This window comes from Vibrio agarivorans (assembly GCF_030409635.1).
Taxonomy (GTDB): domain Bacteria; phylum Pseudomonadota; class Gammaproteobacteria; order Enterobacterales; family Vibrionaceae; genus Vibrio; species Vibrio agarivorans.
In genome coordinates this window covers 1,090,167-1,205,509 of record NZ_JAUFQF010000004.1, presented here as the reverse complement: position 1 = coordinate 1,205,509, position 115,343 = coordinate 1,090,167, and the positions used below count along the sequence as shown (strand labels likewise).

104 protein-coding genes (2 of these 104 cut by a window edge) are annotated in these 115,343 nt (G+C 45.9%); 36 read left to right on the top strand and 68 right to left on the bottom strand.

All coding sequences use genetic code 11. The features are described from left to right. On the top strand, positions 1-2,354 hold the 3' portion of the coding sequence (locus tag QWZ05_RS14090; RefSeq protein ID WP_290299020.1) for a penicillin-binding protein 1A. 145 nt of this gene lie to the left of the window's left edge; only the last 2,354 of its 2,499 coding nucleotides appear in the window; its start codon lies off the left edge, out of view; its stop codon occupies positions 2,352-2,354. 187 nt (positions 2,355-2,541) lie between these two features. Here QWZ05_RS14090 and oxyR read toward each other — a convergent pair whose 3' ends face one another. Beyond that, positions 2,542-3,426 (bottom strand): DNA-binding transcriptional regulator OxyR, encoded by an 885-nt coding sequence (gene oxyR / locus QWZ05_RS14085; RefSeq protein ID WP_290299018.1) that lies wholly within the window; start codon positions 3,424-3,426, stop codon positions 2,542-2,544. A gap of 151 nt (positions 3,427-3,577) precedes the next feature. Between oxyR and QWZ05_RS14080 the strand changes: the two genes are divergently transcribed. Beyond that, positions 3,578-4,327 (top strand): glutathione peroxidase, encoded by a 750-nt coding sequence (locus tag QWZ05_RS14080; RefSeq protein WP_290299015.1) that lies wholly within the window; start codon positions 3,578-3,580, stop codon positions 4,325-4,327. Between the two features lie 249 nt (positions 4,328-4,576). Then, on the top strand, positions 4,577-4,819 hold the full coding sequence (locus QWZ05_RS14075) for a DUF3624 domain-containing protein (protein ID WP_290299013.1): 243 nt from the start codon (positions 4,577-4,579) through the stop codon (positions 4,817-4,819). A 303-nt stretch (positions 4,820-5,122) separates the two neighbouring features. On the opposite strand, the gene argH is transcribed toward QWZ05_RS14075, so the two are convergent. The 4 genes from argH to argC form a co-directional block, all read right to left on the bottom strand. Then, positions 5,123-6,997, bottom strand: a complete 1,875-nt coding sequence (gene argH / locus QWZ05_RS14070; protein ID WP_290299011.1) for an argininosuccinate lyase — start codon at positions 6,995-6,997, stop codon at positions 5,123-5,125. Between the two features lie 318 nt (positions 6,998-7,315). Next, positions 7,316-8,536 carry an argininosuccinate synthase gene (locus QWZ05_RS14065; protein WP_264875445.1) on the bottom strand — a complete coding sequence of 407 codons (1,221 nt, stop codon included), beginning with the start codon at positions 8,534-8,536 and terminating at the stop codon, positions 7,316-7,318. Positions 8,537-8,614: 78 nt separating this feature from the next. Then, positions 8,615-9,394 carry an acetylglutamate kinase gene (gene argB / locus QWZ05_RS14060; protein WP_290299009.1) on the bottom strand — a complete coding sequence of 260 codons (780 nt, stop codon included), beginning with the start codon at positions 9,392-9,394 and terminating at the stop codon, positions 8,615-8,617. A gap of 11 nt (positions 9,395-9,405) precedes the next feature. Next, positions 9,406-10,416: an N-acetyl-gamma-glutamyl-phosphate reductase gene (gene argC / locus QWZ05_RS14055; protein WP_264874386.1), complete on the bottom strand. Its 1,011-nt coding sequence runs from the start codon at positions 10,414-10,416 to the stop codon at positions 9,406-9,408. A gap of 151 nt (positions 10,417-10,567) precedes the next feature. Between argC and argE the strand changes: the two genes are divergently transcribed. The 3 genes from argE (at position 10,568) to QWZ05_RS14040 (ending at position 16,344) form a co-directional block, all read left to right on the top strand. Beyond that, the gene (gene argE / locus QWZ05_RS14050; protein WP_290299006.1) at positions 10,568-11,704 is read left to right on the top strand and encodes an acetylornithine deacetylase; all 1,137 of its coding nucleotides are present in this window, start codon (positions 10,568-10,570) and stop codon (positions 11,702-11,704) included. A 1,103-nt stretch (positions 11,705-12,807) separates the two neighbouring features. After that, positions 12,808-15,441 (top strand): phosphoenolpyruvate carboxylase, encoded by a 2,634-nt coding sequence (gene ppc / locus QWZ05_RS14045; RefSeq protein WP_290299004.1) that lies wholly within the window; start codon positions 12,808-12,810, stop codon positions 15,439-15,441. Positions 15,442-15,807: 366 nt separating this feature from the next. Further along, complete coding sequence (locus QWZ05_RS14040; protein ID WP_264874389.1) at positions 15,808-16,344, top strand: PadR family transcriptional regulator; 537 nt, start codon at positions 15,808-15,810, stop codon at positions 16,342-16,344. Positions 16,345-16,405: 61 nt separating this feature from the next. On the opposite strand, the gene cysE is transcribed toward QWZ05_RS14040, so the two are convergent. The 6 genes from cysE to murB all read right to left on the bottom strand — a co-directional run bounded on the left by cysE (position 16,406) and on the right by murB (position 21,718). Then, positions 16,406-17,227, bottom strand: coding sequence for a serine O-acetyltransferase (gene cysE / locus QWZ05_RS14035; protein WP_264874390.1), 822 nt, complete (start codon positions 17,225-17,227; stop codon positions 16,406-16,408). Between the two features lie 39 nt (positions 17,228-17,266). Next, entirely contained in the window at positions 17,267-18,301 is a 1,035-nt protein-coding gene (gpsA, locus tag QWZ05_RS14030) for an NAD(P)H-dependent glycerol-3-phosphate dehydrogenase (protein ID WP_290298998.1), read from the bottom strand. Between the two features lie 183 nt (positions 18,302-18,484). Further along, complete coding sequence (secB, locus tag QWZ05_RS14025) at positions 18,485-18,958, bottom strand: protein-export chaperone SecB (protein ID WP_164647154.1); 474 nt, start codon at positions 18,956-18,958, stop codon at positions 18,485-18,487. 170 nt (positions 18,959-19,128) lie between these two features. Continuing rightward, positions 19,129-19,563, bottom strand: coding sequence for a rhodanese-like domain-containing protein (locus tag QWZ05_RS14020; RefSeq protein WP_264874392.1), 435 nt, complete (start codon positions 19,561-19,563; stop codon positions 19,129-19,131). Positions 19,564-19,685: 122 nt separating this feature from the next. Continuing rightward, a complete protein-coding gene (gene birA / locus QWZ05_RS14015; RefSeq protein WP_290298995.1) occupies positions 19,686-20,681 on the bottom strand; it encodes a bifunctional biotin--[acetyl-CoA-carboxylase] ligase/biotin operon repressor BirA in 996 nt (331 codons plus the stop codon). After that, positions 20,678-21,718 (bottom strand): UDP-N-acetylmuramate dehydrogenase, encoded by a 1,041-nt coding sequence (gene murB / locus QWZ05_RS14010; RefSeq protein ID WP_290298993.1) that lies wholly within the window; start codon positions 21,716-21,718, stop codon positions 20,678-20,680. Before murB ends, birA begins: the two co-directional genes overlap by 4 nt. 80 nt (positions 21,719-21,798) lie before the next feature. Here murB and QWZ05_RS14005 point away from each other — a divergent pair, with 80 nt between their 5' ends. Next, positions 21,799-22,218: a GNAT family N-acetyltransferase gene (locus QWZ05_RS14005; RefSeq protein WP_290298991.1), complete on the top strand. Its 420-nt coding sequence runs from the start codon at positions 21,799-21,801 to the stop codon at positions 22,216-22,218. Positions 22,219-22,485: 267 nt separating this feature from the next. Then, positions 22,486-23,826 carry a CDP-diacylglycerol--serine O-phosphatidyltransferase gene (gene pssA, locus QWZ05_RS14000; RefSeq protein WP_264874396.1) on the top strand — a complete coding sequence of 447 codons (1,341 nt, stop codon included), beginning with the start codon at positions 22,486-22,488 and terminating at the stop codon, positions 23,824-23,826. Between the two features lie 43 nt (positions 23,827-23,869). On the opposite strand, the gene QWZ05_RS13995 is transcribed toward pssA, so the two are convergent. After that, positions 23,870-24,589 (bottom strand): hypothetical protein, encoded by a 720-nt coding sequence (locus QWZ05_RS13995; protein WP_290298989.1) that lies wholly within the window; start codon positions 24,587-24,589, stop codon positions 23,870-23,872. 28 nt (positions 24,590-24,617) lie between these two features. Next, a complete protein-coding gene (locus QWZ05_RS13990; protein WP_290298987.1) occupies positions 24,618-25,790 on the bottom strand; it encodes a BamA/TamA family outer membrane protein in 1,173 nt (390 codons plus the stop codon). A 279-nt stretch (positions 25,791-26,069) separates the two neighbouring features. On the opposite strand from QWZ05_RS13990, the gene QWZ05_RS13985 reads away from it, so the two are divergent. After that, entirely contained in the window at positions 26,070-26,681 is a 612-nt protein-coding gene (locus tag QWZ05_RS13985) for a hypothetical protein (protein ID WP_290298985.1), read from the top strand. On the opposite strand, the gene QWZ05_RS13980 is transcribed toward QWZ05_RS13985, so the two are convergent. Next, a complete protein-coding gene (locus tag QWZ05_RS13980; RefSeq protein WP_290298982.1) occupies positions 26,678-27,028 on the bottom strand; it encodes a hypothetical protein in 351 nt (116 codons plus the stop codon). The genes QWZ05_RS13985 and QWZ05_RS13980 overlap by 4 nt on opposite strands. Positions 27,029-27,303: 275 nt before the next feature. On the opposite strand from QWZ05_RS13980, the gene QWZ05_RS13975 reads away from it, so the two are divergent. Beyond that, the gene (locus QWZ05_RS13975) at positions 27,304-27,924 is read left to right on the top strand and encodes a hypothetical protein (protein ID WP_290298980.1); all 621 of its coding nucleotides are present in this window, start codon (positions 27,304-27,306) and stop codon (positions 27,922-27,924) included. Positions 27,925-28,365: 441 nt separating this feature from the next. Here QWZ05_RS13975 and QWZ05_RS13970 read toward each other — a convergent pair whose 3' ends face one another. Further along, a complete protein-coding gene (locus QWZ05_RS13970) occupies positions 28,366-30,915 on the bottom strand; it encodes an Ig-like domain-containing protein (protein ID WP_290298979.1) in 2,550 nt (849 codons plus the stop codon). A gap of 286 nt (positions 30,916-31,201) precedes the next feature. Between QWZ05_RS13970 and QWZ05_RS13965 the strand changes: the two genes are divergently transcribed. Next, the gene (locus QWZ05_RS13965; protein ID WP_290298978.1) at positions 31,202-31,864 is read left to right on the top strand and encodes a hypothetical protein; all 663 of its coding nucleotides are present in this window, start codon (positions 31,202-31,204) and stop codon (positions 31,862-31,864) included. A gap of 296 nt (positions 31,865-32,160) precedes the next feature. Here the strand turns inward: QWZ05_RS13965 and QWZ05_RS13960 are convergent, their stop codons facing one another. Beyond that, entirely contained in the window at positions 32,161-33,843 is a 1,683-nt protein-coding gene (locus QWZ05_RS13960) for an SWIM zinc finger family protein (RefSeq protein WP_290298976.1), read from the bottom strand. 690 nt (positions 33,844-34,533) lie between these two features. On the opposite strand from QWZ05_RS13960, the gene QWZ05_RS13955 reads away from it, so the two are divergent. The 3 genes from QWZ05_RS13955 to QWZ05_RS13945 all read left to right on the top strand — a co-directional run bounded on the left by QWZ05_RS13955 (position 34,534) and on the right by QWZ05_RS13945 (position 36,772). Next, entirely contained in the window at positions 34,534-35,757 is a 1,224-nt protein-coding gene (locus QWZ05_RS13955) for an ATP-binding protein (protein ID WP_290298974.1), read from the top strand. A gap of 273 nt (positions 35,758-36,030) precedes the next feature. After that, entirely contained in the window at positions 36,031-36,438 is a 408-nt protein-coding gene (locus QWZ05_RS13950) for an HI0074 family nucleotidyltransferase substrate-binding subunit (RefSeq protein ID WP_290298972.1), read from the top strand. 4 nt (positions 36,439-36,442) lie between these two features. Continuing rightward, positions 36,443-36,772 (top strand): nucleotidyltransferase family protein, encoded by a 330-nt coding sequence (locus QWZ05_RS13945; protein ID WP_290298971.1) that lies wholly within the window; start codon positions 36,443-36,445, stop codon positions 36,770-36,772. Positions 36,773-37,031: 259 nt separating this feature from the next. Here the strand turns inward: QWZ05_RS13945 and QWZ05_RS13940 are convergent, their stop codons facing one another. Then, positions 37,032-37,526: a helix-turn-helix transcriptional regulator gene (locus QWZ05_RS13940; RefSeq protein WP_290298969.1), complete on the bottom strand. Its 495-nt coding sequence runs from the start codon at positions 37,524-37,526 to the stop codon at positions 37,032-37,034. Next, positions 37,523-38,872, bottom strand: a complete 1,350-nt coding sequence (locus tag QWZ05_RS13935; protein ID WP_290298968.1) for a type II toxin-antitoxin system HipA family toxin — start codon at positions 38,870-38,872, stop codon at positions 37,523-37,525. Before QWZ05_RS13935 ends, QWZ05_RS13940 begins: the two co-directional genes overlap by 4 nt. 438 nt (positions 38,873-39,310) lie before the next feature. On the opposite strand from QWZ05_RS13935, the gene QWZ05_RS13930 reads away from it, so the two are divergent. From QWZ05_RS13930 to QWZ05_RS13885, 10 genes are all read left to right on the top strand, one after another. Continuing rightward, entirely contained in the window at positions 39,311-39,562 is a 252-nt protein-coding gene (locus QWZ05_RS13930; protein WP_290298967.1) for a type II toxin-antitoxin system Phd/YefM family antitoxin, read from the top strand. Further along, positions 39,559-39,819 (top strand): Txe/YoeB family addiction module toxin, encoded by a 261-nt coding sequence (locus QWZ05_RS13925; RefSeq protein WP_290298965.1) that lies wholly within the window; start codon positions 39,559-39,561, stop codon positions 39,817-39,819. Before QWZ05_RS13930 ends, QWZ05_RS13925 begins: the two co-directional genes overlap by 4 nt. Before the next feature lie 233 nt (positions 39,820-40,052). Then, positions 40,053-40,265: a hypothetical protein gene (locus QWZ05_RS13920; protein ID WP_290298963.1), complete on the top strand. Its 213-nt coding sequence runs from the start codon at positions 40,053-40,055 to the stop codon at positions 40,263-40,265. 663 nt (positions 40,266-40,928) lie between these two features. Then, positions 40,929-41,183: a hypothetical protein gene (locus QWZ05_RS13915; protein ID WP_290298961.1), complete on the top strand. Its 255-nt coding sequence runs from the start codon at positions 40,929-40,931 to the stop codon at positions 41,181-41,183. A gap of 287 nt (positions 41,184-41,470) precedes the next feature. Next, entirely contained in the window at positions 41,471-41,962 is a 492-nt protein-coding gene (locus QWZ05_RS13910) for a hypothetical protein (protein WP_290298959.1), read from the top strand. Positions 41,963-41,966: 4 nt separating this feature from the next. Further along, positions 41,967-43,559, top strand: coding sequence for a site-specific integrase (locus tag QWZ05_RS13905; protein WP_290298957.1), 1,593 nt, complete (start codon positions 41,967-41,969; stop codon positions 43,557-43,559). Continuing rightward, positions 43,559-46,444, top strand: coding sequence for a site-specific integrase (locus QWZ05_RS13900; protein ID WP_290298955.1), 2,886 nt, complete (start codon positions 43,559-43,561; stop codon positions 46,442-46,444). Before QWZ05_RS13905 ends, QWZ05_RS13900 begins: the two co-directional genes overlap by 1 nt. Beyond that, positions 46,441-47,682: a hypothetical protein gene (locus QWZ05_RS13895; RefSeq protein ID WP_290298954.1), complete on the top strand. Its 1,242-nt coding sequence runs from the start codon at positions 46,441-46,443 to the stop codon at positions 47,680-47,682. Before QWZ05_RS13900 ends, QWZ05_RS13895 begins: the two co-directional genes overlap by 4 nt. Before the next feature lie 381 nt (positions 47,683-48,063). Further along, positions 48,064-49,224 carry an Arm DNA-binding domain-containing protein gene (locus QWZ05_RS13890; protein ID WP_290298952.1) on the top strand — a complete coding sequence of 387 codons (1,161 nt, stop codon included), beginning with the start codon at positions 48,064-48,066 and terminating at the stop codon, positions 49,222-49,224. Further along, on the top strand, positions 49,224-49,811 hold the full coding sequence (locus QWZ05_RS13885) for a hypothetical protein (RefSeq protein ID WP_290298949.1): 588 nt from the start codon (positions 49,224-49,226) through the stop codon (positions 49,809-49,811). The genes QWZ05_RS13890 and QWZ05_RS13885 overlap by 1 nt, the downstream gene beginning before the upstream one ends. 53 nt (positions 49,812-49,864) lie before the next feature. On the opposite strand, the gene glmM is transcribed toward QWZ05_RS13885, so the two are convergent. The 23 genes from glmM to QWZ05_RS13770 all read right to left on the bottom strand — a co-directional run bounded on the left by glmM (position 49,865) and on the right by QWZ05_RS13770 (position 76,322). Then, the gene (gene glmM, locus QWZ05_RS13880) at positions 49,865-51,226 is read right to left on the bottom strand and encodes a phosphoglucosamine mutase (RefSeq protein WP_390216572.1); all 1,362 of its coding nucleotides are present in this window, start codon (positions 51,224-51,226) and stop codon (positions 49,865-49,867) included. 7 nt (positions 51,227-51,233) lie between these two features. Continuing rightward, positions 51,234-52,598 (bottom strand): bifunctional UDP-N-acetylglucosamine diphosphorylase/glucosamine-1-phosphate N-acetyltransferase GlmU, encoded by a 1,365-nt coding sequence (glmU, locus tag QWZ05_RS13875; RefSeq protein ID WP_290298947.1) that lies wholly within the window; start codon positions 52,596-52,598, stop codon positions 51,234-51,236. 94 nt (positions 52,599-52,692) lie between these two features. Continuing rightward, positions 52,693-53,859 (bottom strand): nucleotide sugar dehydrogenase, encoded by a 1,167-nt coding sequence (locus QWZ05_RS13870; protein ID WP_290298944.1) that lies wholly within the window; start codon positions 53,857-53,859, stop codon positions 52,693-52,695. 167 nt (positions 53,860-54,026) lie between these two features. Then, complete coding sequence (locus QWZ05_RS13865; protein WP_290298941.1) at positions 54,027-55,970, bottom strand: polysaccharide biosynthesis protein; 1,944 nt, start codon at positions 55,968-55,970, stop codon at positions 54,027-54,029. A gap of 213 nt (positions 55,971-56,183) precedes the next feature. Beyond that, positions 56,184-57,362: a DegT/DnrJ/EryC1/StrS family aminotransferase gene (locus QWZ05_RS13860; RefSeq protein ID WP_290298939.1), complete on the bottom strand. Its 1,179-nt coding sequence runs from the start codon at positions 57,360-57,362 to the stop codon at positions 56,184-56,186. 18 nt (positions 57,363-57,380) lie between these two features. Beyond that, positions 57,381-58,013, bottom strand: a complete 633-nt coding sequence (locus QWZ05_RS13855) for an acetyltransferase (RefSeq protein ID WP_290298938.1) — start codon at positions 58,011-58,013, stop codon at positions 57,381-57,383. Continuing rightward, complete coding sequence (locus QWZ05_RS13850) at positions 58,010-58,621, bottom strand: sugar transferase (RefSeq protein ID WP_290298937.1); 612 nt, start codon at positions 58,619-58,621, stop codon at positions 58,010-58,012. Before QWZ05_RS13850 ends, QWZ05_RS13855 begins: the two co-directional genes overlap by 4 nt. Further along, on the bottom strand, positions 58,605-59,744 hold the full coding sequence (locus QWZ05_RS13845; RefSeq protein WP_290298936.1) for a glycosyltransferase family 4 protein: 1,140 nt from the start codon (positions 59,742-59,744) through the stop codon (positions 58,605-58,607). Before QWZ05_RS13845 ends, QWZ05_RS13850 begins: the two co-directional genes overlap by 17 nt. Beyond that, positions 59,744-60,808: a glycosyltransferase gene (locus QWZ05_RS13840; RefSeq protein ID WP_290298935.1), complete on the bottom strand. Its 1,065-nt coding sequence runs from the start codon at positions 60,806-60,808 to the stop codon at positions 59,744-59,746. Before QWZ05_RS13840 ends, QWZ05_RS13845 begins: the two co-directional genes overlap by 1 nt. Further along, on the bottom strand, positions 60,798-61,814 hold the full coding sequence (locus QWZ05_RS13835; RefSeq protein WP_290298932.1) for a glycosyltransferase family 4 protein: 1,017 nt from the start codon (positions 61,812-61,814) through the stop codon (positions 60,798-60,800). The genes QWZ05_RS13840 and QWZ05_RS13835 overlap by 11 nt, the downstream gene beginning before the upstream one ends. Before the next feature lie 4 nt (positions 61,815-61,818). Beyond that, complete coding sequence (locus QWZ05_RS13830) at positions 61,819-62,961, bottom strand: hypothetical protein (RefSeq protein WP_290298931.1); 1,143 nt, start codon at positions 62,959-62,961, stop codon at positions 61,819-61,821. 3 nt (positions 62,962-62,964) lie between these two features. Beyond that, positions 62,965-64,374: a lipopolysaccharide biosynthesis protein gene (locus tag QWZ05_RS13825; protein ID WP_290298929.1), complete on the bottom strand. Its 1,410-nt coding sequence runs from the start codon at positions 64,372-64,374 to the stop codon at positions 62,965-62,967. Beyond that, complete coding sequence (rfbC, locus tag QWZ05_RS13820; RefSeq protein WP_290298928.1) at positions 64,374-64,922, bottom strand: dTDP-4-dehydrorhamnose 3,5-epimerase; 549 nt, start codon at positions 64,920-64,922, stop codon at positions 64,374-64,376. Before rfbC ends, QWZ05_RS13825 begins: the two co-directional genes overlap by 1 nt. A gap of 3 nt (positions 64,923-64,925) precedes the next feature. Continuing rightward, positions 64,926-65,801 (bottom strand): dTDP-4-dehydrorhamnose reductase, encoded by an 876-nt coding sequence (gene rfbD, locus QWZ05_RS13815; protein WP_290300800.1) that lies wholly within the window; start codon positions 65,799-65,801, stop codon positions 64,926-64,928. After that, positions 65,801-66,673 (bottom strand): glucose-1-phosphate thymidylyltransferase RfbA, encoded by an 873-nt coding sequence (rfbA, locus tag QWZ05_RS13810; protein ID WP_290298926.1) that lies wholly within the window; start codon positions 66,671-66,673, stop codon positions 65,801-65,803. Before rfbA ends, rfbD begins: the two co-directional genes overlap by 1 nt. Position 66,674: 1 nt before the next feature. After that, a complete protein-coding gene (gene rfbB, locus QWZ05_RS13805; RefSeq protein WP_290298925.1) occupies positions 66,675-67,739 on the bottom strand; it encodes a dTDP-glucose 4,6-dehydratase in 1,065 nt (354 codons plus the stop codon). Positions 67,740-67,743: 4 nt separating this feature from the next. Further along, positions 67,744-68,766: an NAD-dependent epimerase/dehydratase family protein gene (locus QWZ05_RS13800; protein WP_290298923.1), complete on the bottom strand. Its 1,023-nt coding sequence runs from the start codon at positions 68,764-68,766 to the stop codon at positions 67,744-67,746. Between the two features lie 135 nt (positions 68,767-68,901). Beyond that, positions 68,902-69,090: a four helix bundle protein gene (locus QWZ05_RS13795; RefSeq protein ID WP_290300799.1), complete on the bottom strand. Its 189-nt coding sequence runs from the start codon at positions 69,088-69,090 to the stop codon at positions 68,902-68,904. Between the two features lie 160 nt (positions 69,091-69,250). Further along, positions 69,251-70,531, bottom strand: coding sequence for a Vi polysaccharide biosynthesis UDP-N-acetylglucosamine C-6 dehydrogenase TviB (gene tviB / locus QWZ05_RS13790; protein ID WP_290298921.1), 1,281 nt, complete (start codon positions 70,529-70,531; stop codon positions 69,251-69,253). A gap of 159 nt (positions 70,532-70,690) precedes the next feature. Then, positions 70,691-71,689, bottom strand: a complete 999-nt coding sequence (locus tag QWZ05_RS13785) for a Wzz/FepE/Etk N-terminal domain-containing protein (RefSeq protein WP_290298920.1) — start codon at positions 71,687-71,689, stop codon at positions 70,691-70,693. Positions 71,690-71,750: 61 nt separating this feature from the next. Further along, positions 71,751-72,101 (bottom strand): four helix bundle protein, encoded by a 351-nt coding sequence (locus tag QWZ05_RS13780; protein WP_290298918.1) that lies wholly within the window; start codon positions 72,099-72,101, stop codon positions 71,751-71,753. 187 nt (positions 72,102-72,288) lie between these two features. Further along, positions 72,289-74,958 (bottom strand): SLBB domain-containing protein, encoded by a 2,670-nt coding sequence (locus tag QWZ05_RS13775; protein ID WP_290298916.1) that lies wholly within the window; start codon positions 74,956-74,958, stop codon positions 72,289-72,291. A gap of 32 nt (positions 74,959-74,990) precedes the next feature. Further along, entirely contained in the window at positions 74,991-76,322 is a 1,332-nt protein-coding gene (locus QWZ05_RS13770) for a capsule assembly Wzi family protein (protein ID WP_290298915.1), read from the bottom strand. Between the two features lie 296 nt (positions 76,323-76,618). Between QWZ05_RS13770 and QWZ05_RS13765 the strand changes: the two genes are divergently transcribed. The 4 genes from QWZ05_RS13765 (at position 76,619) to QWZ05_RS13750 (ending at position 81,170) form a co-directional block, all read left to right on the top strand. Next, positions 76,619-77,971: an MBL fold metallo-hydrolase gene (locus tag QWZ05_RS13765; protein WP_290298913.1), complete on the top strand. Its 1,353-nt coding sequence runs from the start codon at positions 76,619-76,621 to the stop codon at positions 77,969-77,971. A gap of 252 nt (positions 77,972-78,223) precedes the next feature. Then, positions 78,224-79,165, top strand: coding sequence for an ADP-glyceromanno-heptose 6-epimerase (gene rfaD / locus QWZ05_RS13760; protein WP_290298911.1), 942 nt, complete (start codon positions 78,224-78,226; stop codon positions 79,163-79,165). Between the two features lie 280 nt (positions 79,166-79,445). Next, entirely contained in the window at positions 79,446-80,417 is a 972-nt protein-coding gene (lpxM, locus tag QWZ05_RS13755; protein WP_290298909.1) for a lauroyl-Kdo(2)-lipid IV(A) myristoyltransferase, read from the top strand. 18 nt (positions 80,418-80,435) lie between these two features. Then, positions 80,436-81,170, top strand: a complete 735-nt coding sequence (locus QWZ05_RS13750) for a glycosyltransferase family 25 protein (RefSeq protein ID WP_290298907.1) — start codon at positions 80,436-80,438, stop codon at positions 81,168-81,170. Positions 81,171-81,252: 82 nt separating this feature from the next. Here QWZ05_RS13750 and QWZ05_RS13745 read toward each other — a convergent pair whose 3' ends face one another. The 6 genes from QWZ05_RS13745 to QWZ05_RS13720 are packed head-to-tail and all read right to left on the bottom strand — an operon-like array spanning position 81,253 to position 87,149. Beyond that, entirely contained in the window at positions 81,253-82,746 is a 1,494-nt protein-coding gene (locus QWZ05_RS13745) for a capsule assembly Wzi family protein (protein ID WP_290298905.1), read from the bottom strand. Further along, positions 82,739-83,686, bottom strand: coding sequence for a glycosyltransferase (locus QWZ05_RS13740; RefSeq protein ID WP_290298903.1), 948 nt, complete (start codon positions 83,684-83,686; stop codon positions 82,739-82,741). Before QWZ05_RS13740 ends, QWZ05_RS13745 begins: the two co-directional genes overlap by 8 nt. A 59-nt stretch (positions 83,687-83,745) precedes the next feature. After that, positions 83,746-84,231: a pantetheine-phosphate adenylyltransferase gene (gene coaD / locus QWZ05_RS13735; RefSeq protein ID WP_290298901.1), complete on the bottom strand. Its 486-nt coding sequence runs from the start codon at positions 84,229-84,231 to the stop codon at positions 83,746-83,748. Positions 84,232-84,237: 6 nt separating this feature from the next. Further along, positions 84,238-85,269 (bottom strand): glycosyltransferase family 9 protein, encoded by a 1,032-nt coding sequence (locus QWZ05_RS13730; protein ID WP_290298899.1) that lies wholly within the window; start codon positions 85,267-85,269, stop codon positions 84,238-84,240. A gap of 3 nt (positions 85,270-85,272) precedes the next feature. Beyond that, positions 85,273-86,067: a glycosyltransferase family 2 protein gene (locus tag QWZ05_RS13725; protein ID WP_290298897.1), complete on the bottom strand. Its 795-nt coding sequence runs from the start codon at positions 86,065-86,067 to the stop codon at positions 85,273-85,275. After that, positions 86,064-87,149 (bottom strand): glycosyltransferase family 9 protein, encoded by a 1,086-nt coding sequence (locus QWZ05_RS13720; protein ID WP_290298894.1) that lies wholly within the window; start codon positions 87,147-87,149, stop codon positions 86,064-86,066. Before QWZ05_RS13720 ends, QWZ05_RS13725 begins: the two co-directional genes overlap by 4 nt. Before the next feature lie 72 nt (positions 87,150-87,221). Between QWZ05_RS13720 and QWZ05_RS13715 the strand changes: the two genes are divergently transcribed. After that, complete coding sequence (locus tag QWZ05_RS13715; protein WP_290298892.1) at positions 87,222-87,947, top strand: 3-deoxy-D-manno-octulosonic acid kinase; 726 nt, start codon at positions 87,222-87,224, stop codon at positions 87,945-87,947. On the opposite strand, the gene QWZ05_RS13710 is transcribed toward QWZ05_RS13715, so the two are convergent. From QWZ05_RS13710 to rpmB, 12 genes are all read right to left on the bottom strand, one after another. Next, positions 87,944-88,693, bottom strand: coding sequence for a glycosyltransferase family 25 protein (locus tag QWZ05_RS13710; RefSeq protein WP_290298890.1), 750 nt, complete (start codon positions 88,691-88,693; stop codon positions 87,944-87,946). The two genes, QWZ05_RS13715 and QWZ05_RS13710, sit on opposite strands and share 4 nt — an antisense overlap. 103 nt (positions 88,694-88,796) lie before the next feature. Continuing rightward, positions 88,797-90,086: a lipid IV(A) 3-deoxy-D-manno-octulosonic acid transferase gene (waaA, locus tag QWZ05_RS13705; RefSeq protein WP_290298888.1), complete on the bottom strand. Its 1,290-nt coding sequence runs from the start codon at positions 90,084-90,086 to the stop codon at positions 88,797-88,799. After that, on the bottom strand, positions 90,076-91,134 hold the full coding sequence (gene waaF / locus QWZ05_RS13700; protein WP_290298886.1) for a lipopolysaccharide heptosyltransferase II: 1,059 nt from the start codon (positions 91,132-91,134) through the stop codon (positions 90,076-90,078). The genes waaA and waaF overlap by 11 nt, the downstream gene beginning before the upstream one ends. Before the next feature lie 5 nt (positions 91,135-91,139). Beyond that, positions 91,140-92,072, bottom strand: a complete 933-nt coding sequence (locus tag QWZ05_RS13695; protein WP_290298883.1) for a glycosyl transferase family 90 — start codon at positions 92,070-92,072, stop codon at positions 91,140-91,142. Position 92,073: 1 nt separating this feature from the next. After that, on the bottom strand, positions 92,074-92,841 hold the full coding sequence (locus QWZ05_RS13690; RefSeq protein WP_290300798.1) for a glycosyltransferase family 2 protein: 768 nt from the start codon (positions 92,839-92,841) through the stop codon (positions 92,074-92,076). A 10-nt stretch (positions 92,842-92,851) separates the two neighbouring features. Then, positions 92,852-93,640, bottom strand: coding sequence for a LicD family protein (locus QWZ05_RS13685; protein ID WP_290298881.1), 789 nt, complete (start codon positions 93,638-93,640; stop codon positions 92,852-92,854). 41 nt (positions 93,641-93,681) lie between these two features. Next, entirely contained in the window at positions 93,682-94,326 is a 645-nt protein-coding gene (locus QWZ05_RS13680) for an SDR family NAD(P)-dependent oxidoreductase (RefSeq protein ID WP_290298879.1), read from the bottom strand. After that, entirely contained in the window at positions 94,298-94,738 is a 441-nt protein-coding gene (locus QWZ05_RS13675; protein ID WP_290298878.1) for an FAD synthase family protein, read from the bottom strand. The genes QWZ05_RS13680 and QWZ05_RS13675 overlap by 29 nt, the downstream gene beginning before the upstream one ends. Before the next feature lie 29 nt (positions 94,739-94,767). Then, a complete protein-coding gene (gene mutM / locus QWZ05_RS13670) occupies positions 94,768-95,583 on the bottom strand; it encodes a bifunctional DNA-formamidopyrimidine glycosylase/DNA-(apurinic or apyrimidinic site) lyase (protein WP_290298876.1) in 816 nt (271 codons plus the stop codon). Between the two features lie 145 nt (positions 95,584-95,728). Continuing rightward, positions 95,729-96,238 (bottom strand): hypothetical protein, encoded by a 510-nt coding sequence (locus tag QWZ05_RS13665; protein WP_290298875.1) that lies wholly within the window; start codon positions 96,236-96,238, stop codon positions 95,729-95,731. Between the two features lie 320 nt (positions 96,239-96,558). After that, positions 96,559-96,726 (bottom strand): 50S ribosomal protein L33, encoded by a 168-nt coding sequence (gene rpmG, locus QWZ05_RS13660; RefSeq protein WP_002535344.1) that lies wholly within the window; start codon positions 96,724-96,726, stop codon positions 96,559-96,561. Between the two features lie 13 nt (positions 96,727-96,739). Continuing rightward, positions 96,740-96,976, bottom strand: coding sequence for a 50S ribosomal protein L28 (rpmB, locus tag QWZ05_RS13655; protein ID WP_004728407.1), 237 nt, complete (start codon positions 96,974-96,976; stop codon positions 96,740-96,742). 425 nt (positions 96,977-97,401) lie between these two features. Between rpmB and recG the strand changes: the two genes are divergently transcribed. Both recG and QWZ05_RS13645 read left to right on the top strand, forming a co-directional pair. After that, positions 97,402-99,480: an ATP-dependent DNA helicase RecG gene (gene recG, locus QWZ05_RS13650; protein ID WP_290298873.1), complete on the top strand. Its 2,079-nt coding sequence runs from the start codon at positions 97,402-97,404 to the stop codon at positions 99,478-99,480. A gap of 58 nt (positions 99,481-99,538) precedes the next feature. Continuing rightward, positions 99,539-99,904 (top strand): endonuclease domain-containing protein, encoded by a 366-nt coding sequence (locus QWZ05_RS13645; protein ID WP_290298870.1) that lies wholly within the window; start codon positions 99,539-99,541, stop codon positions 99,902-99,904. Positions 99,905-100,122: 218 nt separating this feature from the next. Here the strand turns inward: QWZ05_RS13645 and envZ are convergent, their stop codons facing one another. The 4 genes from envZ to QWZ05_RS13625 all read right to left on the bottom strand — a co-directional run bounded on the left by envZ (position 100,123) and on the right by QWZ05_RS13625 (position 105,449). After that, positions 100,123-101,427 carry a two-component system sensor histidine kinase EnvZ gene (envZ, locus tag QWZ05_RS13640; RefSeq protein ID WP_264874486.1) on the bottom strand — a complete coding sequence of 435 codons (1,305 nt, stop codon included), beginning with the start codon at positions 101,425-101,427 and terminating at the stop codon, positions 100,123-100,125. Positions 101,428-101,521: 94 nt separating this feature from the next. Further along, positions 101,522-102,241, bottom strand: coding sequence for an osmolarity response regulator transcription factor OmpR (ompR, locus tag QWZ05_RS13635; RefSeq protein ID WP_264874487.1), 720 nt, complete (start codon positions 102,239-102,241; stop codon positions 101,522-101,524). 161 nt (positions 102,242-102,402) lie between these two features. Beyond that, on the bottom strand, positions 102,403-102,882 hold the full coding sequence (gene greB / locus QWZ05_RS13630; protein ID WP_264874488.1) for a transcription elongation factor GreB: 480 nt from the start codon (positions 102,880-102,882) through the stop codon (positions 102,403-102,405). A 671-nt stretch (positions 102,883-103,553) separates the two neighbouring features. Beyond that, a complete protein-coding gene (locus tag QWZ05_RS13625; RefSeq protein WP_290298867.1) occupies positions 103,554-105,449 on the bottom strand; it encodes a putative ATP-dependent zinc protease in 1,896 nt (631 codons plus the stop codon). 242 nt (positions 105,450-105,691) lie between these two features. Here QWZ05_RS13625 and QWZ05_RS13620 point away from each other — a divergent pair, with 242 nt between their 5' ends. Beyond that, positions 105,692-108,022, top strand: a complete 2,331-nt coding sequence (locus QWZ05_RS13620; RefSeq protein ID WP_290298865.1) for a Tex family protein — start codon at positions 105,692-105,694, stop codon at positions 108,020-108,022. A 416-nt stretch (positions 108,023-108,438) separates the two neighbouring features. On the opposite strand, the gene QWZ05_RS13615 is transcribed toward QWZ05_RS13620, so the two are convergent. Then, positions 108,439-108,900 (bottom strand): ATP-dependent Lon protease, encoded by a 462-nt coding sequence (locus tag QWZ05_RS13615; protein ID WP_289960282.1) that lies wholly within the window; start codon positions 108,898-108,900, stop codon positions 108,439-108,441. 132 nt (positions 108,901-109,032) lie between these two features. Next, positions 109,033-109,797 (bottom strand): pimeloyl-ACP methyl ester esterase BioH, encoded by a 765-nt coding sequence (bioH, locus tag QWZ05_RS13610; protein WP_290298862.1) that lies wholly within the window; start codon positions 109,795-109,797, stop codon positions 109,033-109,035. 84 nt (positions 109,798-109,881) lie between these two features. On the opposite strand from bioH, the gene QWZ05_RS13605 reads away from it, so the two are divergent. The 4 genes from QWZ05_RS13605 to cysQ all read left to right on the top strand — a co-directional run bounded on the left by QWZ05_RS13605 (position 109,882) and on the right by cysQ (position 112,939). Then, a complete protein-coding gene (locus QWZ05_RS13605; protein WP_290298860.1) occupies positions 109,882-110,613 on the top strand; it encodes a ComFC family protein in 732 nt (243 codons plus the stop codon). A gap of 89 nt (positions 110,614-110,702) precedes the next feature. Continuing rightward, the gene (gene nfuA / locus QWZ05_RS13600) at positions 110,703-111,290 is read left to right on the top strand and encodes a Fe-S biogenesis protein NfuA (protein WP_290298858.1); all 588 of its coding nucleotides are present in this window, start codon (positions 110,703-110,705) and stop codon (positions 111,288-111,290) included. Between the two features lie 197 nt (positions 111,291-111,487). After that, entirely contained in the window at positions 111,488-112,039 is a 552-nt protein-coding gene (gene nudE / locus QWZ05_RS13595) for an ADP compounds hydrolase NudE (RefSeq protein ID WP_290298857.1), read from the top strand. A gap of 72 nt (positions 112,040-112,111) precedes the next feature. Next, entirely contained in the window at positions 112,112-112,939 is an 828-nt protein-coding gene (gene cysQ / locus QWZ05_RS13590; protein WP_290298856.1) for a 3'(2'),5'-bisphosphate nucleotidase CysQ, read from the top strand. Between the two features lie 163 nt (positions 112,940-113,102). Here the strand turns inward: cysQ and QWZ05_RS13585 are convergent, their stop codons facing one another. The 3 genes in view from QWZ05_RS13585 to gspL are tightly spaced (at most 6 nt apart) and all read right to left on the bottom strand, a layout consistent with a single transcriptional unit that may run on beyond the window. Beyond that, positions 113,103-113,858 carry a type II secretion system protein N gene (locus QWZ05_RS13585; protein ID WP_290298855.1) on the bottom strand — a complete coding sequence of 252 codons (756 nt, stop codon included), beginning with the start codon at positions 113,856-113,858 and terminating at the stop codon, positions 113,103-113,105. Continuing rightward, the gene (locus QWZ05_RS13580; protein WP_290298854.1) at positions 113,858-114,355 is read right to left on the bottom strand and encodes a type II secretion system protein M; all 498 of its coding nucleotides are present in this window, start codon (positions 114,353-114,355) and stop codon (positions 113,858-113,860) included. Before QWZ05_RS13580 ends, QWZ05_RS13585 begins: the two co-directional genes overlap by 1 nt. Before the next feature lie 6 nt (positions 114,356-114,361). Then, a protein-coding gene (gene gspL, locus QWZ05_RS13575; RefSeq protein WP_290298852.1) for a type II secretion system protein GspL crosses the window boundary here: on the bottom strand, positions 114,362-115,343 show its 3' portion. 230 nt of this gene lie beyond the right edge of the window; the window shows 982 of its 1,212 coding nt (coding positions 231-1,212); the start codon falls outside the window, past its right edge — the gene reads right to left on this strand; the stop codon is at positions 114,362-114,364.

The window sequence follows — 115,343 nt, the reverse complement described above, 5'->3', positions numbered from 1 at the left end:
AGGTGTTTAGTAAAGATGGCAAGCTGATAGCTCAGTTCGGTGAGAAAAAACGTATTCCAGTCCAGTATGAGGACATTCCTCAAGAGCTCATCGATGCGCTGATCGCCACTGAAGATAGTCGTTTCTATACCCACTATGGGGTTGACCCTATCGGTATCACCCGTGCGGCGCTCGTCGTTGCGATGTCAGGCAGTGCCAAACAGGGTGCAAGTACCATTACTCAGCAGCTAGCGCGAAACTTCTTCCTTTCTAACGAAAAGAAAATCATGCGTAAGATCCAAGAGATTTTCTTGGCGATGAAAATAGAGCAGTTGCTGACTAAAGAAGAGATCCTTGAGCTCTACATTAATAAGATCTTCCTTGGCTACCGCTCATACGGCTTTGGCGCGGCTGCACAGACCTACTTTGGTCAAGACCTGCAAGATCTGAGCTTGGCTCAGATAGCCACACTCGCTGGTATGCCAAAAGCACCATCGACGATGAACCCTATCTACTCGCCAGAGCGTGCCACCAGTCGTCGTAATATCGTCCTAATGCGTATGCTCGAAGAAGGCTATATCACTCAAGCTGAGCACGATGATGCACGCAATGAAGAAATGATGTCGAAATACCACGGTGCAGAAATAGAGCTTCGTGCACCATATGTAGCAGAACTCGCACGCGCATGGATGGTGGAACGCTATGGTGAAGATGCATACACCTCTGGCATGAATATCTACACTACGGTTGATTCAAAGCTTCAAGAAGCTGCGCACAATGCTGCTATTGAAAACCTGTACGCCTATGACGAGCGCCACGGCTATCGCGGCGCGCGTGAATCGGCATGGAAGGAAGGGCAGCCAGCACTCTCTAGTGATGAGATCAAACGCTTTTTGCGTCCACACCCTATCTATGGTGACTTACGCCCAGCGGTTGTGATATCAGTGGATAAAGACAGCGCACAGGTTCAAGTTAAGAACCGTGACGTTCAAACCATCAGTTGGGATGAGATGAAGTGGGCACGCCCATTCATTAACGATGACCGTCAAGGTGCTGCACCGAAAACCGCTTCAGAGATTATGGCGGCTGGCGAAATGGTCTGGGTAAGAGAGAAAGAGCAACCTGCGACGGAAGACAATCCAGAGCCGGCTTCAATCTGGCGCTTAAGCCAAGTACCAGAAGCAAATACCGCCTTTATCGCAATGAACCCAGAAAATGGCTCGGTAACGTCACTTGTGGGCGGATTTAACTTTGTTCACAGCAAGTTTAACCGCGCTACTCAATCTGTTCGTCAGGTAGGTTCTAGTATCAAGCCATTTGTGTACTCAGCAGCGCTCGATAACGGTATGACGCTTGCCACGCTAGTCAACGATGCGCCAATTAACCAGTGGGACAAGAGCCAAGGCACCGCATGGCGTCCAAAGAACTCACCGCCAACCTACACAGGCCCAACTCGCGTGCGCATTGGTCTTGCACAGTCAAAGAACGTTATGGCCGTTCGCGTACTGCGTAGCGTAGGACTTGATGAGACTCGTGATTACTTGACTCGTTTTGGTTTCAATAAAGCTGACCTACCTCGCTCAGAAACGATCGCACTGGGTGCTGGCAGCCTAACGCCAGTACAAATGGCGCAAGGTTACTCCGTCTTTGTGAATGGTGGCTACTACGTAGAGCCTTACTACATTGAGCGTGTTGAAGGGCCATATGGCGATTTAGAGTTCCAAGCAGAGCCTCTGACTATCTGCCATCAAGATTGCACAACAGCTGTCGATGATGAGTTCCAAGAGCAAGATCTTGAGTCTCAATACGCTCCACAAGTTATTTCTGAACAAACCGCATTTTTAATGCGTGAAATGATGTACAGCAACGTTTGGGGTGGCGGTAACTGGCGTGAAGGCACTGGCTGGAATGGCACGGGTTGGCGTGCGCAAGCTTTGAAACGTCGCGATATTGGCGGCAAAACAGGCACGACCAATGACTCGAAAGATGCTTGGTATAATGGCTATGGCCCTGGCGTTGTCGCCACCGCTTGGGTTGGCTTTGATACCCATACTCGTAAACTAGGTCGTACTTCAAGCAATAAAAACCTCGGTAAAGACCAAGTCACGGGCGCTGAAGCAGGCGCAAAAACAGCGCAGCCTGCATGGGTGGACTTTATGGATGTCGCCCTCACTGACGTACCTGAGCATCGCAAAGATATTCCCAAAAACATCGTGCGTGTACGTATCGATCGCAACAGCGGTTTGCTGACCAACAAGTTTGATGGCTCATCGATGTTCGAATACTTCGAAGAAGGGACAGAGCCAAAAGACTTCGTTCCAAGCGCTGGCTCTGGCAACATCTATTCAGATGGCGATGGTGAAGAGCTGTTTTAGCGAATAACCTATTGATATTAAAAAGCCCAAATCACATCTGTGATTTGGGCTTTTTTGCATTAGTCCCCTCGCCTTATCAAGGGGAGGGTTAGGCGGCTTGTCAACATACGCAAATGCTTGTTGGTGTGGCAAAGGCCTTTTAACCCCCTCCCGGCCTCCCCCTTGAAAAGGGGGAGGTGCAAAAAAACTACGCTAGTGCTTCTTGAATTGACTTAGCTAATTGCTCGAATCGACCACGCAGTGGTGACCCTGGACGATAAGCCAGCACAATACGACGTGAAGGTTGTGGATCAGTGGCTTTCACGTAACACACCCCATCCTTCTCTTTTTCTTTTGGTACAGATAGCTCTGGTAACAGGGTGATCCCTGCGCCTGCTGCCACCATATTGCGCAGCGTTTCAAGACTCGTCGCTTTGAAGCGGTCATCATCTTTCGCACCGGCAGCAAAGCAGAAGCCCAATGCCTGATCGCGCAAACAGTGCCCATCACCCAGCATCAAGACCGTCTTACCATTGAGGTGTTCCATCTCAATCGTCTCTTTCTGTGACCATTCATGATCGCATGGCACCGCGAGTGTCATAGGCTCATCATAAAGTACAATTTCTTTAAACTGCTCTGTTTCAGCTACCGCTGCTAACACTAGACAATCAAGCTTGCCATCTTGCAGCTGACTCACTAACTGATGCGTTTGCGCTTCATGCAAAAACAGCTCTAACTCTGGGAACTGCTCTTTCAGTGACGGAATAATCTTTGGCAACACGTAAGGCCCTACTGTCGGGATAAATCCAATATGCATCGGGCCAATCATCTCTCCGTTTTGACCACTCGCCATCTCTCGAAACAGTTTTATCTCAGCCAAAATACTCTTGGCTTGCTCAACGAGCTGTAAGCCTGCGTCAGTAAACAACACTTTACGACTGTTACGCTCAAGCAATGCCGTACCAAGCTCATCTTCAAGTTTGCGAATTTGGCCACTTAACGTTGGCTGACTGACAAAACAGGCCTCAGCGGCTTTGCGAAAGTGTTTATGCTCTGCAAGGGATACTAAATACTCAAAATCACGAATATTCATTTTTCTGCCTTTAATAGAATTTACCTATTAAAACGATAACACCAAACGATTATCCCTATCAAAGCATTTTGGTAATAATGAACCCATCAAAACAGAGAGCAGCTTTAAGCCCTCAACTTTTACTCTTTATTTTTCTATTTAGGACTCGACAATGTTTAATGAACAACAAGTATTAGCGGCAAAAGTAGGTCAGCCAGTTCCACAAGTGACATTCCCAACTCGCCAGAACGACCAGTGGGTTAACGTAACAACAAATGACCTATTCAAAAATAAAACCGTGATTGTATTTAGCTTGCCTGGTGCCTTCACTCCAACTTGCTCTTCTAGCCACTTACCGCGCTACAACGAACTGTTTTCAGTTTTCCAAGAGCACGGTGTTGATGACATTCTGTGTGTATCAGTTAATGACACCTTTGTGATGAATGCATGGAAAGCAGATCAAGAAGCAGAAAACATCACCTTCATTCCAGACGGAAACGGTGAATTCACTGACGGCATGGGCATGCTAGTAGATAAAGATGACCTTGGCTTCGGCAAACGTTCATGGCGCTATAGCATGCTAGTGAAAAACGGCATCGTAGAGCAGATGTTTATCGAACCAAACGAGCCTGGCGACCCGTTCAAAGTTTCGGATGCAGACACAATGCTCAATCACATTGCGCCAGCACACAAAGTGCAAGAATCTATCACTGTATTTAGTAAACCAGGTTGCCCTTTCTGTGTGAAAGCAAAGCAAGCATTGATTGACCAAGGCCTACAGTACGAAGAGATTATATTGGGCAAAGATGCAACAACTGTGAGCCTGCGAGCTATTACTGGCCGCACAACGGTACCGCAAGTCTTTATTGGTGGTAAGCACATCGGCGGTAGTGAAGAGCTAGACAATTACTTCGCGCAATAATAACTAGGCTTGGGGCTCGGTCCCCAGGCGATCTTTTGGCTTAAATCTTTAAAGCCTAGGTTTCAAATTAAAAATCTCTAAGAAAACAGCAAATGCTCATGGATGAGCACCTTAGAGTACTGAATTCCAAAAACAACTAATACAACTGTCCAAGTCCTTTCCCCAACTTCTCATTGTCAAGGTTGGGGATTTTTTTTACCTGCCGTTATACTCGCCTTACTACAAAACAATAACCAACAAGAGTACCTCATGTCCTGTCAAAACTGCCAGCAACATTGGTTCTGGAAAAAAATCGGCCGCTGTCAGCGCTGTATGGATCAATTAACGGTATTATCCGTCGCGTGCTGGGGGCTGTGGTGGTTTTTCTTTCGTGATGATCCGAAAAGTATCGAGTCAATTACGTTGGTGATGGCAGGGTTTGCTTTTAACGTTTTGTTGGCATTGCATCTTTTGATGAAGTTTATTGTTCTGCCGATGCGAGGGAAGAAGTAATTTACGTGCCCGCTATTGGTTCCCTCCCTTGGGCAGGGTGGGATTGTAAGGGTTTATCAACACATCTTTGCGCCTGCGTTTGTCCGTCGCCGTTTTAACCCTCTCCCGGCTTCCCCTTGAAAAGGGGGAGAAGCAAAAACACAAGCCCCAAAAAAGAAAAAAGCCCCGATATCAATATGATTTCGGGGCTCTCTTAGATTCTTCTAAGAAAAAGCAGTGGTACTTTAATAGACCTGCTCTTTCTTAATTGGTTCCCAATAAATTCGATCTTTTTGATCTTTTTTTGGGCATGCTGCACCAAATTTACGCAACACTTTGTTTTGCAATTAGTTGTTCAGCAAAGTTGATTTCTAGCGCCACCTCATCACAGGCATGTTGGCGAGGGCACTGATCACAGTCTTTCAGCACTTTCTCAGGCAACAAGCTCTTAGACGTCGGGATAAAATCATGGTTCATAAAGAATTCTGGCGTGCGCGTTAGCACAAACACTTTCTTAATCGCCATCTGCTTGGCTTTATCCACCAAGTGCTGAACAATAGCCGTACCATGGCCTTGACCATGCCAGCCCGCTTCAACACCCAACGAGCGAATTTCAGCTAAGCCAGAGTCATACACATACAAAGACGCACAACCAGTCACCTCTCCATGATGTTCAGAGACCGCAAACGAGCCAATATCTCTTACTAGCTCATTACGTGAGCGAGGTAGGTTTTCACCCATGTTCGCCCAGTAAGTCACCATGCCTTCAAGCGACTCAATATCAGTCAAGCGCGCTGCACGTACTTTCACCGCAGAGGTATCACGCGCATCAAGACGCTTCTCAGCTTGTTCTACTGAAAATTTCACTTGGGTTGGTGATACGCCGCCCAACGCACTACGTTTTTCAAGACAGGATTCAATCGTGAGGATGTCATATACATCTTCTTCAATCACACCTGAGAAGGTTTTCAGCTCGTCTATTGATAGCTCTTCAAGGGCGCAACCTTTAGCAATGGCTCCTACAACCGCCACACCAACGATGTGGTGCGCTTCGCGGAATGGAATGCCTTTAGCAACAAGATAATCGGCAAGCTCAGTCGAGTTGGCATAACCTTGCTTCGCAGCTTCTAGAGTACGTTCACCATTGACTTTGATGCCATCGAAACACAACGCTGCCATTTCCATACAGTCGTTCCATGTATCAAGCGCATCAAACAGGCCTTCTTTGTCTTCTTGCATGTCCTTGTTATAAGCAAGAGGCAGTGCTTTTACGGTCATCATCATCGCCGCCAAAGAGCCATAGACACGTCCGGTCTTACCACGAATAAGCTCTAGCGCATCAGGGTTTTTCTTTTGTGGCATTAATGAAGATCCGGAGGTCACTGTATCCGCAAGTTCAATGAAGTTTGACTCACCAGAGTTATAGAAGATCATGTCTTCAGCAAGACGCGATAAGTGAAGCATAGAGATAGAGGCGATCGACATCAGCTCCATCACATGGTCACGGTCAGAAACAGAGTCGAGCGAGTTTCTGGTTGCTCTTCTAAAGCCAAGGTTATGCGCAAGCTTTTCACGATCCATCGGATAGGCAGTACCCGCCAAGGCACCAGAGCCAAGAGGACACGTATCCAAACGTTTAATCGCATCGTTTAGGCGAGAGTAATCACGCTCGAACATTTCGACATAAGCTAAACACCAGTGCGCGAATGTCACAGGTTGGGCTCTCTGCAAGTGGGTGTAACCCGGAAGGACTGTGCCTTGATGCTCTTTAGCAACCGAAACCATTTGAGATTGAAGGCGGTCTAGAGCTAGCAGAAGCTGCTGACCTTGCTGACGACACCAGAGTTTCAAATCTGTCGCGACTTGGTCGTTACGAGAACGGCCAGTGTGAAGTTTTTTACCTAAGTCACCGACTTTGCTGATCAGCTGCTGCTCAACCCATGAGTGAATATCCTCTGCATCAGACGCCAGTATCTGATGTGGGTCTTCCATCACTTCAAGCTTTAGCTCATTCAGGGCAAGTTCTAGTCTTTGCTGCTCATCCTCGGTCAATACGTCAACAGATAGCAGTGCCTTAGACCAAGCAATAGAGCCAACAATATCTTGCTCGGCCAATCGATAATCAAAGCGAAGTGAATCGTTAAAATCTTTGAATCTCGTATCTGCCGCTTGGGTAAATCTTCCGCCCCATAATGCCATTGTCACTCTCCTAATGCTCACTAATCACTGCATAAGCGAAGCTTAGCCCTGATTTAAATCCATGTCTTTTTTGGTATGGTTCAAACTTACGGCAAAAGAGAACAAATTGGAAGTATTAATTCATTTATTTTACATAAATATTCATAGCGCTACATTGTGTGGAAAGTGAGAAGTGAGAAGTGAGAAGTGAGAAGTGAGAAGTGAGAAGTGAGAATGGCTGTTTCCCTTACACCTTTCAACCAAGAAGTAAAAGGCCGTGACAATAATCACAGCCTTTCTGTTTCGTTAGTGCTTCAAGGTAAACCTTTATCTGACGACCTACTTCTCTTTCTTCGCCTCATTCAAAGCACGAATGCGGCTTGATAGTGAGTAAAGACGAATAAAGCCACCAGCATGGCTTTGGTCGTAGACCTCATCTTCGCCGAAGGTTGCAAACTCTTCTGAGTATAGGCTGTTGTCTGAGCGCTTCTGAGTCACAGTAGCTTGGCCTTTGTAGAGTTTAATCACCACCTCGCCATTCACGTCTTGAGCAAGCTCTTCTGATGCTGCCAGAATTGACTTACACAGTGGCGTAAACCAACGGCCATCATAGACAAGGTGAGACGCTTTCACACCTAGCTCTTCACGAAACTCAAACGATGACTTATCAAGAACCAACTGCTCAACGGCGCGAAGCGCTTCCATCATGATAGTGCCTCCCGGAGTTTCGTAGCAGCCACGAGACTTCATGCCAACAAGGCGGTTTTCTACGATATCGATACGACCCACACCGTGTTTCGCGCCTTTTTCATTCAAGTAAACTAGGGCGTTGTATGGTGTCATTGCTTCACCATCGACACCAACCACTTCGCCTTTTTCTACTTTGAGTGTGACGTACTCCGCTCCATTCGGCGCTTGCTCTGGGTCTACTGTCCAAACCCAGCAATCTTCATTTGGTGCATTCCAGGTATCTTCCAGCACACCACCCTCAGTTGAGATATGCCAAGCATTCGCGTCACGAGAGTAGATTTTAGTTAGAGAAGCAGAACATGGGATATTACGCTCAGCAAGGTAGTCGAGACACTCTTCACGGCTCACAAGATCCCATTCACGCCAAGGGGCAATCACATGTAGGTCTGGTGCAAGAGCTGCAAATGCACCTTCAAAACGTACTTGGTCGTTACCTTTACCTGTACAGCCGTGACACAATGCGTCAGCACCGACTTTACGTGCAACTTCAACCTGTGCTTTAGCAATAATAGGACGCGCCATTGATGTCCCTAGCAGGTATTTGCCTTCATAGTATGCGCCTGTCTTTAGTGTTGGGTAGATGTATTCCGCCACCATCTCTTCTTTTAGGTCAGCAATGTAACACTCAGAGGCACCTGACGCTTTTGCTTTCGCTTCGATACCTTCTAGCTCTTCTTCGCCCTGGCCGACATCCGCGACAAACGCCACCACTTCACAGTCGTAGTTCTCTTTGAGCCAAGGAATGATTACCGACGTATCAAGACCGCCAGAATATGCGACAACAACTTTATTTACTTGAACTTTACTCATCATATTTCTCCGTGTTCCCACACTCAGCTTGGCGGCCCGTGGGGAGGTTTACATTTAAATCCGTTATATTGATTTGGTTTAGCTTGGCAAGAACTGGGTACCGATATTCTTACCCGCAAATAATTCTTTGAGTTGGTCTGGATAACGCCAGCTGGCAACTTCAATTGAGCGACCTAGCTCCTGCGCAGCTTGAAGCGCCGCTTCAACTTTCACAATCATGCCATCAGTGATGACCTTGCCCTCTATCAAAGCATGGGCTTGCTGCTCATCAAGCGAGTGCATCAGATGCCCTTTACCATCCAACACGCCGCTCACATCCGATAGAAGCACTAAATCAGCATCCAGTGCGCCTGCAACGGCCACAGCCGCTTGGTCAGCATTTACATTCATCAACTGCCCTGCATCCGTTAGGCCTATCGAGCTAATAATGGGTAGTGCGCCACTAGTGAGAACCGCTTGTAAAAGCGCTGAATCGCCCGGTGTTGCTTTGCCGACAGCACCTAGCTCTGGGTTAAGCTCTTGTACCTGACACAAACCGCCATCTGCTAAGCTCAAGCCTGCTGTTTTAAGGCCTGCTGCAATCGCTTGGCCTTGCAGTAGCTTATTTGCTGTACCGGCTAGTGCACCCGCAATCACAGGAATCTGCTCGTAAGGCGTGACACGCAGGCCCTCTTTCTTCACTGTCTCAAGATTGAGCTTACTCATCAAGTCATCGACCAAGTAGCCACCACCATGAACAATCACAATCTGGCGCTGTGCTTGTTGTTGATAGTTAGCAATAGCAGAAAAGAGTTGCTGCAGCGTATCGGTGCAAGAGAGTGCTGCGCCGCCAAGTTTGATCACTAGAGGTGTCGTCATGATGAATCTCCTTACACTAATGCGGTTAGTGGCTCAAAGCCGTAATGAATGTTTAGGCACTGCATCGCTTGGCTAGAAGCACCTTTTAGTAGGTTATCAATCGCAGAAACCACGATGATGTGTTCACCCTGAACCTTCCAGCCAATATCGCAGAAAGGGGTGTACTGAACATCTTGCAGGCGAGGAATGGCATCTTTAATACGCACGGCCGGCTTGTCGTGATACGCCGCAATGAAAGCCTGTTCAACTTGCTCTGCTGTTGTGCCGGCTTGCAACTTCATGGTGATCGTCGCAAGAATGCCACGCTTGAAGCTGCCCAAATGGGGCGTGAAAATAACATCCTGCTCTAAGTGCGCAGCAATCTCTGGCTGATGGCGGTGATTAAACACGCCGTAAGGCTGCAGACTCACTTCACAGAAACTATTCGTCATTGTCGCTTTACGACCTGCCCCAGACACGCCACTTGTGGCATTAATGACAGGCCATTGTGCGCTATCCAATAGACCAGAAACAATTAATGGCTTAATGGCCAGTTGTGAAGCCGTTGGATAACAACCCGCAACAGCAACAAGGTTCGCTTGTTGAATCGCCTCTTCATTCCACTCTGCTAAGCCGTATGCGGCATTTTCCAGGTGTTGGTCGAATTGGTGATCAAAGCCATAAAAGTCACTATAAAATGCTTGGCTTCTAACACGATAAGCACCGGATAAGTCAAACACCTGACAGCCGTATTGCAGAAAGACTGGCGCAAGGTCATGGCTCACCTCATGAGCGGTAGCAAGAAAAACCACATCGCAGCTCTGTGCGACTTCGGCCACATCCGTCAGTGGTAACACAGGAGCATCAATAATGCCGTCAAGCTTGCCATGTAGCTGGGCAATCGGTTTATTGGCATCTAAGCTATTGGCGGACACATACAAACCTGCTAGCGTGAGGTTTGGATGCTTGTGCACCATGAGAGCCAACTCCGCTCCGGTGTATCCACTTGCGCCGACAATGGCTGTTTTTAATCGCTTTGACATCTTACCGGTTCCATCTGGTTTGTTTACTGCGTTGCTAATGACTACAAATCTAAAATATTTGCTTTATTTTGATTTTTTATTCATTAAAAATGATTTAATATCCGTTTTACCGTCAATTTCACACTCTGTCAACAGGGAAAGTAAAGAGAATATGCAATTACCTCAATTTATCGACGTTTATCAAGGGCTGATTTCGACCCCTTCTATTAGCTCGACTGACCCAAGCTGGGATCAAGGCAACGCCAAAGTCATTGAAATGATGGCGACTTGGTTTGCCGATTTAGGCTTTGCTGTCGAAACTGAACAAGTCGAACCAGGTAAATACAACCTGATGGCAAAGATGGGCAACGGTGAAGGTGGCTTGCTGCTCGCCGGTCATAGCGATACCGTGCCCTTTGACGAGGGCCGTTGGAGCTTTAACCCACACGCTCTCACCGAAAAAGACGGACGCTTCTACGGTCTAGGCACTGCGGATATGAAAGGCTTCTTTGCCTTTATTATTGAAGCGGTGAAGAAAACCGACTGGAGCCAGCAGCAAAAACCATTGTATGTGTTAGCGACATGTGATGAAGAGACCACCATGCTCGGCGCTCGTCACTTTACCGAGACGGCACCGTTTAAACCGGATTACTGCATCATTGGTGAGCCTACGAGCTTGAAACCCATTCGTGGGCACAAAGGTCATGTGGCCAATGCGATTCGTGTCACTGGTAAGTCAGGACACTCATCTGACCCAGCTCTCGGTGTCAACGCGATTGAGATCATGCACGAAGTGTTGTTTGCTATGATGAAGCTGCGCGATAGGTTAGTAAAAGAATACCACCATCCGGGATTTGCTATCCCAAGCCCAACATTGAACCTTGGTCATATTCACGGTGGTGACAGCGCCAACCGCATCTGTGGCTGCTGTGAACTGCACTATGACGTTCGTCCTTTACCCGGCATCAGCCTTGATGGGTTAGACAATATGTTGCGTGATGCGTTAAAAGAGGTCGAAGCAAAATGGCCTGGACGCATTTCTATTACCGCGCTGCATGAGCCTATCCCCGGCTATGAGTGTCAACATGACCACCCGTTTATTGGCAGTATTGAGCGTATCGCTGAATGCAGCTCTGAAACAGTGAATTACTGTACTGAAGCGCCTTTCTTGCAACAACTTTGTCCGACATTGGTGATGGGCCCAGGCTCGATAGACCAAGCGCACCAGCCAGATGAGTTTCTCTCGCTGGATTTTATTGAGCCAACGATTGATGTTTTAAGTAAAGCGATTCGCGAGTACTGCTTCTAGCTCTTAGTTCTCTCCCCTTATCAAGGGGAAGGTTAGGGTGGGGTTAAGGCGGTTTATCAGCTCACGCCAACACTTGCAGATGTGGCTCTGGCCTTTTAACCCCCTCCCAGCCTCCCCCTTGATAAGGGGGAGGAGCAAAAATAACATGCGTTGTGTTTCTCGCTCTTAGTCCCCTCCCCTTATCAAGGGGAGGGTTAGGGTGGGGTTAAAGCGATTTATCAGCACACGCCAACACTTGCAGATGTGGCTCTGGCCTTTTAACCCCCTCCCAACCTCCCCCTTGATAAGGGGGAGGAGCAAAAATAACACGCGTTGTGTTTCTCGCTCTTAGTCCCCTCACCTTATCAAGGGGAGGGTTAGGGTGGGGTTAAAGCGATTTATCAGCTCACGCCAGCACTTGCAGATGTGGCTCTGGCCTTTTAACCCCCTCCTAGCCTCCCCCTTGATAAGGGGGAGGTGCAAAAATAACACGCGTTGTGCTTCTCGCTCTTAGTCCCCTCACCTTATCGAGGGGAGGGTTAGGGTGGGGTTAAAGCGGTTTATCAGCTCACGCCAGCACTTGCAGATGTGGCTCTGGCCTTTTAACCCCCTCCCAGCCTCCCCCTTGATAAGGGGGAGGTGCAAAAATAACATGCGTTGTGTTTCTCGCTCTTAGTCCCCTCCCCTTATCAAGGGGAGGGTTAGGGTGGGGTTAAAGCGATTTATCAGCTCACGCCAACACTTGCAGATGTGGCTCTGGCCTTTTAACCCCCTCCTAGCCTCCCCCTTGATAAGGGGGAGGTGCAAAAATAACATACGTTGTGTTTCTCGCTCTTAGTCCCCTCCCCTTATCAAGGGGAGGGTTAGGGTGGGGTTAAAGCGATTTATCAGCTCACGCCAACACTTGCAGATGTGGCTCTGGCCTTTTAACCCCCTCCCAGCCTCCCCCTTGATAAGGGGGAGGAGTAAAACAAACTTTACGTAATAAATTTTCAAAATAACTTTCCACATCTCGACATTTTGCCGTGATAAGTTCACATTATTTGACTAATGGCGATATTTTTCGCTAGATTGTCACCTTGAAGATAAACATTGGATGTAATTTTTTTACAAGGCAGGACGTTATGAACGAGAAGTACGCTGCACTCACAAGCAATGTAAGCATGTTGGGTCGATTACTTGGTAACACTATCCGAGACGCACACGGTGATGCGATTCTTGAGAAAGTAGAGACCATTCGTAAGCTATCCAAATCAGCTCGTGCAGGCAGTAAAGCAGACCGAGAAAAACTGGTTGATGAGATCAAAGGGCTACCTAATGATCAACTGACACCCGTTGCTCGTGCCTTTAACCAGTTCTTGAATCTGACCAACATGGCAGAGCAGTACCACACAATTTCACGTCACTGTGATGCACACGTGTGTGAACCTGACACCATCAATACCTTATTCTCTAAGCTTGCTCAGCAAGATGTTAGCAAGCTAGATACCGCTCAAGCGATCCGCGACCTCAACATCGAACTTGTGCTAACCGCACACCCAACCGAAATCACGCGTCGCACCATGATCAACAAGCTGGTGAAGATCAATGAGTGTCTGTCTGATCTTGAGTTGAACGATCTCTCTATTCGTGAGCGCCAAAAAACTGAGCGCCGTCTAGAGCAGTTGATTGCCCAAAGCTGGCACTCAGATGTCATACGTAAGCAGCGCCCGACGCCTCTTGATGAAGCGAAATGGGGCTACGCTGTGGTGGAAAATTCGCTGTGGCAAGCTGTGCCTGAATTTTTGCGTGAATTTGATGGTCGATTGAAAGACTACCTTGGTGAAGGCTTGCCTCTTGATGCTCGTCCGGTTCACTTCTCTTCTTGGATGGGTGGTGACCGCGACGGTAACCCGTTTGTGACGCACACCATCACACGTGAAGTGATGCTTCTGTCTCGCTGGAAAGCGGCTGATCTTTACCTTTCAGATGTCAATGAGCTTATTACCGAGCTTTCAATGACTAAGTGCAACGATGAAGTTCGCGCACTAGCAGGTGAAGAGTCTCACGAACCGTACCGCTGCATTCTAAAACAGCTGCGTGCTCTGCTTGAAGAGACAAAAGAGATCCTTGATGCGAAGATCAATGGTCAAAAGCTTGCAGTCAAAGCTCCACTACAAAACGCCGACCAACTGTGGAAACCTCTTCTATCGTGTTATCAATCATTGCACGAGTGTGGCATGAGCATCATCGCAGAAGGCTCACTGCTTGATACTCTGCGCCGTGTAAAAGCATTTGGCGTGCACCTAGTTCGTCTCGATATTCGTCAAGAAAGTACACGTCACTCTGATGTTCTTTCTGAACTGACGCGTTACCTAGGCCTAGGCGATTACGATCAGTGGAGCGAACAAGACAAGGTGGCGTTCCTCACTTCAGAGCTAAACTCTAAGCGCCCTCTTTTCCCACGTGACTGGCAACCTTCAGAACAGGTTCAAGAGGTCATTGATACCTGTAAGATCATTGCGGCTCAGCCGCGTGAAGCGTTCGGTGCTTATGTGATTTCAATGGCGCGTACCGCATCCGATGTATTGGCTGTACACCTGATTCTGCAAGAGTCAGGTTGCCCTTACCGCATGGATGTCTGCCCACTGTTTGAAACGCTAGAAGACTTAAACAACGCGGAAAGTGTTATCAAGCAACTGATGAGCATCGACCTATACCGTGGCTTTATTCAAAACCACCAGATGGTCATGATTGGCTACTCAGACTCTGCAAAAGATGCAGGTGCAATGGCAGCCGGTTGGGCGCAATACAGCGCGATGGAAGCGCTGGTTAAGGTGGGCGAAGAAGAAGGCATCGACCTAACACTGTTCCACGGTCGTGGTGGTACTATCGGTCGTGGCGGTGCGCCTGCGCACGCAGCCCTACTTTCTCAGCCACCAAAGAGCTTGAAAGGCGGCCTGCGTGTTACAGAGCAGGGCGAGATGATTCGCTTTAAGCTTGGTCTACCTGAGGTAGCCGTCAACAGCTTCAACATGTACGCCAGTGCGATCCTGGAAGCGAACCTTCTGCCACCACCAGAGCCAAAACAAGATTGGCGCGAGCTGATGGAAGTGCTGTCTGAGGTGTCTTGCGAGTCTTACCGCAACGTTGTTCGTGGTGAAGCGGACTTTGTTCCTTATTTCCGCCAAGCTACGCCTGAGCTTGAGCTCGGCAAACTGCCACTAGGCTCTCGCCCAGCTAAGCGTAACCCAAACGGCGGCGTTGAAAGCTTACGTGCGATCCCTTGGATCTTCTCATGGAGCCAAAACCGCTTGGTATTGCCAGCTTGGTTAGGCGCCGGTGAGTCAATTCAGTACTCTATCGATAAAGGCCACCTTGGTCTTTTAGAAGAGATGTGTCGTGAATGGCCATTCTTCTCAACACGTCTTGGTATGCTTGAGATGGTGTACTCAAAATGTAATATCGAGATCTCTCGCTACTACGACGAGCGCTTAGTCGAGCCAGAGCTGATGCGTTTAGGTGATCGCCTACGCGATCAACTGCAAACCGACATCAAAGCAGTACTGAATGTAGAAAACAACGAGAACTTGATGCAAAGCGACCCTTGGGGCCAAGAGTCGATTCGCTTGCGTAACATCTACGTTGAGCCATTGAACATGCTGCAAGCAGAACTACTCTACCGTACGCGTCAAACCGAAGAGGCGGATCCTGAACTTGAAGAAGCCTTGATGGTAACCATTGCGGGTATCGCTGCTGGTATGCGTAATACTGGATAACACGACATTGCGACACAAGTAGCATTGCAACTTTGAGAATCCCTGTAAAAAGTGTTAATTGGACACGTTGCAGGGATTTTTTATTTATAACAAAGTCAGACAGTTACTGACAAAATCATCACTTCCTTGCCATTTTGCATATATTCCACTCTACACCTACACTTCTGTTTAGGTATACTATGCGGCTAATATGAAGTTGCTAATTCAATAAGCGACTCACCCTAGGTGAAAACCGGCTTACATTAAGGTGACATTTCCCACAGATAAAAGTGGGCATAAGTGAAAACGATCAAGACAAATGCCATAAGAGCAGACTTGGTTTTTGCTTACTGTTAATTTTTGTTTATTAGTATTTTGGATATAAACATGTCACTACCTCACGTAATACTGACAGTGTTGAGCACGCGCGATGCGACGGGCTACGACATTACAAAAGAGTTCTCTTCGAGCATTGGATACTTCTGGAAAGCGAGCCACCAGCAGGTGTACCGTGAACTAAATAAGATGGCTCAAAGTGGCCAAGTATCTTGTGTTTTAGAGCCTCAAGAAGGCAAACCCGACCGCAAGGTTTACTCTATTACTGATGCAGGTAGAGCAGCCCTCGGTGTATGGTTTGAACAACCGACTGCTGAAACGACCGTTCGTGATGAGTTCTGTGCGAAATTAATGGTCTGCGCTGTTGAAGAAGTAGAACCGTTTAAGGCACAACTGAATATGCTGATCGAAGAGGCGCATCGCTTCGTTGAGCATTACAACGAAATTGAACACGCCTACTACGGCGACCCTAAAGTGCTGGACAAGCAGCGCCGCCTAGAGCGTTTAACCCTGCGCCGCAACACTAAGCTTCGTCAAGCTTGGATTGAGTGGGCAGAAGAAGTCAAAGCTGAACTTGACTTGATGTAATTGAAAAAATGGCCTCATCACTTGATGAGGCCATTTTCATTTGAATGCGTAATTTACGGCTTTAGATACCATCCCCGCCAACAAAGTACTGCGACTTGCCATTGAACTGCTGGTCCATGTCCAGAGACGGCTTATCTGTTTTCGGCCGGCCCACTATCTTAGCTGGCACACCCGCCACGGTGGTATGCGCAGGCACGGCTTGCAGAACAACCGAGCACGAGCCAATCTTCGCTCCCTCGCCCACTTCGATGTTACCAAGAATTTTCGCCCCAGCGCCAATCATTACGCCTTCACGAATTTTCGGGTGACGATCGCCGCACTCTTTACCCGTACCGCCTAAGGTGACGTCTTGCAAGATAGAGACATCATTCTCTACCACTGCTGTTTCACCAATCACGATACCCGTCGCATGGTCGAGCATGATGCCCTTACCGATCTTCGCTGCTGGGTGGATATCCACCTGACACGCGACTGAGATTTGGTTTTGTAAGTAGGTTGCCAGTGCCACTCTGCCCTGCTTCCATAGCCAGTTGGCAACACGATAGCCTTGCAGAGCATGGTAGCCCTTTAAATAAAGAAGTGGCATTGAGTACATTGCAACCGCAGGATCTCGGTTTACGGTGGCACAAATATCACAAGCCGCTGACTCACTGATAGAAGGGTCAGCCGCTAACGCTTCTTCCACCACTTCACGTACAGCCATGGCAGGCATTGAAGCCGTTTTCAATTTGTTTGCCAGAATGTAGCTTAGCGCCGCCGCTAAGCTCTCATGCTTGATAATAGTCGCGTGGTAAAAGCTCGCTAGCATCGGCTCTTGCTCTGCTAGCTCTCGTGCTTCCTTGACGATGCATTGCCACACTTTCTGTTTTTCACAGCATTTCATTGCCACTTCCTAAATTCTCTTTCTCTTTTTGCCTAGCGTTTATGCTTCGGCTTTTTTATCTCGCGCTAACAAGTCTTGTGCCGCTTGACGCGCATCTTTGCCTTGATACAACACTTGATAGATTTGGTCGACAATCGGCATCTCTACCCCCATGCGGTTGGCTAATAACCACACTTCCTTGGTATTGCGATAGCCTTCAACCACCTGACCAATCTCTTGTTGTGCTAAGTCGACATCTTTACCTTGGCCTAAAGCTAGACCAAAGCGGCGATTACGTGATTGGTTATCGGTACACGTTAACACTAAGTCACCCAAGCCCGCCATACCCATAAAGGTTTCCGGTTGTGCGCCCAGCGAAGCGCCAAGGCGAGTCATTTCCGCAAGACCACGAGTGATCAGGGCCGTACGCGCATTCGCGCCAAAGCCAATGCCATCAGACATGCCAGCACCAATCGCAATCACGTTCTTTACTGCGCCACCAAGCTGCATACCGATGAAATCTGAATTAGCGTAAACGCGGAACGTCTTACTGCAGTGGATCTTGTCTTGCAGCTCTTTCACAAATTCTGCGTCTGGTGAGGCGACCGAAATGGCCGTTGGCATCCCCATCGCGAGCTCTTTGGCAAACGTAGGACCAGAGAGTACTGCCAGTGAATATTGGTCACCAAGTTTATCGTGAGCCACTTCTTTTAGCAGACGACCTGTCTCAGGCTCTAGGCCCTTCGTCGCCCAGCAGATACGCGCGTCTTCGCGCAGGTAGGGCTTCATACTGCCAAGCACGATACCAAACACATGGCTTGGCACGACAACCAACACATCACGGCTTGCCGCTAATGCACGCTCTAGATCAGATTCAACAATTAAACTGTCTGGAAATTCGATTCCCGGTAGAAACTCATGGTTGGCACGATCGGCCTCAAGTTGAGCCATATGCTCTAGCTCATGTCCCCAGATCACCACATTGTCGCCATTACGCGCCAAAGAAATCGCCAGAGAAGTACCGTAGGAGCCTGCGCCAATCACCGTCATGCTGATCGGTTTGCCGTAAGGAAGCGCGTTTGAAGCTTGAGTCATAGAGTCAACCTTTGAATTTATCTCTCATTAGTCTAGTGCATACACGGTGCTGTCGTACTGATGAGAGTGGGAGAGTTAAGCGACTATTATTAAATAAATAACCGTCTAGTGTGAAACAAAAAATGCACAAGATCTTGGGTTAGACCTTGTGCATTCGAAATCTTGTTAGATTGTCAGCTGCAATTATGCGTCAGCTTGCTGACCTTCTTGCTGTGCTTGTTGCTGTAGGTAGTTCATGAACAATGCGTCAAAGTTAACTGGCGCTAGGTTCAATTGTGGGAACGTACCTTTAACGACTAGGCCTGAGATAGTTTCACGCGCGTAAGGGAATAGGATATTCGGGCAGAATGCACCTAGACAATGAGCTAGTTGGCCCGCTTCCATTTTCGCTGCTGTGAAGATGCCACCTTGTTGGATTTCACATAGGAAAGCTGTTTCTTCAGCGTTCTTAACTGTCACAGTAATGCGTAGAACCACTTCGTATACGCCTTCACCTAGCTCACGGCTTTGAGTGTCTAGATCCAGTTTTACATCTGGGTTCCACTCTTTTTGGAACATTGTTGGTGAGTTTGGCGCTTCAAAAGACAAGTCTTTTAGGAAGATGCGTTGAATTGTGAAGTTTTGCTCTGGCGCTTGTGGTTGTGCTGCTTCAGCCATTTTTATTTCCTTTAAATTTTGTTTACTACACTCGGTAGCTCTTTGTGTTATCTCGAGACTAACCGAGCGCTTTAAGAATAACTAGGTGTTGTTGCGATTTCGTGTCTACTCTCACAACTCTTGCTCAATTCCGGCTTTTATTTCGCCAATTGAACACAGAACCTGAAGAATTACTTCTTACCACGTACCAGTGGTAGGTTCGCTTCGTTCCAAGAAATCAAACCGTTCTTAAGCAGGTAAACCTTCTCAAAGCCTGCTTTTGCAAGCTCATTTGCGCTTTCCGCGGCAGTTTGACCAGTCTTACATACTACGATAATTGGGTTCGCTTTCTTGTTTTCAAGGCTACCTAGGTTACCCGCTTTGATTTCTGACGGTAAAATGTGAACTGAGTCAGTAATATGACCCTTTTTGTACTCATCTTTTGAGCGAATATCGACAACAACACCGTCTTCTTTATTCATCATTTGAGTCACTTGGTTAGCGGTGACTTCTTTATATGCTGCTGTTGCTGACTTATAGATGTTCGCAATCAATGCAATAAACAAACCCACCCATACCAAAGACATAATCATGTTCTGTTGGAAAAACTCTAAATATTCTTGCATATCCGCTGCTCATTTCCTGATAAACCAAGCCCACTCCCGTATGGAGTCAGCTGAAAAAATTAAGTGGCAAGTATAACCACTCGCCGACAGCCCGACTAGGGGCTTTTCATGCTTTACTACAATCAAAGGCCTCGAAGTGAGATCTCTCCACCAATATGCGCCTCTACACCTTGCTCGGTCTCGATTAACACCGCGCCTTGTTCGTTGATCCCACGCGATATACCCGATATTTCACGCTGCCCCATCATCAACTTAATCGGGCGATTGAGAAAGTTATCCACGCGATTCCAGCGCTCAACAAATCTATGCATGCCCTGCTCTTCATAATCTTGCAGGGCAGTTTGCCAAGCATTGATAAACGCAACGCACAATTGATTCCTATCGACGTCACCTTGTATTAGACGCAGTGGGTGACTTTCATGCTCTTCAATCACTTGTTTAAGAGAGACCCACGGCTGATCAATACCTGGTATTTGCTCTGACATGGCAATGTTCATGCCCATACCAATCACAAGGTGTGCCGCTCCGCCCGCTTGGCCAGACAGCTCAACTAAGATACCTGCCAGTTTTTTATCCTGATAATAGAGATCGTTTGGCCACTTCAGCTTCACATCAGCAACCCCTAACGACTCTAACGCCTCCACTACGGCAACGCCAACCACCAAGCTCAGGCCCATGGCAGCCGCCATACCGGCCTCTAAGCGCCAATACATCGACAAGTATAGGTTAGCACCAAACGGGGACACCCATTGACGACCTCTACGGCCTCGCCCTTGAGATTGATATTCGGCAATACAGGTCGTGCCGCTTTCCAAGCTATCCACTTGATTAAGCAAATATTGATTGGTGGAATCAATCACTGGGTGAAGCATTACTGGCGCATGGGTGTGAGAAGCGATACGCTCCGCATCAAGCAGCGTCATGGGCTCGGCCAGTTGATAGCCTTTACCTTGCAAAGAGAAAACTTCAACGCCCCACTCTTGAATGCCTTTAATGTGTTTGCTCACTGCCGCTCGGCTGATGCCAAGTGTTTTGCCAATCTCTTCGCCAGAGTGAAATCCACCTTGAGCGAGCAGGCGTAAAATATCGAGCTTGGCTTTTGGCGTGCGTGGGATCATTGCAACTCTCCCACAATACGCTCTAAGCGCGTCTCTTGCACTGCCCCCATAAAACGCACCTCATGCTCAAGTGCAATACGATATTTTTTCCACACCGCATTACGCACTGTCGCGGCGAGCAACACCACATCATTAGCACTGGCGTTGTCTTTATTTACAATCACTAAGGCTTGATTAGGATGAATTTGAGCGCCGCCTTGACGCTGGCCTTTGAGGCCACATTGGTCGATAAGCCAGCCTGCGGCAACTTTCATTCCACTTTCTGCTGGGTAAGCCACCATGTTTGGGTATTGCTCAACAAGCGCTTGATACTGCGCATTGCTGATCACAGGGTTTTTGAAAAAGCTGCCCGCATTACCGCTTTTCGCTGGGTCTGGGAGCTTTTCCATACGCACCTGACACACGCGCTCAAAAATGGCTTTGGCGGTCGGCTCCTCAATCTCTTTTAAAGGGCCATATTGCGTGTTCGCTTGCCAGTTTTTATCTAGCTTTAAGCCCACAGCAACCACAATCGCTTTCTCATACAGCGCATGTTTGAAAATTGAATCGCGATAACCAAACAGGCACTCATCACGCGTCAATCTCTTAATGCTGAAGGATTCTAGGCATAAAATATCGACATACTCACACACATCGGCAAACTCAACACCATAAGCCCCAATGTTTTGGATAGGCGCAGAGCCGCAGCAGCCAGGGATCAAGGCGAGGTTTTCCAAGCCGTCATACCCTTGCTCGACACACCACGCCACCAGCGATGGCCAGTCTTCACCACCTTCGATGTGCAGATGAAAGGCTTCATCTGTTTGTGTGACTTGTTTTCCAAGCAGTTGGTTAATGACAACGATGCCTTGATACGCCTCGGTAAACAGCATATTGCTGCCCTTGCCAACGAACAGCTTGGGCAGGTCTTGCCATTGAGGTGACTGATAGAGCTCAATAAGCTCTTCAACAGAAGAAACTTCAACAAGATGTTGGCACGTTTGTTCAATACCAAATGTGTGATAAGGCGCTAAGCTAGTATGAGATTTGAATTGCATGCGTACTGTTTGAACCGGTGTGTGAGGTCAATTAAACTGCCCACATCTTACACCAAAACCTAAGCCACTTGTTTATCGCAATGTTAGATATTGAGCCACTAGACCCAATAAAACTGCCTTTAGTCACGCGCCTTTATAAGCAGTACTACCCTTCAAAGCCTAAACGCGATGAGTTGATTATCGTTGGCTATATAGAAAAGCAGCTGTGTGCGGTGGTGCGCTTTCGCACCATTGAAGGCTATCGCCTGCTGACGGGCATGCTGATTGCGCCAGAGCAGCAAGGAAAAGGTTTAGGACACCAGCTACTCAATTACTGTCAGAGTGAAGTGCTCAGGGAGAAAGATTACTGCTTTGCTTATACACACCTTGAAGCGTTTTACGCACAGCATGGGTTTGAGGCTGTCGCTACAGATGAACTTCCTGGGGCGTTGAAAGGGCTTTATTTGCGCTATACGGGGAGTGGGAAGAAGTTAGTGGCGATGAGGTGGCAAAACCAATAGTGCAGCTCTTGTCCCCTCCCCTTTTCAAGGGGAGGGTTAGGGTGGGGTTAACGCAACTTTTTAGCACACACAAGCGCCTGCGATGGCCGCTAGCCCTTTTAACCCCCTCCCGGCCTCCCCCTTGAAAAAGGGGGAGGAGTTAAGCACAACCTCACACCCCGTTACATTTGTTCACCCCTTCTGTGCGCTATTTCTATACTTGGGAAATAGAAATTTGCTACTATCCAATGTTCGCAATTTTGCATACAGATAGGTAATACTGACACCATGATGGTCACTCGCAATCTACTTTCACAACTTCCAACGCTCGCGATGGCACCGGAGCAGTTTGATGTGCTGCACTCAGCCAAGGCCTTCAAGACCAAACTACTTGAAGCGATTGCTGGAGCAACAGAGCGCATTTACTTGGTGGCTCTGTACCTAGAAGATGACGAAGCGGGTCGTGAAATTATGGATGCTCTGTATGCCGCCAAGCAGCGCAACCCTGAGCTTGATATCAAAGTGTGTGTTGACTGGCACCGTGCACAGCGTGGGTTGATTGGCGCAGAAAGCTCAGAAGGCAACGCGCAGATGTACAAAGCCTACGCCAACAAGCATGAACATAAGGTGCCTGTTTATGGCATTCCTGTTCGCGGGCGTGAAGTCTTTGGCGTGCTGCACCTGAAAGGCTACATTGTTGACGATGAAGTTATCTATAGCGGCGCCAGCTTAAACAACATCTACCTGCACCAAGAAGAGCGTTACCGCTACGACCGTTACCATATCTTCCAGCACAAAGCACTGGCAGATAGCATGATAAATTTCGTGCAACAGGTGATGATTGACCACCCCGCTGTGAACGAGCTCACCAGTGACTCAAAGCCTCAAACGCAAGAGATCAAGTCGGACATCCGCCAGTTCCGCTCGACCCTATCTCGCGCCGAGTACCACTTTTCACCAGAGAAAGTCGGCGCAGAGAAAGTGGCTATTACGCCCATCGTTGGGCTTGGCAACAAACGCAATAAACTCAACAAAACCATCACCCAATTAATTGCTGCAGCAAAAGATGAAGTGTTTATCTGTACCCCTTACTTCAACTTCCCACGCAGTGTGGCAAAAGAAGTGAAAAAAGCGCTCAAGCGCGGCGTACAAGTAACGATTGTAGTGGGTGATAAAACCGCGAATGATTTCTATATCTCGCCAGAAGAAGAATTCAAAACCATCGGTGGCGTGCCTTACCTCTACGAGATGAACCTGCGCCGCTTTGCCAAAGTTAATGAGTCACATATTGCCAGTCGCAAGCTCTCGATTCGCCTGTGGAAACACGACGCCAACAGCTATCACCTAAAAGGTATGTGGATTGATAAGCGCTATATGCTCATCACGGGTAATAACATTAACCCACGCGCTTGGAAGTTGGATTTAGAAAATGCCATTTTAATTCAAGATCACTACCACCACCTCAACGATAAATTTGAGGCAGAGCGCGAACAGATCCTTGAGCACACGCAGCTCATTTGCACGTATAAGCAAGTCGAGAAGATTGAGAATTACCCAGAATCGGCGCAGAGATTAATTCGTAAGATCAAGCGAGTGAAAGCGGATGGGGTATTGAAGCAACTGCTTTAAGTCACTCTCAAAAAAAACAGAAGGTGCCGCGCCTTCCGTTTTTTTATTCAATGCAGCTACTCTCATACCTCTGAAGCTCCGCCCCACCTTGCAGTATAAAACCGTGATAGCGTGCTTTGACTAACTGATAGTCCAACGAAGGCGCATACCAAAACGTGATCCGCTCTTCTCCGGTTTGTTTCACCGGAATCACGTCGATCTCGCCCCACTTATCAAGCTTAATGGTCGTGAGATCTTTGACCTGATAATCGTACGGCTCTGGCCCATCGGTGGCTTGACGCGTGAGTGAAAAAGTTTTGTCACCATCTAACACATGCTGGCGGATCTGCACAGATAGGGTATCCACATCGCGCAGCGGCTCACCGTCGTTTTGATATTGCGTCACCTCGCCATCGAGATCGACAGCAGTTTCACTGCCATCGTCAGAAAAGCTGACTTTCATATCACGGCTCTTAAAGCCAGACACCACTTGATGAAAAGACGTCGTCAGCCAGCTGTCACTCTCTTCTGACCAGGTCAGTGTCGCTTCTTGATCGTATTGGGTGCCAATACCCAAAATGCTGGCCTTACTTTGAGAGGTCACGGTCGCGTTTGTGCCCTCCCACGTTTCCGTGCGATTCATGTAGCCGGTGCGAATACCACTGAGATAGATGTGATAATACGCTGTCTTTTCACACTGTTCGGGCGCCGATGAAACTGTGGTATCAGCGGTGGCAGCCATGCTGGTTAGCAGTGCCAAAATGCTCACTGCAGCATACTTCATCGAAGAGCTCGCTTCATTAATGATTACCCTAAAATACTTCGTTGACGTTGAGATAGAAGGCGGTCTCGTTTTGGCCAAAACCGACATCGGCTCTTAGATTGATTTTATCTTTGATGCGGAAACGAAAGCCCGTCCCGTACGAGGTAAGGATATCATCACTGAGCTTAGAAATTGAAGGGGCAACACTGCCCGCGGCGCCCCAAAAGACCATGCCAAGACGCTGAACAATCGGCAGGCGGTACTCCATTTGCCCCATCATCATGTGGTCGTCTCGATAACGCCCTTTGATATAGCCACGCATCGCACTTGAGCCGCCAAGATCCGGCATTGCATACCAAGGCACATCCCCTTCACTGAATTGGCCTTGTACCTGCCATGCAATCAAACCTGGAACCGGATTCAGGTTAATGTAGTTCGCCACCTCTAGATCATAGAGGCTATATGTTTTGTCACTTTCAAAGTTCTGATACAGCCCTGCATCCAATTGGAAAAGCCACCCCTCACTCGCATTCAAGCGATAATCCCGCGAGTCATACACACTCGACAACACCACACCCGCACTGGTGCCACTTGGGAGCTCATAAAAGGGCGTCGAGCCGTTATCTCCCACCACATGCTCAAGTTTGTCTGCTTTCGCGTAGGTAATCTCGCCGCCGACACCAAGATAGTAATCACGGCCAAATGCCGTCATCCACGTCGGTTTAAACGAGTACAACACCTCATCAAACTCGTGTTTATTGCTATCAATGTCACCTGCGGCAATGCCTTTGCCATAATAGACTGAGGCTTCGTTGTGCAGTTCCACATCGAGCAGTAAACGCTGCTTACCTTGATTGAAATAGGTCATATTTTCAATCGACACGCCATAAGACTTATTCTGCGAAATGAACGAGTTCACCACCAGTGAAGACGGCTGCTCTGCACCACTCGAGCCATCAGTATGATAAAGCCCCACCATTAATAGCCCGACGCCAAACTTTTTCTCAGGCGTGTAGTAGGCCGTCGGCAGGTAGCTCATATCGATGGTTTTGCTCTCATCAAATCCGCCATCCGCGCCAAAGACATCCAATAAGTCATCGACAAAGGTATGCTCAAGGTATTCAGGGGTATCAAACAGAGGCTCAACAGAAGAGGCATACACAGAGTGACTGAGCGCGAGAGCACATAATGGCCAGAGCGGCAGCTGAGGCTTGGTATTCATGGACGTCCTTGAAAGAAATGACAACTTGTTAATGAAGCGAGCATTATAAACATTAATCGTGTGAACGTTGAGTGAACAACGCAGAGTTTTTTCGATGTGATTCACATCTCTATTTTAGTTTTAGTCATTAGTAGAGCCCCATTAAGATTATTGCCACGAGGCGACCTCCCTCCCATAAATGTGAGAAGACCGCTTTAACGCCTGCGCCCGAGGTTGAGATTTGCCTCATCCATTTCTAGCCTAAAAAGAATAAACAACAAAAAAATCAGAGAATTAACTATGCCATTTGCGCTTGTAAACCTGACGAAAAAAGGCCTATTGGTCTTCGTATTCACGGCTTTAGCAGCCTTAGTGATACATATTGATGTGCGACTCTTCGATAGCAAAGCAGGCGAAGATTCACTCATTGAATACAGCCAAGATCTTATCCTGCTATTTTTAGTTATCTACCTCTTTATAAAAGGGCAGAAACACCAAGCGCATCAGGGTCTACTGTTTCTTATGAGCGCTTTCTTTAGCTGCTTATTGATTCGCGAGCTTGATGGCGTGTTTGATCACATTGTCCACGGGTTCTGGAAATACCCCGCCTGGATCATCGCTATCAGCGCCTGCTATTACAGCTTCTTCGTGCATCGCGAAGCCACTCTCCGTTCACTGACACAGTATATGCAACACCCAAGCTTTGGCCTCATGCTTGGTGCAATGGCGCTACTCATGATTTTTTCGCGCCTTTTTGGCATGGGTGATCTTTGGGAGTATCTTCTACAAGGCGGTTATGCTCGCGCAGCAAAAAATACCGCAGAAGAAGGCATAGAGTTGGTCAGCTATACCTTAATCGCATGTGCAAGCGTCTGGTATTGCTTATCGCTAGCTAACATCGAGAAAGATTAACTGCCTTTCTCGCTGAGCACCTCGGTTGATATCACAACGCTCTCTTGCAAAGTGACATTGACCTCTTTTTGTTCACCCAAGCACCCATCAGAGATCCACATCACACCAAAGATTGGGATCGCAGCCGGCAGTGCGACACACCCGGTTAATGCCCACCAATGAGGCGATTCTCTTAAATGGTATTGCAACTCCTCTTTATCACTATAAAAGCGAATTCTTTCTGGTTTGCCGAGTGTTTCATAAAGATCCGAACGCGTCATTTTGGGCTCGACAGCGTCAAGCTTGTCTATACTAGAGCACCCTGTCAGCACCGCTAATCCAAGTGCCATCATCGAAAGATTTTTCATATCACTCACATCTTCTCAACAAATGAGCATGCATTATAGATACTAGGAGAACGGATTCAATTCATCATTTGAACTGACACTCGAAGACGGCCTCAGTTATTCCAAGCTCTACGCAAAACTATCACCCAATTGTCACAATCACTTACATATACCGAATCCCCCTCTTTAAGCGTTTTCCCTTACACTTTATAACCGCCAACAATGCAACTGGATGCACTTATTGGAAATGACTTCTCTGGCAATGTGCAACTAGACTCATCTCGTCGAGGAAAATCATGAACAAACACCCTATTATGAGTGAGCTCTTCATCAAGAGCTTTACTGTCTTTATCATTCTTGCACTTGCTGCTCTCGTCATTCACGTTGACGTGCGCTTACTTGGTAGTCATGCTGGTGAAAGCTCTTTCATTGAATACGCTCAAGAAACAATTTTACTGGTTGTGGCCTTGCTTTACTTTAGTCTTTGCCGCACTGACTCATACCGTAGCTTTGCGGTGCTGCTGGGTGGTTTCTTTACTTGTCTACTGATCCGTGAATTAGATGGGGTGTTTGACCAGATAGTCCATGGTTTTTGGAAGTATCCAGCTTGGGCGGTAGCGATTAGTTGTATTTACTACAGTTTTTTCCGACACAGAGAAAGCACACTCGAAGCATTTCAAGCCTACTTGCGCCACCCGAGTTTTGGCTTGATGCTCGCAGCCATGGGCACTCTCATGATGTTTTCTCGACTCTTTGGTATGGGTGACCTTTGGCAGGTCATTCTGAATCACGGCTATCACCGTGCAGCAAAAAACATTGCAAAAGAAGGGACAGAGCTCCTCGCCTACACTCTCACTCTGTGTGCGGCAGCTTGGCATGTGATAGCCATTCGCAAACCAAACTCAATCTACTCGTAAGTCGCTCAGAAAACACACCAAAAGATAAGTCCATTCTTAGTTGCTTCTGCTAATTTAAGATTAAGCAACAAAAAACGCGGTTACCCGCCCTCAAGCCTTGATTGGTATGTTTTCCGAAATAAAAATGCGACTAGACACCCTAAGGCTACTGCGGCCTTAGGGTGCACATCGAAATCTGTCGATTAACAGCTCACTTTCAATTAGTTAATTGCACCTCATATCTAAGGTGAGACACTATCATCCGCCACTCAATTGCCATTGAGACACTTGTTCATACTCGCTTGGCAATCGGCTATGTCGATAAGTTTCCCTAAATTAGGCCAACTCGAGTGGCTAAATGTGTTTAGGTTTGTACACTCAACAAGACCAATAAAAAGAAGGGAAGTTTGATGACTTCCCTTCTCTTGAATAAACAAACGCTAACTGATGAAATCCGATTCGTTAGTTAGGGTTGCGCATTTGGAATGTAGCGACCTTAAATTGTCTCGGTGTTGTTGAGTGCGTCAGCATATGCCACTCCCCATTTAAGACAAAAAGATAACGCATGTAATCGCCTTTCGCTCCCCAGTACTTTGTGCCATACAGGGCATCATCGTAGCTCAAAGTTTTCAGCGCCTTGTCAAAAATAGCAATACCATCTTGGTACACAAATACAGCCTCATCTTCAACATAAGGGTTATCCATCGCGAGGAATGAAGTATCTAACACCGTATTGTTTGCCGTGTTTTGATTAACATAAGCATGACTAAAGAACTGACTGTCCGCCGGCTTATCCTGTGCATGCAGTATCAACTCGCCTTCTGTAAGGTGATCGACATTCAGGTACTCTTTTCCGTAAACGTCTTTTGTGTAATCGCTGTTAGCCAAAATGCTCTCACCAATATGAGCCACAACCGGTTGATAGCTTGAACGCTCAAGACTTAATGTCTCTTCAGGAGTATAAGCAAACGGTGCTTGTGTCGCATCTTCCCAAACAAGCCTTTGCAGTGCTGGGGATGAGCCTGTGCCCACCTTACCGTAACAATGCACCGCAAACCTCTCCAAATCTTGCGTTAAGCTCACACCTAAATGATAACCTGCTGTTCTATTGGTCTCACAATACTCACTGACATCTTGAGGGTATTGAAGTGGCACAGTTGTCTCTACCGCGAAATCAGAAAGGTTAAAGAACATGAAAGAGATAGGTGTATCCAGTGGCGAGCGCTCTTGCTGGACAATCATTAGATGATTCGGGTGCGTCAATTGCTGTGCGATCCGCTCAGCACGAAGTGTCATCGGCGCTTCAAGCCAAGTTTGTGTCTCAGGAAAATACCGGTGGAAAGTCAGTTCCATGGTTTTTTTAGTCACAACAATCAAGTTTCCTGATTCATCAAAAGCAACGGCACCCTGAACATGCATCGATGGGATTGTGGATAAATGTTCATAATCATCAAACTTAACTCGATGCGTTTCCTCTAGATTTGATAGGTCGACAATATGAGTTTCATAAGTGTTGATTGCGGTTTTGATTGTAATTAATGCCAGACCATTACCACCGCCATTAATCATGTGGTTACTGCTGTCTACAAAACCATAATCCAATATTGTCACCGGCTCAGAAAAACTCTGCCCATCAAACCAAGATAACAACACACCACTATTATTGTTTGCGGAACTGCCAGAGTTCCAAACAAAATAGACACGATCATTTTGTGTAAACATTTGCTTGAGATACAGGCCTTCTGGATCAGGAACAATGACCTGGTTCCACTGGTATATATCTGGGTTATCTGTCACTTGAAGATCGATAACGGCCGAAGCAATATTGCTATCCTCAACAAGCTCAAACTCTATTCCTAATTCGCCTAATCGCTTTTGGAGACTCTCGTTAATACTTCCGAGCGTAAATTGGGTTTCTCCGCTGCGTAAAGCCCGCGTATTGCTCTCACCTAGCTCAAGCAGAGTGTAGCCTTGCGCATCTGTCGCTTTATCATCAAAGGCAAACTCAGCGTCATTATACGTTTCAAGTTTTTCATTTGATAACGCCACGACTACGGTGTTTGAAAGAATGTCATCCTCGGTGATCTGTAGTGTGTTGCCACTTGATATATTTGGCAGAATGCTTATCGCCTCGGCAGGGAGTACCGTCACTGTCTCTGTCGCAGATTGCTCATCAAAACTGAGTGTGATCTCGACCTCACCTTCTGCATGTGACTGCAACATATTATGAGTAAAACTCGCAATGTCCTCATTAGAGCTCAACCATGTTGCCTCTTGCGTAATGTTGTCTGAGGACTCATCGCTGTAGTGCGCCCAGGCTTCTAAAGCCATGGAATAGCCATCAATAAGCTCTGGTGTATGATTTCGGATCTCTAGCTCAACAAGCTCAGGTAGCACCTCCATCACTTCAATAAAGGTCGACTCAGAGAGTCCATCAAACGTGGCACTGATCTCAACACTCCCTGCGCCAATACCTGTGACCATACCAGCGTCAACCGATGCAAACTCACCATTGCTTGTTGACCAAGAAGCAACTTCAGTCACCTCTTTTTCACTCTTGTCACTATAGAAGGCCGTTAACGTCAATGATTGAGACTCCCCAACAAACATCGAAGGCTCAAACCCTGACAGCTCTATACTTTCTAGCGTAATCTCTTCATCAGGCGCAGAAATAGAAAAACTCGCGCTATCAAATTTACCTTGATAGGACAAATCCAATTGGGCAGCGTCTGTCACTGCCAGCGCGGTCAGAACACTACCGTTGACTTTTGCCGCATCCATAGGTGTCACGCTCCACTGAGCTGAATCAGTGATGTCTTCAGTATTACCGCTACTCCAAACGGCTTTTGCCGTGAGAGAAAACGTACTACCAACCAACATATCGTCTGGCTTTGAGGAAATAGAAACCGAGATGAGCTCATCGGCTGGTGGGGGTGGGTTGTCACCACTACTTGAATTACACCCGGTCAGAACGACCACAGGCAGAGCTACGCTCCAATGCCAAGCTTTCACATCTTACTCCTTGATTGCAGTGAAATTATGTGCATTAAAGCTTTTTTGGAAACAAAATCACACAACACTGAAATACTTAGTAACATATTTAACAAATTAAACATTGATGTCGCTAAGGCTCACTTGAATGATAATCACTCACTCATTGTAGGCTGATAACTTATTTGCGATTTTTATTTTATTCATCAGCTACCACATCAAAAGGATATTGAAATGCAAAAGCTGCACGCCGTTGGCTTATTCAGTTTATTTCTCATCACAGGTTGCAAGGACTCGATTCGCATTATTGATTGATGATCTGTATGAATGTACGACGGCGAAAGTCGATGGCCAAATCTACAATGTCGAAGCCTTTGCAGTGCTTGGCACAATCGGGTATGTAAAAAATAGCCTCGTACCCCACTCTGACTGCACACCAGCCATCATCGAAAACCAAGCCGGAACCACCCACTATCGCTACTATCAATACGGCCAACCCGCCAACAGTAAAGAGGGCGTCAGCTCATTGAGTTTTTGGCGCTCTACCAGTGGCCAGCCGATGCTTAACGCCACTCGCCTTGAAAATAATGGGGTGATCACACGTGAAGATGGGACATTAAATCGCATTCAGTTGATGGAGTGGCAGGAGTGGTTTGGTGATGTCCTCGCTCAAAATGCATTTAATGGCTCGCTTGAGCATAGCGTGCTGATTGAAGTGGGTGAAAACAGTAAAGAGCGCCGCTGGGATGACAACGCACAGCAGTGGCAATGCATCTACCGCAACAACGGCTCTCTTATTGAAATTTCCGATGCCTGTATAGGAGAGCCGTTCAGCGACGAGCAGCACCTTGGCCTATCCATTCCATCAGAGCCTTACCTTGAGCAACTCGAGAAAACCAAACGTCGTTATCAAACGGACGAAGACAAACTTATCCGTGATCTCAATGACTATTTTGGAGACTGGTATTAACTTGAGTCCATTACTGCTCAGCTGATAAAGCCATTGATTCTGTACAACGACTGATAGAGTGCATAGCGTTACTGAATAAAACTTCTCTTAAACCTTTCATGGTTATCAACATTAGATTGCAGATCGTCTTGATCCCAGATCTGCAATTCCCATGGAAAGTAAAAATTACTTCGATTCTTGAAGTAGACGTGCAAGCCTTTGTAACCCTCTTTACTTCGAAGGTACCAGTTTTTCAAGTAATGACACTGATTACCCGCATTTCAAATTGTACGTTGAAAGGCGTTATCGTCCCGCCTTTAACGCTGAGCCAACAACGCCATCATATTACGCTTCGCCTTAAACTCGATTTGCAACTGCGCTATCAACGCAAGATAGCGCTCTCGATGTGCCGGTTTGATACTGTATTGCTCGATGTCATCCAATAACGTGTTGGCTTCATGATAGGCCCGGTTATTGGTTTGCCTAATGCGCTGTGCAATCACCTGATAGTAGTGCTTAAACGCCCATGTCGTATCCTCATCGAGTACACGATGGCATAAGCGCATCAATAGCTCGTCAGAAAGCGGTGAAGCCTCTGCTTGAGCCATTGCTTTGTCATGCACCCGATGATGAAGGTAATACTCAATCAGACTTTCATTGGCGCCGAGCCGACGCCAAGGATCTTGAGTGCTCTCAAAAGTCACTTGAAGCTGCGTTTCACACCACGCCTCAATCGTTTCATCGGGCGCTAATGTCGCTTGATAATCTATCAATACACGGTACGCCTCAAATGTTGCATGATGTGCAAACCACGCCTGCGCACTTTCCCACGCTAACATCGGCTCATCGAGCGCGATTTGAACATCGATTTTTGTGCGCAAGCAAGCGTTCGCCTCAAAAGGTGTTGTGGCCAATCGCTTGGCTCGAAGCCAGTGATCTTCTGCGACAAACTCATCATGATGCTTGAGGTGTAAGCGGCAAACTTCAAGCCAGTCCTTACTCGATGTCGCGCTTTGCTGCAGCCACTTCGACTCTTGTTGCCAATGACCCTCTGCACGTGCTTTCTCTAGTAAAGGTTTCGCCAAATACCACCTTGCTGTCGAGTTATCTTCCTCCATCAGCGCTTGTTCACAGCGAAAATAAAAGGCTTGTAAAGCCTCACTCGAACCCGGCGTCGTTTCAATATCGGTTGGGATATTCAGTATCGAATGCTCTTGGGTATAACGATGAAACAGCCACTGACCTTTCTTGTCCCCACTCCAATCAAGGTTCGGGAACACTTCAAGTTGCCAGACTTTTAACTGTTGCTCGAGTTCAAAACGATAACCGTAGGAGTCATCTATCTTGTCAAACAGGCTCACAAAGCGATCCTCTGCGTAGCTGAGCAGTCGCCATTGCGCCTCTGCACCAAGGTTAGTCATTCCTTCCCAAACCAACGTTAATTTCACCAAGGCTTTGTCAAAATACCGCTCGACTTGCTCTGGATACCAAATTGCGCGTTTAGGCAAAGCGGCGGTGATGCGCTTTTTGAGCTCTTTTTCTGGGAGCGCCTGACGGGACATAAGCATCTTTTGATGCCAAAAATCATAAGTCTCACTGTCGGATTCAATCAGTGATAGTGCAATATCGGCCAGCTCTTCTACCGGCTTTTCACGCAGCCATTGATAAAGGGAGAGCTCGGGTTGTGCTCGAGGTTCCGTCTCGACGCGATACTCGCCAACGCCTGAGTGAGGTTGTGCTTGCTCTCCCCACACCATCAAGGCGGTGGCAACCGCATGCTTGCACACCGATTGATATTCGGCAGCAGGGCAATTGCACGCCGCATAAAAACCGTTTTCTTGACTGACCACAACAGAATAGGGACGCGTCCCAAGCACTTTGGCGACCGCTTTGTCATGGGTTTGTGTTTCAATTTGTACCTTGCCGTTTTTAGCGAGCGATTTTCCTCGGCTAATCGTTTGAGGCTCTGCGAGCGCTTGAAGCATTTCCATGATAGACATTGTTAACAAACCTTATATTTCACGATAGTCCGTCTCTGCTGTTTCAGATGCACCGCGCCCTACTGTTGGCTAGCGCCCTTTAACTCAATGCTATCCATACTATCGTTAATCCATTTTTGTGCAAAAATGGTTTATGCTTTTAGAAATAGAGAGACTCGGCTTCGCCAACCCACAAACCGATAAAGGAGTCTATTTTGATACAACGCTATATCAACTGGATAGACAAACACATTGTCGCTATCGCTTACATTGGTGTTCCTATCGTTGTGATCGTCACGATTGCACTGAACATCTGGCTATTTTAACTTGGCCACACGCGAGAAACATCGACCTTGTGAGGATTCACAAGCTCATTGTTCTGCGCTTCGAGAGCAAACCGACATTCACTCCCGGGCTTGTTCATGCGTATGTTAACCATCATATATCACCGCTCTTTAAATGCCGGATTTAGAAGGGTAGCTGATACTGGGACCAGTCCAACTTTGAGCCCAAATGGTTTAAACACTTTGTCGAGAATATCCGTTTTGAACAATTTGCTACTGGCTGAAAACGGCTCTGTTGTATTTCTGTGTTGTTGACGCTGTCACACAATATCTTACGATCACTATAGCGTAGTGACTACAGTATAGTGGCTATAGTATAGTGGCTATAGTATAGTGGGTCTAACATGGTCACAGACAGGTTTGCGATATGAAAATTTATACTAACTATTTTTCGCTTTCAGTTGCCAAGGGCGACAGTTTTTTCAACCGAGAAGATGAGATCGAAGAAATCAAGTTATCCATCATGTCCTCCGATAGCATTTGGATGTCCAATTGGCGACGGTTCGGTAAAACTTCCGCACTGACCGAGGCTTGCCGACAGTTGACGCTTGAAAAAGATGTCTATGGGTTCAATGACGTCATTTTTCTCAATATTGATTTAAGCTCATGTGCAACAAAAGACATGGCGTACAAACTGATACTGAAAAATATCGCAACTGCGGGTGAGAAGTGCTTAAACAATAAACAAAAGGCGTTGAAGCTTTTTACAGACTCATTGAATGGTATTAGTCGGTTCGTGAAGCTGTTTGGCTTAACCGTCGGTGACTCCCAACTTAATGTAGAGCTTCGAGATCGGGTAGACGCTGACAGTGTTAGTATCGGTGAGGCGTTGCGGGTACTTGACAATGTTGCAGTCGAGCAAAATATCAAAATCATTATGATGTTAGACGAATACCAACAAGTAAACGAGATTGTTGGTAAGGATGAGAGAAAATCTGGCAACCCTATTTCATGGGATATTCGCTCTGGCCTACAACACTGTGAGAACATATCCATCGCTTTTTGTGGTAGTCATAAGCGAATGATGGAAAAACTTATAGAGAAAGAAGAGGCGCTTTACAAAATGTGCTCAAAGGTTGAACTCCCACGGTTTTCATTTGATAAATGCAAGTCTAGAGTCCATCAAGTCGCCAATGAGTGCAGGTTCACTGTTGAAGCAGGTGTTGCTGAGGCTATCTATAACTACACAAACGGTCATCCGCGTGATTTCACCTTGCACTGCAGGGAAGTGTTCAAGCAAGCAAGCAAAAATAACACCGTAATAACGATTAGTATTGTTGATGATGCGTGGCAACGCGTAGTTGTGCGTGACGGTTTAAGCGATGCAAAAATACTAATTGCCAGCAAAATGAGCGCAAAGAAGAAAGCAGAAGTTGCATTGCTTTACTATGTAGCGAACCACGCGGTATCTGTGCTAGAGAATAATCCTAGTGTACAGCTTGAACTGTCGTATAGCGCAACGGCTTTGCGTGTAGCAAAGAATCTATTGATTGAAGAAGGGTGGATTTATGTTGACCATGATGGAAATTATGAGATTACTGAGCCGTTAATCAAAGATGGTCTGATTATGATATCGGCAGATCTGCTCTAATCTTGAGTTGGAACCCCTAACAACACAGAAATACGCAATGGGGCAAGGCTCTTCACTAGGAGCAAAGCTAGTTGATCTATAACCACTTGAAATTGCTTAAACCCAGGCGATGCGTCTACTTTTACTAAACCAAAACGTTTGTGAGCTTTCCTGATTCATTCTGTGTTAGATTTTGGGTGTTTTGAGATCATTTAAAGAAGCCTCCTCTATCATCACTACCTTAAACACAGTAAAGTAACGACAGTGATTAACACTGTAGCTAGGCTAACAACAATGAACTCAAACCCAGATCGTTGGAAACAACGTTTACAGAATTTAAGCAAAGCACAGCAAAGACTAAAAAAGGCCTGCGCGCAAGATAGTTATAATGAACTAGAACTCGCTGGCCTAGTGCAAACGTTTGAGTTTTCCTTCGAACTAACTTGGAAAACACTCAAAGATCTGCTCGAATTTGAAGGTTTTGATGTAGCCTCTCCACGCAGTGTCATCCGCACGGCCCTTGAGGCGAGACACCTATCATCACAACAATGCGAGACGTTGTTGGAGGCACTAATCAAACGTAACCTTTTGTCACACACTTACGATGAAGAAAATGTTCTCGCGGCTCAGAAGCTCATCTTGGGCTCATTTGCCCCGGTGATTGAACAAGTGACAGAGTATTTAAAAGCCAAGCAAGGTTAGGCGAATGACGTACATGCACAACTTCGACTCCTCCGCAGCGGCCATGGGCCTACAGCCACACCAATATCAGTTGATTGAAGCCATTGTTCTTCGACATCCGCTCGTAGAACAGGTGTGGGTATTTGGCTCAAGAGCAATAGGAACTTTCAAAGACAGCTCCGATATCGATCTTGCCCTTGACGGTGCAAATCTTTCTATGAGTACCATCGCACAAATTCAGGACCAATTTGAACAGTCATCACTCCCTTATAAGGTCGATGTCGTGAACAAACGCACTATCACATCACAAGAGCTGCTCGCACACATTAATCAACATGGGATCCAACTAAAGTAACCTGCAGCCCTCTACCCGACCGAAGATACTCCACTCATTACACAGAGTAAGAGGCTGTCGTAAACCTTGCCGGTCTGGGGGCTAAAGTGCCATCTAAGCTCAAAAAAGCGGCTTGAACAAAAACCGCCCTAGAAGTAAGGACAAAAGCACAAGCATAGGACGCTATTTTGTGGCAAACAGTCACAATTAAGGACACATCTGAGCCTAGGACAGGCTCTAGGACAACGGACTTGTTCATGCGTATGTCAACCATCATGTATCACTGCTCTTTAAGTGCAGAATTTAGGAGACTAGCTGATACCGGGACCAGTCCAACTTTTAGCCCAAATGGTTTAAACACTTTGTCGAGAATATCCGTTTTAAACGCTCCTCGATCATTCTCTATCTCAGAGATTGTCTTTCTTGAGACTCCAACCATCTTTGCAAAAGCGTCTTGTTTGATGCCTAGCACTTCCATTCTCAGTTCTTTAAGAGCTTGACCTTGCGTTAAGTCTCTAATGAGCAAAGCATGAATCACCTTGTTTATCCGACTTTGCCTTTCCAATACAGAAACCGCCTTCGCATTTTTAGAAGCTCGTTTCTGCACGCCCTTAGTCTGAGTGCTAGAGGTTTGATCTGAAGAGCTCTGTACTGAGCTAACGGTATTTTTTAAGCGAGCTTGATTTGAACGTAGTCGTGCAATGGTGTCGTGCACAGACTCTGATGAGGAATTCAAAGCTTGTCCATCTTGGCGTTTTGAGTCATGACTACTCATAGCAATCCCCACTTTTCTATTTTTGATTCAATGAAATCCATACCGATGCTTGGCATTGCTAAAATTTGTTCAGGTACACCTCGTTTTTGAAGCCTATCTTTCAAAGTTAAACAGTTTTTTGCCAACACTTTTAGCTCATGCATCAGCACTTCTTTTAGCACTAAGTCTGATAATGTGTCGGCAATGCCTTCAAAGTCATACTCTCCACCTACCTCAAGTGGTGATTTCCATTTGGTGGCTCTAGGTATCCCCTCTGGATCGGCTTTCATTGGAGCAAAATCATAGACAGGAGCGAGCTTAATAAACCCATCTCCTTTAACGAAAGAAGTATTTCTTCCGTGATTATCGCTGTTACCAAATAGGATGTTCACGAGATCTCTTTTTACCCACTCTATAACAAAGTTTTGAATATCAAACTGATACCCTTGTTCCGTGACCATATGACTATTCATTATTTTATCAATGAGTGCTCTAATGGTTTTTTCATGCTCAAGAATACTAGCCGGTCCCTTACTTAAAATAGAGTAGACCGATTCCATAGCGAAACGCTGCATGACTCCTTGTTGATCGAAATAGACATCAAATCTCGGCAGCCAAAGAGAAGGGTAGTTTTCTCCTTCTTCTAACCTCATGCACTCTAGGGGAATAGTTTCTATCCCCAAGGTCGTTAGCTCATGGTAGAAATGATATTCAGCTCGTAGAATATTACAGTCCGTCTTTCCTCTTGAGCCTCTGGGGTATTTGACTAGATAGTGTGTATCTTGGTTTTTATTGTCGTCTTGATAGCTATCAATCCAAATTCTATTTTCTGAAGAACAGCGCAACAATAGCTTAGGAGCTTCTCCTCCAGCACCCGTTGCGCCACCTGCCACTGCTCCTCTTTCCTGCGCATAGTCTAGAAAATCACTACCACGATTGATAACGTCATTTGTCGAGAAGAATAGTGAGTCAGACTTTTCTGAGCGATTAGGAAGTGAATCTTTAATCCTTAAGTTACCAACTGGAGAGATTGTTCCATACTTCAAGAGGATAAAGTCTTGCTGGTCAATAGGTAGATCTTCAATATCAAGCTGTTTGACCCAGTATCGCCGACTGGCCCCACTCGGCATTATGTCATCGAGAAACCTCAACCAACCTGGACGTCCTTTGTCATCAAAGAAGAAACTGACAGGGTGATTTAGTGATACGGCATGCCGATCATCTCTATCTATCGACTCAATAGCATAGTCAGGCAGGTAGTGAATTTCAGTTGTAAAGAAGTTACCTTCCTCACTTTTCGGGAATGTAACCTGAGCTATGTCAGACCATTGATCTGATAAATAAGCTTGTATCGTGAGTGATTCCATTAATACCCCCCTAATTTATGAGAGCTACTTTACTCATAAATTCATCTTATCCAAATTTAAGTAACTTAGTCTACTCATTATCTGAAACTTTAGGTTTTATTGACACCTTAAGTTATCAATAAATGTAGAGTAATATGAGCCGTTCATGACGCTCAACGAGATGCGCCAAGCATAAGCGTTCACCAGTAAGTACTTGAACTGGTGAGTTATAGATTGAATACATTTGGGTAAGGTGCCGAAGGGTAACGGTCCGTACTATTTCCGTTAGTACCGATAAGGCTCTCAAGTCGCATGAAGCCTGGTTCTAGAATGTAGATAGTTAAGAACATAGGTGTTCTGTATTTTCTCTTTTACAAAACCTACGATCTGACTTGAACATTCTTATACGCCCCTTTAGACTATGTACATAAATACGTACATGAACACTTTGGAGTAAAAATGGACGCAATTAGCTACACAGCCGCCAGAGCAAACCTTGCTACTACTATGCAAAAAGTATGTAATGATCATGCTCCAGTAATCATTACACGCAAAAGCGAAGCACCTGTCGTCATGATTTCTCTTGAGGATTATGAAGCGATGCAAGAAACCACCTACCTATTGCGTGCTCCGATGAATGCTCGTCGATTACTTGAATCTATGGCAGAACTGGAGTCTGGCAATGGGCAAGAAAGAGAGCTCCTTGAATGAAACTCACTTTCTCAACCAATGCTTGGGAAGATTACCTATACTGGCAAAAAACCGATAAGAAGCTCCTCAAAAGGGTCAATACGCTAATAAAAGATATACAGCGTGAACCCTACAATGGCCTAGGAAAACCAGAACCACTCAAACACGGCTTATCTGGGTATTGGTCACGCCGCATCAATGATGAGCATCGCATCGTCTACCGTTATCAAGACAATACCATTCTTATCGCTCAATTGCGGTTTCATTACGGCGTATAGCCTTGCTACAAACATCAAATTCGAACATCAACCAGGTCGCGAGGGTGCTGGCGCTCCCCCTGCCCATTACATTCCACTACTGGTCAATACCGCACTGAACTATCAGCGAACCGATGTGTTACTGACGTGGGCACACCACGAGGCAATAGGTATAACGCTCAGCGTCTATGTGGCCGATTTCCTAGCGTCAGAGTTGGTACTATAAGGCAATCAAGCGTTTACAAAGCGCAGGTATGAATGAAAAGCAAGCCGAAGAAATGGTAAACCTTTTCGGTGAAATGTATGGCAATGAAGCTGCAACTAAAAGTGATCTTGAAGTGCTTCACAAGGACTTAAAAGCTGACTTAAGCGAAATCAAAACAGACTTATCATGGATTAAAAAATTCATGTTCGGTGTTGGCGTGGCGGTACTTATCGCAGCCCTTAAATACATCTTCTTAGGATAACCATAGTCGCCCTACGAGGCTGCTTTTACACCCACTGATGATAATAAGTTCTGACGCTATTGATTGGGCGTGTGCTGAGAAAAGCGCTCATGAACATTTAGATATACCCGTTCAACTTGAAGATGCAGGCTTGAGAACTTGAAAAGTTATCACTAATTCGAGATGTCAAAGAGCCTACGATCTCTGGAAGTCAGGCATACTTAAAACTGTACAATAGAGAATTACTAGCTGCTCTGATCTCCCGTTTATTCAAAAGTTCCCATTTATAATGATCTTGCCGTGTGCTCACCCCTCCATTTTTGCGCTTTTTTCTGGATAAACCGAACAACAAGATCTACACTAGGATCAAACTAGATTTCTAAGTAACCCTATGATTGATAGTAAGTTATAGCCAGCGCTGCAAAAAACCAACCTTAGATTGACTCGGTGAGACGGCGCTAGGATCAAGAGGGTGATTGTTGTTGATTTGTAAGCGTTTTTTTCGATCTCCCTAAGGGTCTCGATCGCGGGCAACCATTGGGGCCACTTGAAGAGAACAAGCAAAAACAACGCCTTACAAAGGCTCCGCACAAAGCCTGCGTCTCATTTCAACGCAAAACCGTCTCAAGCCAAACACTTTCACTGAGACCAAAGATAACCCACTCACCACTTTTTTGCGCCGCAATGAGCACATTTCACGCCGCTATCTGTCGCTGTCGCACTCAACAACACACTCGATACGTGATGCGTAAATCCGTCCGAGCACCCAGTTCCCTCATCGACATGTCGCCTCGAGATGGCTCTCCAAACTTACTCATCTCCGCATCATCGGTCACAGCAAAGCCAGCACAGCATTGCCAGCACAACAAAGTCACTTTCGACCGCCGTGCTAAGCGTGCGCCGTTTCGTACAGACGCCCCTGCCACACCCATCACTTAACCCATAAAAAACCACGAAGTTGCATACCCAAAAACAACAGAACAACACAGCAAGTTGCATATGCATATGTAGTGCATATTCGCAACCACTTTAACTAAAACTAATGCGATCAATCGCTCAAATTTCAAACAAAACCTTGATTCTCATATCAATCTGGCGCATATCATAAGGTATGGCTCATTTTTGAAGCAGAATCACTGACTTAAAAATGAGAACCAAGAAATTAATGTGTATGGCTCAATGTTCTTATCTTGACAACGCCAATACATCAATATGCAAGGAGCGCTATGGCCAGACACAAAAACATCCCTCTTCGGGAACTGAACTACCACTATCACCCCAGCGTCATGGCGCTGATACAGGCGCAGCCTTTTACCCTGAGCGCCCAGGGGGGACTGGCCGACATTGACGATCTGACACTCGAAGCGCTATTGAGTGACATCACCCTGCACACGACCTTACCCGAGCCAGAGGCGCCGTATTGCCTGCTCTGTTTTGATCCCCTTTTTGAATTTCTGAAACAGCACCCCGGGGCTAAACGCCACCACGTCAGACTCTACTTTCATGAGCATGAGGACGTAGCTATCAATACGCTCAACTTGATTCAGCCCGCCCTCACTCATCAGTTATCGAGTCTGTCCTTGCCAAGTCTCGCACTGCGCCAAGAGCGCCTAAAAGATCTCGCACCGACACCACAAAAGCGCGTACCTACCAAGGCGAAGCTCGCCAAATGGGCCGGCGTCACCCCGAGTGCGCTGCGCGCCTGTCACAAGGAGTGAGCCAATGAGCATTGCCGCTATCGCCAACAAAAATCGAGCCCAGAGCGCCGGCGCGCCGCCACCTAAGGCACGCGCTCACGCCCTTAAACTGCTCAGTGCCCTCATGCGCCTTAAACGCTATTACCCCACCCACAAACAAAAAAGAGACAAAGTCACCGCCTACGACCGCGCACTGTTTCACTTTTTGTATCTGTGGCTCACCGGCGGCCTAGAGGGTTGCCAAAGTATAGAAGACTTCCCGGACATCAAAGTGGTCACCAGCAGCCAGCCCTGCGGCCCTTATCGTCTTCGCTCAACTCAGGTCAACTGTAAGATCTCTTGGGTCGAGTACGCACTGCCGTACCCGGCGAAAACTGGCACAGAGTGGCTATGGCAACCTATTCCCAAAGGGCTCAATGAGTGGTTCTCTCTTGCGCTCACACAAACCCAGCGTGCGGCTGACATTTGGGTGTTATCACGCCAAGAAAAACGCACTTTTCTGCGTTTTCTGCACACAAAGTGGCGCACCCCCACCCGACTCAAGGGCGAACACTTAGTCAGGCGCGATCGCCTGTTTGGCTATTTTGATAACATGGTGAAATGTGACTCTACCCTGCCCGTCACAGCCAAAGCCGTCATTTTGGGCGAAATGCGCCTCCATCACCCCTGCGCGCTGCGTTATCAAATCAGCACCAGTGATGAGATCCGTCATGAGCTCTTTCATCACTACAATAACTATCTCAATCGCCTGCTCAAAGCCATCCCAACCGACATATACAACGAGAGCCTAGATGTCCTAACGCCTTGCTCGAATCGTAAAATAGGCTTACTGCACTCCTCTCACGCGTTGCCCCCGCACCTACAAACCCCAGGCAGCATTGAAGCGTTTCACCTTGAGATGGGCTCAGCTACCCGAACACATCATGCGTTGCCCTTTATCCAAATTGGCTCGATACGCCCCATCGCCAACCATCAGGTCAAACGCTTGTTTCAGGCTCTTGAGCGAGAAGGGCAATCACTCGAGCGCGCTGAGCACAGCCTTGAGAGCTTAAAAACGCTGCACAACTTTTATGCCTTTGAGCTGTCTTTGCTGCTGATCGCACTGACCGGCACGCGCCCCACCCATCACATCAGCATTGAAAGACAATGGTGTTTTAACCTGAGAGAGGCCATCGTGCGCGATAAAGGCAAGCACCGCCCTATCTGGCTGTGTGATGGCCTGAGAGCGCGAATTAAGCGCTATCAGCACGTGCAACACAATTTGCGTATGCGCGGCGTCGCTTGTTCATTCCCACACTTGTGGTGCCTGCTCGATGAGAAATACCAAACACACACCATTACCGCCAAAAGCTTGAGACTATTTATGGCCGTGCGATGGCAAGCACTCTACCCAGGCGAAGCGGTAGTGCCGTACCAGCTGCGCCACCACTTTGCTCAGCATGCTCTTGCGAACAATAAGGTGCGTCTATCACTGCAAGAGATTGATTATCTGATGGGGCACAGCGAGCTAGGGGAGGGACTGGGCAGTGACATGATTTACCCGACGGCAAAACACACCTTAAAGCGCTTTCTCAATGAGGGCATTGAACACATCGGACTCAAAACGGAGGTGGCCTAATGGAGCAACGGCTTTGTGCCAAGTGGATCTGCGACTACCACCACACTAATGGGCTTGACGTTGAGCCACTTGAGGAAATTGAGTGGGTGCTCACGACACTTGCGCCGCAAGCAAGAGAAATCACGCCAGAGCAGCTCAAACGCCTCAACTTGGCCATCTCGCAAATCAAAGATGGTCGTCAACGGCGACGAAAGAAAGCGCGCGATCAATGTCTGTATTACCTCAAAGAGGTCAATCACTGGCCAATACCTGAAGTAGCTAGCACCCAATGGCGCGACACGAATCGGGAATGGATGATGTCGATATTAGCCCATAGCGAGCAAGCCACTGCGCTGCTTGACGGTCATCGCTTGCAAAGCCCCGCATTTTATCAAACGCGCTGGGCACACCTGGGATGGACCTTGCTCTTGCTTAACATTGAAGTCGCGCCACTGCCGCTAAAAGACTGGCAAGCCATCTTACAAAACCCAGACGCCATCGAGTGGTTTGACGGTCAATACACGCTCAAAGTCATACACCGAATTGATATTGCCGCCTTTGCCAGCAAAAGCACACCCAGTTTTACGCGATACCCGCTTTCCCCCGTCGCCTATCGCGCTCTAGAGCAATACTATCAATCGCCGAGCGAAGTGCTCAGTATCAAAGCACTGACCGAAGCGCTCAATGACTGGGTATCAGGTGAGCCATATTATCTTGAGCCAATCAGCACGCACCAATGGCAGCGCGCGTTTGCCTGCCTTTGGTATTATCATCATGAGCTTGGCGCCTCCCTTCTCAAAGACGTGTGCGATCCGACGCGCCATGTGGCAACGCTCCATCCCGTGCGCACCAATACGCTTACGGCCAGTGAGCAAAAAGCGCTCTATACGCCGCCATCGTTCACCCCAACCGTGACATCGAAAAAGAAAAGCGCCACCACCTGGCCACACAAAGCGTTGATCCGCTATCACCAAAACTTGCGCCAAGGCCGCATCATACCCAAGCCTAAAGCGCCCGACTGGCAAGAGGACAATATTCTCCCAGCGCTGCTTTTTCATCGCACCGAGACCCTGTTTGTCGAAGGTGGCGTCAAACGCGAGAAACTCCACGGTCAATCGATTGTGCGCTACAACAACTTTCACTCACACCTCACCCCACTGAGCTTTGCTACCGCCATCACGCCTGACGCTCTGCATGAGTGGGTTCGTGAGCAGTGGACACGACTTGACGATAGCAGCGACGGCTACCATTTCTATCAATTTCTTTGCTCTATGGCGCAGCACTCGCTCATCGACCACTTAGATCTGAGCCTGTTTCAGTCGCCCAGTTTACCAAGCAAGGTAGACCCATTTTGTCTTATGCCAGAGCACATCGACAGCTTAGTCGAAACATTGTTAAATGCGCCAGGGGGGCATGGCATGCAGCGAATTTTCTGCGCGGTGGCCGCCCTATTAGGTTTTTATGCTACGTTGCGCCGCGGGGAGACGCTGCGCTTGAGGCTCGGTGATATCAGCGTTCACCCACAAGATCGCCAATGCTTTATCATTGAGATCACCAAGACAAAAGAAGGGGATACAAAAAACAAGAAACCGCGCACCGTGCACGCCTACTTGCCAAGCGAGGCGGCAAAGCTGGTGCGTGTGCTGCAAAAAATAAAAGAGGGAGGGTGTAAAGACGATCCTTTGCTTGGGTTTTCGTTTGAGACCATCGGCGATCGCGCGCGGCGCTACTTGTATCCGGTGACACAAGCGCTCAAAGGGCTCTTTGGCCAATCGGTGCGCTATCACCACCTCAGACACAGCGGCGCGCAGCTGCTGGTGCTGCAAGGGCTCACCCTCGCCTTTGACCGAGACGAGAAGCACTTGATGGGGATAGGCCCGCTGACACGCTCACTACTCACACCGCAAACCTGTCAAGCCCGTTTTCACTTTTGGCTCGAAGGGCAGCCACTGCGTGAGGTCAATAGCGCGCTGTTGCTCGATGTCATCACCGAAGAGTTGGGTCATACCCATTACGCCACGACGCGTCGCCATTACCTGCATGGCTTAGAGTTATTTCTCGCCCTCGTCAAAGACAAAAACGAGCGCTATTCGCGCGACAAACTGCGTTATGTCCTCGGTATGCCAGCGGGCTCGAATGATATCTCTCGTGTGGTAGCCCAGCTTTGCCCTGACTATGCGGCGCTACCTCACATTGAGAAAAAGCACTACAGCCCGGCCTTGAGTGCATCAAAGCTCTTTCATCGCCTAAATCCCAAAGGAGTCGTCAAAGACAAGGATGGGGCGACAAGCACAGCAAAACCCGAGACAAACTTATATCAACTCTGGTTTACAAGCTTACCCAAACAGATGGTCAATACAGACTCGACGCATCTTACGCTGTTTTGCCATGATACCTTTGCCGCTCGCAGTCAACCGGCTTTCTCCTTTAAAGAACTTGAACAGGCATGGCAAGTGCTCTCGCATAAAGGGCAAGCGTTAACCCTGAGTCCAACGCAGCAAACCCAACTCAAAAAGCTCGCGCCATTTTATTGTGTTCATCAAGAAACCCTGTCTCTGTATACCTGTGTCAAATTCAATCAACCAGATTTGGCCGCAGTGCAAGCGCTCTTTCAAGAAGGCCCGTTTTGTCACTTCGATGTCCAATGCCTACTAGTACAAAACCGTAAACGCCTTAGCAGTCTTAAGGTCGCTCGATTTATGGCGCAATTTCAAACTCTAGGCTTTGCCGTTGAGCAGCAAAAAATCAACCACGGAGACAGTGCGCTGTATCTCATCATCGATACTCACCTATCGCCTGACTTCTTTCAACATCAGTTTAAACACTATTGGCAAGCCCTCCTTCCTGATAGCCCACAGGAAGACCTTGCCCCGTCACATTCTACTGTCATGGAGACGACACTATGAGCCATTGCATTCAATTCGAGCCCCATATTCACTCTCAAATCGACGATTTGATCGCAATCATTCCCAAAAAAGATGACAAAGCTTACCTCACGCTTCTCATCGACAAACACCAAGTTCAACTGATTGGAGGGGTTAAAGAGAACCTCAACCTCATTACCTTTGAGCACAATGACGCTTGGGGACTCAAAAAAGGCCAATGGTCACTGTGTGCCACCTCTTTCATCCAACTCTGGCAGCTGACGAACCTTGAGAAACATAAAGCGCCTTTCGCGTTAAAGGTCGAGTACCACAAAGATACGCCCTACCCCAAAGTAGATAACTTAACTAGTGAGACCGGTCGGCTTTTCATTGAGGCTCAACCTCCCAAAGAAGCTCATTTGGCGTTTCAGGAAAAAACGCGACAGCTTGTGACCCAGAAAGTCAGCACTAAAGCCGCCCAAGCGATAATCGAAGTGGCGGATACCTATCGACCTTTTGATACCTTCGAGCTGGATTGCAAGCAGCAGGTTGTCAAAGTTGAACGCCAGGGTGTGCCGACCCCTTACGATCTACCCGAGAGTTTTGAGCCAGAGTTCGACCTTTTGTTGAACAAACAAAGCCTCGATAACTTAAAGCAATTGGCTTTTGATACCTCAGCCGAACACATCGACATTTATATGGATGATGAACAGGCCATATTCAGCGATGGTCAGCGCATTCTTTCAAGCTCACTCGCCTCACTGAAAGACTACGCTCAAAAACAAGAAATTGAATACGAAACCAAAGCGAGACTGATTGTCAATTTGATCGACTTTAAAAAACAAATTGACGACTATCGCAGCAATGCCAAAGTCAAAAAAGCCAATCAAGCGCTCATCTACATCGATAACGACTGTGTGATGATTGGAGGGTTAACCGAAGAGACAGGGCTGCATAGCTACCTCGACGTCGCAGACAGCAAAACCGACCGCACAACGGTCTTTCGCGTCAATTTAAGTGAGCTGTCTAAAATCAGGCTGCAAGATGTGATCACCAAAAAAACCAAACAAATGAAGGTGCAATTTCTAAAAACCACACAAGGCGACTATAAGCTTGGCTTTTATAACAACATCAATAAAACGCACCCTTATGCTTACGTCCACGATGTCGAATACGCTCCACAGGAGATCGCACGCATGCAAAAAGAAAAAGAGAAATTGGACGCCTTAATCAACCCTGAAGGCCAACAGATTGATGGTATCGGGTTCGATGATGTGTAGTGCTCGTAGAGAACTCGTAAAGAAAACGAGGCGTACTCACGACAACCAATAGGAGAGTAAAAAGGATAAAAAACAGACACAATAGCTGGACATCCATCCAGTAGGCGACTAGATTATTTATTAAGCAATCACCAATAGTCGTTATTTTCACGCTATTGGTAAGCTTTGAGGGCGCATCGCCTCACTCTGAGTTTTTATGAGCAACGATAGAGGACACAGAGACAACGATGCCAACATGCAGTTGGGGTGAAGTGGCGGCAACCACTCCACCCCGTACCGGCTGCCCGACGTTAAAGCGACCCAGCCGATGGAATGAGTCTACCCAATTCCACCGGTCAGGGACAGATCTATTTAAAGATCGCAACCGATGGAGAAGTCGTCATGGCTCATCTACGCGTGCGCCCCAATGGGGTGATCCAATTTGACCTACACATGTACGGTCAGCGTTTTCGTGAAGGCACGAAAATGAACGCTACACCAAAAAATCTCAAACAAGCGCAAGCCACCCTCAAGCAAATCAATGCAGAAATTGATTTGGGCACCTTTCAGTATCGCAACTATTTTCCGCACAGCAAAAAAGTCGCGCTATTTGAAGCGCTTGAGCGTGAAAAACACCCTGACCATCACTTTCCGTTTTTTGACACCTACGCCCAAGAGTGGTTTGAGCGTAACAAAGCCAAGTGGAAACCGAGCTATCAAGGCGTATTGTGGAATAACATCGAAAGCTATTTGCTGCCCGAGTTTCGCAATACGCTGATTTGTGACATTACCCTCGCGAGCATCGATTTTTTCCGCCAAGATTTGATGTCGCTGAAAAAGCCGGATGGGTCACGTAAGCTGACCAACAAGCGCATCAATAACATTCTTTGGCCGCTAATTGCGATGATTTCGCTCGGCGCAGAAGAGTACAAGTTTGAATATCCGTTTCGCCGCTACAAATCCCTGCGTGAAGAAAAAGCCGAATCTCATCCGCTTACCGCCGAAGAAGTGCAGCGGTTTTTAGATGCGGTGGATAAAGAGTGGCGAGACTACTTTCTGATTCGTTTTTGGACCGGTATGCGCAGCTGTGAAATTCATGGTTTGCAATGGGAGCATATTCACTTTGAGCACCGCCAAATTCGTATTCGCCAGAACCTAGTTAATGGGGAGGTTTGCGATGTCAAAACGCCGAAAAGCCGCCGAGAGCTGCAAATGTGTGACACGCTCTACGCTGCTTTTGAGCGCCAAAAACAGCGTGCCAACACCAGTGACGGCTTTGTCTTTGTCGGCCCCAATGGCTTAGGACTCGATACGCATTTTGTCAGTGAAAAGCTCTGGCATCCAACACTGAAAAAAGCGGGACTAAAAAAACGCCGCGCCTATGAGACGCGCCATACTGCCGCCGTACTGCACATCGCCGCGCATGAGAACCCGCTTTATATCTCACACATGCTGGGTCACAGTGATACAAAACTCTTGTTTGAGGTGTATGCACCCTATGTGGCCAATGCCTCACGCCAAGATGGGGTGGCTTTTGATTCGATGATGAAAGGAGCGCTGTAATGAAAGTTCTGACCTTTGATGAGCCTGAGCACTTTAAACGCAGCTTAAGCGATGACAAGCAACTGGCCGCATTTGCACTCGGGGCGCAATCGACGATGATTCATCATCTGATCCACAGCGAAGAGTATGAAGGCGTACCCAATGATTTGGCCACGCAAAAGACGCTCGAAAAGTTAGCTCGGCAGTTTGTTTATAACTACCAGCAATGCCCAGAACGTTATCGCGCCCTTAAGCGTTATAAACAGATGCTGGTCGATAGTGAGCCACTGATGTGTGACGATATTACACTACACCTTAAATATCCCGCACTTACATTAGCTAAGTACTACTACTGCTTGCAGCAAACCAAAGACAACATGGACTCCATGAAGCTCTGGGAGCGCCATCTGCGATTTTGCAAAGCGCTGTGTTTTGCGCTCAATGAATATTATGCCGAGCCACGCAGCCTCATCGAATATCGGCACAATATGGTGCAAATCGAACACCGACACCAAAAGCAGAGCTATTGCTACATTGAGACCAAAGTCCCTATTTGCTTTCATGTGCTAGGTTACCGATTCTTTCAACTGCCATTTCCTTGGCTCTAATAAGTAAAAAGGGCGTGATGAGAATTCATCTCGCCCTTTTCATTTTTTACCGCTTACGCCGGCTCTGCACTTGTGCACTTCACTGCATCAGCAATGACATTGGCCCAATGATTTGCCGCTTCACTATCAATCGCCTCTACCATCACTCTGATAAGAGGTTCGGTACCGGACTTACGAAGTAAAACACGGCCTGTCGCACTTTGCGTGTGACTACCAAACGCCGCTTCAGCTTGGTCGACAGCTTTCAGCACTTCCTCAGATTCAAGAGGGTCTACTCCACCAGCAAAACGTACATTGATAAGCACCTGAGGCAGCATATCCATATCTGAAACCAATGAGGCGAGATCACGTCCTGTATTTTTGATTACAGAAAGAACTTGAAGTGCTGCCACAATAGCATCACCGGTGGTTACTTTATCTCGGCAGATAATATGACCTGAGTTTTCGCCGCCAAGCCACCAGTTTTTCTCTAGCAATTGCTCCATCACATATCGGTCACCAACATTTGCTCTCACAAATGGAATACCTAGGGCTTGAAGCGCGAGCTCAAGCCCCATGTTTGACATGAGTGTGCCAACAACACCACCATTTAGACGACCTTCAACTAAGGCTTGTTTTGCAAGGATATAAAGGATCTGATCGCCATCAACAACATGACCGTTGCCATCGACAAGCATAATGCGGTCACTGTCACCATCAAGTGCAATACCGAGATCTGCCTTTTCTGCAACCACGCTCTCTTTGAGCAGCGCAAGATCGGTTGCACCGCACTGTGCATTGATGTTTAAACCATTTGGCTTATCACCAATAGACACCACATCAGCACCCAGCTCTTTAAAAACATTAGGCGCAATATGATAAGCCGCCCCATTAGCACTATCGACCACGACCTTCATTCCAGCTAACGTTGCTTTTGAATCGAAGGTTCCTTTACAGAATTCGATATAACGTCCTGCTGCGTCATCCATGCGCGTCGCTTTACCCAATAAGTCAGACTCAACACACACTACTTCTTTATCGAGCTCAGCTTCAATCTCAAGCTCTACGCTGTCTGGTAGCTTTTCACCTGTAGCGGAAAAGAACTTGATCCCATTATCATAATAAGGGTTATGAGAAGCACTGATCACAATACCGGCTTCTGCACGGAAGGTCTTAGTTAGGTACGCGACAGCTGGTGTCGGGATTGGACCACACATAACGGAGTTAACCCCAGCTGCAGACAAGCCGGCTTCAAGCGCAGACTCCAGCATATAGCCAGAGATACGCGTATCTTTACCAATAATGACTTTCTTTGTGCCCATACGAGATAGCACACGTCCAGCTGCCCAGCCAAGCTTCAATGCAAAATCAGGGGTAATTGGAAAAGTGCCGACTTTTCCACGTACACCGTCTGTTCCGAAATATTTACGTTTCATTATCTTTCTACTTATTATTTTTCGTTGGACGAACCCAGTTCGCTTTTGTTGTTGGTTTGACTCGAGTTAATACCAACTCAGATTCACCGGTATCTCGCGTCAATGTCGTGCCTGCCGCAATCGTCGCGCCAGCTCGCACTCTCACTGGGGCAACCAGTTGTGTGTCGGAGCCAACAAAGACATTGTCTTCAATCACAGTCTTGTGCTTGTTCGCGCCATCGTAATTGCATGTGATGGTGCCTGCGCCAATATTACACTGACGACCAACCTCAGCATCACCGATATAGCTCAAGTGATTTGCTTTCGAACCTTCACCCAAGCTAGCATTTTTCACTTCAACAAAATTACCGACATGAGCGTCATTAGCAAGTGACGTACCCGGTCTTAATCGAGCAAATGGTCCTACCGTACAATCTTGACCGACAATCGCGTTTTCAATCACCGTATAAGGACGAACAAGCGTATTGTCTGCAATGGTACAGTTTTTAAGAACACACCCCGTACCTACTGTGACGTTTTGACCAAGCGTGACATCCCCTTCGATAATAACGTTGGTATCAATTTCAACGTCCATTCCACACTCAAGAGAACCTCTCAAGTCAAAGCGCTCAGGATCGCGGATCATCACGCCTTGTGCTAAAAGCCTTTGTGCTTGGCTCTGTTGAAAAGCGCGTTCAAGTTTGGCGAGTTGGGCACGGTTATTCACACCTTCCACTTCAATCGTTGACATAGGGTGAACCGCTTCTATCGCTCGCCCTTCATTGTGTGCCGCCTCGATAATGTCTGTTAAATAATACTCACCTTGTGCATTATCATTACTCAGCCCGCTCAACCAGCGTTTCAAATCTTTACCCGAAGCAACAAGGACGCCAGTATTGACTTCTTGAACAAGCTCTTGCTCTCGCGTCGCATCTTTTTGCTCAACGATGGCAACAACAGGTCCATTTTTTCTAACGATACGACCATAACCTTTCGGGTCATCAAGAATCACCGTTAATAAAGCAATTCCTCCCTCAGGTTGCGCCTCCAAAAGATTTTGAAGCGTCTCTTGTGAGATTAAGGGAACATCACCATAAAGAACCAAGATTTGCTCATCATCAGCGAACTCGTGAGAAGCTTGATCGACAGCATGGCCCGTACCAAGCTGCTGTGACTGTTCAACCCAATTGACTGGCTCTGATGCCAGTGTCGATTTCATTTGTTCACCGCCATGACCATAAACCAAGTGAATACTACTCGCATTGATACTCACGCAAGTATCAATAACATGTTTTACCATTGGTTTATCAGCCAAAACGTGCAGCACTTTAGGTAAGCTCGAATACATTCGAGTCCTTTTTCCTGCTGCTAAGACAACTGCACTAAAACTCATTTTTACCTAGCTATTTTCGTATATTCAATTACATAATAATAAGGCAGTTTGAAATTCAAACTGCCTATATACTAAAACCTATATAGTTGACACCTTAGTCACTACCAAATAAGTCTCTTGTATAAACTTTCTCTGCGACATCACGAATCTCATCAACCATGCGGTTCGACACAATCACATCACAAGTTGATTTAAATTCTTCTAGATCACGAATAACTTGCGAATGGAAGAACTCTTCTTCTTTTAGTACCGGCTCATAAACCACAACTTCGATACCTTTCGCTTTAATACGCTTCATTACACCTTGGATGCTCGAAGCTCTGAAGTTGTCAGAGCCTGATTTCATGATTAAACGATAGATGCCAACACGTTTGGGATTTATTCTCAAAATAGACTTCGCTATAAAGTCTTTACGCGTGCGGTTGGCTTCTACAATAGCACCAATAATCTCGTTAGGCACAGCTTCATAGTTTGCGCGAAGTTGCTTGGTATCTTTCGGCAAACAGTAACCACCATAGCCAAACGATGGGTTATTATAATGACTGCCAATACGAGGATCTAAGCCCACACCTTCGATGATTTGCCGTGAGTTCAAGCTATGCGTCTCTGCATAAGTATCAAGCTCATTAAAATACGCCACACGAAGTGCAAGGTAAGTATTTGAGAAAAGCTTTACCGCTTCAGCCTCTGTTGAGTCTGTGAACAGCACTGGTACCTCTTTGTCAATGGCACCTTCCAATAATAAGTCTGCAAACACTTTTGCTCGCTCTGATTGCTCACCGACAATAATGCGTGAAGGGTTTAAATTGTCGTAAAGAGCTCTCCCTTCTCTTAAAAACTCGGGAGAAAAGATAATATTATCACAACCCAACTCTTCTGAAATACGCTTGGTATACCCCACTGGCACTGTTGATTTAATGACAATAACTGCATTTGGATTAACCTCCCTCACCTCATTTATCACAACCTCTACAGATTTTGTGTTAAAAAAATTTGTTTGCGGGTCATAATCGGTGGGAGTTGCAATCACTACATAGTCAGCACAGCTATATGCTTCATACACATTACCCGTTCCAATTAAAGATAACGGTTTGTTCCTCAAAAAATCCTCGACTAAACCATCCTTAATCGGAGATATTTTATCATTGATCAACTCTATTTTATGCCGATCGATATCCAAGATCGTCACATTTCTGTTTTGAGCAAATAAAAGCGCATTAGATATGCCAACGTACCCAGCACCAACAACGGTAATATTCATAAAAGCCACACTATATAAATTTAGTAATGACTTTTATACCCCTTTCACGATTAACCTTTTATTAACCAAATAAGAAGGCCTTATGAATCAATTTCCCAATAGTCTCGCCCAGATGCGATTCCAGTTGTGTATAGAAAAGGCAAGCATTACTGCAACACCCCCGATCTTTATATATTGACTACACATTCATTGCTTACTGCGTCAGAGGATTGTTTATGATTCCAAACCAAATCACCAATGCCATCTGTTGGTGCAAATCCCGTTGGTGCATCCAATAACAATTGTCTTATTTGCTCATGATCCACTGCATGACAAGCTAAGTCCATTTGCTCAAGCAAGGCATCGTACTCATCGATCGGCAAATAAACCTCATTGGCGGTCATGATCCGCTCATGCGCGGTGCGTTTGACATTGTCACCAATCAGCAACTCTTCATAGAGCTTCTCGCCGGGGCGCAGACCCGCAAACTGGATCTCAATATCACCATGAGGGTTCTGTTCTGATTTCACCTCCAAACCCGAGAGTTGAATCAGGTTTTTCGCTAAATCGACAATTTTGACAGACTCGCCCATATCCAGCACAAACACATCACCGCCTTTCCCCATGGCGCCGGCTTGGATCACCAATTGCGCTGCCTCGGGAATGGTCATGAAAAAGCGCGTGATATCGGGATGAGTGACCGTCAACGGTCCACCTGCGGCAATTTGCCCTTTAAATAGCGGGATCACCGAGCCTGACGAGCCCAGCACATTGCCAAAACGAACCATGCAAAAACGCGTGCCGTTGGTCTTTTGGTTTTCTTGCTCAGCTAACGCCTGAAGGCCAAGCTCAGCCATACGTTTGGTCGTCCCCATCACATTGGTTGGACGCACCGCTTTATCGGTGGAGATCAACACAAATGACTCCACGCCCGCCTCAATCGCGGCTTTAGCGGTATAGAAGGTACCAAAGACGTTGTTACGCACCCCCTCCACCACGTTGTATTCCACCAACGGCACATGCTTGTAAGCCGCAGCGTGATACACCGTCTGCACGCCAAACGTTTCCATGGCCGTTTTTAAGCGGTGCTCTCGCTGTATAGAGCCCATGAGTGGAACAATGTCACACACAAGGCCTTTTTCTTGCTTAAGCGCATTTAGCTCACGGTCGATTTGATACAAACCAAATTCTGACAACTCAAACAAGACCAACATGGTGGGATTTTGCATGATGATCTGACGGCACAGTTCAGAGCCGATAGAGCCACCGGCGCCCGTCACCATGACCACTTTGCCTGTGATGTTCGCCTCAAGAAGCACTTGCTGAGGAGCGACGGGATCGCGACCAAGCAAGTCCTCAATTGGGACATCTTTTAGCTCATCAATTTTGGCCTTACCCGACACAATGTCCGTCATATCAGGCACGGTTTGTACTTCCACTGGCAGCTTAGCCAGCTTATCAAGAATGACTTTACGACGCGCACGAGAAGCGCTTGGCACTGCCAGTAGCACTTGGTCAATATCGTATTTGTTGATGATCGGCATCGCATCCTCAACGCTGATCACCGGCAAGCCCAAGATCACCGTGTTCGTCAATGTCTCATCGCCATCGATAAAGGCGCGCACACGATAGTCACCGGTGGCTCGAAGCGCGAAGGCTAACTGACGACCGCCTGAGCCCGCCCCATAAATCACCACTTCTTTGCACGTTTTGCTGCGCGACTGTGCAACCAGTGAACGTACAATCACGCGAGGACTGCCGCAAAACAGCGCTAAAAAGGCGCCGTAAATGATCGGCACCGTGCGAGGCAACGGATCGCTCATATAAAAGCTCAGTGCTCCCATCAGAAGTGCAGACAACACAGCGCCCGCGGTGACCACAAACAGCGCTTGGAAAGTCATATAGCGTAAGACCGCGCGGTAAAGCCCGAGACGAGCAAACACCGTGACAGTCGCGACCGTCACCGCAATCAAAATGCCCCAAACACTCGGCTCATGCCAGTAACTGAAGTCACCGAGCCGCACTATCAATGCGAGATGGAACGCGAAAAAAATGAGCCCGCAGTCAATCAGCACACTAATGATGCGCTTGTTGCTGCGAGGTAATTGCCATAGAAACTGAAGACGTTGCATAATATTCGTTATTTTAATTTTGACTCAAATGAGTCTCTCACATTTGATGATAATTCCCAATAAGGTAAGCCACACTATTGGGAAGCGCCTGCGGTGACAAAGTGCCCTAGATGGCGGGCCATTTGTGTCTCTGGCTGAGACACAAAAGGAGGTAAAGATTTGAATCGAAGAAAGAAAAGATAACCTTAGAGTCACTGACTCTAAGGCTGGGCACTATTTACGCTGTGCTTCTAACAACACCTCACGCACCACCTTACAGGTTTTTTCTAATTCTTTATTAGTCAACGTTGGGTGAACCAAAAACATTAAGCTTGTTTCCCCTAACGTGACTGCATTAGTTAGGCGTTTTTCTGGACGCCACGGCGTGTTATCAAAAGCTTTTTCTAGATAAACTTCAGAGCAACTCCCTTGAAATGCGGGGACACCACGTTCAACAATGGCTTCGACAATGCGATCTCTTGACCAACCATCAGCAAGATTTTCTGGCTCTACAAATAGATAGTGTTTGTACTCAGCATGCTCACTGTATTGTGGCACTTCAACTCGGCGAACTACAGGAAGGCCAGCAACCGCTTCATCAATTTGTGCAGCATTCACTTGACGTTTCTCAGTCCACTCAAGCATCCGACTCAGTTGAATACGACCAATCACCGCTTGCAACTCTGTCATGCGCCAGTTAGTACCAAAGGACTCGTGCAACCAACGAAAGCCCGGTGGATGCTCGCGATTGTAAATCGCATCAAAGCTTTTACCGTGATCTTTGTACGACCACATGGTTGACCACAATGCCTTATCATTGCTTGTCACCATGCCGCCTTCACCGCCGGTTGTCATAATCTTATCTTGGCAGAAAGACCATGCACCAATGTGACCAATAGTTCCTACGCTGCGGCCTTTGTATTTCGCACCATGTGCTTGAGCACAGTCTTCGATGACGTAAAAGCCGTGCTGCTGTGACAGCGCCATAATGGCATCCATCTCTGCTGGCATACCAGCAAGGTGCACCACAATCACCGCTTTTGTTTTTGGCGTAAGTACCGCTTGTATAGATTCCGCCGTAATCGCTTGGCTGTTTAGGTCAACATCCGCAAAAACGGGTACAGCACCGGAGGTTACAATTGACGAAGCGGAAGCAAGGAACGTTCTTGGCGTAGTGATCACTTCATCGCCCTCGCTAACGCCCAAGGCTTTCAATGCCACGTCGAGTGCAAGCGTGCCGTTACCAAGAGCAATCGCGTATTCACAACCAGCCCATGCCGCGAACTCTTTTTCGAACTCACGACACTCGTCACCAGTCCAGTAGTTTACTTTGTTTGACAGTAGCACACGGCTCACTGCATCAGCCTCTTCTTGAGTAAAAGAAGGCCATGGAGAAAATGGTGTATTAAGCACGATGTCACCTAATAAGTGTTATTTTTCTGATTTGATAAGCGTATGAGCAGGAGAGCCCACTACGGTTTGAAAATCTGGAATGTCGTTAATTAGCGTCGAACCAGCGCCAACAATAGCATCACGACCGACGACGATAAGTTGTTTCACTTGACTACCGATCCCTATCCAAGAATTTTCGCCAACTTCTACACCGCCAGCCAAGCTTGCATTAGGACTAATGTGAACCCCCTCAGCAAGCCTACAATCATGTTCCACGACAGAGCTAGTATTAATGATACAACTCTCTCCTATATGACTAAATGGATTCACAACTGCATTTGCCATCACCACTGTTCCTGCTTTGATGTTGGCGTATTCACTGACTACCGCATTTGGATGGGTTAACACATTGAAGTTCGCTCCTGCAGCACTCAACTCACGTTGTTTCGCACAGCGCGTCGCGTTATGGCCTATGGCAACCACGACCACATGATATTTGCTTGCCGTTGCCAAAAGTGCTGCAGTATCACCAGAGATATCCCAATGCTCAACAGAGGTTAAACTAGGCCAACGATCATCAAAAAACGTGATATGTTGATAGCCGTTTAGCTCTGCAATTTCTGCGACTACCTTGCCATGTCCACTGGCTCCTAAAATGGCGCAGCTTTTCATGATTGGCGACTACCTTGCTTTTCTGAGCCCGTAAATGGCTCTATAGTAACGTGGCCGTCTGCAGATATGCCTTCTTTCACGAAGACCTTTTTTACCGTCATGAAAAGAACCTTAATATCTAGCCACAATGTTTTATTATCTACGTACCAAACATCTAAGGCAAACTTTTCTTCCCAGCTGATCGCGTTTCGGCCATTTATTTGGGCCCAGCCCGTTACACCAGGACGAACATCATGGCGCCTTGATTGTTCTTTGCTGTAAAGCGGTAGGTACTGCATGAGCAACGGACGAGGCCCAACTAAGCTCATTTCCCCTTTTAACACATTCCATAGTTCTGGAAGTTCATCTAAGCTGCTGTTTCTTAACTTATCGCCAAACGGCGTCATGCGCTCAGAGTCCGGTAGCGGATTCCCTTGTTGATCCACCGCATCCTTCATGGTACGAAACTTCACCATTTCAAAAGGCTTTCCATTCAAGCCCGGACGAGTTTGACGGAACAGAACCGGAGAACCAAGGTTTTTACGAATCTTCCAAGCAACTAATGCAATGATAGGAGATAACAGAATAAGCGCGAAAAGAGACGCGAGAAAATCAAACAGTCTTTTCATCAGAAAGCTCCATAATTTTTAGGATATCAGCATTCACCTTATGGACGTCGAATTTTTCATTTGCCATGGAGTGACTTTTATTTCCCATCACTGACCATTGCTCTTGGTTTTCGATAAACCAAATCATACGTTCCGCGAGTTGCTCTACATTCGCCTTCTCAACTAACCAACCGTTTTCTCCATTGACAACGGTTTCACGACACCCAGGAACGTCAGTTGTTAGAATTGGGCGCCCCGTCGCCATAGCCTCTAATACAGTACGAGGCATCCCTTCATGGTAAGAAGGCAACACATAGATCGAACAGTTTTCAATAAAAGGACGAACATCTGTTGTTGCGCCGCTGTACTCAATAGCACCAGAAGATACCCATTCATTGACTTCTTCTAGCTTGATGCCATCAGGAGAAGGGTCTTCTGGGCCAACAAGTTCAAAGACCGCTTTAGGATATTGTTGTTTTACTATCTCTGCCGCTTTTGCATATTCCCGAATACCTTTATCCCCAAGTAAGCGAGCAATAAGTAAAAAGTGAGGCTTTGGTTCTAAAGGCGATACTTGGTAATGACTAAGATCAACGCCAGAGCCATTGACAAGAAAGCACTTCTCTTGAGGTACGATTCCTTCATTTATAAAGACTCGCATATTGTCTCTGTTCTGAAAAATAACACCCTTTGATTCCTTCAAAGCTATGTAATATAATAACTTTACAAGACGGTTGAGGGTATTTTTTGCGAACCCTCCCTTTTGAAAAGCATAGCCAAGCCCAGTAATCAACGCATAAAAAGATGTAATGCGAGCAAACCTTGTAGCAATACCCCCCCATACTATTGGTTTAATCGTATAGGCTAAAACAATATCTGGTTTAAAAGACCTAAACTGAAAAATAAACGAAAGCAACGTCTTCAAATCACTTAACGGGTTCAAACCACTCCTTTCTACATCGTAGTCAACATAAAAATCAACTACGTTCTCTATTTGCCTAACTTCTTCGGCATCTGCCTTGGATGCCATAGCAATAATGGAGCAACCTTTACGTTTAATTTCTTCTAAAAGATGCGCTCGAAAATTAATTAAAGAAGATGGCAACGTTCCAACAACTAAAATCATGTTTTTCTTGATTTTCATCAATAAATCTCTTCAAACTTCTTGGATATGGCGGATATGGAATAACAATCAGATATATAATTTGAAATCGACTGTGCTTCAAAGTTAAGGTTTAAACAACTTTCAATACAAGATGCGAGTTCTTTACTATCTACTTGACATACTTCTCCATACTTATCAATTATAAGCTTGCTATCCCCGACATCAGTAGCTGCAACCTTTAATCCAGATAACATTGCCTCGCCAATCACATTTGGAAACCCCTCGGAATAAGAACTACTTACATAAATATCAAACGCAGGATATATGCCACTTAAATTATCTCTAGGCCCTAACAAGAAAACCCTGTGCTTTATGTTATCAGGAAGGTTAATTCTTGAATTAGTATCATTCACATTATCCCCAAAACAGAATAAATATGCATCGATTCCTTTTCTTACAAGCTCACATAACGTATCAAAAAGAAGATCATGCCCTTTAACAGGATGATACCTACCTACATTAATTAACTTATAAGAATTAGGAGGTAACTTATCAAACATGTCTGAGATTTCGCTATCTATACAGTTATCGAATTTAAAAAAGTCCGTATCGAAACCATTTGGAATAACTATAGAATTTATTTCGGAATAGCCTATATCAATGTGAGAATTCTTGCTTTTAAAACTATTAAAGGTAACTACATCTACATTGGAACTTAACCGGGCTAAAAAGCGAATTAAAACTCTTGTTCTAAACCTATCCTTACCTAAGTTGTCTAAAGAGTGTCTGACGTTCCAGATAACTTTACATTTATTTGAAAATAAAAAGCTGAAGATCATGGCGTGATACATCCATGCCATAATTGTAATTTTATTATCGTAGTATGACTTTGATATGAATTTAACAATGGTCAGAAAGTCTTTTGTAAAATATAATACTTTTACTCCTGATTTGGTTAGCCTATCTTCATAATATTTATTATTAGTAAGAGATATGACTATATGGCACAAATCACTCTGAGAAGAAGTTACCTTGTAAAGCATAGCTTCAGCACCACCACGACCCAGACCTGTTATAATATGAATAACCTTCTTATTTTTCACAGTGGTGCCTATATATTTCAACCAGTTTATTTGAGATAATTTCTTGAGAAAAATTTTCCATTACCACAATCCTACCATTACTGCCCAAAGAACGCCTTTGAATGACAGACATATTGATTACACTGTCTAAACTATCTACCCATTCATTTTCAGTGTTAGCACCAAAACCAATGGTGCCCATCTCTAGGATTTCCTTATTCATACCAAAATTTGACACCACGACGGGGATACCTACTGACATGTACGTAAGCATTTTGTAACTACACTTGCCTAAAGACCAGTTATCATTAGCTAATGGCATTATACCTACATCGAACGAGTGTAGTTGCGTTACTTCTAAATCCTTTGACCATTTTTCAAAAATAACCTTGCTCTTTTCTATCTTTGAGAAGCATGGTTCTTCATTTGAAACTATCTTTATTTTAACATGCGGGTACTTGTCAATAATTATTTTTAGCGATGACTCAATTTCGTAAAGAAATTTAAAGCCACCCGATGTACCTGACCATCCAATGACAAAATCGTTGTTATCATCACTACTGCACTTGGGAGTATAGTAATTATGATCGACTGCAGTTGGGACAACATATACTGGCTTATTGAATTTTAAATAGTAGCCTCTCAAGTAATCATTACCACAAATAATAGCTAAGGAATTTTTAGCTATATAGTCAACACTTGAAAGTCTACTATTTAAATGAACAGCATCATCAACATCGAAAATGTATTTCCCTCTAATTAACGATTCAGAAGAATAAAGTGTAGAGATCATTGGCTTTTGTACAATAACCAGATCATACTGTCGACTTTTAATGGTTCTAATTATGTTATCAACTAAAGCTAATATAAACCAGATAAGCCTCTTTTCTTTAGGGGGAGTAGAGTTGTGCTTGGCAGGAATCTCTAGTACGTCAATTCCTTTTCCCATAAGGGAGCTTAAGTGTTGCGTAATTCTAAATCGTGCACTTGGGACGTTAGTTCCAGATGTTAATGCGACAACTTTCAAGTTATTAACCTCGTTTCAAATATAAAGTATTTCTTACGACATTCCCTAGCAAAACAAAAATCAACAGGTATTTAGAATATAAGAAAATGGGATATGCTACTGCAAATAAAATAGTCGCTGACAATATCGCTCTGTCGAGTTTCTCATCCACTCTCCAACGAAATCCAAACAGGCATCCTAATGCCATCAAAATAGAGCCTAAAATACCGATTTTTGTTAATGCAATGATGAAAAAAGAATCTGTAAAAGATAAGCTATTAGAATAAGTAAAACCAACACCCAGCAAAGGATTATCTGAGATAAACTCAAAGTTTTGTTTAAGAGAACCGCCGATATACCTTGACTGAAGCCCGTTTCCTTGATCACCTAAAAGGTAATCAAAAAGATCATTCGACATTTCCAAGTTGAATAATAAAAAAATCAAAATAAAAACTAACATTAACACTAGACTATATATTAAAACTTTACCGTCAAATAATAAATAACATGAAAGAAAAGCAACGACAAAAAGCATCATTATCGATGTATATGAAGATAAACCAATCATCATCATTGTCAAAATTATAATAATAGCAATATTTAGTATTGCATTAACTTTGTTTTTAATCATCCATATAGAAAGTAAAATGAAGTAAGCATAAAAGAATCCCGCTAATGAGTGACTACCGAAAATAGAAACAGGCTTTTCTCTAGCTAGCATGCTTTCCAATAGCGTATCATAGCTGCTAGAATAAAAATTCATGTATATTAGCTTTATTGACTCCAAATGAAGTGGCGCTACCCCCCAAAATACTACCCAAAGGATCATTAAATAGTATGTATACTTTATATTGCGATTATACTCATATTGAACGCTACTAAAGCTAATTAAAACTATAAAACACCAACAAATAAGAATGGGCAATTGACCCATTGCTAGTTCATCAAAAGGACTAGTAACTGTTGATAATATATATAAGATAATAATTGGGGTGACTAACAGTAGGCTTGGAAAATATATTTCTTTTTTATACACTAGTGTAATTAATAGCATTACACACAGAATAAACGATTGTAGAGGAGGTACCCAAGAAATTATATCAGATAAGAAAGACGTAGGAAAAAAAATAGCCAACAGCAAAATAACATTTAACTTCAAAGCATTCATAATTTAATTATTACTATTTATATATTTTTTCAACTGAGGGTAAAACATAGTTGTAATCAAAGCTATATAACTCAGAGCACCTACAACAATTGAAATTACAAACTGAAATATTGAATCATTAGGGATTTGAATAACAATTAATAGCATTAGCAAAGAAGATACTGTCACCTTAAATAAAAACCCAACATCTATCGAAGGATACTTGAATATTTTCCTTCCAATCAGGTAAGACATCGTCATGTAAACAAAACAACCTATGCAATAAGAAAAAGCACTGCCTTCTAGACCGTACCCATCAATTAACATAACATTTAGAGCAACTGAAGTAAAAGCGCCGCAAAATACTGGTAAGAATTGCTTGCCATTTTTCTTTGATATATGAAAAGCATAATCAAAAATTAGAGATTTAAGTTGAACGAATAGGTTAGCAATGATTAAAAAAGGGACAATTGGAATTACCCTTAGGTAAGCTTCTTCTGGAAGAAGAAAATAAAACAGACCTTTGGAAATACCAATAAAGCCTGCTGTAACTGGTAGTAAAATTAATAGAACCCACTGATTTGATTTCGAAAAAATATTATATCTATCTTCGTCATTCTTGTTATAAGCACCGATAACAATTGGATAAATAGCTAGTTGAACCACACCCATTACCGAAATTATGATCATTTGAACAGTATCGCTACCTAATGAAAAGTATCCGGTATAAGTCTCGTCAAGCATTACAGTTAGAAGTATTTTGCTCGAGGAATTAAGTACATATAGCAAAACATAAGTCAATATTAATGGGAAACCAAAAACAGCAATTTCTTTTATTGAATTAGGGATAAAATCTTTCTTTCTTAAGAAAAGTAACTTGTAAATATTTGGCGTCGATAATAATATATAAGAAGCTATTAATGCATAAACAACCCCTGGATATATATATTCTGTATAATAGAAACATAACGCAAAACTAAAAAAAACAACTCCCCTGATGCCCTGAAAAATACCAAAGGCTAATACTCTCTCTTCTGAATTAAATATTCTTTGACTTAATTCAAATCCTCCTAGCGCTACGGCTAACAAGGCAATTAAATAACTACTGGTCTTAAAGTTATCTTCGATGAACTCCCCAAAGATAAAACACAAAAAAAGAACAAGTATCGAACTAATAAAATAGAGTATTAAACCACTATTGATGATTTTGATTTTTACATCTGCGCTAGACTTCGGTATCAATCTGCCAAGAGTCACGTTAATCCACTGAAAAGCGATAATCGATAGACCACTTGCAATTGATATAACTAACGAATACTGACCATATTGGCTAGGTGTTAGCCAACGACTAAAAAAATAAGTAGTAAGCATGATGACTAAAAGAGGAACAAACTTAGCAACAATATAAAAACCAATTTTTTTTAACATATGCATTAGATGGCATCTATACTAGATAAGGGAGCCCCTTCCATATCTTTGATAGATAATTCAGGGTCGCCCCCGCTCAAAGGCCAATCAATACCTAAGTCACCGTCATCCCATGCAATAGATACTTCCGCTGATGGGTTATAGTAGTCAGTACATTTATACACGAACTCAGCGTCTTCACTCGTAACATAAAAGCCATGGGCAAAACCTTCAGGAACCCATAACTGCCGTTTGTTTTCGGCTGATAAGTACACACCAACCCACTGACCAAAAGTCGATGAGTCTTTTCTAATATCGACCGCGACATCAAATACTTCACCAGTGACGACTCTCACTAGTTTCCCTTGCGTATTTTCTGTTTGATAGTGTAAACCTCTAAGAATGCCTTTCTTAGACTTAGAGTGATTGTCCTGTACAAATTGTATTGGTTTGCCAGTCACCAATTCTTCAAATCTCTTTTGTTGCCAGGTTTCCATGAAAAAACCTCGCTCGTCACCAAACACAGAAGGCTCAATAATTTTTACATCAGGTATATCGGTATCGATAACTTTCATATATTAACTCATGTACTGTTGAATATTGTTAAGTGCAGATTCCCAATCACTTGGATTCACTTTAAATATTGTTTTAATTTTCGAGCAGTTCATCTTCGAATTTGCTGGGCGTACTGCTAGTGTTGGGTACATCTCCGTCGCAATCGCGGTAAGTTTTGGAGCTTCAAGTAACCCGTGTTTTTCTGCCTGCTTGAAGATTTCTTCAGCGAACTCACACCAGTTCACATGAGGAGCCCCTGAGAAATGATATACACCGTAGTACTCTGGATTGTCTGTAATATGTAATTGATTCATCATGGAGATTAAAGCGCCAGCGATGTCTCCTGCGTAAGTTGGGCCACCGTATTGGTCCCCTACGATAGTCAGTGCATCACGGTCTTTCCCTAAACGAAGCATTGTTTTGACAAAATTATTGCCATGCTCTCCAAATACCCAAGCCGTACGTAAGATTATGTGTTTATCGTTTGATTCAGCAAGAACTAGCTCACCAGCCAACTTACTTTGTCCATAAACACCTAAAGGACCTGTTGGGTCGGTCTCTATATAATCACCTTGCTTATTACCCGAAAACACATAGTCAGTCGATATATGCAAAATGGTACTATCAATCGCTTTAGTCGCTTGAGCAAGAAAGTCAGGTCCATTTTGGTTAACGGCATACGAAAGTTCTATTTCCTCTTCGGCTCTGTCAACTGCGGTATACGCTGCCGCATTAATCACAAAGTCGGGTTGGAACTCATTCACAACAGAAAAGACATCATCTTTGTTCGTGATATCGAGTTCATCTCTGTCAACCGCCAACAATTCGACCCTATCTTGCAGGCTCTCTACCAAGCAGTGCCCTACCTGGCCGTTACAGCCAGTCACTAATACACGCATCACTTCGAATCCTTTACTAGACGCATCAAATATTGACCGTATTCATTCTTCATCATGGGCTTAGCCAAGGTAGCCAATTCATCTTTAGTTAACCAGCCATTATTAAAGGCGATTTCCTCCAGGCAGGCTACTTTCAAACCTTGCACATTTTCAATCGTCTGTACAAAGGAAGAAGCTTCATGAAGGCTTTCATGAGTGCCTGTATCTAACCAAGCAAACCCACGCCCCAGTAATTCAACGTTCAACGTACCATCATTGAGGTACATTTCATTCAGGGTCGTGATTTCCAATTCACCACGCTCAGACGGTCTCACCTGCTTCGCCATCTCAACAACGCGGTTGTCAAAAAAATACAGCCCAGTGACCGCATAATTAGATTTTGGTTTTGCTGGTTTTTCTTCAATCGATACAGCTCTCATGTTGTCATCAAATTCTACAACACCAAAACGCTCAGGGTCTTTCACTTGATAACCAAACACTGTCGCACCCTGCTCGCGTTGCGCTGCATTTTTAAGAGCTGCAGTAAAGTGTTGACCATAAAAAATGTTGTCACCAAGCACCAAGCAACAGTTGTCATTGCCAATGAAGTCTTCACCGATAAGGAATGCTTGAGCAAGACCGTCAGGGCTCGGTTGTACTGCATACTTTAGATTGATGCCATAATCAGATCCATCACCGAGCAAACGCTTAAAACTCTCATTGTCTTCAGGTGTCGTAATAATCAGAATGTCACGAATACCCGCTAGCATTAACGTAGAAATCGGGTAGTACACCATTGGTTTATCATAGAGAGGAAGAAGTTGCTTAGACACTCCACGAGTAATAGGGTACAAACGAGAGCCTGAACCTCCAGCAAGAACAATACCTTTCATATTAGTGATTCACTCCTAAACGCTCGCCTGCGTAAGAACCATCCAAGACTCGGCTCCACCAAGTTTTGTTGTTTAAATACCATTCCACCGTCTTGCGAATACCCGATTCGAATGTTTCTTCTGGCTTCCAACCTAATTCACGTTCAATCTTAGACGCGTCGATTGCGTAACGTACATCATGTCCAGGACGGTCGGTGACATAAGTAATTAAATCTGAATACGATTCAACGCCTTCCGGTTTTTCCGGCACCAGTTCTTCAAGAAGCGAACAGATTGTTTTTACAACTTCAATATTGGCTTTCTCGTTATGACCACCAATGTTATAAGTCTCGCCGACCACACCTTCAGTCACTACTTTGTAAAGCGCACGAGCATGGTCTTCGACAAACAGCCAATCACGAATTTGCATTCCGTCACCGTATACTGGCAGTGCTTTACCTGACATAGAGTTTAAAATCATCAAAGGAATTAGTTTTTCAGGAAAATGGTATGGACCGTAGTTGTTCGAGCAATTGGTCACCAACGTTGGTAGACCATAGGTACGAAGCCAGGCACGAACTAAATGGTCGCTTGAAGCTTTTGAAGCAGAATATGGGCTAGACGGTTCGTATGATGTAGTTTCAGTGAACAGGTCATCTGTACCTTCCAAATCACCATACACTTCATCCGTGGAAATGTGATGAAAACGAAATGCTTCTTTCGCTGAAGGTTCCAAGTCATTCCAGTAAGCACGAGTCGCTTCCAAAAGTGTATAGGTACCGACTATATTGGTTTCGATGAACGCTGCAGGGCCATCAATTGAGCGGTCTACATGAGACTCTGCCGCTAGATGCATTACGGCATCGGGCTGGTACTGTGAAAAAACTCTGTCCAATTCCGATCGGTTACAAATGTCGACTTTTTCGAAATGATATCGCTCATTTGATTCTACTTCGGCAAGAGACTCCAAGTTGCCAGCATAGGTTAAAGAATCAACGTTAATAACCGTATCGTTGGTATCAGCTATAAGATGTCGAACCACAGCGGAACCAATAAAGCCTGCTCCACCAGTAATCAAAACTTTCATTGTATTAACCTATAAATTTTTTGTACCAAGGCATCGCCTTATTTATTCCACTCTGAATGCGGTATACGGGAGCGTAACCTAGTTTGTCCTGTGCCTTTGTAATATTTGCCTGTGAGTGCCTTACGTCACCCGCACGAAAATCGCGATAAGTAGGAACTGAACAATGTTGAACACCGAGATCGTTCAGAGCGTTCTGAATAGAAAAGTAGAGCTCATTCAAAGTTGTTCTATCGCCAAGAGCGACATTATACACTTCATCTTTTGCTTCATCATCGGCTGTCGCGGCCAAAATATTCATTTGAACTGTATTATCGATAAAGCAAAAGTCTCGGCTGGTTTCTCCGTCCCCATTGATAAACACTTCCTCATTACCAAGCATTGACGCTGTCCATTTAGGAATCACTGCCGCATATGCACCATTTGGGTCTTGCCTTGGCCCAAACACATTGAAATAGCGAAGACCAATGGTTTTAAAACCATAAGTGCGTGCATATACACCTGCATAAAGCTCGTTCACATACTTGGTTACTGCGTAAGGAGACAATGGGTTACCGATGTTTTCTTCAACTTTTGGCAGCGCAGGATGGTCACCGTATGTAGAGCTAGAAGCGGCATAAGTGAAACTTTTCACTTCCTCTTGTCTTGCGGCATCAAGCATGTTTAGAAAACCGGTAATATTTGCTGCGTTTGTCGTTAATGGGTCCGCAATAGAGCGAGGCACTGAACCTAACGCAGCTTGATGCAAGACATAGTCAACGCCTTGAACGGCTTGCTTACAAGCTTTTGGATCACGGATATCACCTTCAATAAAGCGAAAACGTTCCCACTGTGCTTCACTTACTAGGCTCTTTACTTCATCTAAGTTGTGTTGGTGACCGGTTGCGAAGTTGTCTAACCCCACCACGGTTTGATTAAGCTTTAGTAGCTTCTCCAATAGATTTGAGCCGATGAAGCCTGCGACACCTGTTACCAACCACGTTTTTGGTGATTCCAGTAACTCTTGGTGGATTTGTTCGTATTTGGTCATTGTGTTTTCCGTGAGGGGAAAGTCTAGGGTCTAGGGTCTAGGGTCTAGGGTCTAGGGTCTAGGGTCTAGGGTCTAGGGTCTAGGGTCTAGGGAACATAATCTCCCTTTTCTTCCCTAACAAAACCTTTCCGGATTTTAATTAAAGCGGCGATCATGGTTGCTAATTTTTTGCATTCTGCAACCACTCTTAAACCGCTTTTTATCTATGTAACCTATATCGATGCCAATATAAGTTTGTGTAAGAAGTTCACCTAAAGAGCCTTTAGCGTAATAAAGAAACCGCGTTTCTTTTTTCGCAGTTTCTCTTTTAAGGCCTTCAGCTATATTTGAAGGTACAGACAGAGCCGAGCGTGTTATTTGGTCTTTAACTCCATAATCTTGGCATTCTCACATGAGTTTATAGACGAGGCTTGCCAATCATGATGACCGTTTCCAATCTTCTAACTGTTCGAATTTCATAGTTCGGCTCTGAAGTTCTAGGTCCTTATAGACGCATGTCTACGCTTTCTTTGTCTAGAACGTATTTCAAGTCGTATAGAACGTGGGCTGGCTTACCAAGTGCGCGGATCTTCTCTACGCCCATCTCTTTAAACTCGTTGTGAGATACCGCCATGATGATCGCATCGTAATGACCCTGTTGTTCCTTCTCACACAAGGTTAGGCCGTATTCGTGTTGCGCTTCTGAGTTTGAACACCAAGGGTCCATAATATCTACATTGATGTTGTATTCTTTTAGCTCTGAAACAATGTCCACCACTTTAGTGTTGCGTAGGTCCGGGCAGTTCTCTTTAAAGGTAAGACCCATCACGAGTACATTCGCCCCCTCAACATGAATACGCTTCTTAAGCATTTTTTTCACAAGTTGAGAGACAACATATTGGCCCATGCCATCGTTGAGTCGGCGACCTGCTAAGATCATTTCAGGGTGGTAACCCACACTCTGTGCTTTATGCGTTAGGTAGTAAGGATCTACACCGATACAGTGGCCACCAACCAAACCCGGACGGAAAGGTAGGAAGTTCCACTTGGTGCCAGCAGCTTCCAGAACTTCTAAAGTATCGATACCAAGTTTGTTAAAGATGATAGACAGTTCGTTGATAAGCGCAATGTTGACGTCACGTTGCGTGTTTTCGATAACTTTTGCTGCTTCTGCTACTTTAATAGACGACGCTTTGTGTGTGCCCGCAGTAATAATGGTTTTGTAAAGTTGATCTACGTACTCAGCCACTTCTGGTGTCGAACCACTTGTGACTTTCAGAATGTTAGTAACACGATGCTCTTTGTCACCTGGGTTAATACGCTCTGGCGAGTAACCTGCAAAGAAGTCTTGATTGAATTTCAAGCCGGAAACACGCTCTACTACAGGGATACAGTCTTCTTCTGTCGCGCCAGGGTACACTGTTGACTCATAAATAATCACATCACCATTTGAAACAATGGTGCCTAGTGCTTCTGATGCCTTAATCAGCGGTGTTAAATCTGGCTGCTTGTGCTCATCGATTGGGGTTGGAACAGTAACAATATACACATTACACTCTTTCAACTCTTCAAGAGAAGCCGTATAGCTCAAATGTGTTGCTTCTGCTAGTTCGCTATCACTACACTCTAAAGTAGAGTCTGTTCCTTTTTTCAGTTCATCAATGCGAGTTTCGTTAATATCAAAACCTACCGTGGGTTGTTTTTTACCAAACTCTACCGCTAGAGGAAGACCAACATAACCTAAACCAATGATGCCAACTTTGGCATCTTTCAACGTCAATTTCATATATTAAACCTAAGTAAATTGCATTATATCTATTTTTTACCTCAGTAATATTGATACTCACTGAGACACTTTCTTTGATTTTGAGACAGACCAACTTACGCCAGCCCTCATTAACTCTCTGTTTTCGCTTAATCGAGCAAAGTAGCCCCAATAGCCACCCTATTGAGCGCGCTCTTCTGGCTCTTCTTCTTTACGAAACGCAAAGCGCACCAACACAATGGCCACACCGAGCATACCGCCGAGTAGCGTTGCCAGCACACAAATCAGCGCGCGCTTTGGCCCGTCTTTCTCTTCAGGCGCCACTGCTGGGTCGATGGTTTTAAACACAAACTCGTCTTCCACTTCCGCGAGCATCTGCGTTTTGTATTGTTCTTCAACCAGTGAGTAGAACATGTTTTGCAGCTCAACCACTTGCGTGCGATTGATTTGCCCTTGCAGGTATTCAATCTTAGAGCCCGCTTCAGACAGCGCTTTTTCTTTCATCCAATCATTGATGTCTTCAACCATCAAGGTTACCCACTCTTGGGCAATAAATGGTGATTTGCTGATGATTGAAATGGTCACCATGCCATTTTCTTTGTCTTCTGACACACTGAAGATGTTTTTAAACTCTTTATGAGCTTCCCAAAGGGTGGGCTCTAATGACTCACCTTCGCCCTCATCAAACACCCACTCCTTCAGTTGCGAGTCATAAAGGTCTGCATCGTAAGTAACGCGGTTCGCTTCTTCATTCCAAGACTCGATAGCCATCAGTGGCACCAACAAGTCGTGTTTTTGGATAAAGGTTTCAATGAACTTACGCGACTGAAGGACAGCTAACGCTTCAACTTTAGGATCGGCTTTATCACCACCACCAATACTCACCCCGGCAAACGCAGCAAGGCTGCCAAGCGAGCCGGACAAGCCACCACTACCACTACTCTGAGTTGGTGTCAGTAATACTTGAGACTTATAGGTATTCGGTTGAGAAAGAGCAAATAATACCCCACCCACAGCAAATACAAATGTAGTAAGAATGATGATCCACTTTCCACGCCATAGGGCGAAAAAAAGCTCTCTTAAGTCAATCTCATCATCGTTACTTTGAGGTTGTGGGTAGTAGCTAGGGGGGAATGGGTAGCTCCCCTCTTGATTTGTTGTATTTTGTGGTTTTGACATAATTTTCTTGGTTGAAGGTAGAAGGCTGGAGGATCTATAACTTCAGCTTCCTACTACGTTGTCAGTTCATTTGGGTTTGTTTGGCTTTGATTAATGACTTTATCATCGCATAAAGTTGTTTTGCTTCTCTGATGAGAGTGCTACCTATAGTGTTGTCTATGTAGCCGATCCTTATACCAATCATTAGCTGGGTGATAAGCTCTGCTGTTGAGCCTTGAGCTATGTTCAAAAATCGAACTTTCTCTTTGAGGCTATCACGTTCTTCTCCCTCTGCAATATTTGACGGTATAGACAAACCAGCTCTCGTTATCTGATCTTTGAATCCATAATCTTTTAAGGATTTTGTCACAAGATAGATATCACAACTTAACTTGCTTGAACGCTTCCAAATATCGAGTTTCTCGAATCTCATTCTATTGCCCACTGAGTTTAAAGTGAGCAGAGTTACAGTATGAGTAAGAGAACACAAAAGCTCTGTTTGAGACTGCGAGTTAAATCAAAAAGTCATCTAGGTTGAAAGTTGAAGGTTGAAGGTTGAAGGTTGAAGGTTGAAAAGCGTAACTCCTCAAGCCTTTTTCCTCCAACCTTGGCTTCAACCATTAGTCCTTGATGGCACTCCAAGCAACACCCAACTGGTAAAGGATCTGCGTTGCCGAAGTAATCGTGCTTAGACCATCTAAGTAATCCACGTCCACAGGCACGATGATCGTATCGCCTGGCTGTAATGACTCGCTGCTACGGCTAAACCAGTATGAGTTATTCGGGATCATGACTGAGCCGTCAGCGCGGACAACGTAAACACGGTCGGTGTCAGCTTGTTTATTCGTGCCGCCTGCAAGGTTTAGGTAGTCGTCGACAGTTTTCGAGTTATCAAACGTATGTGTCGAAGTGAACTGAACTTCACCAATAATAGAAACCGTTTTCTCATACTCAGGAATAAACAGCTTATCTTTATTGGCTAAAACCACATCCGCTTCATCGTCACCGTTTAGAATCGCGGGCATATCAATGACCATACGACCAAGTGCTGGTGTCGAGGTGAGGTTTTGTACCAACTGCATCGCTTCTGTTGGGCTCGATGAGAAACTTGCCGATGACGAGTTTTTACGTAGAGTCAAACCCGCAATTTGTTGCTCTAGCTGCCCACGAAGGAACTGCATCTGTTGCTGCTCACGAAGCTTCAAACGCTCACGTGCATATACAGCGCCATCTGGGTAAGCAAATTCGGTAAGACCACCCGCGCGTTCAACCAAGTCGCGAATAGTGTCGCCGCGATTGACTGCATAGCTACCAGGGAACATCACTTCACCTTGCAGCTCAACCACCATTTCTGACTGCCAGGTTGGCTTTTTGAAGATAATCAAACGGTCTTTCGAGTGTAGGCGAGGTGAGGCATCTGGGTTACCTGCCAATAATGCACTCAAATCAATACGCTGATGGCTTAATGCCGTTGTCTCATCTTCATAGTTACCGCTATTAAAGCGAGTCAGTTCAGCTTGAGATACAAACGCAGACTCTAGTAAGCCGCCAGCAGCAACAATCAAGTCAGCCGTTTCCATGCCTTTCGTCAGCGGGTAAATACCTGGGTATTTTACGTCACCGGTGATCTCAACTAACTGCACCGGCGCCCCTTGATGCGACTGCTCTTTTAAGCGCTCAATGATAGGCTCGAGCTCTTTAGCTCGGTGAGAAAGCTGGTTTGAGTCAGCGATTTCTGACACCTTCGCTTGGCCTTCTTCGTTTTGCGTTGGAGAGTTTTCTGTCACAGCGCCAGTTTGCGCGTCGACGGTCGTTTGCTCTTGACCACCTTGACGAGCATTGCGCTGCGCTTCTGCGCGTTGCTCTTGAGCTTGAGTCAAACGCTCCATTTCAAGCGTGGCTTCACTTTGCGAGCCTCGGCCATACCAAAACTCTGAATCTACGTTATTACTTAGGATAAAGATGTGGTCACGATTATTTAGCACCACATCATCTTTTGAGTTAGGTTTAGTGATGGCCTTTCTCAAGCTAAATTGCAGAACTTCCACTTCACCACGCAGCGACTTTTCTCGCACAATCAGAGCGTAGTCAAGCTCAGCGCCTGCGCGAAGGTCTTTATCAATCGATTTAAAGATATCAGACACACGCATGCCGACTTTAAACTCATGGACACCTTGACGGGTCGCTTGACCGCGAACACCCACCGCATTAACGAAGTATTGGTTGGCTTTCGAGATAAAGATTTCATCACCGTCTTGGATCTTGAAATTGCGACCCGATGATTTATTAAGATCAACCGTATCAACGACAATACCCGATTGAGTCTGACGACGTACGCTGACTGTGCCCAAATACGCCGCGGCTTTTGTCCCGCCCGCATAATCAATCACCTCAGATAAAGGCGTCGGCTCAACCAACTCAAAATGTGCGGCTCTTAGCACTTCACCTGAAATGGTCACCGTTGATTTTTTAGCCGGTATAAACAGCGTATCGCCTTTTTCTAAACGCACATCTTGGCTTGAGTCACCATTGAGCAATAGATCGTATAGGTCGAGTATCGCAACCACTTTGCCTTCACGCTTCAGTTGCACTTCACGCAATGAGCCCGTTTCTTTCACACCACCAGCGGCAATCAAAGCTTGAGTGAGAGTCGTAACACCGCTGACATTGTAAGCGCCTGGTTGAGTGGCTTCACCAGTAATAAAGACTTGCATCATGCGCATATTGCCCATAGAGACAAGCACGTTACCACCGATAATTCGCTCTTGGATCAGTGCGGTTAACTCTGCGTTGACCTGACTAAAAGATTTGCCAGCAACACTAACAGGACCAATGCGTGGCAATGAAATTTGACCATTACGATCAACCGTTGCTAACTCTTCTCCGTCCTCTTTACCGAACATTTGAATGCGAATTTCATCACCTGGGCCGATGATGTAATCGTTCGGAACAGGAATGCTATCGAAAGTCGTAAATGTATCAGGTATGCCTTTCAGCACATCATAACCAAACGCCGTTAGCTCAGTAGACTGTTTAATCTCCTTAGCGGGCGCCTCCGGTGTCGGTGTCGGCATTGTTTTTTCTGGTGCCGCAACAGGCTGCTGTGGCTGAGATGATGCACTTCCTGCGTTCAAGGCATTTAAGTCAACGCCATATTGACGAGCTAACTGCTCTTGTTGCGCTTTTGGCAGTTTTTTAAATTGCTCAATTTGCGCTGGGGTCGGTTGTGCCCAGGCCAATTGACTGACGATTAAGCTAGTCGCCAAAGTAACTTTATTAAACAACTTCATGTGACGTTTAAGTTCCTTGCTAACGCAGATAGTTAGTAACGGTATTCGTAACCAAAGAGGAAGTTAGGCTCATCAATGGTTTTGGTTAAAGAGGTATAATCGATGTATCCCAATCCAAAGCTGAACATGCCTTGCTGGAATGGGATGTGATAATCAATTTGGGTGGCTTTTTCTTGCGTGCTATCAGACTCAGAGTTTCGATAAACCGCCGTTATTCGATGGTCATTATTGAGTAGCGCATATAGTGCGACAGAGGCGCTATCTCCCCAAAGCAACGAAGAGTATTCATTCAGCACCTGCTGCTGTGCACCTGTCCAACGATCACGCTGCTGCTCATCGACATGCTGACCTTCCAAGACGAGCGTCATTTCCGCATCAAAAGCTTGGAACTGACCTTCCCAACCATAGCTTGTCGCTTGAGAATCATGGCCAAATTGGGTCTGTTGCCAATTGGCATAAACCGCATGTGATAATTGAGCGACTTTCGGTAAAGATAAGCGAGCATCGATACCATAACTGGCCAATTTCTCATCTTGATTGTCTTTATCTGAAAGTTGATAGTTAAGACCAAACTCTAATTGCGCCATAGGTTTCGCGGTAAAGCGGTTTAACCATACGTAATTGGACTCTTGGTTGATATAATTGATAGCACTATCTAAATTCCAAAACCCGATCACTGGCATTTGATCGCCTACCCAAGACAGTTGCAATGACGGAGAGTTCTCGCCAAAGTTTCCTTGTTGTAGGTTATGTTGCCATGTCGGCCCCCACCAGCGCTCTAGATAGCCCAGTGAGATAAGTGCAAAACCCGCATTAAACGATAAGTGACTGCCTTTGAAGTTCACATCGGTATCGTAGTCAGACTCGACGCCCGATAAATAACTTGTCGGCTTCATCGAGTCGGCATAGTTAATACTCAGCCGAAACGAAAAGTCTTCGCTCATGTGGTCGTAGCTCGTATAAATGCCCCAATGGTCAGTACCCATCGAACCGTAACCCAAATGAGCCTGCGGATTCGATTGATAAATCGCTTTCGCCATCACGTTGCCACGAGCAAACTGTGCATTGTTCATTGTGTGACGAACATACTGCACGGCATAGCGTGTGTTGTCTGGCGTATGGGCGCGTTTAATATCGTCCCCGATCACGTTCCAGCGCAATGGGTAGCTACTGAGCGGCGCTTGCAACAATAAATTGTCAGATAGTTTGTGTAGAGAGGCTCTAAGAAAGGGATCGTTAGTTTCGACCCACGGTGAAGCGTTCACCGCAAGAGGCATAAAAACAGTCAATGGTAGCCAGCGAGCTACCTTAACACTCACCTTGTATTTATTGGAATTAAGGTGCTGTTTTGTTTGGGCCGTCATGAAACTAACCTTTGTCCGAAGCCGTAACGTTGTGTAACTTTCGTACCAAAACCATCATTTTGGTACGCTACCGCCCTTAGGTTTGGCTCCTAAAGGCAAAGTTATTTTTTATAGTATGTATTTTTTAGAGGCGCGATTGTAACTCAACAGGGTACAAAATGTAACTCCCAGTAGATGACAATTTCATAAATTAATGCGTGATGCCTCGTAGGCATTTGGGTTGAAGTGGATGAATAAACGACAGTAAAGATAAGATTAATCAATGAAATTCATTGGTATCTATGGGTATACACCAAATGGAAATACAAGCACACGTAAATCTAACACCTTACTTACAAGTTACTCACCACGGTGGTAAACACACCGTGACAGGCTCCTGTCATAAACTTGCCATTCAAAAAAGAAGTGTGCTGATCGATTGTGGGTTATTCCAAGGCCAAGAGCATCAACCTCTAGACATTCCATTTTCAATAAAACACATCGATGCGGTGCTCCTCACTCACAGCCATATTGACCACATCGGCAGGTTGCCATGGCTGATCGCTAAAGGCTATCGAGGCCCGATTTATGCATCTGAAGCGACCTGCGCCCTAGTGCCACTCATGCTGCTAGATGCGTTAGTTTTGCAAAGGCTACAAGCTGGGCAAGCCAAGCGAGTGCTTGGTATTATTAAAAGGCACCTCAAGCCGATGAAATATCACCAATGGATACCACTGCCATTGAGCGGCATTAAAGCGTGTTATGCTCGCTTTCAACCAGCTGGGCATATCCTCGGATCGGCTTATATTGAGATTAAACATAACGAGCAGGTTGTGGTGTTTTCTGGCGATCTCGGCCCTCGCAATACACCGCTTTTGCCTGATCCCGCTTCTCCTAAGCGCGCTGACTTTCTATTTATTGAATCAACTTATGGAGACAAGCAACACGAATCCGTCAAACAGCGTTCACAGAGGTTGCTAACCATCATCAACCGCTCTCTCGAAGACGGCGGCGTGATTCTCATTCCTGCCTTTAGTGTTGGCCGCACTCAAGAGCTGCTGTTTGATATTGAGTCTTTGATGCATCGCCATCAACTCTCCAGCCGACTACCGATTATTCTAGATTCGAAGCTCGCCAATAGGGTGACTAAAGCCTATCGACACTATCGCAAGCTATGGAGCAAAGAAGCCAAAGTCAAACTGCAGCAAGGGCGGCACCCATTGGCTTTTGAGCAGTGCATCACGATTGATGGTTACAGAGAACATCAAAGAGTCGTCAACCGACTTAAGCAGTCGGGGGAGCCTGCGATTGTGATTGCGGCTTCGGGGATGTGTACCGGTGGGAGAATACTTAATTATCTCAAGACGCTGCTGCCTGATAAAAGAACCGATGTGATTTTTGCTGGCTATCAAGCGAAAGGGACGTTAGGGCATGCGCTTCAGTCTGGTGAGGAACGTGTGGTTATAGATGATGAGGTAGTTGAGGTTAACGCGCAGATTCATTCGATGTCTGGGTATTCAGCGCATGCGGATCAGGAGGATTTACTTCGGTTTATTGAGGGGATTGATGGTGGGGTGAAGGAGGTGCATTTGATTCATGGGGTGGTTGAAGGTAAGGCGGAGTTTGCGGGAATCTTGGGCGAGACAGTTGCTGGAAGGATTGTTGTGTGAGTTTGAGAATGAAAGAGCTTACCCCCTCCTAGCCTCCCCCTTAGCAGGGGGAGGGACTAGTTTCGCGATCGCTGGAGGTTATGAGATTCGCTCAATCTTTTACGAGCACCCCAGCCCTCCCCTTTTCAAGGGGAGGGCTGGGGTGGGGTTAAATCTTTTCTATAACTCACCCACTAAACACACGTCCCTTTTGCCAATATTTATCCAGTGCTATACTCCCCCCATTACGCATCATAGAGATAGGAAGTAGTTATGATTATCGTCACGGGTGGCGCTGGTATGATTGGCAGCAATATTGTTAAAGCTTTAAATGAGAAAGGCATTAGCGATATTTTAGTGGTAGACAACCTGAAAAACGGTAAGAAGTTCCAGAACCTGGTTGATTTGGATATTGCGGATTATATGGATCGCGATGATTTCCTTACTCAAATCATGGCCGGTGATGATTTTGGTCCTATCGATGCGGTATTCCATGAAGGTGCTTGCTCTGCTACTACTGAGTGGGATGGCAAATACATGATGCTCAACAACTATGAGTATTCAAAAGAGCTGCTTCACTACTGTCTTGAGCGTGAAATTCCATTCCTATACGCTTCATCTGCCGCGACTTACGGTGAAACGGATACGTTCATCGAAGAGAAGCAATATGAAGGCGCGCTGAATGTTTACGGCTACTCTAAGCAGCAGTTTGATAACTATGTTCGCCGCGTATGGCAAGATGCCGAAGAGCACGGCGAGACGCTTTCGCAAGTTACTGGCTTCCGTTATTTCAATGTTTATGGTCCACGTGAGCAGCATAAAGGCTCAATGGCGTCTGTCGCTTTCCATTTGAACAATCAAATGAACGCGGGTGAAAACCCGAAGCTGTTTGCTGGCAGTGAAGACTTTAAGCGTGATTTTGTGTTTGTCGGTGATGTGGCTGCTGTGAACCTTTGGTTCTTGGAAAATGGCGTATCGGGCATTTTCAACCTAGGCACTGGTAATGCGGAGTCGTTTAATGAAGTTGCGAAAGCGGTGATTGCGTATCATGGCAAAGGGGAAGTAGAGACCATACAGTTCCCAGAGCACTTGAAAGGCGCTTATCAAGAATATACGCAGGCGGATTTGACTAAGCTTCGCGCTGCGGGGTGTGATCATGCGTTTAAGACGGTCGCGGAAGGTGTGGCTGAGTATATGGCAGAGATTAATCGCTAAAAGGAAGAGGGAATACCGAGTTTAGAATACAGGGGGGAGCGCTTGAGCTCTAGAGTTGCAATGACCACCTCTGAACTCTGTGTTCTAGAAAGGCTGGAGGCTGGAGGCTGGAGGCTGGAGGCTGGAGGCTGGAGGCTGGAGGCTGGAGGCTGGAGGCTGGAGGCTGGAGGCTGGACAAGTCTTTTCCTTTTTCCTCATACCTTCAACCTTTTTTATCTTAAAATCAAACTTAAGTTCACTCCCCTAAACAAAAACAGCAACAGGCTATGAACAGTGCCCTATGAATAACAAAGAACGTAACGATTTCGATCCTAAAGCTTATAACCCTGAGTTTCAGTGGTCTTTTTTGGCGCCTAAGTATTGGGGGACTTGGTTGGTTGTGTTTCTCGCCTTACCATTCGCTTTAACTCCTAGAAAGTTTAGAGAAGTCATTGTGACGAAGATTGTTAAGTCACAGATGAAAAAAGGACGTGGGGCTATTAGGCGTGCCTTGATTAACTTACTGCTATGTTTCCCAGATAAGACAGAGCAAGAGAGGTTTGAGATCCTCCAGCGCAACCTGATCACAGCGGGCGTCTTTCTTACCGGCTTTGCGGCTGTTTCACTTAGGAGTAAACATTGGCTTAGTGAAAAAACCGTCGTGACGGGATTAGAGCACTTAGAGCTTCTGCAAAAAAATAATCAACGTGCCATTTTACTTGTCCCGCACTCATGGGCTATCGATATCCCCGCCATCTTACTAGCTTCAAAAGGCTTACCCGTATCCGCTATGGCAAACAGCCAAAAAAACCTCGTTTTTGACTGGTTAATGCACAAACAAAGAGTTCAGTATGGCGGGCGAGTTTACGATCGTAGTGGTGGTATCAAACCTTTTATTAAATCAGTGAAAGATGGGTATTTAGGTTACTACCTTCCAGATCAGGATCATGGTCCAGAACAAAGTGTTTTTGCTGATTTTTTTGCAACAGAAAAGGCCACCTTACCGGCTTTAGGTAAGCTTGCGAAGGTCAGCCGAGCGAAGATCGTGCCCGTTTTTGCTAGCTACAACCTAGAGACTGGCCAATACGAAGTTGACATAAGCCCCCCAATCGATGACCTCTCAGGCCATGATGAAAGCGACGCTCGCGTCATGAACCAAGTCGTTGAAACCTTTGTTGAACCAAGGCCTGAACAATATATGTGGATATTAAAGCTACTCAAGACTCAACGTGATGGGAACGAGCCCTATCTACGAAGTGATCTTTACCCTTAAATAGTTAGTGGTAACACAATGAAAATAGTGGTAATTAGCCTAAAACGGGCGACTGAACGTCGAGCGACGATCACCAAGCAACTTGATGAACTCTCACTCGACTATCAAATATTTAATGCTATTGACGCAGAAGTACCATGTCATTTGCACCATGATAAAAGGCGAGATAAGAGCACCGTTCGACGTCTTGGCTATAAACTCGTGGCGGGAGAAGTCGCCTGTTATGCCAGTCACTATGAAGTGTGGGAGCTTGCTGTAACTCTTGATGAGCCCGTCTTAGTCATAGAAGACAATGTTAAACTTCTCCCTGGTTTCAAACAAGCTTTAGCATCGCTGAAAGAAGCAACCCACCGGCATCATTATATCAAACTATTTGCTTACTTCCCTAGGCAGGATCAGTTAGCTGAGTCACTCTCTGAACGCCTGAAACTGTACCGCAGTAGAAAAAGGTACAGCGGCGCACAAGGGTATATCATTACACCCTATGCCGCTAAGCGCTTTATTAGTGCCTCTCAAGGTGGCTTTTATGAGCCCGTCGATGACTTCATGGAAAAGCCCTATAAACACAGCATAAAAACTGTGGTGACCAAACCTAATTTGGTAGAAAGACTCGCGATTAAATCCACCATTTCCAGTGCTTCTGTCCAACGCAAAGACAAAAGTGGTGCCTCACTGCTCACCAAGCTAGGCAATGAAGCATTTCGAAGCTACGAGAAGTTGAGAAATAAAATTGAGAGTCTCAAAACTCTATAATGTAATTTGGGTCGATAACAAATATGTACCAGCAATAAAAAAGCAGCCTAAACAAGGCTGCTTTTTTAGGACAAAATGTCGATTAGAACTTGTGACTCCACTGTCCCCAAGCCATTAGGTTTGTATCACTGGCAATATCATCATGATACGTTGAATACGTGAACTCCGTTCCCAGCTCTATTTCCCCGACAGGGATAGGGAATGCGTAGCTAAAGTCAATATTGATCGCGTCTTCACCAATCGGTGCGACGGGGTTCCCTCCTGGTGCAGGGCGATTACTGTTATCACGATTTAGCTCTAGGTAACGGAAGTTCGCTTTCCATCGATGCGCAGTTCTGTGCTGAGTTCCCACAAAACCAATCATATACGTTCTGGCATCATTATCGTAAGTACTGCCTATAGAGCGGCCGTTATATCTATAGCCCGACTTATAAGTACTGTGCTCATACATACAGTTGTATTGATTCGAGTAATTACACCAAGCTTGTGTATCCGAGTATTCAATAAAGCCTGTGACAGTATTGCTCACAGCTTCAAAGGTCAAGTCCATGCCATAGATGTAACCCCGCTTACTAAATGGCGGGATGCCCAGATGGAAGTTATCCTCACCAGACTGCTCATGGTAAAGAGAGTATGGCATACCATTCACTGTATCCGTCCAACGCCAATCAAAAGACGCAATTTGGTTAGCTGGATTTTCACCTGACCAAACATTGGTATCACCAATCAGCACACGCCAAAACGTGTCTAGATCACACGACTTTTCTGAACCATCTGGTGGATTACCACACATCTGAGCCGCGCGAGTTACACCAAACTCAAAGTTGGGATGAGGGCGAATAGTGCCACGGAAAGTCCACAAGAGTGTGTCTTCCATATAACGATCATCATCCATCCAACTAAAGCCGGTGGTCAGTGTCCAAGGCCCCAACCACTTTAAAACAGGTGCCTCAAAGGCCTGTGGATTATGGCGTGTTATCGAAACCGTTGGCATTGGGCGAGCATTCGTGCCCATCAGTAATACGGTATCCCAACCCGGCCCGTACCATTGCTGTTGATATCCCGCAGTAAAAATCCAGTTGCCGGCAATGGCGGCCATATACGAGTTGTCTAACCTTACCTCTTCATCATCTGGCGCATTAACTGAATAGGTCGCTTCGATATTGTATGACCACCAACTTCCAGTATCCGTGTAACCTGCCGTCACTTCCCCTTGCTTGCGAACGGGAGTACCAAAATGCTGGAAACGCAACGCTTCAGTTGCCCCACCCATTTCAAGCTTAACGTTGTTCGTTTGCTGGTTTCGATGTGCACGCCTCACACGCTGATACGCATCCTTGAGCATCGGACTATTCGCTAGGTGGCGATAGGTGTCCATGTCATTAATTACGCCATCCCACATCAAAGGGTAGGTAGTGACTGGAACGCGAATAACCTTGGCACTGGACAGTGCCTGAATATCGGCTCGAAGATGAATATCATCCGGGTTTACCCAAGGTGCAGCATGCAAAAGTGAAGTGCATAAAAAAGTACTACTTGCACATAAAGCGCGCGCCAAACGAAAATTTCTAATCACGTCGTTCATTCCATTTTTGAGGTGGTTCGTCACCTATCTTAATATACTCTAGCTTTTTAAACTGACTGATCCCAGTTACAGGTGTGTTTAACACATACCCATCAAGCACTTGTGAATAGTATTCTACATATTTTTTAGCCATCATGGTGGCATTAAATGTATCACGGGCATATTCATGACAACGTTTAGAGTCAAAAATCTCTGTCTGCTCGATGGCGGTGACTAGATCAGATTCGCGATGAGAGAGCACACCGACGTCTTCATTGATCAGCTCAGGCATTGAACCGTAGGGCGATGCAAACACTGGACAGCCAAAATACAAACTTTCAGTGACCGCCAAGCCAAAAGGTTCATGCCACGTCACAGGGAATATAAGACCTTTTGACCTATTCATCACCTGTGCTTTTACTCTGTCATCGACCAAGCCACGAAAGTTGACGTGGCGGTCAAATGTAACACGAAACCCCATCTTGATGTTCAGGCGTCTACCGCCCATCACCTCAAGACGCTGCTTCGCTCTCTTTGTAATATCGATAGCCCCCTGAACATTCTTTACCCGCCAAGCTGCCTTCCCAAGAAAATGAAAGCTACTGCGTGATTTAGCTAGATTGGGGGCAGTATAGTTATTCCAGTTAAGTCCATTATGAACATAGGCCTGTGCGCCATGATTGTGAGCATGATTTTTAGAGACAAAAATTGTATTCGCGTCATAGTCCCCTGCACTTGCATTCCCGTGTTGGGTTTTCACATAAGGGATATCGACAGGCTCAAACGGTGCGTGAAAATGGATAATGTCTATATCTTCAGGGATTTGCAATGCCAATGGCACACTGTCTTGATACTCTATAACTCGTAGGTTCTTCGCTTGGGTTCCTTTACCTGCTAACAATGTAACGCGATGACCTAAGCGATGCAGTGCGTGTGCTAAGTCCCAAACCACTCTTTCTGTTCCTCCATAAAATCGTATAGGAAGAGTCGCCTGTGTGTAGATAAGGATATTCAACTGGTGTAACCTTGTTTCTCTATAATAGCTCGATGAACAAATTCTGGGACAAAGTTGGTGACATCACCACCGTGAATCGCAACCTCTCTCACCAGTGTTGATGAGAGAAACGCAAACTCTTCCGAGGGTGTCAAAAACAAGCTTTCTAGCTCCGGCTTCAAACGCCTGTACATTGTCGTTAAGCCGAACTCATATTCAAAATCCATCGTGGTTCTTAGTCCACGAATCAAGATAGTGGCTTGATTGTTGGTCGCAAAATCCACCAATAAGCCACTAAAGCCTTTCACGGTGACATTTTCTATGTCCTGGCATACTTGTTGGAGTAGATGCACACGCTCTTGCAAACTAAACATGGTGTGTTTACTTGGACTTTCAGCCACGCCGACTACAAGGTGGTCAAACATAGATGCAGCTCGGCGAATAAGGTCAAAATGCCCATTCGTCACAGGGTCAAACGTTCCTGGGTAAATAGCTATTTTCATGTGGTTTTACTTCTTAAGTTTCAAATCTGAGATTAATCGCTCAAAGGTCTCAATCACCCGATCCGTTGTAATGCGTGCCATGAGTTCTTCACCTTTAACTCTGGTCCCCCAAGCAAGCTCTTTACTCGGTTTCCCATGTTGTTCTAACACCACCTCTTCATAGACTGATACGACCCAGTTGAGACTATTATAAGGGCCCGTTCTTTTAGGGTTACTGTGTGCATAGAGCCCAATAACCGGTGTCCCCTGAGTGGTTGCTAGATGCGCAGGCCCTGAGTCTGGTGCGATGACGACCTGGGCATCACGTAGTACAACACACAGCGATTTTAGGTTGGTTTTCCCTACCAAATCGAACAAATCAAATTGACACGCGCCGATAATTCCATCTGCTAGAGCTCGTTCAGCCGCACTCGGCCCTCCCGTGATCACGACAGCGAAACCGAGCTCTACCGCCCGCTCAGCCACTTTAGCATAACGTTCCGCAAGCCAATTTCGTTCTGGCTTACTTGCGCTAGGGCTGATCACAATATACTTTGCTGGCAATAAAGCTTTAACGCTCTCATCTTGCTTAGAAAGCGGGATAAACCATTCAGGAACCACTTTCGGGCACCCTATGTCACTAGCAAAACACATAAAGTTATCAAGCACATGAATCGCTCTCGTCGATGGCAGCTTTTGATTGGTAAAAAGCCACTGGCCCTCTTTCGCGATGCCCCAACTGAACCCCAGTTTGGTTTTAGCTCGAATACCTAATGTCAATACACTTGCACGCAAAGCAACTTGCATATGCAAAAGTAAATCAAACCTTTGGGAGGACAGTTGCTTCCACACCATTTTCATACCAGTAAAGCCCTGTGTTTTATCAAACACCACAACCTCTACACCCGGTAAATCTCCCAATAGCTGTGCTTCTACTTTACCCATAATCCAAGTAATTTTGCTTTGTGGGTAGGTGTTTTGGATGTGTTGTACGACTGACAAGGCATGGCAAACGTCACCAATGGCCGACAAACGCAATATGCAAATCGATCTCACCATTAATTACTCAGCCTTTAAGTACTGTTCAAGGCCAAGTTCACACCACTTGAGTTTCTTCTCAACGGTATTATGAAAAATCGCGTCGTTGTGTGGCAGCGCATCGCGTGCATTTTCCTTGTGATAAAGGTGTAATCCCGCACCTGCAAACTTTAAATACAAACGATGGTAGCCACTATTTAGCATACGATGAACAAACTCGCTGTCTTCGCGCCCCCACCCTTCAAAGGCTTCGTTAAACCCATTGACTTTTGTTACCTCCGCTTTCCAAAAGCTCATATTGCAACCCCGTGTTGCAGCGTCGTTGTCGCGTTGGTAGGAAAACAAACGGCTCAGCAGGTTACTGGAAATGGTGTTTTTCCGATTACGGATATCACTGGCAAAAGGAGACAGTGACATTGGCTTAATCATCAACTCGCGGCTTCGAGTTGGCCCGACTTGTACACGCCCCCCTTGAATAAACCATCCTGGTTTGGCTGCCCGTATATGATCCTCAATAAAGCTTGGTGGCATCACTATGTCACCATCGATCATAATCAGATACTCACCCACCGCATTGGCTATAGCACGGTTTCGAGACATCGCTAAACGAAAACCCTCATCCGGTTGCCAACTATGGATTAGTGGTATAGGAAACCTTGACTGATAAGACTCAATTAGCGCTTTCGTCCCCTCACGCGAACCGTCATCGGCGATTACTACTTCGTCCGGCAATCGCGTTTGAAAAAGAACACTTTTCAGCACGGCCTCTAAGGCCTCTTCCCAGTTGTAGGTCGTGATAATTAAACTAACTGTTGTCACGATTCATTCCTCTCAATAACAGCTAATACATGAGATAATACATTTTGTGGGTGAATATTACGTTGTAGGGCATATGTTGCATCTGGGTGAGCTTGGAATATAGACACATTTCCTCTGACTTGTTGTTCTGCATCGGCCTCATAAGGCTCTCGCTGATAATCCTCAATACTCATCTGATATGGCCATGGCCCCCACATCACCGCATTGGCTACGCTCACAATACAAAAAATGGGTATATCAAACGCTGAGGCCAAATGCGTAGTACCCCCATCCGGTCCAATATAGCCAGCGCTTTGCTTAACCACTGTGGCCATCTCTGCAATCGAGAGCTTACCAGATAAATCAATCACCTGTGGATCATCCTCTAGCCCATTCATTACTTCAGAGACTAACCTTTTGTCGCGCTCAGATGGCGCGCCGGTGAGCACTAGAGAAATACCAGAATGAAGCAGGCCATCAACCAATTGACGCCAATTGGAGATAGACCACTGCTTCAAATCATTAGACGCAGGAACATGAAGTACCAAATAGTGCATAGGTAATGACAATGCGACAGGAATAGATGGCACAACAATTTGAGCTTGCACCTTAACGGGCAATGGTTCGAGTAATTTCATACTGCGCACCATGCGGTGCTCACGATCATCATCATCAAGTACACAATGATGATTAAACGGCGCTTTACTTCGCCAAGTACCGAGCATATTTTGGTTCAAAACCCGCGCTTGCCAACTTGTTTTGCTGCCAAGTTTGCCAAACAAAAAGGCATAGATTTCACTTTTTCCCGAAGCTTTATCGTTAATCACCCAGTCATAGCGCCTGAAGTGTGATTGGAGTAGCTTCATCATGCCAGATAGTGAGAACTTATCTTCCACAACCAACAATTCATCAAGATCCCCGTTGCCCTCAAGGGCAAAGCGCCCCTTATGAGCCACTAGTGCCGTAATTGATGCTTTCGGATAAGCACTACGCAAGCTTCGCAAGACACCAGTCATCAGTAACGTATCACCCAGATAGCGGGTTAAAACTAGTAAAATTTTAGGCGCTGTCAAATCGGTAGCAGTCAAGTGCTCACTCGCCATGAGATTTTGGTTCCTATCACTTTAATTCAGATGATAGTATGCCACAAAACCTCCTCTTCATCACGGCACACTATGTTCAATCTAGTTCAGCACAACAATGTTACCTACTACTTTGACCCTAAGAAATTGAGCGTAAAGGTCGAAGATGCTTTCAATATAGAGTTTTGGCGCCGCAGTAACTTAATCATGGGTAGCGCGACTGGTCGAGGAACTACTTGGTTTGTCAAAGAGCAATCCAACGAATTCGCTATTCGCCACTATTATCGTGGTGGGCTCTTGGGAAAGGTGGTACGTGACAGTTATTTGTATTTAGGAATGAAGAAAACGCGTAGCGTCGCTGAACTAAATGCCCTTGAACAATTGAAGAAAAGTAACGTGAACGTACCAAGTCCAATCGCTGCGAAAGTGACCCGGCATGGCCTGTTTTACAAAACCGATATCATCACCCAGAAAATTCATCAATCAAGCGCGCTGGTCGATAGATTGCAGCGCGAAGTGATGTCTGCGGATATCTATCAACGCATAGGGCAAGAGATAAAAAAAATGCACCAAGCTGGCGTAAACCATACTGACTTAAATTGCCACAATATTCTCATCGACAGTAAACAAACAGTCTGGTTGATTGACTTTGACAATTGTCGAATTGAACTCGGGAATAGCAGTTGGAAGCAAAGCAACCTAAAACGATTATTGCGCTCATTTAAAAAAGAGCAAAGTCGTAAAGGTATCAAGTTTGAATTGAGCGATTGGCAGCACCTGCTCACAGGGTATGGCGTATCAAGCCTATCCGACGTTTAATCATCATCTTTATATGGGCGAAACAAACGCAAGCGCTTTGGCTGAATGTTACTCAACACATGCATTTTATAGAAATTGCGAGTGTTACTTTTTATTTTCACCCAAAAACCTTGCTGCTCATCACTAATCTCACTAGCAAATGTACCATCTTTACTCCCCTGACGGACCAGCGGTGGATGACTCCAGTATAATGATATCGCAAGCTCTTCAGCCACTTGAGAAATCAGTGAGTCAAAGTTTTTATCAATCAGATTTGCTTCCAAGTACGTCACCATAGTTTGTGCAAAGTACTTATCAACGATATAACCAGCAGCCATCTTATTTTTCCCTGCACGGTATACCAATTTACCTGGCTTTCGATACCATATTGGCACCAACTCTGACGCTTCTTCAATATTGATTAGCCAATTACGCTTACTCTTAACCTCGGCCAACATTCGACCGATTTGAGACAATATGTCCTTATCCACAAACACATCGTTTTCAAGTATTAGACAGTAGTCTTGATCACGTTCAAGCATATACTTGTACGATAAGTAGTGTTTGTAGTTGCAAGACATTCCTCCCAAAGTCAATCCTGGGCCGAAAAAGTCATTGATAATGTCATTGCTAAGCGCATCAGCATCACCTTCCTTGATGAACTCATAATCAGTGAGCCCAACACTCGGTAAGTGCTCAACCAGATGTGCTTCTCTATCTTCATGTCCTGTTGTGGGGTGAATAACATAAGTAGGTATATGCGGCATAGTTTGTCCAGTTCTGTGTGTTGTGCACCGTTAGGGGCCTATTATTTCAACCAGAATACACTAGGTGTAAATAAGCTCCAAACAAAGCGCGTCGAATGACTCTTTAAGCAATATACTCGTCAATGATATCTAGTGCCCGTGAAAGTGCCCCTTGATTGGCTTTAACAATAGAAAGCCCTGCAGTTGCACCTTGCTCATAAGGCGCAGGACAAGCTTGGAAATCTCTAATATATTTTGACACAGCTTGAGCATCTTCGGCCACATTAAGAGCACCAACACTCATAAGTTGGGTGGCAATATCTTGAAAGTTATAGTAGCTAGGGCCGGTCAGACAAGGCTTACTAAGAAGTGCTGGCTCGACAAAATTGTGCCCACCCACTTTTTTCCCTAAAAGACTCCCTCCCATAAAAACCATATCGCTTGCACCAAGTATGTGTAACATCTCACCCATTGTATCAGCAAGGTATACGTCAACACTGTCTTCTAACGTTTGGTCTTTTAACTGAGTTTTTCGAGCGCCCAACAGCCCCATTGAAACAATGTTTTCAAACACACTATCAAAACGCTCAGGATGCCTTGGCACTAACACTAATAACAAGTTAGGCACATGAACTTTAGTAAGCTTATACGCCTCTAACATCATCTCATCTTCGCCCGCATGCGTGCTAGCCGCGACGAATACAAGTCTTCCAGTATATGACGTTTTCAACAATTCACTTTGATCTTTTATCGATTCAGAAATCGACACGTCGTACTTAAGTGACCCCATAGTCGAAACACGCGTTTCGGCTACACCAAGCTCTATAAAACGGTCAGTATCATCATCATGTACCGTCAAAATTTGGTTAAAATGAGCAAGTGACGGAGAAATAAGGTCTTTGATTATTTGATAATTGTTCTGTGATTTTTCTGATAAGCGAGCATTAACTAGTAGCATCGGCACCCCACTCTTTTTGACAGTTCTCAATGTGTTCGGCCACACTTCAGTTTCCACTACGAGCAACAGTGAGGGCTTCACAACGTGTAAAAACCGTCGAACACACCAAGAAAAGTCGATGGGCATATAGCGATGTTCAATGCCAGCCTCCATCGCAGCTACCTGTTCAGCTCCTGTACTGGTGGTAGTAGTTACCAATATCGTCGCATCGACATAGCGTGCTTTAAGATCCAAAATAAGTCGTTTGCTGGCTAATACCTCACCGACTGAGACAGCATGGATCCAAATTACCTTGGCACTCACACCTCTCAGCACGGGCGTAAAACCAAAGTGTTCTTTCCAACGAATACCAAACTCAGGCTTATTGGGCCGTTTACGATAAAGCCCCCACAGGAGAATTGGTGACACTAAGGCCAAAACAGCAGTGTAAATGAGACGTGCTAACCTAGCTTTCATCACAACGTACCTGATCGAAACTCTCGATTGCCTCTATAGCATGTTGGGGAACTAAATCTACTAAACACTTAAGGTGCTGCTTAGGGCACTCACGCTGAAAACAGGGACGACACTCTATGTCAGTGTTAAGCACTCGGAGTTTACTGGTCAGGGGAGGGGTGTACTTGGGCGAACTCGAACCATAAATTGCCACTACGTTACAACCCACAGCTGCAGCGATGTGCATCAAGCCCGAATCGTTACTAACCACAGTTTGACAAGCGCCGATCAAGTCAATCGCTTCTATTAATGACGTGCGACCGGCTAAATTGGTGCAGTGGGCGCGGCTCGATTCGCTCATCAATTGCTGAATTTGACTCGTCACTTCTGTGTCTTTCTTTGAACCGAACAGCCACACCTGATGACCCTTATCTATCAGTTCTTCTGCAATTCTCGAGTAGTGCTGCTCTGGCCAGCGCTTCGCCGGGCCAAATTCTGCCCCTGGACACAGGCCCAACACGGGTCTATCCATATTGAGTTTGAGCTTAGCTAGGGCTTGCTCAAGCGCGTCTGCCGATAGCGATAGTTTAGGATAAGGCAACGACTCCAATGCACCTAAGCAACCGCTGCCTGTCATTTCCTGCTTCTTGTGCGCGAGAGCTACATAACGCTCGAGCATATATTGAAATGCTCTTTTGTTGGTGCGAAGATCGTTAAGTAATCCATAACGGCACTCCCCTTTCCAACCAGTACGTACAGGAATACGCGCAAACCACGGGATCAATGCAGACTTAGCTGAGTTAGGTAGCGTAAATGCTAAATCATAATTCGCGCCTCTGAGTACCTTGCCGATTCGATAACGTGTTCTCAAGTCAAAGTCGCCATGGCCAAGTGGCATATCCAACGCCTCATTCACTTCTGGCATACGATCTAAAATCGCTTTACACCACCCCGGCGCTAAGACATCAATTTGGGATTCTGGGTGCAAACGTTTTAGCTCAATGTACAAACCTTGTGACATCACCATATCGCCCACCCAAGACGGGCCGATTACTAAAATTTTTTTCATAGTTGTCATATTACCTGCGACGACAATTCAAAGTAGCGCTCAAGCGTTTTGATACACACTAACCGCTCTAGTTCTGAGTTCAGAAACGGTGCGACGTGCGCGTGTGCATTCTTTATAATTGCTTCCGCTTTCTCTGGGTTAGCCAAGTAGTAGGCCATTTTCTCATCAAAGTCTGACCAATCATCTTTAACTTCAATATAGTGCACACCCGCCTCAAGCTTGCCCTCCATAAACCAAGTTTCAAATTTCATCTTTGGCGTGATCACCACTGAGTTGGAAGACATCGCCCATTTCAGGTTTGAAGCTACATCGTTACCTTCTAAACACACCAAAAACTTGTATTGAAGCTGCTCATTGACATCCATATAAGGCTTTTGCCATCGTGTTTCAAAATACTCTGAATCACTAAAATTTGGCTGGCCAGCATCCATCAAAGGGTGATCAAACATTTTTCTCATAAAACTGACACGATGCGATTGTTCGCCGTGCACGGCACCACGAAATATCGCCATATTTTTCTTATCTCGAAATGATGTCGTATCATTGACAAAACGAAAATGTCTTGGTGTATCGAGCTTAAACAGTACGGAGTTTTCGTTTTCTGAGCGCTGCGGTCGCGCTTTAAAGAGAGTCGGTTTATCGTTAACATGAGTCTCATCACCAAAGTGGTACAAGAATCGAAAAGTACGTGGAAAATAACGCAAGTATTCTTTTAAATCGAGAAAATATGCCGTATTTCCCTTGCGTTGGTATGAGTTGTACGTTGTAGCTTTAGCATCTAGGGAAAAGCCCTGCTTAAGCGCGCAATAGTAGTTAATACGAGTCTGAATATACTCGTGTTGATTATGCCATTTTTTTTCAAGGTGAGTACGGTAGCGCTGCAGTATAAAGCGGGGGATACACAACCACGCTAGCTTTCTTACATAAAACTTGAACATACTATTGCTGTCTCTTGACGTAATCTCGGAAATAAAGGTCCATATATTTTACAAACGTAGAGTGCATTGCCATCCAAGCAATCACAAACCCGTGTCGGCCATCCAAAAAGCCTTTTTGAAAAATGAACATACGGATAAATGCCCAAAATGCGTGCGTTAATGCTGAAAACAAGCCACCTTTTTTACGACCTTCTCGCTCATCCGCCCACAATTCAATGTAGTGGGTGCTTTTTCGAATGTGATGATGCAAGTTTTCATAGGTATCGTGATACAAGTAACCATCAAGCTTTACACTCGGTCCCTGATGCGCGACTTTTTCATGAACAAGTGAGTCTGTATAAGCTGCATCACCACGCTTATATAAACGAACAATCCAGTCTGGCGACCAACCACTATGATCAATCGTTTTCCCATAAGCCGAATTTTTACGATTGAGTTGATACACACTGCCTTCGCTATGAGCTTCTATCGCTCGGCCAATACTGACTTTTAGCTCTTGAGAAACCACTTCATCGGCATCTAACCACAGTATAAAATCCGACTCTACATAAGCTTCAGCCCGTTGCCTTTGCTTACCAAAACCTTGCCAATCAGTATTCACATAAAACTTGGAGGTGTACTTTCTCGCTATCGTTTCAGTCTCATCCGTGCTGCCTGAATCTAATAGGACAATTTCATCCGCCCACTCACGTACGCTATCTAGACAGCGAGCAAGCTTTGCTTGCTCATTTTTTACAATCAGCGCAACTGCTAATGTAGACATGTTGATTCCTCGTAAACTATCTCAAGCCTTGGGTTAAGTCGACTTCGATGATTTTATGCGGCGGTGTACGCTTCTCTACTGGCGGCGGGGTCATGTAGTTTGGGCCATATTTCGAACTCAAATATCCGATAATATTTTTCGGTACTTTTAGCTTCAAACCATCAAAATCAAGCTCCTTAGCAGGGAAGATATCTTCTTCTAGAAAGCTATCCTCATGCCCCATAGTGCTCCATGAAACCGGTTTTTGGTCATTGTATTTTGCCATGCACTCATTAACCTTCTGATAGGTTTTAAGCGGATGTGGGTAAACCAGCGTATAGATGGTCTTACGCAAACTGCCTAGCAGCCCTGGGTATGGTTTGACTCGACGAGAGAAGGCATTAGTGATATCAAATACTGCTTTGTCATCAGCTTTAGTGGTGTTCTTATCCATCGGTAAAATGTCAATAAACAGCCCTTGGTGCATTTCGCTGTGCTCAAATCGTTCCTCCACAAATGTCGTATTGTTCAAGCGTACTTTGGAAAAAAAGAGATGAAATCCTGAGTCAGTGAGGTAATTTTGTAAAAACAAACTTTTTGGAAATTTTGGCGCTAATTTAATCATGCGCTCGTAATCATCACGCGGAATCGCCAAATCAACATCATCATCCCAAGGGATGTAGCCAGAATGGCGATATGCCCCCAAAGCCGTACCACCTATCGCTACATAGCGAATATTTTCCTTATCAAAAAAATCAAGTAATTCCTTGAGCATCTCTGTCAACTTACTGTGTACTTCATTTATATCGTAGTTGTTGTATTCCACACTAAACCTCTTTTTGTCTATTTGTCGACCTTCATTGCTCACTACAACGTGTCATATTTTAATACTTGCTCAACACCCTTGCGATAAAACACAATATCACCACTCTCATACTGTCCTTTTACCGCACGCAAAATAGGGGCAATACCCTCTTCGATGCTCATCACATTATTATTGCTGATGGTCAACTTTTGACGAATTTTAGTATCAATAGCCCCTGGGCACATCGCAACCACATCGTAACCATCATGGACCAACCCGCCAGAAAGCTTGAGAACACCAGCTTTTGACGCGCAGTATGAGGTCCAATCTTTGTAGGCGTTGTAGGCAGCTGTCGAGGCAATATTTATTACTCTTGTCTCGTTATTTTGGGCCAACGTAAACTTACAGCATAGATATACCCCGATAAGGTTAACGTTAATATCTTTGATCCACAGCTCGGGATCTGACTCCTCAATCCTCGCAGAATACAATGTACCTGCTGCATTTATGACAATATCAAAGTGACGTTTTTGAAAGTAAGTTTTCACACTATCAATCAAAGTAACATCGAGCTCAGTTCGACTTGGCGTATGGATATCATAATCTTGGCTAACTATCAGAGCCGCTTTGAGAGCTTTAGCGATATCACCGTTGCCACCGGTGATTAATACCTGAATTTTATTTTGGCTCTGGGATCGGATGTTCATCACTGTCCTTTATAAGCTGTTTGTATTGATCGTAAATTCTCTGCTTCAGAGTCGTTGAGCTTACACCCATTCCATACGGTAGGTAGTACACTTCCACTCCAAGCTCTTTCAGGTAGTCATACTTACCAAACCAGTCATCACCAATCACAAACTTATCAATGTTTAATTTTTGTACAGTTTCGGTATGTTCTAACGTGTGTTGCGGAATGACTAAATCTGGTGCACGTAACCCTTCAATGATAGCAATGCGTTCTTCAAAAGGTACCACTGGCGGTTTTTTGTATGAACACACCAACTCATCGGTACTTACACCAACAATCAGTGTGTCACCCAGGCCTTTTCCATAATTGATCATTTTTAGGTGGTTACTGTGGAACAAGTCAAATGTCCCTGACACATAAACTATACTCATATTGCTACTCTCTAAAAAAGGGGCTCGTGTTACATTGCTTGGCATCGGTCACAATAGAAGGTATTCCTTTGAGCAATTTTTTCTTCCTTTATGACGGAGCCACAGTGTAAGCAAGGCTCGCCAGCACGACCATACACATTGAGTTCTTGTGCAAAATAGCCTGGCTTGCCATCGGGGCGCGAGAAATCATTCAATGTCGTCCCCCCCTGCTCAATAGCGCGATGTAACACTTTTTTTATCGCATTCACGAAACGTTGCCATTCCAAAATCGACAACTGGCTAGCTGGTCTTAAAGGAGATATTTTAGCAGAAAACAGTGCCTCATTGGCATAGATGTTCCCCACGCCTACCACATATTTATTATCCATAATAAACGACTTAACAGCCGTGCGCTTACCCCTAGCCTTTCGTAATATATAGTCAGCATTGAACTCATTAGATAATGGCTCTGGTCCGATATTCTCTAATACTGGATGAGATTCACCTTTCTCACACCAAAGCCACGCTCCGAAGCGCCTAGGGTCGTTGTAACGGAGGATTTTTCCATTAGTGAGCTGAAGATCAACGTGATCATGCTTGGCTGCCGGAAAATCAGCATCTAGCACACGCAATGAACCCGACATTCCTAGATGAACAATTGCTGTGCCTTTGAGCGTTTCGATTAACAAGTATTTTGCTCGGCGGGAAATTTGGGTGATGACCTGCCCTTCAAGTTGCTTTAGCTCCTTTTGAGGGATATCCCAACGTAGTTTAGGGGCTCTGAAGGAGAACTTGGCGATGGTTTGGCCTTTGAGGTGTGGGGTGATGCCTAGGCGGCTGACTTCGACTTCGGGTAGTTCGGGCATGGGTTGTGCTCGCTTTGGGTAGATCCTGAAACGAGTTCAGGATGACGCGTTTTGTTCAGAATGACGACTTTGGTTTAGGGTGACAGACTTTTTTCAGACGCTTGCTTTAGGTGTCAGAATTTTGCTCTGGGTGCCAAGGTTTTGGTTACGGTATCAAATAGTCGACATCAAATGAAATCGCTATCCACTGCTGCTGCCAGTTTTGGAATACCCAAAATTCATCGCTACGGTAGAAAGTGATTCTGTGTGGCTCTTCTACGTCTTGATACCACACCTCGATCGTTTCGGGTGATCCTAGGCTTGAGCGAATCGCTGTAAAGACGTCTTCTTCTAACAGGGTACCCTCTAAAGCTCGCCAACGGGTGATGAGCTCTGAAACAGGCACGTCTTTAATGTTTAAGTTAGACGTCCATTGGCTATCTTTCCATTTGAACTCTGCGCCATTGAAGTATAGGGCCTCGACTTTGTGGTTGGGATCTAGGAGTTTTGGGAGCGATGAGGCCACTTCAATGGGTTCTATTATTTCTGGTTCGGCTTCACCAATTAGATAAGTTTGGATTAGCTTAGGCGCGTTCATGAGCACCATAAATGCGATGATGCCGAGAATTAGTATGTTGTTCCAACGGCGCTGGCGCTGGGTTGATCTCTTTCGCATGTGCTCACCCTCGGTTTAGTTATTGATATGAGGATACTTTACGGGATATTTTGAGGTTGGGGAAGGACTTGGGGTGAGTCGTTTACGGGGCAATGGACAAGGGACAAGGGACAAGGGACAAGGGACAAGGGACAAGGGACAAGGGACTTTATCGGCATTTGAGCTACTCACAAGCTTTGAGGGTAAATTAATCGAGGGTAACGCGCAGTTGCCTTTTACCTTGAAGCGAAGCGCCCTTTCTTCTTGTACCTTTTTCTTCAAGCAATAAAAAACCCGACTCGAAAGCCGGGTTTTAACACAATCTTCAAGGAAGCGATCAATTACTTGATTTTAGCTTCTTTGTACATAACGTGTTGGCGAACTACTGGATCAAACTTTTTGATCTCAAATTTGCCTGGCATGTTACGCTTGTTTTTGTCAGTTGTGTAGAAGTGACCAGTACCAGCAGATGATACTAGACGGATTTTCTCACGAATGCCTTTAGCCATTGCCTAATTCCTCTTAAACGTTTTCGCCACGTGCACGAATATCAACAAGAACAGCATCGATGCCTTTCTTATCAATGATACGCATGCCTTTAGCAGTTAGACGTAGTTTAACAAAACGTTTTTCGCTCTCTACCCAGAAACGATGAGTTTGTAGGTTCGGCAGAAAACGGCGCTTAGTAGCATTGCGTGCGTGTGAACGGTTGTTACCCGTTACTGGACGCTTACCAGTTACTTGGCATACTCGGGACATGAATGTCTTCTCCAAATCGTTTCAGCTCGATATCAACCTTGGTGGCCGAACCTCTCTATTTCTGAATAAAGCAGAATCTAGAGGTAAAAACCGTTATGGAAAATCCATACAAGGCTATCAAAGGTCGCGCATTATACTAACTTGACTAGCATTGCTCAAGACCCGAACAGATCCTTTTTGCAGGTTTTCGTGATCTTTTTTTGAGCAGAGCTGAAATTAGGTTAAAAATTGTCGGAGGATTGTAGCAGATTTCTTCGGGTGAACAACTAAAATTCGTCATTTAGTTTTAAGTGACTGAAATGCGCCAAAATCCATATTTGATAAGGCTTTATGTGATGCACATCATTGGCGAGTTTTGAGTTAAAACTGTACAAATACACAGCCAAATGATTAACTAACTTTAATCTCACACAAATTTTTTTGCTATGTCACAACTATTGTCTGCTATTCCACTGACTTCTTTGACCGGTGTTGGCGCTAAAGTCGCCGAGAAACTGACAAAAATTGGTCTCAACAATGTTCAAGATTTGTTGTTTCACCTTCCCTTGCGCTATGAAGATCGTACGCGCATCTATCCCATGGCACGCGTCCATCCTGGGTTATGGGGCTGCGTGAAAGGACAAGTGATGGCGACGGATACCATTTTCGGTCGCCGTAAAATGTTGACGGTCAAAATCAGTGATGGCAATGGCACGGTAACGCTACGCTTTTTCAACTTCACTGCAGGGATGAAAAATAACTTCACTCAGGGCAAAACGGTTGTGGCCTATGGTGAGTTCAAGCGTGGCAATATGGGACTGGAGATCGTTCACCCTGAATATAAGCTGCATACAACAGAGCGCACCGAGAAGCTTGAAGATACACTCACGCCCGTTTACCCAACCACAGAGGGCCTAAGACAGATTACGCTGCGTAATTTGACCGACCAAGCCCTGAAGCTACTCGAGGGAAGTGCAGTACAAGAGTTGCTGCCAAGCGGTCTCTATGACCATCAAATTACGCTTTCGCAAGCTCTGCATACGATTCATCGGCCCCCGCCTAATCTCGATATGGAAGCGTTTGATGAAGGGAAACACCCTGCCCAGCTGCGTTTGATACTTGAAGAGTTGATGGCGCAGAACCTTTCTATGCTGGCTGTGCGCACACAAGGTCATCGTGATGCGGCTTTGCCTCTTGCTGATTCAAACAAACTTAAGCAACAGCTGCTCGATTTGCTGCCGTTTCGTCCGACAGGCGCGCAGGAGAGAGTTGTCAGTGAGATTGAAGCTGATCTTGTTCAGCCTCATCCAATGATGCGCCTGGTTCAAGGGGATGTCGGCTCAGGTAAGACGCTTGTGGCCGCATTAGCCGCCGTTAGAGCGATTGAGCATGGCTATCAGGTGGCTTTAATGGCACCAACTGAGCTTTTAGCCGAGCAACATGCGGCTAACTTTGCCAGTTGGTTTGATTCGATGGGCATCTCTGTCGGCTGGTTGGCGGGCAAGCTTAAAGGAAAGGCGCGAGAAAAGGAGTTAGCTCGTATTGCTTCTGGTGAGGCGCAAATGGTCGTTGGGACACATGCCCTATTCCAAGAGCAGGTTGAGTTTAAGAAACTTGCACTAGTGATCATTGATGAGCAACATCGCTTCGGTGTCCACCAGCGTTTAGAGCTGCGCGCAAAAGGCGAGAAACAGGGCGTTTTCCCTCATCAGTTGGTTATGACCGCGACACCGATTCCTCGGACACTGGCAATGACGGCTTATGCAGATTTGGATACCTCAATTATCGATGAGCTACCACCGGGACGGACACCAATTCAAACCGTAGCGATTCCCGATACCAAACGTGATGACATTATTGAGCGTGTGAAAAGTGCCTGCCTTAATGAAGGCAAGCAAGCTTACTGGGTGTGTACGCTGATTGATGAATCTGAAGTGCTTGAGGCGCAAGCGGCTGAACAGATCGCTCAGGAGCTGAGTCGAAAAATCCCTGATGTAAAAATTGGGTTGGTGCACGGACGGATGAAATCTGCCGAGAAACAAGCTGTGATGCAAGATTTCAAAGACAACAAACTGCACCTGCTTGTGGCCACTACTGTGATTGAGGTGGGCGTAGATGTGCCCAACTCTAGCTTGATGATCATCGAAAACCCAGAGCGTCTTGGTTTGGCGCAGTTACACCAGCTACGTGGCCGTGTAGGCCGTGGTTCGGTCGCAAGCCATTGTGTACTGCTGTATCACTCTCCGCTATCTAAAACCGCTCAGAAGCGCTTATCGGTACTCAGAGAGAGCAATGATGGCTTTGTTATCGCACAACGAGACTTAGAAATCCGTGGGCCTGGTGAGCTGCTTGGTACTAAGCAGACGGGCTTGGCCGATTTTAAGATTGCGGACTTGGTTCGAGATCAACGGTTGATTCCCGAGGTGCAGAGACTGGCTCGTCATGTTCATGAGCAGTATCCGGAGAATGCTAAGGCGATTATTGAGCGATGGTTGGGGGAAAGGGATCATTATGCTAAGGCGTAATGGGTCAGATTTGAAAAGGGATTAGCCATTACTGAATGGATACAACCAAGGAAGGTTAATGAGAAGAATCAATAATATTCCAGTTCTAAAAAAGACTCGCCAAAAACTTCGAGTAAACATGCCTCAACCAGAGGTTTTACTTTGGCAACAGCTTCGCGCTCGTCAGCTCAACGTGAAATTTCGCAGGCAGCATAGTATCAACCGTTACATCGTCGATTTTTACTGTGCCGAGCTCCAGCTCGTTATCGAGCTAGATGGTGACTCTCACTACACCCCTGTTTATCAGCAAAAAGACGAGTTACGTGATCGCTATCTATCCTCTCTAGGGCTTTCGGTAATGCGATTTACTAATGAGCAGGTTGTTTGTCACTTGGATGATGTACTAGAACAAATATGGCACTTTATCGATAAACATAATGCTTAAGTTTAACCCCCTCCCAGCCTCCCCCTTGAAAAGGAGGAGGAGCAAGAGCAAAAGCTCAGTCGCTGACGCTCTTTGTTCCCTCCCCTTATCAAGGGGAGGGTTAGGGTGGGGTTAAAAAACTATCAACTTATGCAGGGCTTGGCATTTGCTGACCGTGCATTTAACCCCCTCCCAGCCTCCCCCTTGATAAGGGGGAGGAGCAAGAGCAAGAGCTAACTTTACTTCTTCACCGTAGGAAAACTGATCTGCGCCTTTAACCCACCCTCACTGCGATTATTAATCACAATCGCGCCGTTGTGCTGGCTAATAATACGTTTGACGATTGCTAGCCCAAGGCCTGTGCCTTCACTGCCGCGGGCGGTGTCGCCTCGGGTAAAAGGTTCGAACAATTTGCTTACTTGTTCCTCTGCGATACCCGGCCCGTTGTCTTCAACCGTTACTGATACCAATTGTTTGTCTGCCGTCATGCCTGTGGTGATTCTGATCCAGCCATTACCGTAACGAGTTGCATTCATGACCAGGTTGGCTACCGCGCGCTTGATAGCGATTGGGCTTCCTTTTGCATCGAGTAAATCATCGCTCAGTACCGCTTCAATGCTGACATCAGGGCCATACTCTGCTGACGCTATTTCTTCTGTCATACCATTGATATCGACGCTGACAAACTGGTCGCTTTGGACGGGCTTAAGGTAATCCATAAACTGGCCGATGATCTCATTACACTCTTCAGTATCACTGATGATGCCTTCGGCTAGATAGTTATCTTCTGGCGACATCATCTCTGTCGCTAAGCGAATTCGAGTCAACGGTGTGCGAATGTCGTGACTGATGCCCGCCATCAATAGCGCTCGGTCTTCTTCAAGGGCTTGGATGCCTTTTGACATTTGGTTGAAAGCGCGAGTTACGGAGCGAATTTCTGTCGAGCCGCGCTCTGGTAAGGGTTGTGGTATTTCACCATGTCCGACTTTGATCGCCGCTTTCTCTAGAGCCAACAAGGGTCTGTTTTGTACTCGAATAAACAGCCAGCCGCCCAGCACTAGCACCAATGCCATGATGACGCTGTTATAGAACAGTGGTGAAAAGTCTTCTTCTTGCAGTTCAGTGAGGGGGATACGTATTACCGAGTCAGGCAAGGCGTCTAGGCTCATCCACAACACATAGCTCTCATCACCTAGACTCAAGCGCACTTCTGTGGGTTGACCAAGCTCTTGGCTCATGTCTTCGCTCATCAGATCAATCGCCATCGCATTTTGGAATTTCTGCCCTAGTTCGCTATCTTTGGCATGTAAAGTTACACCTAGCTCACGCAGTACACGTTGACGCACGGGACGCTCTAACTCTTCGTCAATTGCTTGTCCGTTGTCCATCATCAGTTGGATTTCATAGCTCAACAGTTTATTGAACTGGCCTAAACTTGGCAGCAACGCATAGTTGAATACTGCGTAATAGGAGTAAATCTGGCTGGCGACCAAGATGGTCAAAAACAGAATGATGGACTGAGTGATTGAACTACGAACACGCATATTAATCCTTAATACAGAGTGCAAGGTGATGTTGATTGACGTGAGTATACTAAAAAGGCGCTCCAATGAGCGCCTTTCGTTTCATTAAGTCAGCTTATACTGCTTTGCCATCTGGAACAAAGACATAGCCTAAGCCCCATACGGTTTGAATGTAGCGAGGTTTGCTTGGGTCAACCTCAAGCATGCGGCGTAAGCGAGAGATTTGAACATCGATTGAGCGTTCCATCGCGGAGTACTCACGACCACGAGCCATGTTCATTAGCTTATCACGAGACATTGGCTCACGAGCATTGGTCACTAGCGCTTTTAATACCGCAAACTCACCCGACGTCAAAGGCATAGACTCTTCACCGCGGAACATCTCACGTGTGCCAAGGTTTAGACGGAAGTCACCAAATTCAACTACTGATTCAGCAGAGCTAGGCGCACCCGGTGCTTCTACGTTTTGACGACGCAGTACTGCTTTGATACGAGCAAGCAATTCACGTGGGTTGAAAGGTTTTGGCAGGTAATCATCTGCACCCACTTCAAGGCCCACGATACGGTCAACCTCATCGCCTTTTGCTGTCAGCATCAGGATAGGCAGTGTGTTATTCGCGTTACGCAGACGACGACAGATAGAAAGACCATCTTCACCTGGTAGCATCAAGTCCAACACCATCAGGTTGAAGCTCTCGCGAGTTAATAGACGGTCCATCTGTTCACTATTGGCGACACTGCGCACTTGGAAACCTTGCTCCGTAAGGTAACGCTCTAGTAATGCACGCAGACGCGCATCGTCATCGACTACTAAGATTTTAAAGTTTTCTTGCATGAAACCGTCCTATTAATAAGAGGCGATTGCCGCCCATACAGCACTTAGCTATCGTGCTTGGTTGGCGTTGGTACAGGATTATGCGCAAAATGTAACATTTTTTTCTGCACCAAGGTTGAGATAATTGTTAATGAGTATTTCTTGAGCAAAGAGAAATTAAGTTACTCTTTTTCATACTCAATGGAATTGATAAACCACTCCTTGTCGCCTTGTGGTGTGCGAACGACAAACTCATCATCGACTTCTTTCTTGAGCAAAGCTCTTGCCATTGGCGAATCAATTGAGATGTAACCCTTTGAGTCACCATAAATCTCTTCAGGGCCAACGATTCGAAAACGCTTTATATCACCGTCTTCGTTCTCAATTTCTACCCAGGCTCCAAAGAACACTTTTCCTTCCTGCTGTGGTGAGTAATCGACAATCGTGACGTCTGGAAGAAACTTACGCAGAAAGCGAACGCGGCGGTCGATTTGGCGCAATAAGCGCTTATTGAACGTGTAGTCGGCGTTTTCGCTTCGATCGCCAAGGCTTGCAGCCCATGTGACGATTTTTGTCACTTCAGGACGTCGCTCATTCCACAGATAATCGTGCTCTTGTTTGAGTTTGTTGTAGCCCTCACGGGTGATTAGTTTGGTTTTCACTTGGTTATTTCTAGTTTTATCAATCAATACCCTTTCCACGGAAAGGCGTTATCCCCTCCCCTTATCAAGGGGAGGGCTAGGGTGGGGTTAATACGCACTAACCTCGTATATCACGGTGTGCGTTAACCTTCTGAGCAGTTAACCCCCTCCCAACCTCCCCCTTGAAAAAGGGGGAGGAGCAAGAGCAACAGCTCAGTCGCTAACGCTCTTTGTCCCCTCCCCTTATCAAAGGGAGGGCTAGGGTGGGGGTTAATACGCACTAACCTCATGTATCACGGTGTGCGTTAACCTTCTGGGCAGTTAACCCCCTCCCGGCCTCCCCCTTGAAAAGGGGGAGGAGCAAGAGCAACAGCTCAGTCGCTAACGCTCTTTGTCCCCTCCCCTTATCAAGGGGAGGGTTGGGGTGGGGTTAATACGCACTAACCTCATGTATCACGGTGTGCGTTAGCCTTCTGGGCAGTTAACCCCCTCCCGGCCTCCCCCTTGAAAAAGGGGGAGGAGCAAGAGCAACAGCTCAGTCGCTAACGCTCTTTGTCCCCTCCCCTTATCAAGGGGAGGGTTAGGGTGGGGTTAATACGCACTAACCTCGTATATCACGGTGTGCGTTAGCCTTCAGGGCAATTTACCCCCTCCCGGCCTCCCCCTTGAAAAGGGGGAGGAGCTAAATCAGATTACTCTGGTTTACTCGTATAGATATACTGCTCATCACTGCTGACTACTGCACCATACTTCAAGAAATTTTTACCTAGAATCATGCTGTATTCAAAGCGTGAGCGGTCTTGCAAGTTAACCCGCACTTTCTTCTCTACATTACCGAGCTTCACATTCATCATCACGACTGGACGTACATTGGTTTCTTCGCCCTTTTTCGCTTTGATGCGCATAACATCAACCACCTCTAGTGTGAACTCTTGCTCTTGTCCGGAGCGATTGCTGTACGTGAAGCTCGCCATTGGCACACCATCGCGCTCAAACTGCTGAATATCTGTTGCGCTGATAGAGGTAATATCTGCACCGGTATCTAGCTTAACTGGGAAGGTTAAGCCTTCCACCGTTGCTTGCTCAATGTAACCGGCTTTAAATAGTGGGTAACTATCAAGAATATGATCGGTACGCGTGTCCACCAGCACTTCGTTTTTCACCAAGTTTTGACCCAAGACGAAATATGGGTCTTGCTCTTTCGGTCCGAGCTTTGTCAGTGCAACGTCTCGATCGTCCGTCACATCAGCCATCGTCAGTTTTGTGTTGATGATAGGGCGAACCTCGTCGCCGACTCTGACCTTGCGCTCAACAGGCTTGGTGATGCGAACTGGCTCACCACGCTGATCTGTGAGGCTAAAAGTGACAAACTCTTTCTTACCTTTCTTGGTCAAGCGGTAATCTTTGACTTTCAGTAGCGATGTTTGAACCACAAAAGAGGGCTCAGCATCCATAGGAATGCCTTCCACTTGTATCTCTTCGACTGGAGAGACCACCAACGCACCTTCACTCACGGCTTGCTTATAACTCTTTCCTTTACCATTCAACCATTGCTTTTTGTCGGTATCAATCACAAACCACTGATTAAGTATCTCATGGCCTAGACGCAGCTCAGATGAATTGTCTGAACGGTCATCGGGATAAGCTAACACCATCTTAGTGCCTAACTCACCAAACTCGACTGGAAGATAGACGAGCGGTCGCTCGTTGCCAGAGACTTTTAACATTCGCACTAAAGGCAGCGTCATCGGCTTTGACTCATCATCACTATGTAAGGTGAAGTTGACTGTTTCTGCCTCTTCATCCACTTTGACGTTTGTCGCATGGAAGATGGTGTAGCGGTTGGCGAAAGAGAGACTAGTGGTATAAGGCAAGCCCTCAATATTAAGCACCTCGCGTTTACCAATCAGCTGTGAGTCAGACTTTGACTGCAAAAAGTCGTAGCCGGTAAACACCCATGCATGTTCACGCAAGAACGTTTTGCCGATAAGGATCGGAGAAGAAAAATGGGCACGGTCGGTCAGGTTCACCTCCGTCATCACCGTTTCTCCTGCAATAGTCATAGGGAGTTTGACTACTGGGCGATAGATAGGCTTTTCACTCGTTCGGCTGCGCACAACACTCGGACGTGACAATGGAAGCTCAACATTCACATGCTCACCAGTGTAAGGGTGCGGTATAACGAATGTCACAAAGCCGGCTACCTCTTCAGCAACCTCATCGTAGCTATCGAGCCACCAGTTACTTTTCGGGCCGCCGTATTCATCGACCATTTTTTCCAAAAATTCCTCATCTTTCAGGCCTTCATATTTCGGATTGGTGCTGTAGACATGCACATCGATAGCGTGCATCGATGTCGTATCGGCGCCCGTATCAATCTTTCCGGTAAAGGCAACACCCTCAAGCTCTGGGATATCGCTGTAATACACATTTTCGATGCCACCAAGTACGGGGCGGTCATCAAGCATAAATAGGGGATGTTGAGTCGTGGCATCTAAGTGCTCATACGATTGAGCCGAGGCTGCAGGTATGGCTGTGCCAAGCGCCAGTGAAAGGCTTGCGACGAGAGTGAGTACTGTTTTTCTCATTCTTTCTTTCCGTGAGTTAGGTACAAGTTGGCAATGGCGAAACTTGTATGACCGCTATGAGCGGCGAATTGTCCCAAATAAAAGGCGACACATCATGTTGATTCATAAAGTTTTGACACATTTCTTACCAAAGTAAATGCCACTTGCGAAATAATTCTTAGAATCTAAGAACATGTCACTATTGCAAAAGCTCCCTCTCACCCCTATATCCTGAAGTTAGAACAAACAATGAGGCCACCGGAATGAGCCAAACTATAAGCCAACTGATCGCGCAAGAGTTGAATGTGCGCGTTGATCAAGTCACGGCCGCTGTCACTTTGATTGATGATGGCAACACCGTCCCATTTATCGCCCGCTACCGTAAAGAGGTCACGGGTGGCCTAGATGATACCCAATTACGTAACCTTGATAGTCGCCTAAGCTACCTGCGTGAACTGGAAGACCGTCGTAGTACGATTCTGAAATCGATTCAGGAGCAAGGTAAGCTCACACCCGACCTAGAAAAGTCTATCCATCAAGCTGATAGCAAGACACGACTAGAAGATCTCTACCTACCCTACAAACCAAAACGTCGCACCAAAGGACAAATTGCGATTGAGGCAGGTCTCGAGCCTCTCGCTGATAAGCTTTGGCATCACCCTGAAACCGACCCTGAAAGCGAAGCGAATCAATTCATTGATACCGATAAAGGTATTGCTGACAGCAAAGCGGCACTGGATGGCGCACGCGCGATTATTATGGAACGCATCGCTGAAGATGCCGACCTATTAGAGAAGGTTCGCTCTCACCTTAATCGCAACGCACATTTAGAAGCACGTGTTGTCGCGGGACAGGAACAAGCGGGTGAGAAGTTCAAAGACTATTTTGAGCACTCAGAAGCGATCAGCAAAGTGCCTTCGCACCGCGCGCTGGCAATGCTGCGTGGTCGCAATGAGGGCATGCTCACCATTAGCATGAACGCCGACCCTGAGCAGGAAGAAGGAATTCGTCAGTCTTACTGTGAAACCATTATAGCCGATCACTATGGTATCACCCTGAGCAGCGCACCTGCTGATGGTTGGCGAAAGCAGGTGATTAGCTGGGCATGGCGCATCAAGGTATCGATGCACATGGAAACCGAGCTTATGGGCGCAATGAAAGAGCGTGCCGAAATTGAAGCGATTGAGGTTTTTGCCACTAACTTAAAAGACCTATTAATGGCGGCACCTGCCGGCCCACGTGCTACTCTGGGTCTTGACCCAGGCCTACGTACAGGCTCTAAAATTGCCATCGTTGATTCGACGGGTAAAGTACTCGCCACTGAGACTATCTACCCTCACCCACCTCAGAAACAATACGACAAGTCAGCGCAGATCGTGGATCAGTTGGTGCGCAAGTTTAATGTCGATTTGATTGCAATTGGTAACGGCACCGCTTCACGTGAAACGGATAGTTTTGTCGCGGATTTAATCCAGCGTGGCAATCTCAAGGTGCAAAAAATCATGGTCAGCGAAGCAGGTGCTTCCGTGTATTCGGCTTCTGAGCTTGCGGCTAAAGAGTTCCCGAATATGGATGTGTCACTGCGTGGCGCAGTTTCCATCGCTCGTCGCTTGCAAGACCCACTGGCAGAGCTGGTGAAGATTGATCCGAAATCTATCGGTGTTGGTCAATATCAGCACGATGTAAGTCAGTCAATGCTGGCTAAACGCCTTGATGCGGTTGTTGAAGACTGTGTAAACGCAGTGGGTGTGGATGTGAATACCGCTTCCGCTGCGCTACTGACTCGCGTGGCAGGGTTAACCACCACCATTGCGCAGAACATTGTTGATTTTCGTGATGAAAACGGCCGCTTTGATGCTCGTACAGCATTGAAAAAAGTGCCACGCCTTGGGCCTAAAGCCTTTGAGCAGTGTGCAGGCTTCTTGCGCATCATGAACGGTAAAAACCCGCTTGATGGCTCTTCGGTTCACCCAGAAGCCTATCCGGTGGTTAAAGCGATTGCAGAGAAAAATAGCAAAGACATCAAAGCACTGATTGGTGACTCTTCTTTCTTGAAGTCACTGCACGCAGTGGATTACACCAATGACAACTTTGGTGTACCAACCGTTACCGACATTATCAAAGAGCTCGATAAACCGGGACGTGACCCTCGACCTGAGTTCAAGACTGCCACCTTTGCTGAAGGTATCAATGAAGTGAAAGATCTTGAACCGGGTATGATTCTAGAAGGCGTTGTTTCGAATGTGGCTAACTTCGGTGCGTTTGTGGATATAGGTGTCCACCAAGATGGTTTAGTGCATATCTCTGCGCTGACTGACCGCTATGTATCTGACCCGCGTGAAGTAGTAAAAGCAGGTGACATCGTGAAGGTGAAGGTGATGGAAGTAGATATTCAGCGCAAGCGTATTGGTCTTTCTATGCGCCTTAAAGATGAACCTGGTCAGGATAATCGCACGGGGCGCAGTTCAGCTCCTCGCGGAAATGCAGCTAAAGGTCGTGATAATCCGCGTGGTGGTCAACGCAGCCGTGAAGATTCAGGCAATGGTGCGATGGGTGGTGCATTTGCTGCAGCGTTTGCTAAAGCGAAGAAGTAGATTCTATGCTCTTGCTCCTCCCACTTTTCAAGGGGGAGGCTGGGAGGGGGTTAATAGCACTGCAATCAACGTGACACCTGCGATTGGTGATAAACCATTTTAACCCCACCCTAGCCCTCCCCTTGATAAGGGGAGGGAACTAAAAGCGCTAGCTAATCGACTTTGCTCTTGCTCCTCCCACTTTCAAGGGGGAGGCTGAGAGGGGGTTAATAGCACTGCAATCAGCGTGACACCTGCGATTGGTGATAAACCATTTTAACCCCACCCTAGCCCTCCCCTTGATAAGGGGAGGGAACTAAAAGCGCTAGCTAATCGACTTTGCTCTTGCTCCTCCCACTTTTCAAGGGGAAGGAACAAAAGCCAAAAATAAAAGGGTCAGAGATACGGTTATCTCTGACCCTTTTTCATACTTAGCCTTACAAAACCGCTATCACATCAGAAGGTGGATGCGGAGCGACGGAGTGGCCGTAGTGATACTGAATCACAGTGCGGCGTCTTGCCATCTGACCTTCTTGGATTGCAGCTTCAATGATGTGCTTAGGCAACCTAAAACGTATGGTATATCCCTTACCTTGATCCTCGCTGTAGCTGTTAAGCGCTAATAAGCTGAATAATCGCTCGAGCTCGCTCTGAGGAGAGTCATCTTCATGTTCCTCCTCCGGTTCGAGATCGTAATCTGGGTGCTCCGCTGGGTCCCATGACGATTGACGCTGTCGCTTCTCATCTTCTTTGATTTTTCTCTCGGCATTGGATTTAGCCAACTCTACCGCAGGCTTCACAGGCTCTGTTGTTCGATTTTCTCTTGCAACCTGCTCCGTTTGCACGTTCACTGACGGGGCTATTAAAGGCATGCTGACATTGCTTGGTGAAACAATCATCGAGTCCTCCTCAACCGCCATTACACCCATAAACCTTGTGCTGCCTCAGAGAAAAAACACAAGCCGTTATGAATGACTAACGCTAGGTTAGTGATCCGTTATCGACCAGAAGTGGCAAATACTTAAACAAAATCAGCCAATAAATGTAACAAGTTGCTTATTGAATTCTTCAGCCTCGGTGATGAAAGGCGCGTGTGAGGATTGGGCAAATACGAAGTGGGGACTTTCTGGTACTAACGTTTGTACATCAGAGGCAACTTTCACTGGCACTAAGCCATCAAGACGACCATATAAACGTAAGATGGGTTGTGTCACCTTAGGGAGCGCCTGCCTTAGGTCAACATTGGCCAAAAAGCCCAGACCTAGCTTCAACGCTTCGGCATTCGGCTTTGGTCGAGACAACACAGCCTGCTTGATGGTTTTCACATCTTGGCGAGCAGACGGACTTCCCATCGCTTGCAGCGCCATAAACCGTTCGATAGTGCTATCAAACTCAAGAGTCAACTGCTCAGTAAAGGCAGAAAGCACTTGTGGCTTAATTCCGCGCCAAGGAAGTTCAGCAGCAAATTTTGGAGAGCTGGCAACTGTCACCAGCTTGGCCACGCGTGATGGGTGTGATATTGCCACTTGGCTTGCCAATAACCCGCCTAACGACCAACCAATCCACGTCGCTTGTTGCGGTGCTTGCTCGACAAGTAAATTGACGATCTCGTCCATGTCTTGCGCCTGTACATCAGATGAATGACCATAACCCGGAAGATCAACAACATGCACGGTATAGTGCTGAGCGAGTTGACTGGCCATTGATTCCCATACCGCGCCATTCATCCCCCAGCCATGCAATAAAATCACATCTGGCCCCTGGCCTTGTGTCTGCCAGTGTAATCTTGTGTTCATGCTCGCAAAGTCTCCTATTTACCGCCCTATTTTGCCTCCCTTGAGACAAAATCAGTCCATCACTTAATCACTCTTGGTCTCTGTATGTTATCGGATTGGTGGCAAAAAAACATCGCAAGGCTCACTGACCCGAGCTGTTCTCTATGTGGCATGCATATACAGCCCGAGCAGCTTTTGTCTTCTCATCATGCCTTTTGGTGTACGTATTGCCGTAGCACTATCATTGAACACAATCGTTGTCAGTGCTGCGGGTTACCGACTGAAAGCCCACACCACGCACACTGTGGTGCATGTCTAAAGTCACCGCCCTTGTGGAATAGGCTGTATTGCCTTAGTGATTATCAGCCGCCGCTGAGCCATTTAGTCAGCCAACTCAAATATCAACGTCAGTTCTGGCATGCCAGACCACTCGCTATTGAGCTGGCCGAAATTATCGATGACCCAGCCCCTATCATCACTTGTGTCCCGATGCACTGGACAAGACGAATCTGGCGTGGTTTTAACCACAGTGAGCACCTTGCTTACTTTATTAGTCACAAGGTAGGTAGCCACTTTGAACCCAAACTACTACGCCGCTCTAAAATGACTCGTCCACAGCGAGGACTCAGCTCAAAACAACGAAAAACCAATCTCTATCACGCATTTGAAGTGGCTGATAGACCACTTGGCAAGCACGTAGCGATTGTGGATGACGTCGTCACAACCGGAGCCACCATCGAACAATTATGCAAATTATTGCTTGATGTTGGCGTGGAAACCATTGATATTTATTGCGTCTGTCGTACTACCCTGAGCAATAACAACACGAGTCTCTAGCCACCTTCCACTGGTTAAATAAAACACTAGACCTCATCGTTATCAGGAGTAGAATATAAATAGTTTACAAAAATAGTCAGGTATTAGCCGTGTCAAATCCGATTACGATTACTGAATCAGCTCAAGCTCACTTTGCCAAGCTATTGGCTCAACAACCAGAAGGCACCAATATCCGTGTTTTCGTGGTAAACCCAGGAACACAAAACGCTGAGTGTGGCGTGTCTTACTGTCCACCGGAAGCAGTTGAAGCTACCGACACGGAATTTTCTTACGAACCCTTCTCTGCATACGTAGATGAACTTAGCCTTCCTTTCTTGGATGAAGCTGAGATTGATTACGTGACAGATAAGATGGGTGCACAGCTTACGCTGAAGGCACCAAACGCAAAAATGCGTAAAGTGTCTGACGATGCACCACTGATTGAGCGCGTAGAGTACGTGATTCAAACTCAAGTGAACCCACAGCTTGCTGGCCACGGTGGTCACGTGAACCTTGTAGAAATCACCGAAGAGGGTGTTGCTATCGTTGCCTTTGGCGGCGGTTGTAACGGCTGTTCTATGGTTGATGTGACGCTAAAAGAAGGTATCGAAAAGCAGCTTATCCAAGAGTTTGCTGGTGAACTAACAGGTGTTAAAGATGCGACTGAGCACCAAGCAGGTGAGCACTCGTATTACTAAGTTCAGCATTTAGGTTTCGAACATTCGCTTAAAGAGCTGCCTTCTGGTAGCTCTTTTAGTTTCGACTCACTTAAGTTATCGATTGCACTCATACTTAAGCCAATTTTCCCCTGCCCGACTCTTTTCTTACCTATCCCTTTTCACCTATAGTAAGGCTATCTATATCTCGATGGCGTCATGCCCGCAGGGAGCTTCCCTTGAAAAAACGGACCTTACCTAACATCCTTGAAACTCGCGTGGCCGCGAAATCTCGCTTGTTTACTATTGAAGCTCAAGATCTTGAGTTCAGTAATGGTGAAAAGCGTACCTATGAGCGCATGAAGCCGAGTGGCCGCCATGCGGTTATGATGGTGCCGATTACTGACGCTGGCGATATTTTACTTGTTAGAGAATATGCTGCTGGCACTGAGCGCTACGAGCTTGGTTTTCCAAAAGGGCTTATCGATTTAGGTGAAACCGCCGAGCAGGCCGCTAACCGAGAGCTAAAGGAAGAGATTGGCTTTGGTGCTAAAAACCTTATCCCGCTTAAAGAAGTGGTGCTCGCCCCCTCTTATTTCTCAAGTAAGATGACCTTATTTGTCGTTAAAGACTTGTATGTAGAAAAACTCGAAGGTGATGAGCCAGAGCCCCTTGAAGTGGTTCGCTGGCCATTGGCACAGGCAGAAGAGTTACTGACCCACTTAGATTTCTGTGAAGCCCGCAGTATCACGGCTCTGCTGCTTGCACTACGCTTTTTAGATAGCCAGTAATGACTTAAGTAGTGCTGATTACCACTGTTTGAAGCTTCAATGACTACTGGATAATTGTTTAAAGGACTATGCATGACCACCTCAAACGACCTCTCCCCGCTGCTGCCCAATGTGATTGAGATTGCCCGCTCAGCAGGACAACTCATTCTCGACATTTATCAGAAAAGGCAGTATGAAGAGTTCACTAAGTCAGATGAAACCCCTGTCACCAGTGCCGATATTGCCGCGCACAAGCTCATTACTAAGAAGCTGTCTGAACTGACGCCTGATATTCCGGTTTTATCCGAGGAAGCTGCTGATATCAGCCTAGAAAAACGCTCTCAATGGAGCCGCTACTGGCTGGTTGACCCACTAGATGGCACACAAGAGTTCATTGCTCGCAGCGGCGACTTTGCGACGATTATTGCTCTAATCGATAACAATCAGCCTATTATGGGGGTGGTCTACGCGCCCGTATCCGGTGTCACCTATTATGCCTATAAAGATAAAGGGGCATGGAAAATTCCTGAAATGGCTGAAAGCGTGCGCATAAAGTCACACCAACACCCGGGTAAAACCCAGCCAATTGCAATTGCAATCAGTCGACGACAAGACATTAACCGTATTACCAATCGTATGAGCCCAGCATGGAATTATGAGTTGGTGCCTCTTGGCTCTGCGGCGCTCAAAGCTTGCCTAGTGGCTGAAGGTGCTGTGGATTGTTATCTAAGGCTAGGGCCTACGGGTGAATGGGATACGGCAGCGACGCAGTGTATTGTTGAGGAAGCCGGTGGGCGTATTTTAGATACCCAGCTTGAACCACTCTCTTACAATGAACGTGATACGTTGGAGAACCCGAATTTTATTGTGCTCGGTGATGAGTCATTAGATTGGGGCGAGATTTTGGAGAACAAAGACTAGCGCTCATTGACTCATAGCTGTGTCATTCTGAATTTGTTTCAGAACCTAACTGCGGCGCGCGTGATGAGTAGACCCTGAAATGAATTCAGGGTGACGACTTCTATTGCGATGACGCAAGAAATAAACAAAAGGGCTGGATTACTCCAGCCCTTTAAAATTGACGCTAAAACCTACCCTTCTGGCTCAACTGATAACGACCTTGGTTATCAGGTTGGCCTACCAAACTTAGCTGGCTTGATAGGATAGCTGGAAATTCTGCCTCTGGCTTAAACCAGCCTTGTGAGTCATAGCGGTTGTTCGACTCTAGCGTTGCGCTGAACTCACCACTGACTTGGCTGCTGGCTAAAGCGCCATTAACTTGCCATTGACTGTCTTGGCACGTGATATCGGCGATCACTGGGCCTAACAAAATAGGACCCACTGGCGTGCTTAACTCGCCTGCTGCCCATGCTATAGTGCCCTCTGCTGACGCACAGTAGGGTTGATCAAACTGATAATCACGCATCGTTAGCTCAACTTGACCAATCGCATCGATTGGCACCGGCATCGGCAGTTGTGACATCACATAAGAAGCAGGTACTGATGCAACAAACTGTTTTGCATAAGGGCCAGATAGCCCCACGCCTACCGAGCCTCGACCACGTAAATCTATCGCACTACCACGACCAAAGCGGATATCGGCTTCAAGACGGCCCGTCAATAGAGAAGAAGGCTTCACCTGCCACTGCAGTGAACCTATCTGCTGACCCTGCGCGGAAACGCGCTGAGCCTGACCATTCCAAATCGTTCCCGAGACGCCCTCAATTTGAGCGACTTGCTTAGGCAGATAACTTAAAGCAAAGCTGGCAGGAACATGCGCAATCACACTCACCAAGAAAACAACGAGACACAAGAGTGAGATGAGAATAATACGGCGCATTAGTTACCCCCTTTTTGGAACTGCAGTCGCTTCACATCAACAACGCCAGTGCGCTCAGTGCGGTCAACATCAAGAAAAGCGACCTCAACACCTTGCTGCTCTTTAAGGTAAATGACCCAATTGAGTAGCTGCTCAAAAGGGATCGGCTGTACCCAAACCTGCATCATGTCGTCACGCGGCGTCATACGGATGATCTCGACTTGATAACGACTTGCAGAGGAGTAAATCAGTTGGTTGAGCGGCTGATTACTCGTGACAATACCACCTTGAGCACGCAGCTCTGTCACTTCATCAGCTTTGCTTGAAACCCAGCTTAATAGCTGTCTCTCACTGTCGATGCGCATACGGGCATTTTCAGCTCTCGCTTGCAAAGGCTGAACCAGGCCCCAATACAAAATACCTAGCAAGGTAAACCCGACACAAATTCCAACTAGGCGCTGTTCGCGCTGAGAAAGACCTTGCCACCAATTTTTCACGGTTGCTAACTGTTCCATCATCACCCTCTACTGCGCCTTAATGGTAAACGTGCCGGTTACCACTTCTTGATTTCTATTCAGAGGGCCCTGCTCAACGTCAAAGCGCTCCGCTAACGCAGTACGTGCCTTTTCAAAGCTCTCGAAGTCAGCACCTTGCGCGACCAAGCGTACCTCTCCACGGCTAGAGTCAAAACGAATGCTCTGAAGCTCAATCGCCGGTCTCGCACCAAGCGAGCTTGACAGGTTGGCAAACCAGTTCAGTAGCGAATCTTCACCGGCACCACCTGATAGGCGAGCAATTTCAGACTCCATTTCACGCCTCAAGTAACTGGTCGTTGGAATGCGGCTTTTCCCTGTTAGATCACGGAAGATACGCTCACTTTCGGCGCGATAAGCACTTGCTTGTGATTCATAGCGCTGGATCTCTAGCAGGTATTGCCCCATCAACACGACCAAAAGAACACCTGCTGCAATCGCGGCTTTACGCCACACTTTCCAGTGCTTCATGATTGAGGAGCTTTGCTTAAATACGCCCGTTAACAGGTTAGTCTTACTCGCTATCGCTTCTGTTGCCAAAAGCTGCATTGGTAATTCTGCGGGTGCATTGTGCCACTCTTGCCCATCTGTAAGAGTCAGCTCAGGAAGTGGGGTATAAGCTTGTAATGGCAAAAACTCATCATCGGCTTTGACCCAACTTGATTGAGCAGTCAGCGATAGCCACTGTGCTGGAACAACAGCGCCAAGCTCAGCGCCTTTTTTAATCAACCACTCATCACCCAATTGAACAGCACTTAAACCTTCATCGTTAGTTGGCAGCGCAAGTACATCTGGCATTACTTTCTTAACGTCGAAACCAAGCTCTCGGCAGTGGTTTAAGGTGCTTTCAAACCAAGATAAATCTACAGCTGACACCCACGCTTCATCCCCTTTCTTATTCAGAATGGTACAGTGCAAGTCATCGACATCTTGCGCCAATTCATCTTCAAGTAGAAATGGCAGCATTGACTCA

Bases quoted from the DNA above. Each gene is read 5' to 3' on its own strand.
- oxyR (WP_290299018.1), bottom strand. From the start codon at position 3,426: ATGAATATTCGTGATTTTGAGTATTTAGTATCCCTTGCAGAGCATAAA.
- QWZ05_RS14080 (WP_290299015.1), top strand. From the start codon at position 3,578: ATGTTTAATGAACAACAAGTATTAGCGGCAAAAGTAGGTCAGCCAGTT.
- QWZ05_RS14075 (WP_290299013.1), top strand. From the start codon at position 4,577: ATGTCCTGTCAAAACTGCCAGCAACATTGGTTCTGGAAAAAAATCGGC.
- argH (WP_290299011.1), bottom strand. From the start codon at position 6,997: ATGGCATTATGGGGCGGAAGATTTACCCAAGCGGCAGATACGAGATTC.
- QWZ05_RS14065 (WP_264875445.1), bottom strand. From the start codon at position 8,536: ATGAGTAAAGTTCAAGTAAATAAAGTTGTTGTCGCATATTCTGGCGGT.
- argB (WP_290299009.1), bottom strand. From the start codon at position 9,394: ATGACGACACCTCTAGTGATCAAACTTGGCGGCGCAGCACTCTCTTGC.
- argC (WP_264874386.1), bottom strand. From the start codon at position 10,416: ATGTCAAAGCGATTAAAAACAGCCATTGTCGGCGCAAGTGGATACACC.
- argE (WP_290299006.1), top strand. From the start codon at position 10,568: ATGCAATTACCTCAATTTATCGACGTTTATCAAGGGCTGATTTCGACC.
- ppc (WP_290299004.1), top strand. From the start codon at position 12,808: ATGAACGAGAAGTACGCTGCACTCACAAGCAATGTAAGCATGTTGGGT.
- QWZ05_RS14040 (WP_264874389.1), top strand. From the start codon at position 15,808: ATGTCACTACCTCACGTAATACTGACAGTGTTGAGCACGCGCGATGCG.
- cysE (WP_264874390.1), bottom strand. From the start codon at position 17,227: ATGAAATGCTGTGAAAAACAGAAAGTGTGGCAATGCATCGTCAAGGAA.
- gpsA (WP_290298998.1), bottom strand. From the start codon at position 18,301: ATGACTCAAGCTTCAAACGCGCTTCCTTACGGCAAACCGATCAGCATG.
- secB (WP_164647154.1), bottom strand. From the start codon at position 18,958: ATGGCTGAAGCAGCACAACCACAAGCGCCAGAGCAAAACTTCACAATT.
- QWZ05_RS14020 (WP_264874392.1), bottom strand. From the start codon at position 19,563: ATGCAAGAATATTTAGAGTTTTTCCAACAGAACATGATTATGTCTTTG.
- birA (WP_290298995.1), bottom strand. From the start codon at position 20,681: ATGATCCCACGCACGCCAAAAGCCAAGCTCGATATTTTACGCCTGCTC.
- murB (WP_290298993.1), bottom strand. From the start codon at position 21,718: ATGCAATTCAAATCTCATACTAGCTTAGCGCCTTATCACACATTTGGT.
- QWZ05_RS14005 (WP_290298991.1), top strand. From the start codon at position 21,799: ATGTTAGATATTGAGCCACTAGACCCAATAAAACTGCCTTTAGTCACG.
- pssA (WP_264874396.1), top strand. From the start codon at position 22,486: ATGATGGTCACTCGCAATCTACTTTCACAACTTCCAACGCTCGCGATG.
- QWZ05_RS13995 (WP_290298989.1), bottom strand. From the start codon at position 24,589: ATGAAGTATGCTGCAGTGAGCATTTTGGCACTGCTAACCAGCATGGCT.
- QWZ05_RS13990 (WP_290298987.1), bottom strand. From the start codon at position 25,790: ATGAATACCAAGCCTCAGCTGCCGCTCTGGCCATTATGTGCTCTCGCG.
- QWZ05_RS13985 (WP_290298985.1), top strand. From the start codon at position 26,070: ATGCCATTTGCGCTTGTAAACCTGACGAAAAAAGGCCTATTGGTCTTC.
- QWZ05_RS13980 (WP_290298982.1), bottom strand. From the start codon at position 27,028: ATGAAAAATCTTTCGATGATGGCACTTGGATTAGCGGTGCTGACAGGG.
- QWZ05_RS13975 (WP_290298980.1), top strand. From the start codon at position 27,304: ATGAACAAACACCCTATTATGAGTGAGCTCTTCATCAAGAGCTTTACT.
- QWZ05_RS13960 (WP_290298976.1), bottom strand. From the start codon at position 33,843: ATGTCTATCATGGAAATGCTTCAAGCGCTCGCAGAGCCTCAAACGATT.
- QWZ05_RS13955 (WP_290298974.1), top strand. From the start codon at position 34,534: ATGAAAATTTATACTAACTATTTTTCGCTTTCAGTTGCCAAGGGCGAC.
- QWZ05_RS13950 (WP_290298972.1), top strand. From the start codon at position 36,031: ATGAACTCAAACCCAGATCGTTGGAAACAACGTTTACAGAATTTAAGC.
- QWZ05_RS13945 (WP_290298971.1), top strand. From the start codon at position 36,443: ATGACGTACATGCACAACTTCGACTCCTCCGCAGCGGCCATGGGCCTA.
- QWZ05_RS13940 (WP_290298969.1), bottom strand. From the start codon at position 37,526: ATGAGTAGTCATGACTCAAAACGCCAAGATGGACAAGCTTTGAATTCC.
- QWZ05_RS13935 (WP_290298968.1), bottom strand. From the start codon at position 38,872: ATGGAATCACTCACGATACAAGCTTATTTATCAGATCAATGGTCTGAC.
- QWZ05_RS13930 (WP_290298967.1), top strand. From the start codon at position 39,311: ATGGACGCAATTAGCTACACAGCCGCCAGAGCAAACCTTGCTACTACT.
- QWZ05_RS13925 (WP_290298965.1), top strand. From the start codon at position 39,559: ATGAAACTCACTTTCTCAACCAATGCTTGGGAAGATTACCTATACTGG.
- QWZ05_RS13920 (WP_290298963.1), top strand. From the start codon at position 40,053: ATGAATGAAAAGCAAGCCGAAGAAATGGTAAACCTTTTCGGTGAAATG.
- QWZ05_RS13915 (WP_290298961.1), top strand. From the start codon at position 40,929: ATGAGCACATTTCACGCCGCTATCTGTCGCTGTCGCACTCAACAACAC.
- QWZ05_RS13910 (WP_290298959.1), top strand. From the start codon at position 41,471: ATGGCCAGACACAAAAACATCCCTCTTCGGGAACTGAACTACCACTAT.
- QWZ05_RS13905 (WP_290298957.1), top strand. From the start codon at position 41,967: ATGAGCATTGCCGCTATCGCCAACAAAAATCGAGCCCAGAGCGCCGGC.
- QWZ05_RS13900 (WP_290298955.1), top strand. From the start codon at position 43,559: ATGGAGCAACGGCTTTGTGCCAAGTGGATCTGCGACTACCACCACACT.
- QWZ05_RS13895 (WP_290298954.1), top strand. From the start codon at position 46,441: ATGAGCCATTGCATTCAATTCGAGCCCCATATTCACTCTCAAATCGAC.
- QWZ05_RS13890 (WP_290298952.1), top strand. From the start codon at position 48,064: ATGGCTCATCTACGCGTGCGCCCCAATGGGGTGATCCAATTTGACCTA.
- QWZ05_RS13885 (WP_290298949.1), top strand. From the start codon at position 49,224: ATGAAAGTTCTGACCTTTGATGAGCCTGAGCACTTTAAACGCAGCTTA.
- glmM (WP_390216572.1), bottom strand. From the start codon at position 51,226: ATGAAACGTAAATATTTCGGAACAGACGGTGTACGTGGAAAAGTCGGC.
- glmU (WP_290298947.1), bottom strand. From the start codon at position 52,598: ATGAGTTTTAGTGCAGTTGTCTTAGCAGCAGGAAAAAGGACTCGAATG.
- QWZ05_RS13870 (WP_290298944.1), bottom strand. From the start codon at position 53,859: ATGAATATTACCGTTGTTGGTGCTGGGTACGTTGGCATATCTAATGCG.
- QWZ05_RS13865 (WP_290298941.1), bottom strand. From the start codon at position 55,970: ATGCAACGTCTTCAGTTTCTATGGCAATTACCTCGCAGCAACAAGCGC.
- QWZ05_RS13855 (WP_290298938.1), bottom strand. From the start codon at position 58,013: ATGAAAAGCTGCGCCATTTTAGGAGCCAGTGGACATGGCAAGGTAGTC.
- QWZ05_RS13850 (WP_290298937.1), bottom strand. From the start codon at position 58,621: ATGAAAAGACTGTTTGATTTTCTCGCGTCTCTTTTCGCGCTTATTCTG.
- QWZ05_RS13845 (WP_290298936.1), bottom strand. From the start codon at position 59,744: ATGAAAATCAAGAAAAACATGATTTTAGTTGTTGGAACGTTGCCATCT.
- QWZ05_RS13830 (WP_290298931.1), bottom strand. From the start codon at position 62,961: ATGAATGCTTTGAAGTTAAATGTTATTTTGCTGTTGGCTATTTTTTTT.
- QWZ05_RS13825 (WP_290298929.1), bottom strand. From the start codon at position 64,374: ATGCATATGTTAAAAAAAATTGGTTTTTATATTGTTGCTAAGTTTGTT.
- rfbC (WP_290298928.1), bottom strand. From the start codon at position 64,922: ATGAAAGTTATCGATACCGATATACCTGATGTAAAAATTATTGAGCCT.
- rfbD (WP_290300800.1), bottom strand. From the start codon at position 65,801: ATGCGTGTATTAGTGACTGGCTGTAACGGCCAGGTAGGGCACTGCTTG.
- rfbA (WP_290298926.1), bottom strand. From the start codon at position 66,673: ATGAAAGGTATTGTTCTTGCTGGAGGTTCAGGCTCTCGTTTGTACCCT.
- rfbB (WP_290298925.1), bottom strand. From the start codon at position 67,739: ATGAAAGTTTTGATTACTGGTGGAGCAGGCTTTATTGGTTCCGCTGTG.
- QWZ05_RS13800 (WP_290298923.1), bottom strand. From the start codon at position 68,766: ATGACCAAATACGAACAAATCCACCAAGAGTTACTGGAATCACCAAAA.
- tviB (WP_290298921.1), bottom strand. From the start codon at position 70,531: ATGAAATTGACGTTGAAAGATGCCAAAGTTGGCATCATTGGTTTAGGT.
- QWZ05_RS13785 (WP_290298920.1), bottom strand. From the start codon at position 71,689: ATGTCAAAACCACAAAATACAACAAATCAAGAGGGGAGCTACCCATTC.
- QWZ05_RS13780 (WP_290298918.1), bottom strand. From the start codon at position 72,101: ATGAGATTCGAGAAACTCGATATTTGGAAGCGTTCAAGCAAGTTAAGT.
- QWZ05_RS13775 (WP_290298916.1), bottom strand. From the start codon at position 74,958: ATGAAGTTGTTTAATAAAGTTACTTTGGCGACTAGCTTAATCGTCAGT.
- QWZ05_RS13770 (WP_290298915.1), bottom strand. From the start codon at position 76,322: ATGACGGCCCAAACAAAACAGCACCTTAATTCCAATAAATACAAGGTG.
- QWZ05_RS13765 (WP_290298913.1), top strand. From the start codon at position 76,619: ATGGAAATACAAGCACACGTAAATCTAACACCTTACTTACAAGTTACT.
- rfaD (WP_290298911.1), top strand. From the start codon at position 78,224: ATGATTATCGTCACGGGTGGCGCTGGTATGATTGGCAGCAATATTGTT.
- lpxM (WP_290298909.1), top strand. From the start codon at position 79,446: ATGAATAACAAAGAACGTAACGATTTCGATCCTAAAGCTTATAACCCT.
- QWZ05_RS13750 (WP_290298907.1), top strand. From the start codon at position 80,436: ATGAAAATAGTGGTAATTAGCCTAAAACGGGCGACTGAACGTCGAGCG.
- coaD (WP_290298901.1), bottom strand. From the start codon at position 84,231: ATGAAAATAGCTATTTACCCAGGAACGTTTGACCCTGTGACGAATGGG.
- QWZ05_RS13730 (WP_290298899.1), bottom strand. From the start codon at position 85,269: ATGGTGAGATCGATTTGCATATTGCGTTTGTCGGCCATTGGTGACGTT.
- QWZ05_RS13720 (WP_290298894.1), bottom strand. From the start codon at position 87,149: ATGGCGAGTGAGCACTTGACTGCTACCGATTTGACAGCGCCTAAAATT.
- QWZ05_RS13715 (WP_290298892.1), top strand. From the start codon at position 87,222: ATGTTCAATCTAGTTCAGCACAACAATGTTACCTACTACTTTGACCCT.
- QWZ05_RS13710 (WP_290298890.1), bottom strand. From the start codon at position 88,693: ATGCCGCATATACCTACTTATGTTATTCACCCCACAACAGGACATGAA.
- waaA (WP_290298888.1), bottom strand. From the start codon at position 90,086: ATGAAAGCTAGGTTAGCACGTCTCATTTACACTGCTGTTTTGGCCTTA.
- waaF (WP_290298886.1), bottom strand. From the start codon at position 91,134: ATGAAAAAAATTTTAGTAATCGGCCCGTCTTGGGTGGGCGATATGGTG.
- QWZ05_RS13695 (WP_290298883.1), bottom strand. From the start codon at position 92,072: ATGTTCAAGTTTTATGTAAGAAAGCTAGCGTGGTTGTGTATCCCCCGC.
- QWZ05_RS13680 (WP_290298879.1), bottom strand. From the start codon at position 94,326: ATGAACATCCGATCCCAGAGCCAAAATAAAATTCAGGTATTAATCACC.
- QWZ05_RS13675 (WP_290298878.1), bottom strand. From the start codon at position 94,738: ATGAGTATAGTTTATGTGTCAGGGACATTTGACTTGTTCCACAGTAAC.
- mutM (WP_290298876.1), bottom strand. From the start codon at position 95,583: ATGCCCGAACTACCCGAAGTCGAAGTCAGCCGCCTAGGCATCACCCCA.
- QWZ05_RS13665 (WP_290298875.1), bottom strand. From the start codon at position 96,238: ATGCGAAAGAGATCAACCCAGCGCCAGCGCCGTTGGAACAACATACTA.
- rpmG (WP_002535344.1), bottom strand. From the start codon at position 96,726: ATGGCTAAAGGCATTCGTGAGAAAATCCGTCTAGTATCATCTGCTGGT.
- rpmB (WP_004728407.1), bottom strand. From the start codon at position 96,976: ATGTCCCGAGTATGCCAAGTAACTGGTAAGCGTCCAGTAACGGGTAAC.
- recG (WP_290298873.1), top strand. From the start codon at position 97,402: ATGTCACAACTATTGTCTGCTATTCCACTGACTTCTTTGACCGGTGTT.
- QWZ05_RS13645 (WP_290298870.1), top strand. From the start codon at position 99,539: ATGAGAAGAATCAATAATATTCCAGTTCTAAAAAAGACTCGCCAAAAA.
- envZ (WP_264874486.1), bottom strand. From the start codon at position 101,427: ATGCGTGTTCGTAGTTCAATCACTCAGTCCATCATTCTGTTTTTGACC.
- ompR (WP_264874487.1), bottom strand. From the start codon at position 102,241: ATGCAAGAAAACTTTAAAATCTTAGTAGTCGATGACGATGCGCGTCTG.
- QWZ05_RS13625 (WP_290298867.1), bottom strand. From the start codon at position 105,449: ATGAGAAAAACAGTACTCACTCTCGTCGCAAGCCTTTCACTGGCGCTT.
- QWZ05_RS13620 (WP_290298865.1), top strand. From the start codon at position 105,692: ATGAGCCAAACTATAAGCCAACTGATCGCGCAAGAGTTGAATGTGCGC.
- QWZ05_RS13615 (WP_289960282.1), bottom strand. From the start codon at position 108,900: ATGATTGTTTCACCAAGCAATGTCAGCATGCCTTTAATAGCCCCGTCA.
- bioH (WP_290298862.1), bottom strand. From the start codon at position 109,797: ATGAACACAAGATTACACTGGCAGACACAAGGCCAGGGGCCAGATGTG.
- QWZ05_RS13605 (WP_290298860.1), top strand. From the start codon at position 109,882: ATGTTATCGGATTGGTGGCAAAAAAACATCGCAAGGCTCACTGACCCG.
- cysQ (WP_290298856.1), top strand. From the start codon at position 112,112: ATGACCACCTCAAACGACCTCTCCCCGCTGCTGCCCAATGTGATTGAG.
- QWZ05_RS13585 (WP_290298855.1), bottom strand. From the start codon at position 113,858: ATGCGCCGTATTATTCTCATCTCACTCTTGTGTCTCGTTGTTTTCTTG.
- QWZ05_RS13580 (WP_290298854.1), bottom strand. From the start codon at position 114,355: ATGATGGAACAGTTAGCAACCGTGAAAAATTGGTGGCAAGGTCTTTCT.